General features: G+C 60.8%; 106 protein-coding genes, 1 tRNA gene and 5 pseudogenes (2 of these 112 cut by a window edge). 76 read left to right on the forward strand and 36 right to left on the reverse strand.

Going from position 1 to position 112328, the window contains the following annotated elements; genetic code table 11:
• The 4 genes in view from AC07VG_RS04170 to AC07VG_RS04185 are tightly spaced (at most 9 nt apart) and all read right to left on the reverse strand, a layout consistent with a single transcriptional unit that may run on beyond the window.
• Window positions 1–710: the 5' portion of a heavy metal sensor histidine kinase gene (locus AC07VG_RS04170; RefSeq protein ID WP_495000647.1), read on the reverse strand. Its footprint begins 655 nt before the window's first position; the window shows 710 of its 1365 coding nt (coding positions 1–710); its start codon is at window positions 708–710; the stop codon falls past the left edge of the window.
• Entirely contained in the window at window positions 700–1380 is a 681-nt protein-coding gene (locus tag AC07VG_RS04175; protein WP_495000648.1) for a heavy metal response regulator transcription factor, read from the reverse strand. Before AC07VG_RS04175 ends, AC07VG_RS04170 begins: the two co-directional genes overlap by 11 nt.
• A gap of 9 nt (window positions 1381–1389) precedes the next feature.
• Window positions 1390–4485: a multidrug efflux RND transporter permease subunit gene (locus tag AC07VG_RS04180; RefSeq protein WP_495000649.1), complete on the reverse strand. Its 3096-nt coding sequence runs from the start codon at window positions 4483–4485 to the stop codon at window positions 1390–1392.
• A complete protein-coding gene (locus AC07VG_RS04185) occupies window positions 4482–5645 on the reverse strand; it encodes an efflux RND transporter periplasmic adaptor subunit (protein ID WP_495020541.1) in 1164 nt (387 codons plus the stop codon). Before AC07VG_RS04185 ends, AC07VG_RS04180 begins: the two co-directional genes overlap by 4 nt.
• 300 nt (window positions 5646–5945) lie before the next feature.
• On the opposite strand from AC07VG_RS04185, the gene AC07VG_RS04190 reads away from it, so the two are divergent.
• The 9 genes and pseudogenes from AC07VG_RS04190 to AC07VG_RS04230 all read left to right on the forward strand — a co-directional run bounded on the left by AC07VG_RS04190 (window position 5946) and on the right by AC07VG_RS04230 (window position 14622).
• Window positions 5946–6260: a type 1 fimbrial protein gene (locus AC07VG_RS04190; protein WP_495000651.1), complete on the forward strand. Its 315-nt coding sequence runs from the start codon at window positions 5946–5948 to the stop codon at window positions 6258–6260.
• A gap of 415 nt (window positions 6261–6675) precedes the next feature.
• Window positions 6676–7233 carry a fimbrial protein gene (locus AC07VG_RS04195; protein WP_495000652.1) on the forward strand — a complete coding sequence of 186 codons (558 nt, stop codon included), beginning with the start codon at window positions 6676–6678 and terminating at the stop codon, window positions 7231–7233.
• A gap of 64 nt (window positions 7234–7297) precedes the next feature.
• Window positions 7298–8032, forward strand: a complete 735-nt coding sequence (locus tag AC07VG_RS04200; RefSeq protein ID WP_495000653.1) for a fimbrial biogenesis chaperone — start codon at window positions 7298–7300, stop codon at window positions 8030–8032.
• 244 nt (window positions 8033–8276) lie between these two features.
• Window positions 8277–10730, forward strand: a complete 2454-nt coding sequence (locus AC07VG_RS04205) for a fimbria/pilus outer membrane usher protein (protein ID WP_495020542.1) — start codon at window positions 8277–8279, stop codon at window positions 10728–10730.
• Complete coding sequence (locus AC07VG_RS04210; protein ID WP_495020543.1) at window positions 10721–11512, forward strand: fimbrial biogenesis chaperone; 792 nt, start codon at window positions 10721–10723, stop codon at window positions 11510–11512. Before AC07VG_RS04205 ends, AC07VG_RS04210 begins: the two co-directional genes overlap by 10 nt.
• Window positions 11505–12485 carry a fimbrial protein gene (locus AC07VG_RS04215; RefSeq protein WP_495000656.1) on the forward strand — a complete coding sequence of 327 codons (981 nt, stop codon included), beginning with the start codon at window positions 11505–11507 and terminating at the stop codon, window positions 12483–12485. The genes AC07VG_RS04210 and AC07VG_RS04215 overlap by 8 nt, the downstream gene beginning before the upstream one ends.
• An 87-nt stretch (window positions 12486–12572) precedes the next feature.
• Complete coding sequence (locus AC07VG_RS04220; protein ID WP_495020544.1) at window positions 12573–12815, forward strand: hypothetical protein; 243 nt, start codon at window positions 12573–12575, stop codon at window positions 12813–12815.
• Window positions 12816–13038: 223 nt separating this feature from the next.
• Window positions 13039–13320, forward strand: a pseudogene (locus AC07VG_RS04225) (PAS domain-containing protein); the annotation flags it as partial.
• A gap of 270 nt (window positions 13321–13590) precedes the next feature.
• Complete coding sequence (locus AC07VG_RS04230; protein WP_495000792.1) at window positions 13591–14622, forward strand: methyl-accepting chemotaxis protein; 1032 nt, start codon at window positions 13591–13593, stop codon at window positions 14620–14622.
• 142 nt (window positions 14623–14764) lie between these two features.
• On the opposite strand, the gene AC07VG_RS04235 is transcribed toward AC07VG_RS04230, so the two are convergent.
• The 5 genes from AC07VG_RS04235 to norR form a co-directional block, all read right to left on the reverse strand.
• On the reverse strand, window positions 14765–15517 hold the full coding sequence (locus tag AC07VG_RS04235; RefSeq protein WP_495000658.1) for a YkgJ family cysteine cluster protein: 753 nt from the start codon (window positions 15515–15517) through the stop codon (window positions 14765–14767).
• Between the two features lie 97 nt (window positions 15518–15614).
• Window positions 15615–15938 (reverse strand): hypothetical protein, encoded by a 324-nt coding sequence (locus AC07VG_RS04240; RefSeq protein ID WP_495020545.1) that lies wholly within the window; start codon window positions 15936–15938, stop codon window positions 15615–15617.
• 35 nt (window positions 15939–15973) lie between these two features.
• Entirely contained in the window at window positions 15974–16465 is a 492-nt protein-coding gene (locus AC07VG_RS04245; RefSeq protein WP_495000660.1) for a GNAT family N-acetyltransferase, read from the reverse strand.
• Window positions 16466–17368, reverse strand: a complete 903-nt coding sequence (locus AC07VG_RS04250) for a chemotaxis protein CheV (RefSeq protein WP_495000661.1) — start codon at window positions 17366–17368, stop codon at window positions 16466–16468.
• Window positions 17369–17488: 120 nt separating this feature from the next.
• Entirely contained in the window at window positions 17489–19039 is a 1551-nt protein-coding gene (gene norR, locus AC07VG_RS04255) for a nitric oxide reductase transcriptional regulator NorR (RefSeq protein ID WP_495000662.1), read from the reverse strand.
• A 154-nt stretch (window positions 19040–19193) separates the two neighbouring features.
• Here norR and hmpA point away from each other — a divergent pair, with 154 nt between their 5' ends.
• From hmpA to AC07VG_RS04300, 9 genes are all read left to right on the forward strand, one after another.
• Complete coding sequence (gene hmpA, locus AC07VG_RS04260; protein WP_495000663.1) at window positions 19194–20375, forward strand: NO-inducible flavohemoprotein; 1182 nt, start codon at window positions 19194–19196, stop codon at window positions 20373–20375.
• Between the two features lie 352 nt (window positions 20376–20727).
• On the forward strand, window positions 20728–21237 hold the full coding sequence (locus tag AC07VG_RS04265; RefSeq protein ID WP_495000664.1) for a disulfide bond formation protein B: 510 nt from the start codon (window positions 20728–20730) through the stop codon (window positions 21235–21237).
• A gap of 827 nt (window positions 21238–22064) precedes the next feature.
• Window positions 22065–23003: a ubiquinol oxidase subunit II gene (cyoA, locus tag AC07VG_RS04270; protein WP_495000665.1), complete on the forward strand. Its 939-nt coding sequence runs from the start codon at window positions 22065–22067 to the stop codon at window positions 23001–23003.
• A 3-nt stretch (window positions 23004–23006) separates the two neighbouring features.
• Window positions 23007–25025, forward strand: a complete 2019-nt coding sequence (gene cyoB, locus AC07VG_RS04275) for a cytochrome o ubiquinol oxidase subunit I (RefSeq protein ID WP_495020546.1) — start codon at window positions 23007–23009, stop codon at window positions 25023–25025.
• Window positions 25026–25028: 3 nt separating this feature from the next.
• Window positions 25029–25655, forward strand: a complete 627-nt coding sequence (gene cyoC, locus AC07VG_RS04280; protein ID WP_121134588.1) for a cytochrome o ubiquinol oxidase subunit III — start codon at window positions 25029–25031, stop codon at window positions 25653–25655.
• Window positions 25656–25985 carry a cytochrome o ubiquinol oxidase subunit IV gene (gene cyoD, locus AC07VG_RS04285; protein WP_121134586.1) on the forward strand — a complete coding sequence of 110 codons (330 nt, stop codon included), beginning with the start codon at window positions 25656–25658 and terminating at the stop codon, window positions 25983–25985.
• Between the two features lie 10 nt (window positions 25986–25995).
• On the forward strand, window positions 25996–26883 hold the full coding sequence (gene cyoE, locus AC07VG_RS04290; protein WP_495000667.1) for a heme o synthase: 888 nt from the start codon (window positions 25996–25998) through the stop codon (window positions 26881–26883).
• Between the two features lie 240 nt (window positions 26884–27123).
• Entirely contained in the window at window positions 27124–27429 is a 306-nt protein-coding gene (locus tag AC07VG_RS04295) for a DUF4124 domain-containing protein (protein ID WP_495020547.1), read from the forward strand.
• Window positions 27430–27562: 133 nt separating this feature from the next.
• On the forward strand, window positions 27563–29188 hold the full coding sequence (locus tag AC07VG_RS04300; RefSeq protein ID WP_495000669.1) for a methyl-accepting chemotaxis protein: 1626 nt from the start codon (window positions 27563–27565) through the stop codon (window positions 29186–29188).
• Window positions 29189–29195: 7 nt separating this feature from the next.
• Here AC07VG_RS04300 and AC07VG_RS04305 read toward each other — a convergent pair whose 3' ends face one another.
• Window positions 29196–29780, reverse strand: a complete 585-nt coding sequence (locus tag AC07VG_RS04305; protein WP_495000670.1) for a DedA family protein — start codon at window positions 29778–29780, stop codon at window positions 29196–29198.
• An 83-nt stretch (window positions 29781–29863) separates the two neighbouring features.
• Window positions 29864–30769, reverse strand: coding sequence for a LysR family transcriptional regulator (locus AC07VG_RS04310; RefSeq protein WP_495000671.1), 906 nt, complete (start codon window positions 30767–30769; stop codon window positions 29864–29866).
• A 101-nt stretch (window positions 30770–30870) separates the two neighbouring features.
• On the opposite strand from AC07VG_RS04310, the gene AC07VG_RS04315 reads away from it, so the two are divergent.
• On the forward strand, window positions 30871–32106 hold the full coding sequence (locus AC07VG_RS04315; RefSeq protein ID WP_495000793.1) for an acetylornithine transaminase: 1236 nt from the start codon (window positions 30871–30873) through the stop codon (window positions 32104–32106).
• A gap of 189 nt (window positions 32107–32295) precedes the next feature.
• On the opposite strand, the gene AC07VG_RS04320 is transcribed toward AC07VG_RS04315, so the two are convergent.
• Together AC07VG_RS04320 and AC07VG_RS04325 are read right to left on the reverse strand one after the other, a co-directional pair.
• Window positions 32296–33309: a sensor domain-containing diguanylate cyclase gene (locus tag AC07VG_RS04320; RefSeq protein ID WP_495020548.1), complete on the reverse strand. Its 1014-nt coding sequence runs from the start codon at window positions 33307–33309 to the stop codon at window positions 32296–32298.
• Window positions 33310–34306: 997 nt separating this feature from the next.
• Window positions 34307–35011, reverse strand: a complete 705-nt coding sequence (locus AC07VG_RS04325; RefSeq protein ID WP_495000673.1) for a hypothetical protein — start codon at window positions 35009–35011, stop codon at window positions 34307–34309.
• 356 nt (window positions 35012–35367) lie between these two features.
• Here AC07VG_RS04325 and bcsQ point away from each other — a divergent pair, with 356 nt between their 5' ends.
• The 9 genes from bcsQ to AC07VG_RS04370 are packed head-to-tail and all read left to right on the forward strand — an operon-like array spanning window position 35368 to window position 50039.
• Window positions 35368–36453: a cellulose biosynthesis protein BcsQ gene (bcsQ, locus tag AC07VG_RS04330; RefSeq protein WP_495020549.1), complete on the forward strand. Its 1086-nt coding sequence runs from the start codon at window positions 35368–35370 to the stop codon at window positions 36451–36453.
• On the forward strand, window positions 36450–38711 hold the full coding sequence (gene bcsA / locus AC07VG_RS04335) for a UDP-forming cellulose synthase catalytic subunit (protein ID WP_495000675.1): 2262 nt from the start codon (window positions 36450–36452) through the stop codon (window positions 38709–38711). The genes bcsQ and bcsA overlap by 4 nt, the downstream gene beginning before the upstream one ends.
• A complete protein-coding gene (gene bcsB, locus AC07VG_RS04340; protein WP_495000676.1) occupies window positions 38708–41014 on the forward strand; it encodes a cellulose biosynthesis cyclic di-GMP-binding regulatory protein BcsB in 2307 nt (768 codons plus the stop codon). Before bcsA ends, bcsB begins: the two co-directional genes overlap by 4 nt.
• A complete protein-coding gene (bcsZ, locus tag AC07VG_RS04345) occupies window positions 41011–42192 on the forward strand; it encodes a cellulose synthase complex periplasmic endoglucanase BcsZ (RefSeq protein WP_495000677.1) in 1182 nt (393 codons plus the stop codon). The genes bcsB and bcsZ overlap by 4 nt, the downstream gene beginning before the upstream one ends.
• Window positions 42174–46079, forward strand: coding sequence for a cellulose biosynthesis protein BcsC (locus AC07VG_RS04350; protein WP_495020550.1), 3906 nt, complete (start codon window positions 42174–42176; stop codon window positions 46077–46079). The genes bcsZ and AC07VG_RS04350 overlap by 19 nt, the downstream gene beginning before the upstream one ends.
• A gap of 19 nt (window positions 46080–46098) precedes the next feature.
• Entirely contained in the window at window positions 46099–46785 is a 687-nt protein-coding gene (locus tag AC07VG_RS04355; protein ID WP_495000679.1) for an SGNH/GDSL hydrolase family protein, read from the forward strand.
• Window positions 46782–47459, forward strand: a complete 678-nt coding sequence (locus AC07VG_RS04360; protein ID WP_495020551.1) for a cell division protein FtsQ — start codon at window positions 46782–46784, stop codon at window positions 47457–47459. Before AC07VG_RS04355 ends, AC07VG_RS04360 begins: the two co-directional genes overlap by 4 nt.
• A 19-nt stretch (window positions 47460–47478) precedes the next feature.
• Window positions 47479–48894: an MBOAT family O-acyltransferase gene (locus AC07VG_RS04365; protein WP_495000681.1), complete on the forward strand. Its 1416-nt coding sequence runs from the start codon at window positions 47479–47481 to the stop codon at window positions 48892–48894.
• Window positions 48894–50039, forward strand: a complete 1146-nt coding sequence (locus AC07VG_RS04370) for an alginate O-acetyltransferase AlgX-related protein (RefSeq protein ID WP_495020552.1) — start codon at window positions 48894–48896, stop codon at window positions 50037–50039. Before AC07VG_RS04365 ends, AC07VG_RS04370 begins: the two co-directional genes overlap by 1 nt.
• 229 nt (window positions 50040–50268) lie before the next feature.
• On the opposite strand, the gene AC07VG_RS04375 is transcribed toward AC07VG_RS04370, so the two are convergent.
• The 3 genes from AC07VG_RS04375 to AC07VG_RS04385 form a co-directional block, all read right to left on the reverse strand.
• On the reverse strand, window positions 50269–51669 hold the full coding sequence (locus tag AC07VG_RS04375) for an amino acid permease (RefSeq protein WP_495000683.1): 1401 nt from the start codon (window positions 51667–51669) through the stop codon (window positions 50269–50271).
• 228 nt (window positions 51670–51897) lie between these two features.
• Window positions 51898–52098 (reverse strand): hypothetical protein, encoded by a 201-nt coding sequence (locus AC07VG_RS04380; protein ID WP_495020553.1) that lies wholly within the window; start codon window positions 52096–52098, stop codon window positions 51898–51900.
• 28 nt (window positions 52099–52126) lie between these two features.
• Entirely contained in the window at window positions 52127–52915 is a 789-nt protein-coding gene (locus AC07VG_RS04385) for an MlaA family lipoprotein (protein WP_495020554.1), read from the reverse strand.
• A gap of 170 nt (window positions 52916–53085) precedes the next feature.
• Here AC07VG_RS04385 and AC07VG_RS04390 point away from each other — a divergent pair, with 170 nt between their 5' ends.
• From AC07VG_RS04390 to AC07VG_RS04460, 15 genes and pseudogenes are all read left to right on the forward strand, one after another.
• Window positions 53086–53796, forward strand: coding sequence for a response regulator (locus tag AC07VG_RS04390; protein ID WP_495000686.1), 711 nt, complete (start codon window positions 53086–53088; stop codon window positions 53794–53796).
• 68 nt (window positions 53797–53864) lie between these two features.
• The gene (locus AC07VG_RS04395) at window positions 53865–55142 is read left to right on the forward strand and encodes a sensor histidine kinase (protein WP_495000794.1); all 1278 of its coding nucleotides are present in this window, start codon (window positions 53865–53867) and stop codon (window positions 55140–55142) included.
• Window positions 55143–55386: 244 nt separating this feature from the next.
• Window positions 55387–56415, forward strand: a pseudogene (locus tag AC07VG_RS04400) (HAMP domain-containing protein); the annotation flags it as partial.
• A gap of 93 nt (window positions 56416–56508) precedes the next feature.
• Window positions 56509–57273 carry a methyl-accepting chemotaxis protein gene (locus AC07VG_RS04405; RefSeq protein ID WP_495000795.1) on the forward strand — a complete coding sequence of 255 codons (765 nt, stop codon included), beginning with the start codon at window positions 56509–56511 and terminating at the stop codon, window positions 57271–57273.
• A gap of 94 nt (window positions 57274–57367) precedes the next feature.
• A complete protein-coding gene (locus tag AC07VG_RS04410) occupies window positions 57368–58156 on the forward strand; it encodes a DeoR/GlpR family DNA-binding transcription regulator (protein ID WP_495020555.1) in 789 nt (262 codons plus the stop codon).
• Between the two features lie 111 nt (window positions 58157–58267).
• Entirely contained in the window at window positions 58268–58732 is a 465-nt protein-coding gene (locus AC07VG_RS04415; RefSeq protein ID WP_495000688.1) for a hypothetical protein, read from the forward strand.
• Window positions 58733–58912: 180 nt separating this feature from the next.
• Window positions 58913–59782 carry a Kdo hydroxylase KdoO gene (kdoO, locus tag AC07VG_RS04420; protein WP_495000689.1) on the forward strand — a complete coding sequence of 290 codons (870 nt, stop codon included), beginning with the start codon at window positions 58913–58915 and terminating at the stop codon, window positions 59780–59782.
• 234 nt (window positions 59783–60016) lie between these two features.
• The gene (locus tag AC07VG_RS04425; protein WP_495000690.1) at window positions 60017–60769 is read left to right on the forward strand and encodes a putative outer membrane beta-barrel protein; all 753 of its coding nucleotides are present in this window, start codon (window positions 60017–60019) and stop codon (window positions 60767–60769) included.
• A 457-nt stretch (window positions 60770–61226) separates the two neighbouring features.
• Window positions 61227–61670 (forward strand): TM2 domain-containing protein, encoded by a 444-nt coding sequence (locus tag AC07VG_RS04430; protein WP_495020556.1) that lies wholly within the window; start codon window positions 61227–61229, stop codon window positions 61668–61670.
• A 1031-nt stretch (window positions 61671–62701) separates the two neighbouring features.
• Entirely contained in the window at window positions 62702–63193 is a 492-nt protein-coding gene (locus AC07VG_RS04435) for a sterol desaturase family protein (protein WP_495000692.1), read from the forward strand.
• Window positions 63194–63424: 231 nt separating this feature from the next.
• Window positions 63425–64219: a hypothetical protein gene (locus AC07VG_RS04440; protein ID WP_495020557.1), complete on the forward strand. Its 795-nt coding sequence runs from the start codon at window positions 63425–63427 to the stop codon at window positions 64217–64219.
• The gene (locus AC07VG_RS04445; RefSeq protein WP_495000694.1) at window positions 64216–65169 is read left to right on the forward strand and encodes a fatty acid desaturase family protein; all 954 of its coding nucleotides are present in this window, start codon (window positions 64216–64218) and stop codon (window positions 65167–65169) included. The genes AC07VG_RS04440 and AC07VG_RS04445 overlap by 4 nt, the downstream gene beginning before the upstream one ends.
• 3 nt (window positions 65170–65172) lie before the next feature.
• Window positions 65173–66147 carry a fatty acid desaturase family protein gene (locus AC07VG_RS04450; protein ID WP_495020558.1) on the forward strand — a complete coding sequence of 325 codons (975 nt, stop codon included), beginning with the start codon at window positions 65173–65175 and terminating at the stop codon, window positions 66145–66147.
• An 11-nt stretch (window positions 66148–66158) separates the two neighbouring features.
• Window positions 66159–66914 carry a metal-dependent hydrolase gene (locus AC07VG_RS04455; protein ID WP_495000696.1) on the forward strand — a complete coding sequence of 252 codons (756 nt, stop codon included), beginning with the start codon at window positions 66159–66161 and terminating at the stop codon, window positions 66912–66914.
• A gap of 2 nt (window positions 66915–66916) precedes the next feature.
• Window positions 66917–67636: a VOC family protein gene (locus tag AC07VG_RS04460; RefSeq protein WP_495000697.1), complete on the forward strand. Its 720-nt coding sequence runs from the start codon at window positions 66917–66919 to the stop codon at window positions 67634–67636.
• A gap of 54 nt (window positions 67637–67690) precedes the next feature.
• Here AC07VG_RS04460 and AC07VG_RS04465 read toward each other — a convergent pair whose 3' ends face one another.
• Together AC07VG_RS04465 and AC07VG_RS04470 are read right to left on the reverse strand one after the other, a co-directional pair.
• On the reverse strand, window positions 67691–68566 hold the full coding sequence (locus AC07VG_RS04465; RefSeq protein ID WP_495020559.1) for a DUF4087 domain-containing protein: 876 nt from the start codon (window positions 68564–68566) through the stop codon (window positions 67691–67693).
• Between the two features lie 135 nt (window positions 68567–68701).
• Window positions 68702–69766, reverse strand: a complete 1065-nt coding sequence (locus tag AC07VG_RS04470; protein ID WP_495000699.1) for a hypothetical protein — start codon at window positions 69764–69766, stop codon at window positions 68702–68704.
• 274 nt (window positions 69767–70040) lie between these two features.
• On the opposite strand from AC07VG_RS04470, the pseudogene AC07VG_RS04475 reads away from it, so the two are divergent.
• Window positions 70041–70196: pseudogene (locus AC07VG_RS04475) on the forward strand (DUF3077 domain-containing protein); the annotation flags it as partial.
• 132 nt (window positions 70197–70328) lie between these two features.
• On the opposite strand, the gene AC07VG_RS04480 reads toward AC07VG_RS04475, so the two are convergent.
• Complete coding sequence (locus AC07VG_RS04480; protein ID WP_495000700.1) at window positions 70329–71318, reverse strand: LysR family transcriptional regulator; 990 nt, start codon at window positions 71316–71318, stop codon at window positions 70329–70331.
• 85 nt (window positions 71319–71403) lie between these two features.
• Here AC07VG_RS04480 and AC07VG_RS04485 point away from each other — a divergent pair, with 85 nt between their 5' ends.
• The 5 genes from AC07VG_RS04485 to AC07VG_RS04505 all read left to right on the forward strand — a co-directional run bounded on the left by AC07VG_RS04485 (window position 71404) and on the right by AC07VG_RS04505 (window position 75706).
• A complete protein-coding gene (locus AC07VG_RS04485) occupies window positions 71404–72573 on the forward strand; it encodes a M20 aminoacylase family protein (protein WP_495000701.1) in 1170 nt (389 codons plus the stop codon).
• A 75-nt stretch (window positions 72574–72648) separates the two neighbouring features.
• Window positions 72649–73428, forward strand: coding sequence for an ABC transporter substrate-binding protein (locus AC07VG_RS04490; RefSeq protein WP_495020652.1), 780 nt, complete (start codon window positions 72649–72651; stop codon window positions 73426–73428).
• 90 nt (window positions 73429–73518) lie between these two features.
• On the forward strand, window positions 73519–74208 hold the full coding sequence (locus AC07VG_RS04495; protein ID WP_495020560.1) for an ABC transporter permease: 690 nt from the start codon (window positions 73519–73521) through the stop codon (window positions 74206–74208).
• Window positions 74205–74918: an ABC transporter permease gene (locus AC07VG_RS04500; RefSeq protein ID WP_495000704.1), complete on the forward strand. Its 714-nt coding sequence runs from the start codon at window positions 74205–74207 to the stop codon at window positions 74916–74918. The genes AC07VG_RS04495 and AC07VG_RS04500 overlap by 4 nt, the downstream gene beginning before the upstream one ends.
• Window positions 74919–74938: 20 nt before the next feature.
• On the forward strand, window positions 74939–75706 hold the full coding sequence (locus AC07VG_RS04505; protein ID WP_495000705.1) for an ABC transporter ATP-binding protein: 768 nt from the start codon (window positions 74939–74941) through the stop codon (window positions 75704–75706).
• Window positions 75707–75725: 19 nt separating this feature from the next.
• On the opposite strand, the gene AC07VG_RS04510 is transcribed toward AC07VG_RS04505, so the two are convergent.
• The 5 genes from AC07VG_RS04510 to AC07VG_RS04530 form a co-directional block, all read right to left on the reverse strand.
• Complete coding sequence (locus AC07VG_RS04510; protein ID WP_495000706.1) at window positions 75726–75872, reverse strand: hypothetical protein; 147 nt, start codon at window positions 75870–75872, stop codon at window positions 75726–75728.
• 208 nt (window positions 75873–76080) lie between these two features.
• Window positions 76081–76302: a formate dehydrogenase subunit delta gene (locus AC07VG_RS04515; protein ID WP_103497581.1), complete on the reverse strand. Its 222-nt coding sequence runs from the start codon at window positions 76300–76302 to the stop codon at window positions 76081–76083.
• On the reverse strand, window positions 76299–79187 hold the full coding sequence (fdhF, locus tag AC07VG_RS04520) for a formate dehydrogenase subunit alpha (protein ID WP_495020561.1): 2889 nt from the start codon (window positions 79185–79187) through the stop codon (window positions 76299–76301). The genes AC07VG_RS04515 and fdhF overlap by 4 nt, the downstream gene beginning before the upstream one ends.
• Window positions 79184–80746: a formate dehydrogenase beta subunit gene (locus AC07VG_RS04525; protein WP_495000708.1), complete on the reverse strand. Its 1563-nt coding sequence runs from the start codon at window positions 80744–80746 to the stop codon at window positions 79184–79186. The genes fdhF and AC07VG_RS04525 overlap by 4 nt, the downstream gene beginning before the upstream one ends.
• Window positions 80743–81219 (reverse strand): formate dehydrogenase subunit gamma, encoded by a 477-nt coding sequence (locus AC07VG_RS04530; protein WP_495000709.1) that lies wholly within the window; start codon window positions 81217–81219, stop codon window positions 80743–80745. Before AC07VG_RS04530 ends, AC07VG_RS04525 begins: the two co-directional genes overlap by 4 nt.
• 661 nt (window positions 81220–81880) lie before the next feature.
• On the opposite strand from AC07VG_RS04530, the gene AC07VG_RS04535 reads away from it, so the two are divergent.
• On the forward strand, window positions 81881–82435 hold the full coding sequence (locus tag AC07VG_RS04535) for a hypothetical protein (RefSeq protein ID WP_495020562.1): 555 nt from the start codon (window positions 81881–81883) through the stop codon (window positions 82433–82435).
• A 113-nt stretch (window positions 82436–82548) separates the two neighbouring features.
• Here AC07VG_RS04535 and AC07VG_RS04540 read toward each other — a convergent pair whose 3' ends face one another.
• The 4 genes from AC07VG_RS04540 to AC07VG_RS04555 form a co-directional block, all read right to left on the reverse strand.
• Entirely contained in the window at window positions 82549–83706 is a 1158-nt protein-coding gene (locus AC07VG_RS04540; protein WP_495020563.1) for an ATP-binding protein, read from the reverse strand.
• 259 nt (window positions 83707–83965) lie between these two features.
• A complete protein-coding gene (locus AC07VG_RS04545) occupies window positions 83966–84238 on the reverse strand; it encodes a hypothetical protein (protein WP_495020564.1) in 273 nt (90 codons plus the stop codon).
• Window positions 84235–84600, reverse strand: coding sequence for a hypothetical protein (locus AC07VG_RS04550; protein ID WP_495020565.1), 366 nt, complete (start codon window positions 84598–84600; stop codon window positions 84235–84237). The genes AC07VG_RS04545 and AC07VG_RS04550 overlap by 4 nt, the downstream gene beginning before the upstream one ends.
• Entirely contained in the window at window positions 84597–85568 is a 972-nt protein-coding gene (locus AC07VG_RS04555; RefSeq protein WP_495020566.1) for a hypothetical protein, read from the reverse strand. Before AC07VG_RS04555 ends, AC07VG_RS04550 begins: the two co-directional genes overlap by 4 nt.
• A gap of 148 nt (window positions 85569–85716) precedes the next feature.
• On the opposite strand from AC07VG_RS04555, the gene AC07VG_RS04560 reads away from it, so the two are divergent.
• From AC07VG_RS04560 to AC07VG_RS04570, 3 genes and pseudogenes are all read left to right on the forward strand, one after another.
• Window positions 85717–86160 carry a hypothetical protein gene (locus AC07VG_RS04560; protein WP_495020567.1) on the forward strand — a complete coding sequence of 148 codons (444 nt, stop codon included), beginning with the start codon at window positions 85717–85719 and terminating at the stop codon, window positions 86158–86160.
• A 96-nt stretch (window positions 86161–86256) separates the two neighbouring features.
• Complete coding sequence (locus AC07VG_RS04565) at window positions 86257–86580, forward strand: helix-turn-helix domain-containing protein (protein ID WP_495020568.1); 324 nt, start codon at window positions 86257–86259, stop codon at window positions 86578–86580.
• 61 nt (window positions 86581–86641) lie between these two features.
• Window positions 86642–87340 (forward strand): annotated as a pseudogene (locus AC07VG_RS04570) (type II toxin-antitoxin system HipA family toxin); the annotation flags it as partial.
• A gap of 254 nt (window positions 87341–87594) precedes the next feature.
• Here the strand turns inward: AC07VG_RS04570 and AC07VG_RS04575 are convergent.
• Complete coding sequence (locus AC07VG_RS04575) at window positions 87595–88239, reverse strand: glutathione S-transferase family protein (protein WP_495020569.1); 645 nt, start codon at window positions 88237–88239, stop codon at window positions 87595–87597.
• Between the two features lie 272 nt (window positions 88240–88511).
• Between AC07VG_RS04575 and AC07VG_RS04580 the strand changes: the two genes are divergently transcribed.
• Window positions 88512–89168 carry a peroxiredoxin-like family protein gene (locus AC07VG_RS04580; RefSeq protein ID WP_495020570.1) on the forward strand — a complete coding sequence of 219 codons (657 nt, stop codon included), beginning with the start codon at window positions 88512–88514 and terminating at the stop codon, window positions 89166–89168.
• Between the two features lie 37 nt (window positions 89169–89205).
• Here the strand turns inward: AC07VG_RS04580 and AC07VG_RS04585 are convergent, their stop codons facing one another.
• The 3 genes from AC07VG_RS04585 to AC07VG_RS04595 form a co-directional block, all read right to left on the reverse strand.
• Entirely contained in the window at window positions 89206–90093 is an 888-nt protein-coding gene (locus AC07VG_RS04585) for a LysR family transcriptional regulator (protein WP_248801207.1), read from the reverse strand.
• 110 nt (window positions 90094–90203) lie between these two features.
• Complete coding sequence (locus tag AC07VG_RS04590; protein WP_495020571.1) at window positions 90204–90926, reverse strand: SDR family oxidoreductase; 723 nt, start codon at window positions 90924–90926, stop codon at window positions 90204–90206.
• A 58-nt stretch (window positions 90927–90984) separates the two neighbouring features.
• The gene (locus AC07VG_RS04595; RefSeq protein ID WP_495020572.1) at window positions 90985–91539 is read right to left on the reverse strand and encodes a carboxymuconolactone decarboxylase family protein; all 555 of its coding nucleotides are present in this window, start codon (window positions 91537–91539) and stop codon (window positions 90985–90987) included.
• A gap of 661 nt (window positions 91540–92200) precedes the next feature.
• Between AC07VG_RS04595 and AC07VG_RS04600 the strand changes: the two genes are divergently transcribed.
• Window positions 92201–92479, forward strand: coding sequence for a DUF3077 domain-containing protein (locus AC07VG_RS04600; protein ID WP_495020573.1), 279 nt, complete (start codon window positions 92201–92203; stop codon window positions 92477–92479).
• Window positions 92480–92564: 85 nt separating this feature from the next.
• Here the strand turns inward: AC07VG_RS04600 and AC07VG_RS04605 are convergent, their stop codons facing one another.
• From AC07VG_RS04605 to AC07VG_RS04615, 3 genes and pseudogenes are all read right to left on the reverse strand, one after another.
• Entirely contained in the window at window positions 92565–92783 is a 219-nt protein-coding gene (locus tag AC07VG_RS04605; RefSeq protein ID WP_495020574.1) for a type II toxin-antitoxin system MqsA family antitoxin, read from the reverse strand.
• A gap of 2 nt (window positions 92784–92785) precedes the next feature.
• A pseudogene (locus AC07VG_RS04610) lies at window positions 92786–92974 on the reverse strand (type II toxin-antitoxin system MqsR family toxin); the annotation flags it as partial.
• A 319-nt stretch (window positions 92975–93293) separates the two neighbouring features.
• Window positions 93294–93378, reverse strand: a tRNA-Leu gene (locus AC07VG_RS04615).
• A 108-nt stretch (window positions 93379–93486) separates the two neighbouring features.
• Between AC07VG_RS04615 and queA the strand changes: the two genes are divergently transcribed.
• The 6 genes from queA to AC07VG_RS04645 all read left to right on the forward strand — a co-directional run bounded on the left by queA (window position 93487) and on the right by AC07VG_RS04645 (window position 99602).
• On the forward strand, window positions 93487–94551 hold the full coding sequence (queA, locus tag AC07VG_RS04620) for a tRNA preQ1(34) S-adenosylmethionine ribosyltransferase-isomerase QueA (protein WP_495000714.1): 1065 nt from the start codon (window positions 93487–93489) through the stop codon (window positions 94549–94551).
• A 14-nt stretch (window positions 94552–94565) separates the two neighbouring features.
• Window positions 94566–95681, forward strand: coding sequence for a tRNA guanosine(34) transglycosylase Tgt (gene tgt, locus AC07VG_RS04625; RefSeq protein WP_248797315.1), 1116 nt, complete (start codon window positions 94566–94568; stop codon window positions 95679–95681).
• A gap of 36 nt (window positions 95682–95717) precedes the next feature.
• Window positions 95718–96059: a preprotein translocase subunit YajC gene (gene yajC, locus AC07VG_RS04630; RefSeq protein WP_495000715.1), complete on the forward strand. Its 342-nt coding sequence runs from the start codon at window positions 95718–95720 to the stop codon at window positions 96057–96059.
• 62 nt (window positions 96060–96121) lie between these two features.
• Entirely contained in the window at window positions 96122–97990 is a 1869-nt protein-coding gene (gene secD, locus AC07VG_RS04635) for a protein translocase subunit SecD (RefSeq protein WP_495000716.1), read from the forward strand.
• 9 nt (window positions 97991–97999) lie between these two features.
• Window positions 98000–98914: a protein translocase subunit SecF gene (gene secF / locus AC07VG_RS04640; RefSeq protein ID WP_248797089.1), complete on the forward strand. Its 915-nt coding sequence runs from the start codon at window positions 98000–98002 to the stop codon at window positions 98912–98914.
• 124 nt (window positions 98915–99038) lie between these two features.
• Window positions 99039–99602 (forward strand): glycine zipper 2TM domain-containing protein, encoded by a 564-nt coding sequence (locus tag AC07VG_RS04645; RefSeq protein WP_495000717.1) that lies wholly within the window; start codon window positions 99039–99041, stop codon window positions 99600–99602.
• Between the two features lie 160 nt (window positions 99603–99762).
• Here the strand turns inward: AC07VG_RS04645 and suhB are convergent, their stop codons facing one another.
• On the reverse strand, window positions 99763–100578 hold the full coding sequence (suhB, locus tag AC07VG_RS04650) for a type III secretion system regulator SuhB (RefSeq protein WP_191486016.1): 816 nt from the start codon (window positions 100576–100578) through the stop codon (window positions 99763–99765).
• Window positions 100579–100722: 144 nt separating this feature from the next.
• On the opposite strand from suhB, the gene trmJ reads away from it, so the two are divergent.
• The 15 genes from trmJ to ispG form a co-directional block, all read left to right on the forward strand.
• The gene (gene trmJ / locus AC07VG_RS04655; RefSeq protein WP_495020575.1) at window positions 100723–101496 is read left to right on the forward strand and encodes a tRNA (cytosine(32)/uridine(32)-2'-O)-methyltransferase TrmJ; all 774 of its coding nucleotides are present in this window, start codon (window positions 100723–100725) and stop codon (window positions 101494–101496) included.
• Window positions 101496–102272, forward strand: coding sequence for a serine O-acetyltransferase (gene cysE / locus AC07VG_RS04660; protein WP_495000719.1), 777 nt, complete (start codon window positions 101496–101498; stop codon window positions 102270–102272). The genes trmJ and cysE overlap by 1 nt, the downstream gene beginning before the upstream one ends.
• A gap of 304 nt (window positions 102273–102576) precedes the next feature.
• On the forward strand, window positions 102577–103068 hold the full coding sequence (gene iscR, locus AC07VG_RS04665) for a Fe-S cluster assembly transcriptional regulator IscR (RefSeq protein ID WP_495000720.1): 492 nt from the start codon (window positions 102577–102579) through the stop codon (window positions 103066–103068).
• A 50-nt stretch (window positions 103069–103118) separates the two neighbouring features.
• Window positions 103119–104333, forward strand: coding sequence for an IscS subfamily cysteine desulfurase (locus AC07VG_RS04670; RefSeq protein WP_495000721.1), 1215 nt, complete (start codon window positions 103119–103121; stop codon window positions 104331–104333).
• A 100-nt stretch (window positions 104334–104433) separates the two neighbouring features.
• Window positions 104434–104820 (forward strand): Fe-S cluster assembly scaffold IscU, encoded by a 387-nt coding sequence (gene iscU, locus AC07VG_RS04675; protein ID WP_007929523.1) that lies wholly within the window; start codon window positions 104434–104436, stop codon window positions 104818–104820.
• Window positions 104821–104865: 45 nt separating this feature from the next.
• Complete coding sequence (gene iscA / locus AC07VG_RS04680) at window positions 104866–105189, forward strand: iron-sulfur cluster assembly protein IscA (RefSeq protein WP_010565230.1); 324 nt, start codon at window positions 104866–104868, stop codon at window positions 105187–105189.
• Between the two features lie 8 nt (window positions 105190–105197).
• Window positions 105198–105719 (forward strand): co-chaperone HscB, encoded by a 522-nt coding sequence (hscB, locus tag AC07VG_RS04685; RefSeq protein WP_495000722.1) that lies wholly within the window; start codon window positions 105198–105200, stop codon window positions 105717–105719.
• A gap of 51 nt (window positions 105720–105770) precedes the next feature.
• A complete protein-coding gene (gene hscA, locus AC07VG_RS04690) occupies window positions 105771–107633 on the forward strand; it encodes a Fe-S protein assembly chaperone HscA (RefSeq protein ID WP_495020576.1) in 1863 nt (620 codons plus the stop codon).
• A gap of 2 nt (window positions 107634–107635) precedes the next feature.
• Window positions 107636–107977, forward strand: a complete 342-nt coding sequence (gene fdx / locus AC07VG_RS04695; RefSeq protein ID WP_495000724.1) for an ISC system 2Fe-2S type ferredoxin — start codon at window positions 107636–107638, stop codon at window positions 107975–107977.
• 14 nt (window positions 107978–107991) lie between these two features.
• Window positions 107992–108192, forward strand: a complete 201-nt coding sequence (iscX, locus tag AC07VG_RS04700) for a Fe-S cluster assembly protein IscX (protein ID WP_248797098.1) — start codon at window positions 107992–107994, stop codon at window positions 108190–108192.
• A gap of 88 nt (window positions 108193–108280) precedes the next feature.
• A complete protein-coding gene (ndk, locus tag AC07VG_RS04705; protein ID WP_103498543.1) occupies window positions 108281–108706 on the forward strand; it encodes a nucleoside-diphosphate kinase in 426 nt (141 codons plus the stop codon).
• Window positions 108707–108734: 28 nt separating this feature from the next.
• Complete coding sequence (gene rlmN, locus AC07VG_RS04710) at window positions 108735–109883, forward strand: dual-specificity RNA methyltransferase RlmN (protein ID WP_495000725.1); 1149 nt, start codon at window positions 108735–108737, stop codon at window positions 109881–109883.
• Window positions 109884–109895: 12 nt separating this feature from the next.
• Window positions 109896–110657, forward strand: coding sequence for a type IV pilus biogenesis/stability protein PilW (gene pilW, locus AC07VG_RS04715; protein WP_495000726.1), 762 nt, complete (start codon window positions 109896–109898; stop codon window positions 110655–110657).
• Window positions 110654–111631 (forward strand): RodZ domain-containing protein, encoded by a 978-nt coding sequence (locus AC07VG_RS04720; RefSeq protein ID WP_495020577.1) that lies wholly within the window; start codon window positions 110654–110656, stop codon window positions 111629–111631. The genes pilW and AC07VG_RS04720 overlap by 4 nt, the downstream gene beginning before the upstream one ends.
• A 3-nt stretch (window positions 111632–111634) precedes the next feature.
• Window positions 111635–112328, forward strand: the 5' portion of a protein-coding gene (gene ispG / locus AC07VG_RS04725) for a flavodoxin-dependent (E)-4-hydroxy-3-methylbut-2-enyl-diphosphate synthase (protein WP_495000728.1). 416 nt of this gene lie beyond the right edge of the window; only the first 694 of its 1110 coding nucleotides appear in the window; the start codon lies at window positions 111635–111637; its stop codon lies beyond the right edge, outside the window.

Here is a 112328-nt window from a genome sequence, read left to right on the forward strand (position 1 = left end):
AGCCGCGAATAGGCTTGCTCAACGCGCTCCAGGGTCGAGTTGAAGGAGTTGACGAACTGACTGAGCTCCGGTGGCAGTGGCGACAACTGCAGGCGTCCGGAGAGTCGTGGCGGGGCCAATTTCCGCGCCTCTTCCGAGAGTTTGATCAAGGGCTTCAGGCCGATCCGCGTCACCCAGTAACCCAGCGCGGATGCCAGGGCGATGCCCAGGATGGCCAGGCCAATCAGGGCGATCAGCAGGTGGTGCTGGGTCTGGCGGAAGGTTTCGGTGTCGATCGCGATCAGAAACTTCAGTGGCGGCCGTTGCTCCTTGGCCGGCATGGCGTTGACCAGCACCTTGAACGGGTAGGCATGCCCCGGCAGGCGCAGGTCGCGCATGCCCCCGGGGCCTTCGGCAAAGGTGCGAATCCGCGCATCGGGTGCGCCGTACTCATAGTTCGCATCGCCGCTGACTACCCAGAAACGAATGCGCTTGTCCTCTTCACCCAACTGCTTGAGTTTGGCGCTGACCTTGGCCCAGTGCTCCAGATTGCCGAAGCGATTGAGGGACGACTCCAGCACACTGTAGCGCGCCTCCAGCTCGGCTTCCGGGAGCAGGCCCAGGCCCTTGTCCACCTGCTGGTAGAGGGCCCAGCCGATCAACAGGAACACCAGCAACGCCACGCCGCTGAACAGGCCGCTCAGGCGCAGGGCGATACTGTTAGTTGACACCACGACTCTCCAGCACATAGCCCATGCCGCGAATGGTGTGCAGCAGTTTCTGCTCGAACGGCCCGTCGAGCTTGGCCCGCAGGCGCTTGATCGCGACTTCGACGACGTTCGCGTCGCTGTCGAAATTGATGTCCCAGACCATCTCGGCAATCGCCGTCTTGGAGAGGATTTCGCCCTGGCGCCGAGCCAGCACGCTGAGCAGCGAGAACTCCTTGGCGGTCAGGTCCAGGCGCATGCCGGCGCGGCTGGCCTTGCGGCTGATCAGGTCGACCCAGAGGTCGGCGACACTGATCTGCACCGGTTCGTGGCCGCCGCCGCTACGCCGGGTCAGGGCCTGCAGGCGGGCCACCAGTTCGAGGAAGGAAAAGGGTTTGCCCAGGTAGTCGTCGGCGCCCTCGCGCAGGCCACGAATCCGGTCTTCGACGCGCTCGCGGGCGGTGAGCATGATCACCGGCGTCTGCTTGCGCGCGCGCAGCGCCTTGAGCACGCCGAAACCATCCAGCTCCGGCAGCATCACGTCGAGGATGATCACGGCATAGTCGCTTTCCAGCGCCAGGTGCAGGCCGCCGACGCCATCCCCGGCGAGATCCACGGTGTAGCCCTGTTCGGTCAGGCCGCGATGCAGGTAATCGGCGGTTTTTTCTTCGTCTTCGATAATCAGAACGCGCATGGACCCGTCTCAGAGAGTGATCGCCGGCGCGGGCGCCGGTGTTGGCCGATGGAAGAGCCGCTCAAGCCACAAGTATATGACGGGGGTGGTGAACAGCGTCAGCGCCTGGCTCACCAGCAGGCCGCCGACCACGGCAATCCCCAGCGGCTGGCGCAACTCGGCACCGGTACCGTGGCCGAGCATCAGCGGCAGGGCACCGAGCAGGGCGGCCAGGGTGGTCATGATGATCGGTCGGAACCGGGTGATACAGGCCTTGTAGATCGCGTCCTCCGGTGACAGCCCGCCACGCTGGGCTTCCAGGGCGAAGTCGATCATCAGGATGCCGTTCTTTTTCACGATGCCGATCAGCAGCACCAGGCCGATCAGCGCCATGATCGAGAAGTCCTGGCCCAGCAGCCATAACATGATCAGCGCGCCGAGACCGGCGGAGGGCAGGGTCGAAATGATTGTCAGCGGGTGCACAAAACTTTCATAGAGCACCCCGAGGATGATGTAGACCGCCACCAGTGCCGCGAGGATCAGCCACGGCTGGCTCGCCAGGGAACTCTGGAAAGCCTGGGCCGCGCCCTGGAAGTAACCGTTCACCGAGGCCGGCATGCCGATCTCGTTCTTCGCCTGGTTGAGTTGCAGCACCGCGTCACCCAGGGCCACGCCGGGGGTCAGGTTGAACGACAGGTTGGCGGCCGGGAACATGCCGTCGTGAGCGATGGACAACGGGCCGCTGGTGGGCACGTCGAAGCGCGCCAGGGCCGAGAGCGGAACCATCTCGCCGGTCAGCGGCGAGCGCAGGTAGAAGTAGTTCAGGCTTTCGGCCTTGCCGCGCTGCGCGGCATCCAGTTCGAGGATCACGTTGTACTGGTTGGTCTCGGTCTGGTACTCGTTGATCTGGCGCTGGCCGAAGGCGTCGTAGAGGGCTTCGTCGACGTCGCTGGCGGTCAGGCCGAAACGCGCGGCGGCGCTGCGGTCGATGTTGATATGGGTGATGCTGCCACCCGTTTGCAGGTCGTTGGACAGGTCGCGAAACGCCGGGTAGGTGCGCAGCTTTTCCGTCAGGCGCTGGGTCCAGGTGTTGAGCGTATCGCCGTCATTGCTCTTGACCACGTACTGATACTGGGCCCGGCTCGGGCCGGAACTGAGGTTGATGTCCTGGCCCGCTCGCAGGTAGAGAACGATGCCGGGAATCTTCATCAGTTGTGGCCGGAGGCGGTCGATAAAGGCGCTCGCCGACACATCCCGTTGGTCCTGTGGCTTGAGGGCGATCCAGAAGCGGCCGTTGGCGATGGTCTGGTTGCTGCCCGAAACCCCCACGGAATGGGAGAAAGCCTGCACCGCCGGGTCGGCCGCGACGATCTCGGCCAGGGCCTTGTGCTTGCTCACCATATCGGCGAAGGACACGTCGGCGGCGGCTTCGGTGGTGCCGAGGACAAAACCGGTGTCCTGGATCGGGAAGAAGCCCTTGGGAATGAACACGTAGCCGGCGATGGCCAGGCACAGGGTCACGCAGAACAGCCCGAACATGCTTTTCTGGTGCGCCAGGGCGCGGCGCAGGCCCCGTTCGTAGACGGCCAGCAGGCGTTCGCCGAAGCCCGCTTTCGAATGCTCGTGCTGCACCGGCGAGCGCATGAACAGTGCGGCCAGGGTCGGTGCCAGGGTCAGCGAGACCACCACCGAAATCAGGATGGTCGAGGTCGCGGTCAGGGCGAATTCCTTGAACAACCGGCCGACCACACCGCCCATGAACAGCAGCGGAATGAACGCGGCGATCAGCGAGAAGCTGATGGAAACCACGGTAAAGCCGATCTCCCCGGCGCCCTTGATCGCCGCTTCGCGCATGCCGTCGCCGGCTTCGAGGTGGCGGTGGATGTTTTCCACCACGACGATCGCGTCGTCGACCACGAAGCCCACGGCGATGACGATCGCCACCAGGGTCAGGTTGTTCAGGCTGAAGCCCATCACGTACATCAGGGCAAAGCTGGCCACCAGGGATACGCCGAGCACGGCGGACACGATCAGCGTTGCCGACAACTGGCGCAGGAACAAGGCCATGACCGCCACCACCAGCAGGATGGCGATCAGCAGGGTCATTTCCACTTCATGCAACGAGGCGCGGATGGTCTGGGTCCGGTCGATCAGCACTTTGACCTGCATCGAGGCCGGCAGCATGGCTTCCAGCCCCGGCAGGGCGGCCTGGATACGGTCCACGGTCTCGACGATGTTGGCCCCCGGCTGGCGCGAAATCACCAGGTTGACCCCAGGCTCGTCACCGGACCAGGCTTGTACGTAAGCGTCCTCGGAACCGCGGATGACCCGGGCGACATCCTTGAGTTGGACCGGCGCGCCGTTCTTGTAGGAGACGATCAACTGCTGGTACTCCTCCGGCTGGAACAATTGGTCGTTGGTCGACAGGGTGGAGATGCTCGACTTGCCGTACAGCGCGCCCTTGGCCAGGTTGAGGCTGGTCTGCTGGATCGCCTGGCGGATGTCGGCCAGGGTCAGGCCGATGGCCGCCAGCTTGTCCGCCGAGGCCTGGACCCGGATGGCCGGGCGCTGCTGGCCGGTGATGTTGATCTGGCCAACGCCGTCGATCTGGCTGAGCTGACGGGCCAACAGGGTTTCGGCGTAGTCGCTGAGCTCGGTTCCGGGCATCTGGCTGGAGCTGACACTGAGGATCAACACCGGGCTGTCGGCCGGGTTGACCTTGCGCCAGGTCGGCAGGGTCGGCATGTCCTTGGGCAGCTTGCCCGAGGCGGTGTTGATCGCCGCCTGGACTTCCTGGGCGGCGGTGTCGATGCTTTTACTGAGAGTGAATTGCAATGTCAGGGTGGTGGTGCCCAGGGCGCTGCTGGAGGTCATCTGGGTCATGCCGGGGATGGCGCTGAATTGCACCTCCAGCGGCGTGGCGACCGAAGACGCCATGGTTTGCGGGCTGGCGCCGGGGAGTTGGGCGGAGACCTGGATGGTCGGGAACTCGGCCTCCGGCAACGGCGCCAGGGGCAGACGCGGGAAGGCGATCACCCCGAGCAGGACCAGGGCGAAGGTCAGCAGGATGGTCGCCACCGGGTGGTCGATGCACCAGGCCGAAACGCCGCGACTTTCCTTGATCATGGCTGGTTCCCCACGGCGGCCTGGCGGTCAGCCAGTTTCGCCTGACCCTGGATTTCGATCCGCGAGCTCGGCTTGAGCCGCGACTGGCCGTCGCTGACCAGCACATCGCCGGCCTGCACGCCCTGGATGATGTTCAGGTCGCTGTCCTGGTAGGCCATCTGCACCGGTACCACTTCCACACCGTTGCCTTTGACCCGGTAGACGAAGTAGTTGTCCAGGCCGCGCTGGACCACCGAGGGCGGCACCACCAGGGCGCTACGCTCCAGGGCGGTCTGGATCTTGATGTTCACCAGTTGGCCCGGCCAGAGTTTCTGGCTCTTGTTGCTGAATTCGGCCTTGGCCTTGATGGTCCCGGTGCCCGCCGCGACCTGGTTGTCGATCAGGCTCAGGTGGCCTTCGCCCAGCAGCAGGCCGCTATGCCCGTCGTCGCCAAGAAAGGCGCTGACCGGCGCCGCTGGGGTGGTGGAGAGCAGGCCTTGCAAGGTCGGCAGCATTTGCTGGGGCAGGGAGAACTCCACGGCGATCGGGTCGATCTGGGTCACCGAGAACAGCCCCTGGGCATCGCTCATACGCAGGAAGTTGCCTTCGTCCACGGCACGAATACCGACTCGACCGGTGACCGGCGAGTGGATCTGGGTATAGGACAGCTGGACCTGTGCCGCGTTAATCGCCGCCTGGTTGCCTTGCGCGGTGGCCTTCAATTGGTTGACCAGCGCTTGTTGCTGGTCGTAGGTCTGCTTGGAAATGCCGTTATCGACCGTCAGCAATTTGTAGCGCTTGAGGTCGACTTCCGCCACTTGCAACTGCGCCTGACTCTGCGCCAGCTGGGCCTTGGCCTGCGCCAGGCTGGCCTGGATCGAACGGTCATCGAGGGTCGCCAGCAGGTCGCCTTCCGTAACCAGTTGTCCTTCCTTGACCAGCAACTTGGTGAGGATGCCGTCGATCTGTGGGCGGATCACCACGCTGTGCAACGACAGCACCGAGCCGATACTGCTGACATAACGCGGCACATCCTGCTGGATCACGCTGACCACCTTGACCGGCACCGTGACACTGGCGCTGGGCTTGGCTTGGGAGGGCCGGCTCAGTGTCCAGGTCGCGGCAGCGGCCACGAGGACCACCAGGCCAAGGATCAACGCGGTTTTCTTCGGGATACGCATGCTGTCGGGACGCCGAGACAAAGGGATAGGAAGGTGAATGCTGGCAGAACAGCAGTTCCTTTATAACCCCCCAACCGGGTCAGCAAGGTGACGGCTACCTGACAGGGCTGTCAGAAAACCGACCGTTTTATACCGCACCGGGCTATTAAAGCCGCTATCACTTTGGCCGATAAGGTTAAAGAGCCTTATGGACAGAGAAACACTTGTGACATGTCCTACGGATAATTCTTTGGTTTCTGGTGTGGTGGCCTGTGGTGATCTTTACTGACTAATACCGGCCCTGTCTTGGGAGTATTGGAAATGAACGGAAAGAGAGTAAGTCTCGCTGTGCTGTTGTTGCTCGCGGGCAGTGTCAACCTGCAAGCGGCGAACAGCAGTGGTCAAATCAGGTTTTCCGGACAGATCGTCGAGTCTGCTTGTGACGTCGGCCGACAGACCCATGACAATATCGAGCCGGGTAGCCGACGGCTGCAAGTCGCTTCCGGATTGAGTTTGAATGTCAACACGCTGGCCAATGCCTGTCGCGATGGTCAAGTGCCGTTTAGCGTGAGTTATCAGGCGCTGGCGTCAAGTGTCGGGACGCCGCGGGGCCTGGTCATCATCACGTACAACTAAGTTGTACGTGCGCTCAGGCGTCAGCGGTTGGCGCTCATGTGTATAGACGGGGCGCCGGAAAGGTAAAAGTCCGGCGGCCTGCGTGAGTGCCCGGGCCAGGTCCCTGACGACCGCGAATAAACAGTGCCCTGTACAACTATTAGGCATGGCATCAGATCAATATCAATGCACTCGATAGTTGTGTTTTAACGATAAGTTATTTCGTTGAAATAGTTTGAATGTTAAACGGCTGTTGTTCTTTTTTCTTGAGGTTTGGAATGACGCCGAGCTCTGACAGTCTTGGCGTGCCTTTTTCTAAGCGAGATCTTAGTTGTCCAGGAGGGAAGGGCTTACAGCGTAATAAAATCTTCGGGTCTATAGTGCTCGCCACCCAAGTGATGGGTACAAACGAATTAACTCGAAGGATTGTGTTCGCATGAAAAAGATCTCGATGACCCTGGCTTTATTGGCGGCGACTCTGGGGGCAGTCACTACCACACAGGCAGCCAACAGTGGCACGCTGAATTTTACCGGTGCCTTGACCAACACCAGTTGCGAAGTGTCTTCCGGGGGCGGTTCGGCCGATAACATCCCGGTGGACCTGGGCCGTGTGTCCTTTGCCGATATCGGTAATCGCACCGACTCGCGACTGGGCACCGCGAAAGACATCGACCTGGTGGTGACCTGCCTGCAACCGGCGGCGGAGAACACCGTGCATATGTCGTTCCGGCCTTCGCAAACCGACGTCAACGATCCTTACCTGTTGACCACCGCCGGTGCGGCCAAGGGTGTCGGTATCGGCCTGGTACGTCGCGACAGCGACGCCTTCCTCAATATCCAGGATCCCACCGACACCATTGATGGCGTCCTTGAGGCCAACGGCACCGGTTCGCGTGGCGAACTGGCGCTACGGGCGGTGTTCGTCAAGAACGGTGTGGCCACGGTACCGGGTGCCGCGACGGGCACCGTGCCCTTTGTTCTGACTTATAACTAAGTGGCTTTCTTGAACGGAGCTTTGTACAGCTCCGTTCTTTTTTTCATTGGAATGGGTAGTTCGCATGCGGAACGTTTTTGCTCCGATGATCGGCATTGTCCTGGCCGTGTGGATAGGAGCCGATGCGTGGGCGGGTATCGTGTTGAATACGACACGGGTGGTGTATCCGGCGCAAGACAAGGAAGCGGTACTCAGTGTACTGAACAATAACTCCTCGAGCATATTGCTGCAGTCCTGGCTCGAAACCGATGACGAGAGCGCCCAGGAACCGCCTTTCGTGGTGGTCCCGCCTCTGGTGCAGTTGCCTTCGGGGGGGCGGCAGACGGTGCGTATCATTCATTCCGGGGCAGAAATGCCGGCGGATCGCGAGTCGCTGTTCTGGTTGAACGTGCAGGAAATTCCCCAGGCCAGCGAGCAGGAAAATGTCCTGCAGATCGGCATCCGCCAGCGCATCAAGCTGTTCTACCGCCCTGGCCGGCTCAACGAGGCGATCGAGCAGGCGCCGGCGCAACTGCGTTGGAGCCTGCCCCGTGGTGGCGTGCTGAATGTGCTCAACACCAGCCCTTATCACGTGACGTTGGTGGACATCCAGTTGTTGTCCGGGGGGCATCGGCTCCTGCACCGGAAGAGTTCGATGCTGGCCCCGGGGCAGTCCGCTGACTATGACTTGCAGGAACATGCCCAGGCGCAGAACGCCCAACTGAATTTCAGTGTCATCAACGACCATGGGGCGCTGGTGCCTTATCGGTTGTCTGCGGCTGACTGGGCCCGGGGTCAGGCGCAACCGCTGGACAGTTAGCGACTTCGAGCGTTATCCGATTTTTCGATGCCGGACCCCGCGCGCAGGTCAGGGCATTGTGCGGGCGGAAGGAACCCGTCTGGAACACACTTCAAGCTATTGTATTGTGAAGGTGCACATGGATTGGCTTTATCAGCGAACAAAGGAAGTTCTCGCGTTATCACGTCATGGGGACAGCAGCGGTTTCGTACGCTCCCTGCTTGAGACTGCACGAGGCCCATGGGGCTTCAAATGGTCATTGGGGGTGGCGCTGATTGCGCCGGGCGCTGCCTTTGCCGAGCCGGCGGGGGATGACGGCGGGCAGGGGCCGCGTTTCAATACCGCCTTTATTCACGGCGGTGAACAGTCGGCGGACCTGAAGGCCTTCCTCGAAGGCAACAGTGTCGTGCCGGGTACCTACCGGGTGGATATCTACCTCAATCGCAACCTCGGCGCGCGGCGGGACCTGGTGTTCAGCCGCAACGCCGCCACCGGCCAGGTCGAGCCTTGCCTGACCTTGCCGATGCTCGACGACCTCGGCCTGGACCTGGAGCGTCTGCGCAGCCTCGGGGTGTTGGGCGCGGATACGGCAGGCGAGCAGTGCTTCGATTGGCGTCGGCTGGACCAGGCCAGCGTCGACTACCAACCCAATGCCCTGCAACTGAATATCAGCGTGCCGCAGATCGCCTTGCGCCGCAGCGCCCGCGGCTACATCTCGCCGCAATTATGGGATCGCGGGGTCAACAGCGGTTTTATCGACTACAGCTTGATCGGCAACCGCCGCGAAGTGACGGGGGTTCGCACCGACAGCTACTACCTGGGCCTGAACAACGGTTTGAACCTGGGGGACTGGCGTCTGCGCAACCAGTCCTCGTTGTTGCAGGGTAGCGATCAAGCGAGCCGTTGGAGCAGCAACAGCACCTTCGCCCAGCGCGACCTGACGGCCTGGAAGAGCCAACTGACCCTGGGCGAGACCTATACCGATTCGCGGGTGTTCGACAGCGTGCGTTTTCGCGGTGCCCAGGTAGCCAGCGACGACGGCATGCTGCCGGACAGCGAACGGGTCTATGCGCCGACCATCCGCGGCGTGGCCGAGAGCAATGCGACGGTGGAAATCCGTCAGAACGGCTATCTGCTGTACAGCGCCAATGTGGCGCCCGGGCCATTCGAAATCCGCGACTTCTACCCCAGCGGCTCAAATGGCGATCTGCTGGTGACAGTGATCGAGGCCGACGGTCGGCGCCGCACCTTTACCCAGGCGTTCGCCTCCCTGCCGATCATGGTGCCCGAGGGCACCTTCAGCTACAGCGTCGAAGCCGGGCAATACGACAGCAACAGCAGCGGCTACCAGACTCCCGGCTTTGCCAGCGGCACCCTGATCTACGGCCTGAGCGAGCACCTGACCGGCTACGGTGGTCTGCAGCTGGCCGGGGACTACCAGGCCAGCAACCTGGGGGCGGGAATCAATACCGGGCTGGGGGCGATTTCGGCGGACCTGACCCATTCGGTCAGTCGCCAGCCGGCCACGGACCTGGGCGGACAGAGCGTGCGCCTGCGCTACGCGAATACCCTGAATGCCACCCGGACCACCTTTGCCATCGCCGGTTATCGCTATTCCAGCGAGCAGTACCGCACGTTCGACCAGCATGTGCAGGAGCGCAGCCAGCCCGGTTTGATCCAGCTGGGGCGAGCCAGGGATCGGGTCGATCTCAATCTCAGCCAGCCGCTGGGCACCGGGACCTTGAGCGTTTCGGCCCTGGAGCAGCGCTTCTGGGACCTGCCCGGTACCTCCCGGCAGTACAACGTGACCTATGGCGGCTACTGGCGCGATCTCAATTACAGCCTGTCGCTGGACCGCGCCGAAGTCATGGATATCAACGGCCAGGCCGGTACCGACCATCAATTGACCCTGACCCTCTCAATGCCGTTCGGCAATCACGAACGGGCGACCCGCGCCTCGTTCACCGGGGTGCGCGACAGCGAGGGCGGCTCCAGCGCCCTGGCCGGCTTGACCGGGCGCCTGCCGGAGAGTCGCGACACCTTCTATTCGGTGCTGGCCGGCAATGACGGCAGCGGCGCCGGTGCGGGTTCGGCGAGTCTGAACAGCACCACGTCCATCGGGCGTTTCGAAGCCGGCTACAGCCATGGGCGCGATTTCAATAGTTGGAACCTCGGGGCTCGTGGTTCGCTGGTGGCCCATGGTGGTGGACTCAATCTTGGCCAGTCGCTGGGCGATACCTTTGTGCTGGCGCAGGTACCGGGCGTCAGCGGCGCCCGGTTCAACAACTTCGGCGGCGTCGAAACCGGCGCCAACGGCTATGCCGTGGTGCCTTACGCGCAACCCTACCGGGCCAACTGGATCAGCCTGGATACCCGCGACCTGGGCGCCGATGTCGAGGTGGATAACGCCATCGCCCAGGTGGTTCCGCGGCGTGGCGCGGTGGTTCTGGCCACCTTCAAGGCCAGTGCCGGGCGTCGCGTGCAGTTTGAACTGAGCCAGGCCGATGGCCGCCCGATTCCCCTCGGCGCGACGGTCCAGGACGCCGCCGGGCGGAGTTTGGCGGTGGTCGACCCGAGCAGTCGCGCCCTGGTGCTTAGCGAGCAGGAGCAAGGCGTGCTGAGCGTCAGTTGGTCGGATCGGCGCTGCCAGTTTTCCTTCCAGCTACCGCCCAAGGGCCCGCAGCGGACCTACGAACGGCTGCGCGAGGTGTGCCAGTGAAGCGGCTGAAGGTGCTGGCGGTGCTGCTGGGCTTGCTCGCGGGTGGCCCGCTGTCGGCGGCGGTGTCCCTTAGTGGTACGCGGCTGGTGTTTGACGGGCGCTTTCGCGAGGTGAGCATCGAAGCCCGCAACCGTGGCCCGGAGGAGGTCCTGCTGCAAGCCTGGCTGAGCGACGCGAACGAGGGGCCGGAGTCGTCGGCGAACCTGCCGTTCGTACTGACCCCGCCACTGTCGCGACTGGCGCCCGAGAACCGCCAGGTCTTGCGCCTGATGTATGAGGGGCTGGGCATGCCAACGGGCCGTGAGTCGCTGCTGCACCTGTATGTGTTGGAAATCCCCCGCAGCCGCCCGGGCGACGGGCTGCTGAACATCGCGATCCGCCAACGGATCAATGTGCTGTTTCGTCCGCCGGGTCTGCCGGGGGATCCGGCGGCCACCCCGCAGCGCCTGAACTGGACGCTGGTGCGCGATGACAGTGGCGTGCATCGGCTACGGGTGGAGAACCCGACGGTGTTCCATGCCGCCCTGCTGAATATTCAGATCGAGGAGGCCCTGCGCCAGGGCACGCCCCAGCCTCCGGGGGAGGATTTGCTGGTCCCGCCGGGAGAGCGTCGTGAACTGATCCTTGCCCGCTCCCCGGCGCAGCACTTGCAGTTCAAGGCGCTGACCGACTACGGCGGCCAGCGCGCCTATCGTGCCCGGCTGGCCTTCGGTGCGCCGTTCAATGCATCGCTGAATGCCGAGCCCGTCCATTCCGAACAGAAGGTTTCATCCCATGACTAAGCTTGCTTGCCGTGCCTGGCTGCGTCCGTTGCTGTGGCTCGGACTCTTGAGTCCGACCAGCGCCTTTGCCCTGAGCTGCACCTTGCAGGGCAGTGGCGCGAGTCTGGTCAACGCTGACCTGGGCAGCACGGTCGCGATACCGGCCTCATTGCCCAATGGCAGCGTGATCTGGCGTTCGGAACCGCTCAACCTGGCGCTCGATTGCGCCCGGGACAATCCTCAGGGCGGCGACGAGGAGGTATTTATCTACCTCAATCCGGCCGGCCAGGTGATCGGCCAGGGTATCCGCGCCGGCTTGAGCCATGACGGCGTCGATCATCGCCAGAGCAGTGGACGCATCGCTACCGGGCGGCGGGTCCCGGGATGCCTTGAAGGAGCCTGTCCGCCGTTGAGCTTCAACCTGGCCTTCTCGGTGTTTATCGAGAAGTTCGGGCCGACGCCGCCTTCGGGAGTGGCGAGCAACCTGCAGGACTACCGCCTGTTCCAACTGGATGGCAGCGCTGGGCCGAGCACGGGCGGGCGCTCGCTCAATTACGTGATCAACAACCTTTCCGGTCTGCGCTTCGTTGCCTGTGATGCCGAGCTGCAGGTGATTCCCGAAACCGTCGACTTCGGCCGGGTCGCCATCGAGCGGGTGGTCATGGGCCAGGTGGCGGCGCGCCGCCCATTCGCCCTGCACACCAGTCGGACCTGTGACACGGCGTTCAGCCTGGACGCGCGCTTGAAGCCGGTGTCGGGCAGTGTCTCCGGGGATCTGCTGATTCCCCAGGGCAATGATGGCGTGGGCATCCGAATTGTCCGGGCGGACGGCGGCCTGGGGATTCCCTACAACCGCTCCTTTCACCTGGCTGACCTGCTGGGCGAAACCCGGGCAGCCATGGCCCGCTTCGATGCCGAGCTGGTGTGGAACAGTGACCGACCCAAGGCCGGGCCGTTCTCGGCCGGGGTGGTGGTCGATTTGTTCTATAAATGACCGTTGGCGGCGGCGCGGGCAGGGCGCTCGCAGGTATACTGCGGTCTTTCGGTTCGACCTGATCCGTCCCGCCTTTTCGGAGCTTCCATGACTGCCCCTGAACAACCGTCCGCTTCCGCCAACCCGGGTGAAGAGCCTGTGGTCGAGGCCGAGCTTGCGGTCAGCGAAAAGCCCGCCGTCCCGGCCTTCAGCTTTCCGTTCAACCCTGCTGAATTTGCCGCGGCGAAAAAGGCCGGCCAGACCTGGTACCAGAAAGGTGGCAAGGACGGCCATCACGAGAGACCGGGCCGCGCGCCCAATGGTACGCGTCGATCCATGGGCAAACGCTGAGCTTCGCGTGGGAGTTGGCTTGCCGGCGATGGCGAGCGTCAATGCCGCGCCAGGTTCAGGGGCCTCGTCGCCGACGGGTTGGCGCCAAAAAAAACAGTGAACGTCTTTGATTTGTCATGAACATGGCTAAATGCCAGGATCATGAGCTGGATCAGTGTCTGGCTTTTTCGCGCGCTTAGAGTCGACGTCCTGTCGACTCCTCCCACTTTCGAGCGCGTTTTCCATGAAGATCAATCTCCCGATTACCGGGCGAAATCTAGACGTCGCCTTTGACGCCAACATCCTTTCGACTACCGATCTGGACAGCACGATTACCTACGCCAATCCTGACTTCATCAGGATCAGCGGCTACAGCCGTGAGGAGCTGCTCGGTTCGCCACATAACCTGTTGCGGCATCCAGACATGCCCGCCGAGGCATTCGCGCATATGTGGCAGACCCTCAAGGATGGGCACTCGTGGATGGGGCTGGTGAAGAATCGCTGCAAGAATGGCGATCACTACTGGGTCAGCGCCTACGCCACGCCGGTGACTCGCGACGGCCAGACCGTGGAGTACCAGTCGGTGCGGACCCGGCCCGATGCCGCGCAGGTCGAGGCCGCCGAACGCTGGTACGGTTGGTTGCGCAACGGCCGTTTGCCCTGGCGTCAGCGCCTGCCCGGGCTGCGCTTGCAGACCCGGCTCTGGGCGCAGGTCAGCGCCGCGCTTGCGCTTGTCCTGGCGCTGGGGCATGGGGTTGGCGGGCAATCGCTGGAGGTTGAGTTGGGACTCTGGGTCCTGGGGAGCGTGCTGGTCGGTGTGCTGACCCATTGCTCCTTGCGCCCGTTTTCCGGGCTTACGGCGCGGGCCCGGGAGATCGCTGACAATCCCTTGAGTCAGGCGATCTACACCGGTCGGAGCGACGAGTTCGGCCAGATCGGTTTTGCCTTGAACATGCTCGAGGCCCAGGTCGGTGCGGTGGTGGGGCGCATCGGCGATGCCTCGCTGCGCCTGTCCGGGCATGCCCAGGCGTTGGCCCGGCATCTTCACAGCAGTCACGACAGCACCCTCGACCAGCAGGCCGAAACCGACCAGGTGGCGGCGGCCATCCAGCAGATGAGCGCCAGTGTGGCCCAGGTCGCCAGCAATGCTCAGCAGGCCTCGGAAGTGGCCGACCAGGTGGGCAACGAAACCTGTGCAGGTCATCAACTGGTGGGGGAAAGCCGCAGTGCGGTGCTGCGCCTGGCCAACGAACTGGCGCGGGCCACGGAGGTGATCCTGCACCTGGAAAGCCACAGCACCGAGATCTCCACGGTGTTGGAAGTGATCCGCGCGATTGCCGACCAGACCAACTTGCTGGCGCTCAATGCCGCCATCGAAGCCGCCCGCGCCGGGGAGCAGGGCCGAGGCTTCGCGGTGGTGGCCGACGAAGTGCGCGGGCTGGCCCAGCGTACGCAGCAGTCAACCAACGAAATCCAGCGCATGATCAGCAATCTGCAGGAGGGTGCGCGCAACGCGGTCGAGGTGATGCAGCACAGCAGCCAGCAGGCCGAAGACAGTGTGCAGCAGGTCCAGCAGGCGGCCGATGCCCTGGCCGGGATCAGCCAGCGGGTCAGCCGGATTACCGCGATGAGCCAGCAGATCGCTTCGGCGGTGGAGGAGCAGAGCAGCGTCAGCGAGGATATCAACCGCAATATCGTCAGCATCCGCAATGCCTGCGAGGCGCTGGTCAACGTCGGTCAGCAGAGTCATCTCAGTTCGGGGGATGTCGCGGGGCTGGCGGACGATCTGCGCTCACTGGCCCAGGAGTTCTGGCGCAAGCGCTGTTGACAGGCAGGGTCAACGCGATCCCTTGTAGGAGCCGGCTTGCTGGCGATGAGGCCCGTGAGCCTTGCATCGCCTGATCGGCCGCCATCGCCAGCAAGCCGGCTCCTACAGGTCCGTGTTTCTCCAGGCGGATCTTTATCCGGGGTCAGGCCGCCTGCAAGGGGATAAAGGCATAGGTGGTCGCCGCTTCGCTCACCACCCGAGCCCCCGCCGCCTGCAACGGCCCGGCGATGGCTGGTCCGGAGACGTGAAAGCTCCACTCGCTCGGCGCCGGCCACTGCGTCAGTTGCTGCACCTGGTCAATCGCCTCCGCGAACGCCGACATCTGCGGCAGGTAGGCGGTGAAGCCGTCGCCCTTGAGCGCCGTGGTATGAATCCCCAGCCGTGCGCAGATCAGTTCCTTGGCCTGGATATCGTCACGATCGGCCTGGCGCGAGGCCTCGATCAAGCGGACCAGTTCCAGGTCCTGCAACTGCCCGCCGACGATAAACAGCGGCTGCGTGTCCTCCCAGGCCTGCGGCGGGCAATCCTTGGCCTCGGGGCGCAGCGGGATATGCGGATTGATTTCCATCGGATAGATCCGGCACACCAGCGGCCGCCGTTGGTAGATCCGGCAGAGCAGGTCTTCGTCAAGATTCCGGCAGGGGCCGACGTTGTAGGCGGCAAAGGTGATGGCGACGCGGGCTTCGGTGTGACCGCTGGGCACGCCCCAGGAGCGGCGCAGCACGTGATCGCGCTGCTGTTCCGGCTGGCCCAGGCCATCCGCCAGAAAGGCCTCGACCAGGACGATCACCTGGCCGCCGTCCGCCGCCCATTGCCGGGCTTCGGCCAGTGTCAGGGGCACATGATGATCGGTGCAGCATTTGCCACAACCGACGCAGGAAAAATGGGTACTCATGAGTGGGCCGACCGAAAGACAAGGGCTGGGACGGTGACGTAATTCCGTTTTGTTTCGCCGTGCGAGCTTCGGTCAAAGCAAGTTATGCGCCAGCCGCTCAGTTGCTGCGGGCGGGCATGACCGAGTCCCATTCGGTGACGACAGCGGTTTTGCTCTTCTTGTTGTACAGGCACAATTCGGTACCCGGCTGGTTCTTCATATGTGCCTGCGGATAGCGACCGTGCAGCAGCAAGGCGGTGTAACCGACCTTGTCGTCGAATTGCGCGGGGTTGCCCACGGGCTTGACGCTTTTCAGTTTGCTGGCCTTGGTGCAACCGGCAACCACGGCCTTGTGGTAGTTCGCCCAGGCGTCGGGGCTGGCGGCCTGGGCCTGGCTGGCCAGGGTGACGAGGCTGATGAAGAGCAGGGTGAAGGCTTTCATGACAGGTCTCCTTCAAGGGCGGCGGGGAAGGGGGATTATGCCTGAGCCGGGCTGACTTCATAGCGTTCGATAAAACGCATGCCGGCGCGCTCGTACAGCTGCCTGGCGGTGAGGTTGTTTTCCATGACCTTGAGGTCGACAAAGGCTTCGCCGCGTGAGGCGAACACCTTGAAGGCCTGGCGCAACAAGGCCAGGCCCAGGCCTTGGGCGCGTCGGCGCGGATGCACTACCAGGTCCTTGATATAGGCGCTGGTCCAGCACAGGGCGACACCCGCCACGCCGTGCTCGTCGAGGGCAATCAGGCACAGCGAGGGGTCGAACTCAGCATCGGCCGTGAAACGTTGGCGCCATTGGGTGAAGTCCTCGACACTGCCACCGCCATTCAGGTAACCCAGTTTGAGCAAGGCATGCACCGGCTCCATCAGCTCGGCTCGCAACACGCCCACGCGGATGCCGGCCGGCCACTGGGGGATATCCAGCAAGTCATCGAGGTCCTTGCGCAACAACTGGCAGTGACGGTCGGGCATTTAGATCCCTTGCTCCGTGACGGTCCGGGCGGCCTGGATCAGGCACCGGGTCAGTTCCGGCGAGGAAAACTTGGTCAGCACCGCATTGGCCCCGGCCAGTCGCGCCTTCTCGCTGTTCATGGCGCTGTCCAGGGAGGTGTGCAGGAGGATATAGAGGTCCTGGAAATCCGGGGTTTCACGGATCGTGCGGGTGAAGGCGTAGCCGTCCATCTCGGACATCTCGATGTCCGAGACCACCACGTTGATCTGCTCGGCGGTGCCTTGCAGGTCGAGCAGGCAACCGATGGCCTCCTTGGCGCTGCGGGCGGTGTGGCAGGTCAGGCCAAGGGTGCGCAAGGTGAGCACCGATTGCTGCAGGGCCACCTGGCTGTCATCGACCACCAGAATGCGCGCATGGCCGAGGATTTCCGCTTCTTCCATGGTCAATTCGCTGGGCGTGACTTCGATTTGCGTCGGTGAGATGCCGTGGATGACCTTTTCGATATCCAGCACCTGGACCAGCGTGCCATCGACCTGGGTCACCCCGGTGATAAAGGCCTTGGGTCCGCCGGAACCGTAGGGCGGCGGGCGGATATCGGTGGTCAGGCAATGGACGATCTTGCTCACGGCCTGGACATGCAGGCCCTGTTTCGAGCGGCTGATATCGGTGACGATCAGGCAGCCGCCATCCGGGTCCACCAACGGGCGTTCGCCGAGGGCGCGGCTCAGGTCGATCACCGACAGCGAGGCGCCGCGCAGGGTGGCGATACCTTTGACGTGGGGATGGGACTCCGGCAGCTTGGTCAGCGGCGGGCAGGGAATGATTTCACTGACTTTCAGCAGGTTGATTGCCATCAGCTTGCCGCTGCGCAAGGTAAAAAGCAGAAGTGACAGCGAGTCTGCGCGGGCTTTGTTGGAAGACATAGAAACCTTCTGTGGAAAAAGGTGGTTCAGGACAGATTAACCCTGAACGGCTATCGATAATGGGTTATCGACCCGAGCGGGGCTGTCTTTAGGTGTAATACACAACTCCCTGCTAAGGGCTTACTTCAAGCCGAGTCGTTTGGCCATCCGTCCCAGGTTGGCTCGGTCCAGGCCCAGTTCTCGTGCGGCGCTCGCCCAATTGTGCTGGTGGCGCTCCAGGCAGGCGCTGATCAGTTGCCGCTGGTAATTTTCCGTGGCCTGGCGCAGATCAACGTCGCTTTCGAATTCCGGCGGGGCCGGGGGTTGTGCTGCCGGGGCTGGCGCGACAGCCGTCGGCAAGCCCAGATCGGCCGCGCTCAGGCTGAGGATCTTCGGTCGTTCCCGGCAATTGCCCAAGGCCTTCAAGGCGCTACGCCCGATCAGGTGCTCCAGCTCGCGGACGTTGCCCGGCCAGTTGTACGCCAGCAGCGCCGCCTGGGCATCGGCGCTCAGGCGTAAGCTGCCCAGGCCCATGCGCGAGCGGTTCTGTTCCAGAAAAAAACCGCTTAATAGCAATACATCGCGTCCGCGCTCGCGCAGGGCCGGCACGTGCAGCGGATAGACACTCAGGCGGTGGTAGAAGTCGGCCCGATAGCGCCCGCTGCGCACTTCTTCGGCCAGGTCGCGGTTGGTGGCGGCGATCAGTCGTACATCCACCTGATGCTCGCGGTCCGAGCCCAGTCTTTGTAGCTGGCCGCTTTGCAGCACCCGTAACAACTTGGCCTGGACGCTCAGCGACAGCTCGCCGACCTCATCGAGAAACAGCGTGCCGCCATTGGCCAGTTCGAACTTGCCGCGGCGATCGTTCACGGCTCCGGTAAAGGCACCGCGCACATGACCGAACAGCTCGCTTTCCACCAGGGTGTCCGGCAGGGCCGCGCAATTGAGGCTGATGATGGGTTTTTCCGCACGCGGGGAAGCCGCATGGATCGCCTGGGCCACCAGTTCCTTGCCGACCCCGGTTTCACCGGTGATCAGCACTGTCAGATCGCTGCCGCCGACGAGTTTGATCTCTTCCACCAGGCGTTTGTGGGTTTTGCTCTGGCCGATCATTTCGCGATTCTGCCCGCCGTTGGCCTGGCGATAGAGCTCGGCGCGCTGGTGCTCGTCCTCGGCGCGCAAGGCCAGACGCTCGATGCGTTCGGCGGCGTTGACCGTGGCCGCCGCCAGACTGGCGAAAGCCTGCAGGGCGTCGAGTTCGATCCGTTCGAAGCGCTCCGGGGCGAGGGCGTCGAGGGTCAGCAGACCCCAGGGTTGTTCGTCGATAAACAGTGGGCAGCCCAGGCAGTCATGGACCTCCAGGTGCTCGGTCAAGCCATCCACCAGCCCGTCGTAAGGATCCGGCAGATCGCTGTCGCTGTCGAAGCGGGTTGGTCCATGGCTGCCGAGCAGGATCTGGAAGCGCGGATGCTCGCTGATCTTGAAGCGCCGACCGAGGGTGTCGGGGCTCAGGCCATCGACGGCCAGTGGCACCAGCCACTCACCATCAAGGCGTAGCAGCGCGGCGGCGTCGCAGGGTAGCAGGGCGCGCATGGCTTCGAGCAGGCGCCGGTAGCGTTCGCTTTCGGGCAGTTCCCGTGAGAGATCCGATACCAGTGGGAGTAGGGTGGTCAGCAGGAGTTTTGCAGTCATATTGACTCCTATGGTGTCGGATTGACTATAAAGCTCTTGTAGTCTATATGACTAATATTATTTTAACTTATTGATTTATATGCATTTTAATCTTGGCATGAAGTGTGATGAGTAAAGGTTAATTCCGATAAACCTCATACCCAGGAGTTGACCCATGCTGAGCGTTCAAGACCGTGCCATCGTCAAATCGACTGTGCCGCTGCTGGAAAGTGGCGGCGAGGCGCTGATCACTCACTTCTACCGGATGATGCTGTCCGAGTACCCGCAGGTGCGTCCACTGTTCAACCAGGCCCACCAGTCCAGTGGCGATCAGCCCCGGGCCCTGGCCAATGGCGTATTGATGTACGCCCGGCATATCGACCAGCTTGACCAGTTGGGCGACCTGGTGGCCAAGATCATCAACAAGCATGTTGCGCTGCAGATCCTTCCGGAACATTACCCGATTGTCGGCACTTGCCTGTTGCGGGCCATTCACGAAGTGCTCGGCGAGGAAATCGCCACGCCCGAGGTGATGAGTGCCTGGGGCGCGGCCTACAACCAGTTGGCCGATATCCTGATCGGTGCCGAAACCGCTATTTATGACGAGAAGGCCCTGGCGCCCGGCGGCTGGCGCGGTGCACGGCTGTTCAAGGTGACGGCCAAGGTCGAGGAAAGCCTGGAAATCACCTCCTTCTATTTCGAACCGGTGGACGGTCAGCCGATCCTGGCGTTCACCCCCGGGCAGTACATCGGCATGAGGCTGCTGATCGACGGCGAAGAGGTCCGACGCAACTACTCGCTCTCGGCGCTGGCGAAGGCCGGGCAGTATCGGATCAGCGTCAAGCGCGAAGCGGGTGGGCGGGTGTCGAACTATCTGCATGACCAACTGGCCATCGGCGCGACCCTGGAGCTGTTCCCGCCAGCCGGCGAGTTCACCCTGGCGGCCAGCGACAAGCCGTTGGTATTGATCAGTGGTGGAGTGGGGATCACGCCGACCCTGCCCATGCTCGAAGCCGCGTTGGCGGGCGAGCGACCAGTGCATTTTATCCACTGCGCGCGCAACGGCCAGGTGCATGCTTTCCGTGACTGGGTCGATGCTCTGGCCGAGCGTCATCCGCAACTCAAGCGCTTCTATTGTTATGCCGAGGATGACGGCGTCAGCCCGGCGGCGGACAAGGTCGGCCTGCTGAGTCAGGAACAGTTGGGCGAGTGGTTGCCGCAGGAACGTGACCTGGATGCCTATTTCCTCGGGCCCAAGGGCTTCATGGGCGCGATCAAGCGTCACTTGAAAGCCCTGGGAGTGCCGGAGCAACAGAGCCGCTATGAGTTCTTCGGCCCGGCCGCGGCCTTGGAGTAACCCGCGAGAGCGCCGTGGCCAGCCCGTTGGCCACGGTTGTCGGGAGGATGGATCCGGCGGCTGGGCAAAATCCTTTGGCGCGTTAATCCCGGTTTAATCGGCTTGTCGTTAATTCGCCGAGCGTTGTCGGCGATCTTGTGGTGGTTTACCCATACTCCCGCAGACGCTGGCGGGGGCTGTTCAATACGCTCAAAGGTCATGGTCAACGTGTAGACTTGCGGACAACGCATGTTCAGCGGGTTGAAGCGATTGGATTGCGACCTGTGGGCCCATGGGATACAACCTCGGTTTGATGCCGCGGCACGCTGCGCGGCCCTCCGGCCGATCCAACAACGAGTCAAAGGGAAACGGGATGACTGACGAAATGATGCGGCTGGGACGGGAAAAGCGTTTTCTGGTCCTGCTGGGGCTGGTCTGCCTCGCCTTGATCGGCGGTGCCTTGTACATGCAGGTGGTGCTGGGCGAGTTACCTTGCCCGTTGTGTATCCTGCAGCGCTACGCCTTGCTGTTCATTGCGCTCTTTGCCTTTATTGGCGCCGGCATGCGCACCCGACGCAGTCTCACGGTGCTGGAAGTGCTGGTGTGGCTGAGTGCCGTCGGCGGCATCATTGCGGCGGGCCGCCATGTCTATATCCAGGCCAACCCGGCGGTGAGCTGCGGCATCGACGTGTTGCAACCGATCGTCGATGGCCTGCCCCTGGCGTCGATCTTCCCGTTGGGTTTCCAGGTCGAGGGGTTCTGCGAAACGCCGTACCCGCCGGTGCTGGGCCTGTCCCTGGCGCAGTGGGCGCTGGTGGCTTTCGTACTGACAGTGTTGCTGGTGCCGGTGGGTATCTACCGTAATCGCCAGAAAAACCGCTGATTCCGGCGCTTGGCCCTTGCGGCCGATCCTCGCCACTCATCCTTGAAAAACGCCCCGGTCTTTCATGTAAGATCGGGGCGTTTTTATGTTCGCTAACCGCGATAAAAGTGCCTTGATGGCAGACAAGAAAAGGGCTGAAAAAACTGCGACATATTGTCACGTCGCAGCGGTCGCAGCGGTCGTTTCTGACCGCGATGTCATCTTCTGATTGACAGTCTTCCTCGAAAAAGTTCCCTGGCACCCCCTGTGTTTCATTCTTGTGCAGGGCTTGTCCCAGCCCCCCTCGAAGACCCGCGCAATGCCCCGTCATGCTTGGGCCAGAGCCTCTTTTCAGGCTCTCGGCGGGGCGATTGCGGGGCGGATCAGTTGTCAAACAAAAGAGCGGTTCATGGCTTTTTGCTGAGAATGAAAAGCGATACGATTCAGGATCGTTGCAAAAACGGTTAATGATTGTTGCGTGAATTGATAAAAAATATTTCAGGATGAGACGTGGTTTATAAAACGCGACCTAACTACAATCGCCGCACTGAATGTCCGGCGCCGCTCTGCCTGAGCGCAATAGGGCGGTCGAAGGGCTCAAGGGCGCTATGCGACCCCTGGTGCTGGCAACCTTTCCAAGTATCCGCACCAAATGGAATTGGTCTGTAACAAGGCCTATGACCCACGAAATCGAATAAGAACTCACGCTCGTTCCAGAGGCGCCGATCAGCGATTGGTGCGACGGACAGGCCCTTATTCAATCGGAAAAAATTGCCAACCCTTGGCAGGGTGAAGTGTTGGCTATCGAAACCCAACTGCATTGCGCAAGCTGCTTTAGAGGTCGTGAGATGAGTAAAACAAGGTATCCCAGATTCTTAGGCTTGTTGCCACTGCTCGGCACGTTGTTGCTGGGAGGGTGCAACATGACCTTGCTCGACCCGAAGGGTCAGGTGGGCCTGGACGAACGTAACCTGATCATCACCGCTACGCTGCTGATGCTGTTGGTCGTGGTGCCGGTCATCCTGATGACCTTTGCCTTCGCCTGGAAATACCGCGCGTCGAACAAGGACGCCACCTACGCACCGAAATGGAATCACTCGACCAAGATCGAAATCGTGATCTGGGCCGTTCCTGCGATCATCATCCTGTTCCTGGGTGTCGTCACCTACAAGTCGACCCACGCCCTGGACCCTTATCGTCCGCTGGAATCCGACGTCAAGCCGATCACCGTCGAAGTGGTCGCGCTGGACTGGAAATGGCTGTTCATCTACCCGGAACAAGGCATTGCCACCGTCAACAAGCTGGTCTTCCCGGCCAAGACACCGGTGAACTTCAAGATCACTTCCGACAGCGTGATGAACTCGTTCTTCATCCCGGGCCTGGGCGGTCAGATCTACGCCATGGCCGGTATGCAGACCAAGCTGCACCTGATCTCCAACGAGAATCATGAGTACGAAGGGATTTCCGCCAACTACAGCGGCGCCGGCTTCACCGGTATGAAATTCAAAGCGACCGCAACCAGCCAGGCGGATTTCGATGCCTGGGTAGCTGAGGTCAAGAAGGCACCTAAACAGCTTGAACAAGCTGAATACGCAGACCTTTCCAAGCCAAGCCAGGACAACCCGGTCGCGCTTTATTCCGCCGTTACGCCGAACCTGTTCCAGACCATCGTCGACAAGTACGAAGGTATGAAAGCAGGCAAGCCGGTCGAGCACGAGAAGAAAGAAGTGGCCGCAACGGAAGGAATGGACATGAGTTCGCATTCAGCTGCCGGGGCAGAGGAGTAAACGATGTTTGGTAAATTAAGTTGGGAAGCGGTCCCGTTCCACGAACCGATTGTCATGATCACGCTGGCGATGATCGCCGTCGGTGGCCTGGCGTTGTTCGCGGCGATCACTTACTTCAAGAAGTGGACCTACCTGTGGACCGAGTGGCTGACTTCGGTTGACCACAAGAAAATCGGTGTCATGTACATAGTCGTCGCCATGGTCATGCTGCTGCGCGGTTTCTCCGACGCCATCATGATGCGGACCCAGCTGGCCATGGCCACCGAGGGTTCCCCGGGCTACCTGCCGCCTCACCACTATGACCAGATCTTCACCGCCCACGGTGTGATCATGATCATCTTCATGGCGATGCCTTTCTTCACCGGCCTGATGAACATTGTCGTGCCGTTGCAGATCGGTGCGCGTGACGTGGCCTACCCGTTCCTGAACTCCCTGAGCTTCTGGCTGCTGGTTTCCGGCGTGGTGCTGATCAACGTTTCCCTGGGTGTCGGCGAATTCGCCAAGACCGGTTGGGTTGCCTATCCGCCGCTGTCGGGCCTGCAATACAGTCCGGGCGTGGGGGTGGATTACTATATCTGGGCGCTACAGCTATCAGGGCTGGGTACGACGCTGACCGGGGTGAACTTCCTGGCCACCGTGCTGAAAATGCGTACCCCTGGCATGAAGCTGATGGACATGCCGATCTTCACCTGGACCTGCACCTGGGCCAACGTGCTGATCGTCGCTTCGTTCCCGATCCTCACCGCTACACTGGCTTTGCTGACGCTTGACCGTTACATGGATTTCCACATTTTCACCAATGAACTGGGTGGAAATCCGATGATGTACGTCAACCTGTTCTGGGCCTGGGGTCACCCCGAGGTGTACATCCTGATCCTGCCGGCGTTCGGGGTTTTCTCCGAAGTCATCTCGACCTTCTCCGGCAAGAAACTGTTTGGCCACCACTCGATGATCTACGCCAGCGGCGCGATCTCGGTGCTGGGTTTCATGGTTTGGCTGCACCACTTCTTCACCATGGGGTCGGGTGCCAACGTCAACGCCTTCTTCGGCCTGGCGACCATGCTGATCTCGATCCCGACGGGGGTGAAGCTATTCAACTGGCTGTTCACCATCTACCGTGGCCGTCTGCGCATGACCAGCCAGGTTCTCTGGACCCTGGGCTTCATGGTGACCTTCGCCATCGGCGGCATGACCGGCGTACTGCTGGCCATCCCGGGTGCTGACTTCGTCCTGCACAACAGCCTGTTCGTGATCGCGCACTTCCACAACGTGATCATCGGTGGTGCGGTATTCGGTTACATCGCCGGCTTCAGCTTCTGGTTCCCGAAAGCGTTCGGCTTCAAGCTGCACGAAGGTTGGGGCAAGGCCGCGTTCTGGTTCTGGATCTCCGGCTTCTTCGTCGCGTTCATGCCGCTCTATGCCCTGGGCTTCATGGGTATGACCCGTCGTCTGAACTCCAGCACCAACCCTGAGTGGGTGCCTTACCTGTACGTAGCGTTGTTCGGTGCCATTCTGATCGCCTTCGGTATCGCTTCGCAATTGATCCAGATCTATGTAAGCGTGCGTGACCGCAAGCAGAACATGGATGTGACCGGCGACCCATGGAACGGCCACACCCTGGAATGGTCGACCTCGTCGCCACCACCGTTCTACAACTTCGCCGAACTGCCGAAAGCCGATGTGGTTGACCCCTTCACCGAAGCCAAGGAAGACGGTACCGCGTACTCGGTGCCCAAGCGCTACCAGCCGATCCACATGCCGAACAACACCGCGACTGGCCTGATCATGGGTGCTTTGCTGACCGTGTTCGGTTTCGCGATGATCTGGCACATCTGGTGGATGGCCATCGCTGGCCTGGCCGGTACCGTGATCTATTTCATCATCCACATCTCGCGTGATGATCAGGGTTACATGGTGCCAGTGGACGTCATCGAACGTATCGAAGCCGAGCAGCACAAGGTGCTGGCGGCAGCGAAAGTGACTCCTGCCACCCGTGTTGAATCTTCGCTGGAACAGGCTTAAACCATGTCGAACTTAGTGACCAATGCTGGACACGCCCATGGTCATGACCATGGGCACGATGACCACCACCACGATACGAGCGAGATGACCGTCTTCGGTTTCTGGCTCTACCTGATGACCGACTGCATTCTGTTTGCGTCGATCTTCGCAGCGTACGCGGTGCTGGTTAACAACGTAGCGGGTGGCCCGTCGGGCCACGACATCTTCGAACTGCCTTACGTGCTGGGTGAAACCGCCTGTCTGTTGCTCAGTTCGATCACCTACGGCTTCGCCATGCTGGCGTTGTTCAAGGGCAAGAAAAGTCAGGTCCTGGTCTGGTTGGCGATCACCTTCCTGTTCGGCCTGGGCTTCATCGGCATGGAAATCAACGAATTCCACAAGCTGATCGAAGAAGGCTTCGGCCCTAACCGCAGTGGCTTCCTGTCCGGGTTCTTCACCCTGGTCGGGACTCACGGTGTCCACGTCACCAGCGGCCTGATCTGGATGGCCGTTATGATGTACCAGGTCTGGAAAAACGGCCTGACGCCAAGCAACATCACCCGCCTGAGCTGCCTGAGCTTGTTCTGGCACTTCCTGGACGTCGTGTGGATCTGCGTATTCACCGTTGTTTACCTGATGGGGACTCTGTAAATGGCTAATGCACAGCATTCCAGTGATGCCAACCACGGCAGCGTGAAGTCCTACATGGTCGGCTTTGTCCTGTCGATCATCCTGACTATCATCCCGTTCGGCCTGGTGATGTACCCGTCGCTGCCCAAGGCGGCCACCCTGTGGATCGTTCTGGTCTTCGCCGTGATCCAGGTGCTGGTGCACCTGGTGTACTTCCTGCACCTGGACCGTTCCGCGGCGCAGCGTAACAACGTAGTGGCGTTTATCTTCGCGGCACTGGTGATCGTTCTGCTGGTGGGTCTGTCGCTGTGGATCATGTTCAGCATCCACGCCGTCATGATGGCGAAGTGAGGTAAACCCGATGTCGCTCAAGCACTTTATCCAAATCACCAAACCGGGGATCATTTTCGGTAACGTGCTTTCTGTGGCGGGTGGTTTCTTCCTGGCCTCGAAGGGGCATGTCGATCTGGCCATCTTCCTGGCGGCCATGATCGGTACTTCGCTGGTGGTGGCGTCCGGTTGCGTGTTCAACAACTGCATCGACCGTGACATCGACCTGAAGATGGAGCGCACCAAGAACCGAGTGCTGGTCCAGGGGCTGATTTCCCTGAAACTGGCGCTGATCTACGCCAGCGTCCTCGGGATCGCCGGCGTGGCCTTGCTGTACCGCGTCGCCAATCCGTTGGCGGCGCTGTTCGCGGTGATCGGCTTTGTCATCTACGTCGGCTTCTACAGCCTGTACTTCAAGCGCAAGTCGGTTCACGGCACGCTGATCGGCAGTCTGTCGGGGGCGATGCCACCGGTGATCGGCTACGTGGCGGTGAGCAACAGCTTCGACATGGCGGCCCTGACGCTGCTGGTGATGTTCAGTTTGTGGCAGATGCCGCATTCCTACGCGATCGCGATCTTCCGCTTCAACGATTACCTGGCCGCATCGATTCCGGTGTTGCCGGTGAAGCGCGGGATCCTGGTGGCCAAGAAGCACATCCTGCTCTACATCCTGGCCTTCCTCGGCGCGACGTTGATGCTGACGTTCAGCGGTTATGCCGGTATGAGCTACCTGGCCGTGGCCGCGGCCATGGGCATGTACTGGTTGTACATGGCCTGGACCGGCTACAAGGCCGTGGATGACACGGTCTGGGCCCGCAAGCTGTTCGTGTTCTCGATCTTCACCATCACCGCCCTGAGCGTGATGATGTCGCTGGACTTCAAGGTGCCGAGTGAGTTGCTGCTGACTTACGCACACTGAGGATTGGATCCATGTATGGCGAAAGGCTTACATGCGGCGACACTGATCTCCTCTGTTGAGCCTTCATGACTGGGCTTAATCTGTACCTATCGCTGCTACGCAAGGATGCGTGCAGGATCAAGGACGATCGAACCAGGCCATGGAGGCCGCCGACAGGATGTCGGAATGTTTTGAAGAAAACCCGCTTCGGCGGGTTTTCTTTTATCTGTGGATGACCATCACGTACAGGGATGCACACGCATGGGCAGAGGCCTGGTCTTCGTTCTCCTTCTTGGCGCTTCCAGTTCGGCTTTCAGTGCCGACGCCTACAAGTGCGTGAGCCATGACGGCAAGATCAGTTTCGCCGCGCAGCCCTGCGCGCCGGACCAGGGCGTGTCTACCTGGCAAGGCCGTACCCAGCGCACGCAACTGCGTAGCGTCTCGGCCGATGAGGCCAAGCCCGACAATATCAATCAGCGCGCCACGAAGATCCTGCAGGCGGGTTACCACACGCGCATCATCTACAAGCTCAATATCGTTCCCGGGCCTGGACAGAAAACCCCTTGAGTCCTTCTTTCGCACGCACGAAATTGTCGGGTAATTATTTCAAGTTGTCATACAACGTGCCGATAGCCTGCCAACTCTGGAGCTAAGGCCTGAGGTTAACCGACCCCAGGCCATGACAAAAAAGGCGCTCGTCATGTTTCTTCGTCAACTGAATATCGCACCTCGCGCGGCGTTGGGTTTTGCCTTGATCGCCCTGTTGGTGGCCTTGCTCGGAGTGTTCGCCCTGGGCCAGATGTCGAACATCCGCGAAGGCGAGGTAGCCGTTGAAAGCCAATGGCTGCCGAGTATTCGTGGGGGCGACGAAATTCGCGAGATCATGTTGCGGATCCGCACCATCTCCCTGCGCATGGCCCTCGACCAGGACCCGAAGAACATCGCGGTGTACCGCGGCCAGATGGACGTGCGTGACAAGGAATTGAGCGAGCGGATCGTCGCCTACGACAAATTGGTCACCACACCCGAGGCCCGGGCGTTGTACGACCAGTTCAAGACCACCTTCGCCGCCTACCGTACCGGTATCGCCCAGTCCTTCACCTTGGCCGAGCAGGGCCGGCGTGACGAACTGAGCAAGCTGTTGCTGGTGGACATGAAGACCGTGGTGGACGGTTCCGGCAAGCAACTGACCGATCTGGCCGACCTCTTTACCAAGCAGGTGGCGGCCGAGAGCCAGAAGTCCGAGTCGCATTACAGCGACTCACGGATGATCGTTATTCTGTTTATTGTCCTGGCGGCCCTGGCTACCGTGGGCCTGGCGATGTTGTTGACGCGCAGCATCGTCAAGCCCCTGGGACAGGCCTTGAGCGCGGCGCAGAACGTCGCACGCGGCGATCTGACTCAGCGTATCGAAAGCCATGGCAACGATGAAGTCAGTCAGCTGCTCGAAGCCCTGGCCACCATGCAGCAGACTTTGCGCGACACCTTGCAGGGCATCAGCGGTTCGGCGACCACGCTGGCCACGGCGGCGGACGAACTAAGTGCGGTGACCCAGGGCAGCACGGAAGGCCTGCAACAGCAGAATCACGAAATCGAACAGGCGGCCACGGCGGTCAACGAAATGACCACGGCGGTGGAAGAGGTGGCGCGCAATGCCGTGTCCACCTCTGACGCCACCCGTAAATCCAGCGAATCGGCGCGACTCGGCCAGGAGCGGGTGAGCGAAACCGTCGGTGCCATCAGCGCCCTGTCCGGGGACGTCGAGCGCACCGGAGAGTTGGTGCGTTCACTGGCTGATCAGTCCCAGGGCATCGGCAAGGTACTGGAAGTGATTCGGGCGATTGCCGAGCAGACCAACCTGCTGGCACTCAATGCCGCCATCGAAGCGGCCCGTGCCGGCGAGAGCGGACGCGGCTTTGCGGTCGTGGCCGATGAAGTGCGGGCCCTGGCCCATCGCACCCAGCAGTCGACCCAGGAGATCGAACAGATGGTGTCCGGCATGCGCAGCGGCTCGACCCTGGCCCTGGAATCGATGCACACCAGCACCGCCCGTGCCGCCAGCACCCTGGCGTTGGCCGAACGGGCCGGCGAAGCGCTGGTGACCATCACCGCCTCGGTGCATGAAATCCACGAGCGCAACCTGGTGATCGCCAGCGCGGCGGAAGAGCAGGCCCAGGTCGCCCGGGAAGTCGACCGTAATCTGGTGAACATTCGCGACCTGTCGATCCGCTCGGCGACAGGGGCCGATCAGACCAGCGCCGCCAGCCACGAACTGTCGCGGCTGGCGAATTCGTTGCAGGGATTGGTCGGACGGTTCCGGGTCTGAGCCCGGCTCAGACCTTCTGGCGTTGCCGCGCCCTGGCCCGCAGATGGCGCACCAGGGCGATCCCCGCGACGATGACCACGACCCCGATCACGATGGGCAGGCGATAGGGCTTGAGATTGCCCAGCAGGCTTTCGAGGAACCCACCGGCCCAATAGCCGGCCGTGGCAAAGAGCGTGGCCCAGACCGCGGCCCCGAGCAGGTTCATCAGGCTGAAGCGCAGCGGCGACAGCCGGCTGGCGCCGATGACCATGGGGCCCACCAGGCGCATGCCGTACAGGAAGCGCACGGCGAAGATCGAGGTCAGCGGATGGCGTTGAATCAGTCCGGTCACCCGTTCTATGGCGGCTTGCTGGCGATGCAGGCGCGGTAGCAGGCGCGCGCCGAAGTAACGGCCGGTCCAGTACAGCGCCTGGTCGCCGAGCATCCCGCCGAGGCTGGCCCAGAAGATCACCAGCGGCAGGTGCAGGACTTGCTGGTGCGCCGCCACCCCGCCGAGGATCAGGATGGTTTCCCCTTCCAGCAGGCAACCGATGAAGATCGCCCAATAGCCGTAGGTGGTGAGCAGGTAATTGAAGTCGATGTGTTCGAACATAGCGCTGTACTGATCCTTGTATCGGTCATGGGTTGCGTTGCCGGTGCAGGCATTCTGGGCAGGCTCGCCCGTCCCGGCAAGCCTTACGACTGGCCCCACTTCTCCAGCGCGAACGCCACGAAACTGCGCAGCTTGGGCAGCCGGTAGCGGTCTTGCGCATAGAGCAGGTTCATCGGTCGGCTGGGCAGTTTGTACGTACCCAGCAGCGGCACCAGTCGTCCCTCGCGCAGATCGTCGCGCAGCAAGGCATCCGGCAGCATCACGATACCCATGCCGCAAAGCGCCGCCTGATACAACGCTGAAGAACTGTTGATGGTCATCGGGCCGCTGACCGGCACCAGGATTTCCCCCTCCGGCCCGCTCAGGCTCCATTGTTTTTCCACCGTCCGCCAGTCGTCTCCGGCCGGGTAGGCGAAGGCCAGGCAGTCGTGATGTTGCAGATCCTGGGGGATGATCGGTGTCCCGCGCCGTTTCAGATACGACGGCGATGCACAGACGGTCAGCGCATAGTTTTCCAGAGGGCGGGCAATCAGCGCCGAGGGTTCGGGCACCCCCAGGCGGATCGCCACATCGAAGCCGCTGTCGATCAGGTCTTCGCGCTGGTTGCTGAGCATCACGTCAAGCTTGATCCGCGGATAACGCAGCACGAATTCGCTCAGGGCCGGGGCCAGGCGTTCGGAGCCGAAGGTTAGGGGCGCGGTGATCCGCAGGATACCGCTCGGCTCGCCCTGGGCCTGTTCCGCCAGGCGCTCGGAATCCGCCACCAGCCCCAGCACCTCAAGACAACGCTGATAGTAGGTCGAGCCGAATTCAGTCAGACGCTGGCGCCGTGTCGTACGGCTCAGCAGGCTGACCCCGAGCCGTTGTTCCAGTGAGCGCAGGTGATTGCCGACCATGGTGGTGGAGATGCCGCACTCCAGGGCGGCGGCGGTCATGCTGCCGCTCTCCACCACGGTCACGTACACCCGCATTGCCTGGAAAAGATCCATTATCAATCTCAGCTTTAAAATGATTGAAGTGCAACGGAGTTTATCCAGCTCAAGTGGCTAACGATACTGCCAGTACCACCCAATGCCTGGAGCTCGACGCCATGACCGCCGCTAGCCTGATGACCACCTATCAACCGCTGGACCTGGGTTTCGTCAAGGGGTTGGGCACCCGCCTGTGGGACCGCGAAGGGCGCGAGTACCTGGATGCGGTGGCCGGCGTGGCGGTGACCAATGTCGGTCATTCCCACCCGCGCTTGGTGAGTGCCATCCGCGAGCAGGCCGGCCTGCTGCTGCACACCTCCAACCTCTACAGCATCGACTGGCAGCAACAGCTGGCCCAACGCCTGGCCCAGCTATCGGGCATGGATCGGGTGTTCTTCAACAACTCCGGCGCCGAGGCCAATGAAACGGCGCTGAAACTGGCGCGACTGCATGCCTGGCACAAAGGTATTGAGAAGCCATTGGTGGTGGTCATGGAAAACGCCTTTCACGGCCGCACCCTGGGCACCTTGTCCGCCAGCGATGGTCCGGCGGTGCGTTTGGGTTTCCATGAGCTGCCGGGGGACTTCATCAAGGTGCCGTATGGCGACCTGGCGCTGCTGCACAGCATCGCCCGCAGCCACGGTCAGCGGATCTGCGCGGTGTTGATGGAGCCGATCCAGGGCGAAAGCGGTGTGCAACTGCCGCCGCCGGGCTACCTGAAAGCCGTCCGCGACCTGTGCAAACGGCGCTCCTGGTTGCTGATGCTCGACGAAATCCAGACCGGTATCGGCCGCACCGGCCAGTGGTTCGCCTTCCAGCACGAAGGCATCGTTCCGGACGTGATGACCCTGGCCAAGGGCTTGGGCAATGGCATTCCCATCGGCGCCTGCCTGGCGCGGGGCAAGGCCGCCGAACTGTTCACCCCGGGTAGCCATGGCAGCACTTTCGGCGGCAACCCGCTGGCCTGTCGGGCCGCCTGCACCGTGCTCGATATCATCGAGGAACAGGGCCTGGTGGAGAATGCCCGGGAGCAGGGCGAGCGTTTGCTGGCACGGCTGCGGGCCGAACTGGGCGATTGCCCGCAGGTCCTGGCAATACGTGGGCAAGGCCTGATGATCGGTGTCGAACTGCGCCAGCCGGTACGTGACCTGGCGCTGATCGCGGCGCGGGACCAGGGCTTGTTGATCAACGTGACACGGGGCAAGACCATTCGCCTGCTGCCGCCACTGATTATCGATGAGCAGGAGGTCGAGATGATTGTGAAAGGGTTGTGTAGCGTATTGCAGTGGGAAAAAACCACGGCAATAGCGAAAGGCTTACACGCCGCACCCGCAATCGCCTCTATGAGCGTTTGAGCGGCTGCCCTATTCTGGATCCATCACTGCTGCGCAAGGATGTGCACAGGATCAGGGATGATCGACCATCGCCAGGACGGCAGCCGACAGGACGTTGGAATGGTCAAAAGAAAACCCCGCTTCGGCGGGGTTTTTTGTGTCGGCAGGAAAAGCCGCTGCTGCCTGAAGGCGCTTCCGCTGAATGCCGCCTCAATTGGAAATCACGTTCTTGCCGGCACCCTTGGCGCGATACAGGGCCTGGTCGGCCCGGCTCATCAGTTCGGCCATGGGCTCGTCGGCGCAACGTTCCACCACCCCGAAACTCATCGTCAGCGAACTCAGGCCCAGGGGCTTGCGTTGCCGCAGGTGCTCGCGCATCTGTTGCGCCAGGTTCATGGCGGCGGTGAGTGGGCTGTCCGGCAGGACAATCATGAACTCGTCGCCGCCCCAGCGTGCCAGCAGGTCGCTGTCGCGCAGACAGTCCTGGAGCGTCTGCGCCACCTCGACCAGTACTGTGTCGCCGCCTTGATGCCCGTGTTGGTCATTGATGAGCTTGAAATCATCGATATCCATGGCAATCAGCGACAGCGCCTGGCGAAAGCGTCCGGCGCGCTGGCATTCCCGGGACAGGATCTTTTCCAGGCGATAGCGATTGGCAACCCCGGTCAGTGAATCGCTCTCGGCCAGGCGGCGGTTTTCCTCGAGTTGGGCCTGCAACCGCCGATTGACCCGTGACAGTTCGGCGGTTCGTTCGGCGACGATGGCCTCGAAAGACTGGGTCCGTACTTCCAGCTGTTCGAGCAGGCGCCGCTGGTCTTCGAGACTGCGGTGGGCGCCAATCATCCGTGCGACCGAACCGTCGGGGTTGCGGGCGATCACATAACCGCGATCTTCGATCAGGATATAGTCGCCGCTGCGGGTTCGGCAGCGGTACTCGGCGTGATAACCCAGGGTGCGTTCATTCAGGTGATCGTCGAAATGGGCCATCACCTGTGGGTAGTCGTCGGGATGAATCACGTTCTCCCAGGTGAAGACGTTGTTCGGCAGGCTATTGGGGGAGTAGCCGAGCATCTCGTACCAGCCGGGGCTGCGGTAGACCAGGCCGGTATTGGCATTCCAGTCCCAGACGCCATCGCTGACCAGTTCGAGGATTGCGTGTATGACGTCTTGGTTGATATCGCCGAGTTGGCTGTTCCAGGGTCCGCTTTTGGATGGCTCGACCATCGCTGCTCACTCCTTTGGCATTGATTTCGGTGTCTCGGGCCAAAAGCGGGGACGCAACGGTCTATGGCACGCTAATACTGTACCGTTTGTTGTAGGAAATATAGAAGTATGTGGCGCGATAAAGTTCTAGCTTTCAGGTTTTGCAAAGTACAGAACATGGCTCGAACTGCAAAAAAAATTGTGTGGAGCTCAATGCTTTTCAAGAGTTAACACATTTCTAAAACCCGCTTCGACCGAAGTCGAAGCGGGCCACTGCTCAGACCTTAACGGTCATCAAAGTGATCTCGCAGAAAATTCCAAACGTGATAAGCACGAAGGGTATTGACTGCAAGGCTCCACGTACGTCGAAATAACTTGGACATACTCTGGCCCTCCCAGGTGGGCCAAACCTCCAGCGTACTTACCGGAACATGTACACCTTAGGGTTCACACACCAGTGCAAACTATGAGGTGGCCGAGCTGATGGCCCCCTGAGCGAGTCCGGCACGGGTCCTACTCCGTGTCAGGGGGCCCTAAGTCAGCGCCTGTGCCTGGCCAAGCCTCATGTTGACTGACGTGATAGCCCGTGCATGATACCCACTCTACTGAGGACGGAAATGTGCTCAAAAGGCCATGTTTCCGATAAAAGTAGTTTCAGGATGTTTATTCAAACAGGGTTTTTCCGATTGTCGCTGTGGCCTGTGCTCTGATTGTTACAGAAGTGGCAAGGAGTGTGGCTTGCACGTGTTACTCGCCGCGGTATAATCGTTCCACACACCAGTGCATCCTATGAGGCTGCGCGAGTTCTGGCCTAACCGGAGCCCGCAAAAAAGAAACCGCTACCTAAGCGGTTTTTTTTGTCTGCCAGATCTTCAATTCCGGGCCGTATCGGTCTGTCCAGGTTTCCCGCATCGAATCAAAAAAGGCAGGCCCATCCCAGGCCAGCCCTCACCGCGACTGACCTCGAAACGCACCTGCCTCTTTTCAGTTGCCGCCGCGCCCGTTCAGCGGCGGAGCGTCATTGCTGTACGACGCTATACCCGGCAAACGCCGTCTGCTGCTGAATCGCCGTGACGATGTTCTGGCGGGTCGCCGGCTGTTCGTTGCCTTCGTTGTCGACAAAGGTTTCGCTCAGCAGTTCGGCCAGGTCGCCGTGGCCGGCAAAGGCAAAGCCGAGGAATTCGAACGCTTCGCGGTCGGCATTGGCCTTGCTGCGTGGTGTGCGCAGCGGGAAGGTGATGCTGGTGTCGTCCTTGCTGATGACAAATACCGGCGCTTCTTTCTTGACGCGCGCGGCCTTGCCCTTGCCAGCACCGGGGTTGCTCAGGGCCTGGTGAGTCTGGTTCAGCACCTTGAACGCCAAGCCATAGACCAGTTCCTGGAACGCCGGATCGTCCTTGTAGCTGGAGAGAATCCGGCTGATCGGGAATTTCGTGCTCAGGTCTTCCAGGGCCGCGATATCGGCCGCCTCGGCGTCCTTGAGTTGCTTGAGCTGGCCCATGAGTTCGTAGGCTTTGTCGTCGTCGAAACGGTCGTGCGCCTGGCGGATCGCCAGACGCAGTTCACGAATCTGGTCGCTTTCTTTCGAGGTGTGGAAGGCGTCGAGAACCATCTCGCTGATGTTCTTGGCCTGGGGCACATGCTGGGAAAGATGGATGGCGTTTTCGTATTCGCGCTTGGCGGACAAGGAGGTTACGGCTTCATCGGTATGGGAATCAGGCATCGAAATTTCGCTATTTCAGTGTCATTTAACTGGGGTGAGGCTCGAAAGGCCGGGGCATTTCAGGGCGCCTAATCTATTGGACCCACGCGCCATTGTCACGACTCAACCGGTCAGTGGTCTCGGAAGGAGAGAATTTACCAGTGAAATGAATGCGTTGAGCTTATTCGCCAATTTATTGGCGATACTCGTTTTTTTTCTGATGAAAATCTATTGGACAACAAAATAATGACGCTATCAAATTGATAGCGCTTGGGGAGAGAGCAATCCGGGAATTAACGGGCAATGGAATGTACAGCTAGACGTGTGCTTGTCCCCTTACATTTGAGTTGAACCTACTTGTACGAAGGGATGCCTGCATGCACCGTTCAGATGACATTGCGAATCTGTTCAATCGATTTGGGGGGAGTGTCGAGAGCTACCGGGAAATCGAACCCAGCTATGACTACTGCGAAGACACGCCGCCACCAGTCCCCGAAGTTCCGGCACCACAGCCGGTGACTGTCAGCCTCGCCCCTCAACCAACTGAACCCTTGAGTGTCATCCCCTCGTCCTCCATGGCGCACGTAGGCTCCACGCCGTTGAGCCGGCTGCTGGTAGAGATCGAACAACAGCGCGGTGGTGTGTCTACCGTGCAGCCTGTTGGGCAGGCGACGCCCAAGCTCAAGGCCAAGGTCATTGTGGTGGTTTCGGCCAAGGGGGGAGTGGGCAAGAGCACCCTGGCCGCTGCCTTGGCCTGTGCGATCAAACGTTCCAGCGGGCGCACGCTCGCGCTCGACCTGGATCCGCAAAACGCCTTGTGCCTGCACCTGGGAGGCAGTGAGGACTGGCCGGGTATCGCCCGCTCCGACAGCGCCGACGAAGATTGGCAGCCGCTGATCCGCAAAGGCTTTGCCTGTAGCCGTTGCCTGGCCTATGGCGTGGTCGGCGAACCGCTGCGTCGGAGCCTGGAACAGCGCCTGGAAAACGATTGTCTCTGGCTGGCCCGCCAGCTGGCGCGCCTGGCCCTGGATGAGCAGGACACGCTGGTCATCGACACCCCGCCAGGAGCATCGGTCTACCTGGCCCAGGCGCTGGAAATCGCCGATGTGGTGCTGGGCGTGACCCTCGCCGATGCGGCGGCCTACACCAGTCTCAATCAGTTGGACCGGCTGCTCGCTCCCTACCTGCAACGGGAAAACCCCGCGCAATACAAAGTCGTGATCAACCAGTTGGACACGTCCCGCCAGTTCAGCCTCGATTTGTGCGAAGTGCTGAAAAAAAGAACAGGAAATCAGCTGTTGGGGGTGATCCGCCAGGATCACTTCATCAGCGAAGCCTTGGCGTACGACCGTAATCCGCTGGCGCATACCCCAAGCACCCGAGGCTGCCAGGACGTCCTCGACCTCACAAGTTCGCTGTGCGAACTGCTCACGTACGGTACGCAAGAGTCTTCTTTGTCATGACCCGCGATCCAAACCTCACGCCTCATCTCCCGGGGCGCTCGGAACTGCGCCTCAACGCCTGGCTGGAACGCTTCAACCAATGGCCGGGGGCGCTGCGCAAGGCACTGATCCTGGGCATTTCGCTGATCGGCGGGCTGTTGCTGCTCAGCATCGTCAGCGCACCGCTGGACCTTTACAGCCAGTGCCTGTTCGCCGCGCTGTGCTTCGGCCTGGCCTTGCTGGTCAAGCGCATGCCAGGGCGTTTGCCAATTCTGTTGCTGATCGTGCTCTCGCTGGTCGCCTCGTTGCGCTACATGTACTGGCGCCTGACCGAGACCCTCGGTTTCGAAGGCTGGCTGGATATCGCCTTCGGCTATGGCCTGGTGCTGGCGGAGATCTACGCCCTGGTGGTGCTGGTTTTCGGTTATGTGCAGACCGCCTGGCCCCTGCGCCGGCGGCCGGTGCTGCTCACTGGCGACCCCAGCGAGTGGCCGACGGTGGATGTGTTCATCCCCACCTACAACGAAGCCTTGAGTATCGTGAAGCTGAGCATCTTCGCCGCCCAGGCGATGGACTGGCCCAAGGACAAGCTGCGGGTGCATGTGCTGGACGATGGTCGCCGCGACGAGTTCCGGCGCTTTTGCCAGAGCATTGGCGTCAACTACATCACCCGTGACGACAACGCCCACGCCAAGGCCGGGAACCTCAATGCCGCCCTCAAGGTGACCGATGGCGAGTACATCGCCATGTTCGACGCCGACCATGTGCCGACCCGCTCCTTCCTGCAGATCGGCATGGGCTGGTTCCTCAAGGACCCTCGGCTGGCGATGTTGCAAACACCGCACTTCTTCTTTTCCCCGGACCCGTTCGAGAAGAACCTCAAGACCTTCCGTGCCGTGCCCAACGAAGGCGAGTTGTTCTACGGGCTGGTACAAGATGGCAACGACCTGTGGAACGCCACCTTCTTCTGCGGCTCCTGCGCCATCCTGCGGCGCCAGCCATTGGAAGAAATCGGCGGCGTGGCGATTGAAACCGTCACCGAGGACGCCCACACCGCCCTCAAGCTCAACCGCGCCGGCTACAACACCGCGTACCTGGCGATTCCCCAGGCCGCCGGCCTGGCCACCGAAAGCCTGTCACGGCATATCAGCCAGCGCATCCGCTGGGCCCGGGGCATGGCGCAGATCTTCCGCCTGGACAACCCGCTGATGGGCAAGGGGCTCAAACTCGGCCAGCGGATTTGCTATGCCAATGCCATGCTGCACTTCTTCTACGGTTTGCCGCGTCTGGTATTCCTCACTGCGCCCCTGGCGTACCTGATCTTCGGTGCGGAGATCTTCCACGCCTCGGCGCTGATGATCACCGCCTATGTGCTGCCGCACCTGTTCCACTCGAACCTGACCAACTCCTGCATCCAGGGGCGGTTCCGGCATTCGTTCTGGAACGAGGTCTACGAGACGGTGCTGGCCTGGTACATCATGCCACCGGTGTTGATGGCACTGATCAAGCCCAGCTTTGGCGGTTTCAACGTCACCGACAAGGGCGGGATCATCGACCAGCAGTTCTTCGACTGGAAGTTGGCCCGGCCCTATATCGTCCTGCTGGTGCTGAACCTCACCGGGTTGGGCTTTGCTGTCCACCAATGGATCTGGGGCGATCCGGCCACCGCGATCACCGTGCTGATCAACGCCCTCTGGACGCTCTACAACCTGATCATCACCAGCGCCGCCGTGGCGGTGGCCAGTGAGTCGCGGCAGATCCGCGCCGAACCACGGGTGAGCGCCGAGTTGCCGGTCAAGGTCGAATTGCCCGACGGTACCCCGGTGTATGGCGTGACCCAGGATTTCTCTCAGCGCGGACTGGGCATCAAGTTGCCGGCGGGCACCACGGTCACAGCCGGTGAGCGGGTACGGGTGACGCTGTTCCGCAACGCCGCGACCTGCGAGTTCGACACCACGGTGGTGTTCAGCAAGGGTCAGTACCTGGGCGCGCTGTTCGATCCGTTGACCCTGCGCCAGCAAAGCGAGCTGGTGCGCATGACCTTCTCCCGCGCCGACACCTGGGCCACCAGTTGGGGCAGCGGCAAGCTCGATACGCCGCTGTCGGCCCTGCGCGAGGTCAGTGCCATTGGCCTGATCGGCCTGGGCACGCTGCTCAAGGCGTTGTTGTTGCCCGCACGTCGGCGTCCTACCGATCAACAGGCGGCTGTCCGCCCGGCCCCACCGGCTAGAAAAAACGCATCTTTGAAACCGCTCGCATCTCTTATGGATAAGTCATGACCCACACACCGTTGACCCGCCGCGCCCTGCGCAGTACTCGTCGTCCTCTCATGCTCCTGGCTTCGTCGGCACTGTGCCTGGGAGGCCTGGTCCATAACACCTGGGCCGAGAGCGCCGCAGCGGTGCCCGTGGTGCCGGCCAGTGTCGCGCCACAGCTGCCGGCCGACAGCTACAGCCACAGCCTGACCCTCAAGCAACTGGGGCGCGTGGACACGATGAACCTGCAGGGTGTGGAAGCGACCGACAGCGTCAGCTTCAACATCCGCGCCGACGAGGTGGTCAACAGCGCGCAATTGTTGCTGCGCTACAGCTACTCGCCGGCGTTGCTCGCCGACCTGTCGCAGATCAACGTGCTGGTCAACGATGAAGTGGCCGCCAGCCTGGCGCTGCCCAAGGACGGTGCCGGCAAGCCGCAAGAGCAGGTGGTGACTATCCCGGCGCACCTGATCACCGAGTTCAACCGTCTGCGCCTGCAATTTATCGGGCACTACACCATGCAGTGCGAGGACCCACAGCACAGCAGCCTGTGGGCCAAGATCAACAACAGCTCGGAGCTTGAGCTCAATGTGTCGCCGATCCCGCTCAAGGACGACCTGTCGATCCTGCCGCTGCCATTTTTCGATCGTCGCGACTCGCTTCCCCTGAATCTGCCGTTCGTGTTTGCCAAGACGCCGGACCACGCCGCCCTGGAAGGGGCCGGTGCGTTGTCATCGTGGTTGGGGGCTCTGGCGGCTTATCGCGGCGCCAGCTTCACCAGCAAGGTCGGGCAACTGCCGGACAAGGGCAACGCCATTGTCCTGGTCGAGAGCAAGGACGCCGTGCAGCTGGGTGGGCTGGCCATCCCAGCGCCGAAGGGCCCGACGGTCACCCTGGTGAGCCACCCCGGCGATCCCCACGGCAAGCTCCTGATCGTCGCCGGTCGCGATGCCGCCGAACTCAAACTCGCGGCCTCGGCCGTGGCCCTCGGCAGCAAGGCGCTGGTGGGTAACAGCGTGGTCATCGATCATCTTGATTCGTTGAGCCCGCGCAAGCCTTACGACGCGCCCAACTGGCTGCCATCCGACCGGCCGGTCAAGCTTGGCGAACTGCTCGATCCCAAGCTGCTCAGCGTCTCCGGCTACAACCCGGGCTCCATCACCGTACCGTTGCGCTTGCCACCGGACATGTTCAACTGGCGCGAGGAAGGCGTGCGGCTGGACCTGAAGTACCGCTACACCCCACAGCAGGAATCGAGCAATTCCTCCTTGCTGGTGAGCCTGAACAACACCTTCATGAAGTCGATGCCCCTGCCTTCGATGAAGAGCCTGGGTGGTGGCGAAAGCCTGCTGAGCCTGCTGCAGAAGGATGAAAGCCTGCCTCGCGAAGCCGTCGTGCGCATCCCCCTGGGTTCCGCGGGCGCGCAGTCGCAATTGCAGTTGCGGTTTATGTTCGACTACATCAAGCAGGGCGAATGCCGCGACATCATCATCGACAACATGCGCGGCCTGGTCGACCCGGATTCGACCCTCGACCTGACCGGCTACAACCACTACATCGCCTTGCCGAACCTGGGCGTGTTCAACGACAGCGGCTTCCCGTTCACCCGCCTGGCCGACCTCTCGCAGAGCGCCGTGGTACTGCCCGACGACAGCGGGCCGGCGGAGTGGGGCGCCTACCTGACCGTGCTCGGTCGTTTCGGTGACTCCACCGGCTACCCGGCTACGGCGGTGCAGGTGGTGAGTGCCGCGGATGTGCAGTCGGTCAGTGACAAGGACCTGCTGGTGCTGGCCTCGGGCGACAACCAGCCGTTGCTCAAACAGTGGATCGACCGTTTGCCGGCCGCTGTCTCGGGCGACAACCATCGTTTCTCGTTGTCCGACCTGACCCTGCGCGTGCGCCAGTGGATCAGCCCGGATCCGGCGGCCAACCAGCGCAAGCCGACCTTGACCGTGAGCTATACCGGCCCCCGCAGCAGCACCTACCTGGCCGGTTTCGAATCGCCGCTCAAGCCCGGTCGCAGCGTGGTGGTGATTGCCAGCGGCAGGCCCGAAGGGCTGGCCGAGGCCACGGCCGCGATGATCGGCGGCGACGGCTACAAGGGCAGCCTGCAGGGCAGCCTGGCGGTGGTGCAGGGCACCGAGCTGACTTCACTGGTGGCCGACGAGCAGTATTACGTCGGTGAGCTGAACCTGTTCAAGCGCGTGCAATGGTTGCTGTCGCAGAACATGCACTGGATGCTGTTGGTGACCGTGCTGGGACTGTTGCTGGTGGCCAGCCTGTTGTTCCTGTTCCTGCGTGCCCGCGCGAAGAAGCGTCTGTCATGATCCGGCGTCGACTGTTGTTGTCCCTCGCGCTGCTGCTGCCGCTGGCCGCGCAGGCTGAGTCCTGCTCGTTGCAGAACTGGCCACTGTGGAAAAACTACGCCGAGCGTTTCGTGCAGAAGGACGGACGCATGCTCGGCTCGAGCATGGACCCCAACCAGAGCAGTTCCGAAGGCCAGGCCTACGGCATGTTCTTCGCCCTGGTCGGCAATGATCCGCAGACCTTCGACGCGCTGTGGCGCTGGACCCGCGACAATATGGCCGGGGCCAATATCACGCAGAATCTGCCCGGCTGGCTGTGGGGCCCGACCAGCGGCGGCAGCTGGGGTGTGATCGACAGCAACTCGGCCAGCGATGCCGACCTCTGGATCGCCTATGCGCTGCTGGAGGCCGATCGCCTGTGGCACAAACCCGAGTACCGCAGCGATGCCCAGCGGATGCTGAACAACCTGGACAAGACCCTGGTGCGCAACATCCCGGGCCTGGGCAAGATGCTCTTGCCGGGCCCGGTCGGCTATGAGCACCCGGATCAGCTCTGGCGTTTCAACGCCAGCTATACGCCGATCCCGCTGCTGCGGCGCTTCAGCCAGGAGAGCCCGTCCGGGGCCTGGAAGGAGGTCGCCGAAAGCACCGCGAAGATGATCGCCGACAAGAACCTGAACCGCTTCGGCTTCGTCCCCGACTGGGTTGGTTACCGCGGCACGGACGTCAACAAAGGCATGTTCGTGGTCGACAAATTCACCTCGGCCCAAGGCAGCTACGACGCCATCCGTACGTACCTGTGGGCCGGCCTGACTTCGCCCGCCGACCCGCTGGCCAAGCCGATCCTCGACAACCTCGACGGCATGGCCCAGTCCGTCGCCTCCACCGGCGTGCCGCCGGAAAAGGTCCAGGTGGTCACGGGTGTCACCGAGGGCATTGGCCCTTACGGTTTCTCCGCGTCCCTGGTGCCCTACCTGCGGGCCAAGGGCCTGCCGTTGCTGGCCGACCAGCAGCAGCGGATCGTCGACGAGGCGATCGCGCACTACAGCAACCCCGCCGATCCAGCCTACAGCCAGCACCAGTATTACCACGTGGTGTTGAGCCTGTTCTCACTGGGCTGGACTGAAAAACGTTATCAGTTCAACAAGGACGGTACCTTGAAAGTGTCCTGGGAGGCTCCATGCGCCAGCAAACCCTAGCCCTGGCGGTGTGTGCCGCGCTGGCCGCGATGCCCGGCCTGGCCGCCGAGATCGGCAACCCGCAGTCGCTGCTGATCCAGCAGGGCTACTACTGGCAGGCCAAGGAGCATCCGGACCGGGCTGCCGAAGCCTGGAGCAAGCTGTTGGGCCTGTCTCCCGAGCAACCCGACGCGCTCTATGGCCTGGGCCTGATCGACCTGCAACAAAAACGCCTGGACGGTGCCCGCCGCTACCTGGCGCGCTTGCAGGCGATCAAGCCGCTGCCACGCCTGGCCTTGCAGTTGGAGCAGGACATCGCCCTGAGCCCGGACGACAAGCAGCAACTGCTGGAAAAGGCCCGCGAACTGAGCGACGCCGACGAGCGCGACAAGGCGGTGGTGGTGTATCGGCAACTGCTCGACGGACATCAGCCGCAAGGCTTGATTGCCCGTGAGTACTACAACACCCTGGGTTTTGCCACCGGCGGCTGGCCCGAGGCCCGCACGGGGCTGGAACGGTTGCGCCGGGAGCGTCCCGACGACGCGATCCTCGACCTGTTCCTGGCCCTGCACCTGGCACGTAACCCCGACAGTCGCCCGGAAGGCATCCGCGCCCTGGCACGCCTGTCGCACAACCCGGACATCGGCGGCAACGCCGACGAAACCTGGCGTTTCGCCTTGCAGTGGCTGGGTCCACCCTCCCGCGATCAGGTGTCGTTGTTCCAGCAGTATTTGCAGGCCCACCCGGACGATAGCGAGATCCGTGCGCTGATGAACAAGGGGCTCGCCCAGGGCCGCGGCGGTGCCGGCTGGCAGCGCGACCCGCAGGTGGCCCGTGGTCTCAAGGCCCTCGATGGCGGTGACATCGCCGGCGCCGAACAGGCCTTGCAGGCGCGTCTCAAGGAGCGCCCCAACGATTACGATGCCCTTGGCGGCATGGGCATCGTGCGTCAGCAACAGAAGCGTCTGGGCGAGGCCGAAGCCTACCTGGTGCAAGCCACCCGCCTGCCGGGCGGCGCACAGTGGAATGCCGCTCTCGACGACGTGCGTTACTGGATCCTGCTGGACCAGGCCGGCGATGCCCAGCGCAGTGGTCGGCAGACCCAGGCCCGAGCCCTGATCGAACAGGCGATTGCCAAGAATCCGGCTGAACCGGCCGGCCCCACGGCCCTGGCCAACTGGCAGGCCCAGGCCGGGCAACTGGACGCCGCCGAAGCCGGCTACCGCCAGGTGCTGGCGCGCACGACGAACTACCCGGAGGCTCTCTCCGGATTGATCAATGTGCTGTCGCGGGCGGGTAAATCCGATGAGGCGTTGCGCCTGATCGATGGCCTGTCGGCGGCGGACCAGGCGCGTCTGGCGCCCACGGTGAAAATCCGCGCCTTGCGCGCCATCCAGGTGGCCAAGCTGGCCGAACGTCGCGGCGATCTGATGGCGGCGCAAAAGGCCTACAAGGAAGCCCTGGCCGATGACCCGAAAAACCCCTGGAGCCGCTTCGCCCTGGCCCGCGTCTACCTGCGCGACGGCCAGACCCAGGTGGCTCGCGATCTGATCGACGAACTGCTCAAGCAGCAACCCGACCAGCCCGACGCGCTCTACACCAGCACCTTGCTCTCGGCTGAGCTGGGTGAGTGGAGCAAGGCCCAGCGCACCCTGTCGCGGATTCCAGCGGCCAAGCGCAGCAGCGACATGAATGAGATGGAGCTGGATATCCGCCTGCATATCCAGACCGAGTTGGCGGTGGACGTGGCTCGCCGTGGCCAGCGCCAGGAAGCCTGGGCCCTGTTGTCACGCTGCGAACCGCTGGCCGGGCAGAAGCCCGAGCGTGTCGCCGTGTTGGCGACCGCCTATGCCGAAGCCGGTAACCCGCAGCAGGGCGTGAGCCTGATGCGCCAGGTGCTCGACCGCTTGCCATCGACCCCCGACCTGCAATTGCTCTATGCCGGGGTGCTGCTCAAGGCCGACCAGGATGCCCAGGCCAGCGAGATCCTGCGGGACCTGCAGGGCAAGCCGATGAACGAGACCGCCAGCAAGCGCTATGAAGACCTGTTGTTCCTCTACCGGGTCAAGCAGGCCGATGAGTTGCGGGAAAAGAACGACCTGGTGGCGGCTTTCGACATGCTCTCGCCGGCCCTCAAGCAACGGCCCAACGACAGCCAGGCGGTGTCGTCGCTGGCGCGCATGTATGCCGCCAGCGGCAATACGCAAAAGGCCCGGGAGCTCTATGAGCCGCTGATCAAGGCCGACCCGGGCAATGCCAAATTGCAGCTGGGCCTGGCCGATATTGCCCTGCAAGGACGGGACTTCGGCCTGGCCGAGCAATCGGTGAAAAAGGCCCTTGAACTGGAGCCCGGGGTACCGCAAACCCTGACCGCTTCCGCACGGATCTATCGTGGCATGGGCAAGACCGGCGAGGCCGGCAAGCTGCTGCGCAAGGCTATCGAGATCGAAGACAGCCAGCGCCAGGAAATCTATATGGCGTCGGCCTCGCAGGCCTCGACGCCGTCGGCCAATCCCTTTGTCGGTTTGCCCGGTCAACGCCAGCAGGTGACGGCCCTGGCATCGTCGAACCTGGTCCCGCCGCCGATCAATGCCCCTGTCGTGGGCCTGGGCTCAGGCCTGGGGACCGGCGATGGCGAGGTGGTGCCGACAGCCGTCGAACGCAGGACCGGCGTCGCGGCCGGGGCGAATGCCGCGGCCAATCCGTTCGGCAATGTCTACGCCCGCGAAGGCACCTCGCGCCCGGCGTTGAGCCCGGCGCAGCTTGCTTTGAATGAGATCGTCGAAGACCGCACCGGCTATGTCGTCCAGGGGTTGACCGTGCGCAGCAACAATGGCGAAAAAGGCCTGAGCAAGCTGACGGACGTCGAAACCCCTTTCGAAGTCAGCGTGCCGGTGGGTGACAACAGCGCCAGCATGGCACTACAGATCACCCCGGTGTCGTTGTCCGCTGGCAGCCCGAGCGATCCTGCCCAGGCGCGTTTCGGTGCCAGCGGCCTGGACCCGGTCGGTTCACAGACCGCCAACGGTGTCGGCGTGGCCGTGGCCTACCGGGACAAGGAGCAAGGCCTCAAGGCGGACCTCGGCGTCAGCCCGCTGGGCTTCCTCTACAGCACGCCGATTGGCGGTGTCAGCCTCAATCAGCCATTCGCTGGCAATTCCGACTACCGCTACGGTGTGAGTGTGTCGCGCCGGGCGGTCACCGACAGCGTGACCTCCTTTGCCGGCTCCCGCGATCCGCGCACCGGTGACAAGTGGGGCGGCGTCACGGCCAACGGCGTACGTGGTGAACTGAGCTACGACGACCAGCAGGTTGGCGCCTATGGCTATGGTTCGGCGCACGTGCTGTTGGGCAACAACGTCGAGTCGAACAACCGCTTCGAACTGGGCAGCGGTATCTACTGGTACCTGCGCAACGCCCCCGACAGCATCCTCACCCTGGGCCTGAGCGGTTCGGCGCTGACCTATGCGAACAACCAGGACTTCTACACCGTGGGCCACGGCGGATATTTCAGCCCGCAAAGCTTCTTCTCCCTGGGTGTGCCGATCAGTTGGTCACAACGCACCGAACGTTTCACCTACCGGATCAAAGGCTCGGTGGGCGTCCAGCATATCGGCCAGGACAGTGCCGAAGTCTTCCCTGGCAACAGTGATCTGCAACCACGGGCCACGGCCGCTGGGCTCACGGGCTACGACAGCACGAGTAAAACCGGTGTCGGCTACAGCTTAAATGCGGCCGGCGAATACAAGTTCGGCTCGAGCGTCTTCCTCGGTGGCACGCTGGGCGTGGACAACGCCAGCGATTACCGACAGCTCAGCGGCGGTGTGTACCTGCGCTACACCTTCGAGGATATGACCGGGCCGATGGCCCTGCCGGTCAGTCCTTTCGGCTCCCCTTATTCGAATTGATGCAACGAGGAATTGATCCATGGCTTCTTCCGTACTGGCTGGTTTGACCTTGCTCGTGATTGGCGAAAGCCACATGAGTTTCCCCGATTCGCTGATGAACCCGCTCTACGACAACCTGACTCAGCAAGGTGCCCAGGTTCACGCCATCGGTGCCTGCGGCGCCAACCCGGCGGATTGGGTTACGCCCAAGCTGAAACTCGATTGTGGCGCGACTCGCGAACCGGGTGAAAAGATCAAGGTAATGAGTCGCGGGACCCTGGACACGCAGCCGATCAAGGAGGTGATCGCCAAGGACAAACCGGACCTGGTGGTGCTGATCATGGGCGACACCATGGCCTCCTATAAGACCACACCGTTTCCCAAGGTCTGGGCCTACCAGAGCGTCACCGCGCTGACCAGGCAGATCGCCGACAGCGGTGCCAAGTGCGTGTGGGTCGGCCCGGCATGGGGCAAGGCCAACGGCAGCAACACCAACGAAAACCAGTACGGCAAGAACCAGGTCCGGACCCAGCTGGTGGCGGGCACCCTGGCCAATATGGTCGCGCCGTGCACCTATATCGACTCGACGAAGTTCTCCAAGCCCGGCGAGTGGACCACCTCCGACGGCCAGCACTTCACCATCGCCGGCTACAAATCCTGGGCGGCGGCCATCGGTAAATCATTGAACGAACTGCCCGCCGCGGCCGTGAAAGGAGCTGCACAGTGAAACGGATTTTCAATGCGCTGGGTACCCTGGCCGGCCTGGCCCTGAGTGCCAGCGCGTTCAGCGGACCGATTGCCCTGTATCCCACCGGCCCGTCCCAGGACTCGGCCTACCTGCGTTTCGTCAACGCGGTCGAGACGCCCCTGGAGCTGAGGCCCGAAGGGGCGAGCAGCAGCCTGAAGCTGGAACAGGGCCAGGCGGTCAGCGGCTTTATCCCGGTGTCTGGCGGCCAACCGATCAAGGGCACCCTGAGCCGCGACGGCAAAAGCGTACCGTTGGACGTGAAGGTCAACGCCGGCGATTTCGCCACGGTGTTCGCCCTGGCGGATGCGCAGCGAGGCATCCGCCCAGTGGTGCTCAGCGAGGCCTTCGATATCCCCAACCAGCTCAAGGCATCGCTGGCGTTCTTCGATGCCGACCCGAGCTGCGGCGATGCGCGGGTCAACCTGGCCGGACGTGATGTCGACCTGTTCCAGAAGGCGCCCACCGGCAACCCCCGACGCCAGGAACTGAACCCACGGGCTTCGTTGGCGGTGCAGTTGGTCTGCGCCGGCCACCCGGTGGGTGCGGCGGTCGAGCTCGGCGCATTGGAGGCGAACAAGCGCTACAGTTTGTTATTACTGCCTTCGTCGACGGGGCCGCGCCTGATTACCGCCACGGATAGCTTGTCCAACTGAATCGGAAGCGCCCGTTGCCATGGTCTTCGCCTCGCTTGAATTCCTGACACTGTTCCTGCCAGCGTTTCTGCTGGTCTATGCGCTGGCCCGACCGGGCTGGCGCAACGTCATCCTGCTGATCGGCAGTTGGCTGTTCTATGGCTGGCTGAGCCCGCTGTTCCTGTTCCTGCACATGGTGCTGACCCTGCTGGCCTGGGTCGGCGGCCTGCTGGTGGACCGCTCGCGGGAGGATTCGCGAGGGCGGATACGGCTGTTGATCGCCCTGATCGTGATCAACACCGCGGTGCTCTGCTGGTACAAGTACGCGAACATCCTCGCCGCGACCTGGAACCAGTTGATCACCTATTACGGCGCCATGCCCATGGCCTGGCAGCGGGTGGCCTTGCCGGCGGGGTTGTCGTTTATCGTCCTCCAGGCGATTTCCTACCTGGTGGATGTGCACCGGCATGTGGTGCCGGTGGAGCGCAGCTTTATCAACTATGCCACCTACATCTCCATGTTCGGCCACAGCATTGCCGGCCCCATCATTCGCTATGACTGGGTCCGTCGGGAACTGAACCAGCGCTATTTCAACTGGCTGAATTTCTCCCTGGGGGCGCGCCGGTTCATGATCGGTCTGTGCATGAAAGTGCTGGTGGCCGACACCTTGTCGCCGCTGGTGGATGTGGCTTTCCACCTGGACAACCCGTCCTTTGTCGATGCCTGGATCGGTTGCCTGGCGTATTCGCTGCAACTGTTCTTCGACTTCGCCGGCTACAGCTCCATGGCCATCGGCCTGGGACTGATGCTGGGCTTTCACTTCCCGGAAAACTTCAACCGCCCGTACCTGGCCTACAGCATCCAGGACTTCTGGCGGCGCTGGCACCTGTCGTTGTCCAGTTGGTTGCGCGACTACCTGTACATCGCCCTGGGCGGCAATCGCAAAGGCGTGTGGAAGACCTATCGCAACCTGTTCCTGACCATGGCCATTGCCGGACTCTGGCATGGCGGCGACAGCTGGAACTACCTGCTCTGGGGCTCGGCCCATGGCGTGGCGTTGTGCGTCGACCGCGCCTGGTCGCGCTCCAGCCTGCCGGGGTTGCCGCTCTGGGCCTGCCATGTCGCTACGCTGTTGTTCGTGTGCCTGGCCTGGACCTTGTTCCGTTCGCCGGATTTCGCCACGGCCCTGAGCATGTATGGCGGCCAGTTCGGTCAGCACGGCTTTGCCCTCGGCGATGCCCTGGCCGTGACCCTGCGCCCGGTACACGGATTGGCGGCGTTGTTGGGGCTGGCGTGCATTCTCGCGCCACTGTTGCAGCCCCGTGTGGAAAGACGTTTCGCAGGCCACGAGTTGTTCATGTTGTCTGCGGCCCTTTGGCCCGTGTTCGGGTTCATGCTGTCGTTCGCTCTGATCGCCAGTCGTGAAGCCGTGCCCTTTCTGTACTTTCAATTCTGATGAACCAGCCAACGCAATCCCCGTCCGTTGCCCCGACGCCGCCCAGCGCGCTGGCCATGCGCGCCAGTCCCCTGGCGGGCGTGATATTCACCCTGTTCCTGGCGCTGGGGGCCTTGTCCTGCGTCTGGTTGATGATCAAGGGTTCGATCGAGTTCGTGCCCAAGGTGGTGACGCCGGATATCCTCCTGCATGGCGAGATCACTCACCGTTTCGCCAAGACGCTGTCGGATGCGCCGCTGCCGAAACAGGCGGCTGATCTTGAGCGCGGCGGCAGCTGGTTGATCGACGGCGACCTCGGGCCACGGGTGCGCGAGGGCTGCTCGGGCTGGTTGTTCCTGAGTGACGAGCTGCGCCTGAACCGCAACGCGGCGGCCAATGCCCAGGCCAAGGCACAGGCGGTGCTCGACTTGCGCCAGGCGTTGAACAAGCGCGGTATTGAATTACTGGTGGCGGTGGTGCCGGACAAGAGCCGAATCGCGGCCACGCAACTCTGTTCGCTCAGGCGCCCGGCTGCATTCCAGCCACGGATTGCCGCGTGGTTGAGCGGGCTGCAAGGCGCGGGCGTGGCGGCGGTGGATCTGACGCCGAACTTGCAGGCACTGGGCGAGGGCGCTTTCCTGCGCACCGATACCCACTGGAGCGAGGCCGGGGCCAGGGCGGCGGCGGGGCGGATTGCCGAGGCGGTCGCTGTCTTGAAATTCACGGTGACGCCGCACAAGACCTACGAGTTGAGTACCCAGCCTGATGCGATACGCCCGGGTGACCTGGTGCGGCTGGCGGGGATCGACTGGTTGCCGCTGGCGTTGCAGCCCAAGGCCGAGAGCGTGGCGCCGACGCAGGTCAAGGAGCGAGCTGATGCTGCGACGGGCGAGAACCTTGATGATCTGTTTGGTGACGACAATCTGCCGAACACGGCGTTGATCGGCACGTCGTTCTCGCGCAACTCGAATTTTGTCGGTTTTCTGGAGGCCGCGGTGGGCGCGCCAGTGGGCAATTTCGCCAAGGATGGCGGCGAGTTTTCCGGGGCGGCGAAAGCCTACTTCGACAGCCCGGCGTTCAAGCAGACGCCGCCGAAGTTGCTGATCTGGGAAATTCCGGAACGGGACCTGCAGACGCCGTATGACGGGAATGTGCGATTGCCTTGAGCTGGATAGGGCGGCGGTCTGCTGGACCGTGTCGCCTGCATCGCGAGCAATCGAGCGTCGACCGGCTGCTCCTACAGTTTTGTGTCGTGGCGTGGTTTTGTGAACGACAGGGTCCTTGTAGGAGCCGGCTTGCCGGCGATGGCGTCCGTATGAACGGTGCAAGGCTTGCTGGCCTCATCGCCGGCAAGCCGGCTCCTACAGAGCTGGGGTGTTCTCAGCGTCTCATTCTTTAGCTGACCGTCCGCACCCGGCCCTTGGCCAGCCGCAGCCGGTACAAGCCATAGATGAACAACACCCACACCGGCATCACATACACCGACACACTGATCCCCGGAATCATCAGCATCACCGCCAGGATCAGCGCGACGAAGGCCAGGCACAGGTAGTTGCTGAACGGGGTCCAGAAGGCCTTGAAACCCGGCACCACGCCTTGCCGTTCCATGGCCTTGCGGAATTTCAGGTGGGTCAGGCTGATCACGATCCAGTTGATGATCAACGAAGCCACCACCAGCGCCATCAACAGCTCCAGCGCTTCATGGGGGGCCACGTAGTTGACCACCACGCAGAGCAGGGTCACCAGCGCCGAGACCCCGATGGCTCGTACTGGCACGCCTTGTTTATTCAGTTTCATCAGCGATTTGGGCGCGTCGCCTTGCTCGGCCAGGCCGAACAACATGCGGCTGTTGCAGTACACGCCGCTGTTGTAGACCGACAGGGCGGCGGTCAGTACCACCACGTTGAGGATCTGCGCCGCCGTGTCGCTGCCGATCAGGGCGAAGATCTGCACGAATGGGCTGCCGCTGTAGGCGTCGCCGGAAGCGCCGAGGGTGGTCAGCAACTGGTCCCACGGATACAGCGATAACAGCACGGTGAGGGCACCGACGTAAAAAATCAGGATCCGCAACACCACCTGGTTGATTGCCTTGGGGATCACCTTGCGTGGCTCGCTGGCCTCGGCGGCGGTGATGCCCACCAGCTCCAGGCCACCGAAGGAAAACATGATGAAACACAGTGCCATCAGCAGGCCGCTGAAACCATTGGGGAAGAACCCGCCGTGGCTCCACAGGTTGCTGACCGAGGCTTGCGGGCCGCCGGTGCCGCTGATCAGCAGGTAGCAACCGAGGGCGATCATGCCGATGATCGCCACCACCTTGATGATCGCGAACCAGAATTCGGTTTCGCCAAAGACCTTGACGTTGGTCAGGTTGAGCAGGTTGACCAGCACGAAGAACGCCGCCGCGCTGACCCAGGACGGCACATCGGGCCACCAGAACTGCACGTACTTGCCGACGGCCGTGAGCTCGGCCATGCCCACCAGCACGTAGAGCACCCAGTAGTTCCAGCCGCAGAGAAAACCCGCGTAGCCGCCCCAGTATTTATGGGCGAAGTGGCTGAACGAGCCGGCCACCGGCTCCTCGACGATCATCTCGCCAAGCTGGCGCATGATCAGGAACGCGATGAAACCACAGATCGCATAACCGAGGATCATCGCCGGGCCCGCGGACTTGAGCACGCCGGCAGAACCCAGGAACAGGCCGGTACCGATAGCCCCACCCAGGGAAATCAGCTGGATATGGCGGTTTTTCAGGCCGCGCTTGAGCAAACCCGGTGTCAGGTTTTCACCCGTCATTGCTTCACCTTCTCTAGTTTTTCTTCTCGGTGTCGACCTGAGCGGGCCAGGCGTGCAACCGGTACTGATGCTCGACATAAGCGGCGTGGATATTAAATCCCGAAGGTGCGGGGCTCAAGTATTACGCGGGTTCGCGGGGGAAATAGAGAAGAAGCTGTAGGAGCGCGACCGGTTTCGAGAGTTCGGGTTCACTCTCGCGACCGGCGAGAAGGGCTCAAGGATGGTGGGTCAGACGCTATGTTCCGCGCGATGGACCAGCCAGCGCACTAGATCGTCCATTGGCACCTGGTGATGGCGTTCGACCCATTGCGCCCCTTGTTGCGGGCTGTAGTGCTCGGAGTAGTGGCTGAGGATCAGCTGACGCCGGTCGTCCGAGAGCCGCAGGCTGACTTCATGGCAGTGCAGGTCGGTGCCAGCGTGTTTGCTCACTCGTTGTTCAAGAATCAATGCCCGCTGTTCAGAAACCATCCTGGGCGGCCCCCTGGCAGCGGTCCTTTTCCGGCTGGGTGCTGCCCTGCTTGCCTTCCTGGACGAAAGCCGCGCGATGTTCGGCGACGACATTACGCAGTGCGCTGTAGTAGTCCGGCAGTTTTTGCAGGCTGTCGGTGAGCGGCAGCAGTTCGGCGCGCTGGTCGATCACGCCGCCGACCAGGTTGACCGTCGCCAGGGTCTTGACGGTGTCGCTGTTTGTGCCGAAGGGGTTGAAGGCCAGGCCCAGCACCCGTCCGGCGGCATCGCGGGCGTTGCCGGTGCCCAGCAGCGGCAACTCGACGATGGGGCCGTTGCCGATGCCCCAGACGCCAAAGGTCTGGCCGAAGTCGGCGGTGTGGCGGGGGATGCCGATCGGGTCCGAGACATCGATCAGCCCTGCCACGCCGAGGGTGGTGTTGACCGTAAAGCGTCCCAGGGTCGTGGCCGAACGTTTCAGGTTGCCTTGCAGCAGGTCGTTGACGAAGACCTTGGGTTCGCCAAAGTTGCTGGTGAAGTTATGCACACCCTGCTGGAAAAAATCCGGCAGGTGGCGATAGCCCCGGGCCACGGGCGCCAGGGCATAGTCATCGACCACCTTGTTGAAGGCGAAAATCCCCCGGTTGACCCGCTGGGCCGGGTCGAACACCGGATAATCGACTTGCGCGCAACTGGCGCTCGCCACCGGGGCCTGACTGCTGCAGCCGGCCAGGTACGAAACAGTCAGCAACAGCGCGGCGTGACGGAGCAGGGCGGGCGAACACTTGAGCGGGGGCATGGGCAAACAATCTCTGCGAAATAAGGATGGCCGATGCTGGCAGTCGCGCCTTGCGCAAAGATGTCTGCTTTATTGCGTCGCTGACGGTTTGTTACCGCATTGAAATATGTGACGAAGCGCGGCGAATGGTTTTAGATGGGGCTCTTTCCAACTTCGAGTGATGGCCGCCGGTGAGCAGTCTGTTGATCGTGGACGACGACCTCGAGGTCCTTGCCCTGCTGAAGAAATTCTTTGTGTTGCATGGCTACACGGTGGAGGTCGCCGCCGATGGCGCCGCATTGTGGTCCGCGCTGGAGCGCCAGGCCCCGGACCTGATCATTCTCGATCTGATGCTGCCGGGGGAGAACGGCCTGATGCTGTGCCAGCGCCTGCGTCGGCAGTACGCGACCCCGGTGATCATGCTGACCGCCATGGGCGAGTTGAGCGACCGGGTGGTGGGCCTGGAAATGGGCGCCGACGACTACCTGGGCAAACCCTTCGATGCCCGCGAGTTGCTGGCGCGGGTCCGGGCGGTGTTGCGCCGGGCCGGGGAAAGCCGACCCTTGGCCGGTGAACTGCCACGTCCGCTGATCCGCTTCGCCGACTGGCAACTGGACCTGACCCGGCGCGAACTGCGCTCGCCGGATCAGGTGATGATCCCGCTGTCGGCCGGAGAATTCGATCTGTTGCTGGTATTTGTCGAGCATCCCCAGCGCATCCTTACCCGCGAGCAGTTGCTGGACCTGGCGCGGGGCCACAGTCATGACGCATTCGACCGCAGCATCGACGTCCAGGTCAGCCGTCTGCGACGCAAGCTGGAGTTCGACACCAAGCGCCCGGCGATGATTCGCACGGTGCGCAATGGCGGCTACCTGTTCACCCCTGATGTGACGCGCCAGTGAGTCGCCCTGGAGCCGGGCGTTATCGTCCCAAGGACACGGTGGCCCGCTGGATAGCCCTGACTATCCTGATGGCCATGCTCACGGCGCTGGGGTTCAACGCACTGTTCGTCAAGCTGGCGGGTGTCTGGGCCTATCCCTCCCTGATCGAGACCGGCTTGCTGGAAAAGATCGCCTCCATCAGTCGTCTGATCGATGCGTCCGAACCCGCGCAGCGGGCCCGTCTGGCGGTGGTGGTCAGCGACCCGAACATGCAGGTCAACTGGTACCGTGACCGTGAGGATATCGCCCAGCCGAAAATCGTCGAAGAAGTGCGGGGCCGGGGATCGGAAGCCATACGCCGGGCACTCAATGCGCCGAATCGCCGGATCGAGGCCTATCGGCCCTCCGATTGGCCGGGGCCGGGCGGGCGTTATGCCTTGCTGATCCAGTTGGACGACGGCTCCTGGCTGATGTTTTCTGCCGCCTCACGCAGTTGGGGACTGGAGGAGGGGCCGCGCGGGCTGATAGTGATTGTGCTGGTGCTGATTTCCACCGCTGTCGTCACGCTGGTCGCCACCCGCCGCCTGGCCAGGCCGCTGCAACAATTTGCCCAGGGCGCGCGGCGTTTTGGCGTCGACTTCCGGGCGCCACCGGTGGAGCCGGTCGGGCCCCATGAAATCCGCCAGGCGATTCTCGCCTTCAACGCCATGCAGGCCCAGTTGCAGCACTTCATCAAGGACCGCACGCAGATGCTCGCGGCCATCTCCCATGACCTGCGCACGCCCTTGACTCGCATGCGCCTGCGCGGTGAATTCATCGAGGATGCGGAGCAACAGCAGCGACTGTTTCGTGATGTCGATGAAATGCAGGCGATGATCAACTCCGCGCTGGAGTTCTTCCGCGACGATGCGCGCCTGGAAGAGGCGACCTCTTTCGACCTGGCGGAGTTGTTGCAAACCCTGGTGGACGATTATCGCGACCAGGGCGTTGAGGTCGGCTTCGAAGGACCGTCCAGGTGGGTGTACTTCGGGCGACCGCTGGGGCTCAAACGGGTGGTCGGCAACTTGTTGGATAACGCCATCAAGTACGCTAACGCGCCCTCGATCAAGTTGACGCCGGCAGGGGCGCGACTGTTGATCCACGTGCAGGACCGTGGGCCGGGTATTGCGTCGGATTACCTTGAACGGGTATTCGAACCGTTCTTTCGGTTGGAGAGCTCGCGCAACAAGAGTACCGGTGGCGTCGGGTTGGGGTTATCGGCAGCGCGGGCGATTGTGCTGGAGCAGGGGGGCGCGCTGACCCTGAGTAATCAGGCGGGGGGCGGGTTGCTTGCCTTGGTGGCGTTGCCGGTGCAGGGAAGCTTGTAGGCATCGCTCGGCGAGGACTTTTGTCACAGTAAGTAGTGCAACTTCAAACGCTAATAAAAAGCACGCTATCCCTATGGGGGTGATCACTTTTTTTGATGCCAGTCCCCCGGTATTTGTTGTTTGACAACTTTTTAATCAACACTGAAACTTTCCCTATTAAGGGCGGCTTTCGCCCTGCCCGTTGTTTTGTCCTGCCTTGATATAAAGTCAAACAAAAACCCTCCATTGTGCAGTCGCCAAAACCATGAATATTCGTTTGAAGTTCAGTCAGAAGATCTTGCTTGCCGTTTCTGCTGTCGTCGTTGTGGTCTTTGCGGTTTTCGCACTGTATGGCGATTATCAACAGCGCAACGAAATCAGCGGGAATATCGAAAACAACTTGCACACCACCGGTCAGGTCCTGGCGCAGAATATTCAGACCTGGTTGAGTGATCGCTTGTTGCTGGTGGACGCGATGGCCCAGGTCGTCGCGCTCGACCCGGCTCGGGAGAAAGTCCGCACGCTGCTCCAGCAGCCGGCGCTTACCTCGACCTTCGTTGCCAGCTACAGCGCAACGCGCGAAGGCGCCTTCGATATCTTTCCCGAACGGGTCATGCCCGATGGCTACGATCCCCGCCTGCGGCCCTGGTACGCGGACGCGGTTAAAAACGGTCCGATCCTGACCGAACCCTATATCGGCGTGGGCAGCGACTACCTGGTGATGAGCGAAGCGGCTCCGGTGAAGTCCGGCGGCCAGGTACTGGGTGTGCTCGGGGTCAATATCAGCCTGGACAAGATGGCCCGGATGATCAACGCACAAGACTTCGGAGGCATCGGTTATGCCTTCCTGGTCAGTGCCGACGGCAATATTTTGGTACACCCCGACAAAACCCTGGTAACCAAAAACCTGCGCGATATCTACGGTCTGGAGCCGGCGCGGATCGGCGCCGAACTGACCGAGGTGCGGCAAGCGGGAAGCACGCAGTTGCTGATGTTCATGCCCGTGCAAGGCTTGCCTTCGGTGAAATGGTCTGTGGGCCTGGCTGTCGACAAGGACAAAGCCTACGCGGCGCTGGCCAAGTTTCGTCTCTCGGTGGTGATCGCGACTGTCGTGTTGCTGGCCATCACCTTTGTCCTGCTCAGTCTGTTGATCCGACTGCTGATGAAGCCCTTGCACCATATGACCCGCGCCCTGGAAGACATTGCCCAGGGCGATGGCGATCTGACGCAACGCCTGCCGATCCAGTCGCGCGACGAATTCGGCCACCTGGCGGGGGCCTTCAACCGTTTCGTCGAACGGATCCATGGTTCGATCCGTGAAGTGGCCTCGACCACCGCCCGCTTGAGCCAGGTGGCCAGTCGGGTGGTCAACGCCTCCAACGCCTCGATGAGCAATTCGGACAACCAGTCCCACCGCACCAGCAGTGTCGCGGCGGCCATCAATCAATTGGGCGCCGCCGCCCAGGAGATCGCCGTGAATGCCGCGGATGCCTCACAGGGCGCCTCCGATGCGCGGGACACGGCCGATGAAGCGCGACGGGTGGTCGATCGCTCGATCCAGGCGATGAATGAACTGTCGGCCAAGATCCTCTCGTCCAGCGCCCGGATCGAGCAACTCAATAGTCACACCTCCAGCATCGGCCAGATTCTCAAGGTGATCCAGGCGATCTCCGAGCAGACCAATCTGTTGGCACTCAACGCCGCTATCGAGGCCGCCCGGGCCGGTGAGTCCGGACGCGGTTTTTCGGTGGTCGCCGATGAGGTGCGCAACCTCGCCGGACGGACCCAGGCTTCGGCCCAGCAAATCCACGGGATGATCGAGGAACTGCAAGTCGGTTCCCGGCAGGCGGTGCGCACCATGGCCGAGAGCCAGCAATACAGCGCAGAGAGCGTGGCCATCGCCAATCAGGCCGGCGAGCACCTGGGACAGGTCACCCGGCGTATCGGCGAGATCGACGGGATGAACCAGTCGGTGGCCGCCGCCACCGAAGAGCAGACCGCCGTGGTCGAGGCGATCAACATGGACATCACCCAGATCGATACCTTGAACAAGGACGCGGTGGAGAATCTCAATGCCACGCTCCTGGCCTGTTCCGACCTGGAAGAACAGACGGCCCGGCTGGAGCAGTTGGTCAGTGGTTTCCGTATTTGAGGTGTTTTTTACCTGAGCGGCCCTGCCCGCGGAGTTGCCTTTCGCCCGGGAGTTTCGTATAAATCCGCATAAACATGCAAACTCAGGCATAAACATGCAAAACGTTCATCAAGCATCGGAACTGCCGCACCTGCGGCGGCAAAAGATCCTGTTATTGCTCGAACGGGACGGTAAGGTCATGGCTTCGGAGTTGGGCGAGCATTTCGCGGTGTCGGAAGACACCATTCGCCGCGACCTCGCCGAGCTCGCCCAGGCCGGGCTGTTGCAGCGGGTGCATGGCGGCGCATTGCCGCGTCCCAAGGATACCGGCAAGGATTATTTCACCCGCATCGCCGAACCCAACGAAGTGAAAACCCGCCTGGCGCAGATGGCCGCACGTCGGGTCGAGGAAGGGCAGATCGTGCTGTTCGACTCCGGCACCACCACCCTGCAGATCGCCCAGTCGCTGCCGTCCGGGTTGTCGATCACCGCCGTTACCTGTTCGCCGATGATCGCCATGACCCTGGCCGAGCATCCGGGGATCACCGTGATCCTCGCGGGCGGCAAGCTCAACCCGACGACCATGGCCTCGGGCGGGCACGAGGCGGTCCGGCTGATCCAGGGCGTCAAGGCCGACCTGCTGTTTACCGGCGTCTGCGCGATTCACCCGGAGATGGGGATTACTTCGCTGCATTACGACGAAATCGCCGTGAAACAGGCCATGCTCGACAGCGCCTCGCAGGTGGTCGCGGTGACCACGGCGGACAAGCTGGGGGCGGTGGAACCGTTTGTGGTGGCGCCTTGTACGCGCTTGCAGACCCTGTTCACCGAGCACTTTGTGGTGCCGGAAGATATCCAGGCATATCGGCGCCTGGGCATTGAAGTCGTACAGCTGGAGGCATGAGGCGATTGGCCGGTACCAGAGCCACTTTCTTGAAACAGTCGTTAATACACTAACGGCGAAGGAATATTTCAGGAGGCTATAGTTTGGATTCATGCCAAAGGAGGGCGTGTTATGACATTCAATGACCTGATCGGTAAGTATTTATTTCTGCCCATGCTCGATACTTTTGAATGGCCGGATGAAATGTGGCCGTATTTTCAGGTACTGGCGGGGCATGATTTTATCGGCGAAATAACCTGTTTTTATAGTGAAGCAGGTCATGCCGGGAAAATCATCGGCGCCTTTCACCCAGAAGAAGACGGCAGTGCGGAGGAGGGGCGTCTACGTGTCGTATTTGATGGCCTGAGCGCGGATCCTCAATGCGATGTCGAAGGCAGTTTTTGTGAACTTTACAAGGCCCCGTCACAAGAAGTCATGAGCAGGATGTGGCAGGCGACGCACTATAAATTGGTCATGAACAGTGCCGGTGACTACAACCTGTGGCTGATGCATTCCCAGGAGGGCGCGGCCATTTTGCAGTTCAGCGTGGCGGATGAGTTCAGAAGCACTCGTCTGGCGAAGATGAAAACCTGTTAGCCGTCGGCGGTATCAGGACGCGCGGGGGCTTGCCGGTCCCCGCGTTGCCTGGGCGTCGGGGTGTCTAGCTGAGCCTTCTTGGGCGAGGCATCTTGTAATCGAAGGTAACAAAACGTTGCAATGGCCAGTCGGATCGCCGCATCATTGTAGGCCTACTCCCCAAAGAGGCCCCCTGAGGAAATGGATTCTCAGATCATAGGCATCGATTTCGCCGATTGGCGGATGCCTGAAGTAAACGCGCAATGGATAGCTGCGTTGGAGGCGGGCAAGGTGCTTTATTTCCCACGGTTGTCATTTGAACTGCGGGAAGAAGAGAAGTCCTTGCTCCGTCCGGACATTCGCTCGCCCAAGGCACGTAATATCAGCCTGGATGCGAATAATCAGCTCAAGGGCGCAGAAGGCGATGCCGCTGAGCAACAAACGCTGAGCGAGATGATCGGCCGTTTCCGTGAGCAGGCGCAGACGCTGGTGTACTCGCTGCTGCCCCGCTACCAAGGTGCCTTGCGCCTGGCCCCTACCAGCTACCGTCCGATGCAGGTCGAGACCCGTGCCCAGTCCTGGCGCGCCGATGACCGCCGCCTGCATGTCGATGCCTTTCCTTCGCGTCCCAACTATGGCGAGCGCATTCTGCGGGTGTTCAGCAACATCAACCCCGAGGGGGTTCCGCGCGTGTGGCGTGTCGGCGAGCCTTTCGAAACGGTCGCCGCGAAGTTCCTGCCGCGGGCCAAACCGTATGTGGCTTGGCAAGCTGGCCTGCTGAAGGCGTTGCGTATCACCAAGTCATATCGCAGCGAATATGATCACTTGATGTTGCAGTTGCATGACGGCATGAAAGGCGACCCGGTCTATCAGGAAGCCGCCGAGCAAGTGACCATGCCATTCGCCGCGGGCTCGGTTTGGGTGTGCTTCTCGGACCAGGTACCGCATGCGGTCATGTCGGGCCAGTACATGCTCGAGCAGACTCTGCATATACCCGCTGACAAACAGTACGACCCCCAGTCCAATCCTTTGGCGATCCTGACGCGGATGATGGGTCGGTCTTTGGTTTGAGCGCCCCCGCTGACGGGGGGTGAAACGTCGACTGCGCGTCCCTCGTGATTCAACCTCGAATATTGGCCTCTGTCTGGCGTGCCGCCGGGTAGACGCTCGCGCGGTGTTTTTTGCCTGAATCGACAAGGTGAAGAAAATATGAACGTTAAGTGCGTATTTTTTGAACTAAATCATCAGTTTCCTGTTCATAGATTCCCGGATTCTTCACGTTTATACCCTAATGGAGTAGTGTTCATGTTCAATCGTCTGACTCACCTGTTCATCAAATCCTCGGCCCTGGCGGTGATTGCCAGCCCGATGGTCGCGATGGCGGCGCCCTCCACCGATCCGATTTCCCAATTCGGTGTCCTGGGCAGCTACAGCCACTTCAAGCTGGAGGGTGGCAGCCAGTCAGAGAAAAGCCATATGCCCACTGCTGGCCTGTTCTACAACTTCGGCAACAAGATGACCGCTGAATCCGGCCTTATCTACCAGGCGGGTGTCGAAGTGAAGTACGGCAAGAATGATGACAACAAACTCAAGGACGGCCAGGGCGACCTCGACCTGGGCTGGCGTGCGGCGCTGGACTCGCACAACTTCTTCGACGTGATCGTGGGTGGTGGTTACCGCTGGACGCGCTACGAGCCTGACTCCGCGGACTACGACGTCAAGCTCACCAGCCGTTCGCCGTTTGCCAAGGCCGCGCTGGGCTATAACCATCAGTTCGATGCCGCGACGATGCGCATCGAGGCGGGTGTACGACGCAGCATTGGCAGCGAGGCGCAGATCAGGGTCGCCGGCGAGGGCTCCGATACAGTGGACCTGAAGGACCATACCAACCCCTATGCCGAAGTGAACTTCCTGTTCAACCCGCAAAGTTCGTTGCCGATTGTCGCGGGCGTTTATTACACCCACACCGAGTTCAAACTGGACGGTGATTCCGATCTGGCGGACAACACCAAACTCAAGATTGACGAGTTCGGTGCCAAGGTCGGTATCGCATTCTGATGCATGAAGCGCGGGACCTCCGGGGCCCGCGCTTTATCCTCGCAGTTGCTGTGCTTTTTCCTATGATGATTTATTCCTTCCCGTTCCCCCTAGACGCCGCGCCAGCGAAATAGTAGCTTTCCAGCCCAAAGCCCTCTGCTTCTGGCCCTCTCCACGCGCCAGCGACTCAGGCCTTCATAGCGGTTAAGGAAGATGCAGTGAAACTGCCGATGACAGGCTGATCCCTCAGTCTGGTCCAGCAGTCACTTTTCAAGGACGAGCGATGGCCTGTCGGTCTTACTACTCAAACCTGAAAAAGCCCCCCGACCGTATTGATTGATGTCGACGGCCTCCGTCCGTCGATTGTCGATGGAACGTTCGCGCCGGTGCAGGTTGTCCGGTAAAAGTGTTCTCCCTGCCATTAATCCCCTAGCCACTATCTCGCGTTCCCTGTCCCGTACTTTCCAAGGAGCTGTAAATGAAAGGCAAGATCCTGAGTTACGACGCCAACACTCGTAACGGCATTATTTCCGGTGATGACGGCAACCGTTACACCTTCGACGTGGTCGAGTGGAAGGCTGCGGTGCTGCCCAAGGCGGGCGCCCGCGTCGACTTCGCTGGCAATGGTGCGTTTGCCGAAGCCATCTTCGCCGACGGCGCTGCGGCGAGCGGCAACTCGAAGAAGATCCCGGCGGCCCTGCTGGCGTTCTTCCTCGGTGCTTTTGGCGTGCACAAGTTCTACCTGGGCTACAACGTCCAGGGCGTGATCATGTTGCTGGTGTTCCTGTTCGGTTGGCTGCTGCTGGGTATCCCGTCGATCGTGATCAGCATCGTCGCCTTTGTCGAATTCATTATTTACCTGATCAAGTCCGAAGAAGACTTCGAGCAGACTTATGTGGTCGGTAAACGCGGCTGGTTCTGAGTCGCTGACCCTGGACTTGAGTCAGTCCGGGGCGGTTGTCGGCGTTAGCGTCGATGGGCTGGGGCACGTTGGGTGCTCCTGTTCGACTGACGAAAGCCCTGTCTGTATAGCTGTTGTGCCTTACCCTCTCGATATTTACTACGAATACGTTTGCTTGCGATGGTCGTTGGGCTGATGCGGCGCCTTCGGGCATGCCCTGGTTTTGAGGGGAGCGAGCTGCGATGTGGCTGCTGCCAGATAAATCGAGGCGAAAAAAAACCACCTTAGTAGGGTGGTTTTTTCCGCAAGCCTGATGTGGAGCCAGCTTGCTCATCTCACAGAGACTGATAACGAGCCTTCACTTTACTGAAATCATGTTTATTACGCAAATCTGGTAACAGCTCATTATGTTTCTAAGTGTTTAGCGGTGGCGAAGTCCTGAAATTTTTTGATTAAAGTTTTTCGGGTAAGTAACACTTTTTACTTTTAATTCCATATTCGAGCTGGGGTATGGTTCTCTGGCTCTTTCGTTAAAAAGACTTTTTGAAGTGGTCAAGCCAGCGCGCGCATTTTGGACCTCCTGACACGGCTTAGTAAACCGTGCCGGATTGGCTCAGGGGGCCATTAGCCTGGCCGCCTCACAGAGACTGATAACGTAGTTCTCGAAGGCATGCGTGTTCCGGTAAGCATGCTGGAGGTTTGGCCCACTTTGGGGGCCAATGTATGTCCAAGATCCTTCGACGTACCTGGAGCCTCGTAGTCAACTTGTTACGGGTTTATCACCGGTATGAGTTTCTACGGGATCACTACGATAATCAGCGGTAAGGGTTATTGAAGTGGCCCGCCTCGGCTTCGGTCGGGGCGGGTTTTGATTCAGATCCCAGGGCGGCTATTGGGTCGTCTCCTTCCTCGCCAAAGCCAGCACCCCTTGAGAAAGTCGGACGCCGAATCACTCGGCGCATTCGATTTGCCTGCCTACCGAGGTATGCTTGAGCACGGCTCAATTATTTTCCGGCCGCCTTTTCGACGTACCTGCGAGCTCACGGCGTTCCATGATCACCCACGTTGCCCTGTTTCTCTGCACCCTGATGGCCATGGAAGGGGTCGGCTATCTTGCGCACAAGTACGTCATGCACGGCTGGGGCTGGTTTCTGCACCGTTCCCATCACGAGGAGCGCCTGGGCGCCTTCGAGACCAACGACATCTACCTGCTGGTATTGGCGGCGGTGGCCATCACGCTGATCGTAATGGGCAATAGCGGGTACGACCCCCTGCAGTGGATCGGCGCTGGGGTGGCGGCGTTCGGGATCATCTATGTCGTGGTGCATGATGGCATCGTCCACCGCTATTGGCCCTTTCGGCCAAGACCCCGTCATGGTTACTTGAAGCGTTTGCATCAGGCGCACCTACTGCACCATGCGGTGAAAGGGCGTAAGAACAGCGTGTCATTTGGCTTTCTGTATGCGCCGCCGTTGCGCACCTTGAAGAGGCAATTGCGTGAGTCGCGTGAGGCGACTGGGCGCGCAGAGCCGGTGGATACTTAGTCTGTTAATGCCAATAGACCGTGCAAGGCTTTGTTGTCATGGAAAATTTAATTAGCTCGGGCTGAAAGTTACGAAATGTTGGGTGGGTTTTGATTCTATTTTTTTGGTACGATTGTTCGGTTATTATTTTCGTACTCGATATTTTTAACCTCGTCATCAGATATTCATATAGGCGAAGTAGATTGACATGGATGGATTCATTTCCCATTCAATCTGTGAGTCGAATACGCGATGTTATCTATTGCCAAGACCAGAGCTGTCTTAAGACGTGCGATTGTAAAAGACTCTGATCGTTGGCGGGAAAAAAATGCAGTGGGGGCTTACAGAACCTCCAATGAAACTGTAATAAATGTTCGATTTCTATCTCCCGCCGATATTCCCTCGTTACTTGAACTTGAACAGCAGAAATGGGAAGGCGAGCAGCGCGCCGAGGCCACCATGCTGGCGTCGCGGATCGCCGCTTTCCCGGCCTTGAGTCTCGGTGCTTTTTGCACGCTCACGGGGACTGTGCTGGCGTCGTTGTTCATGAAGCCGACCCAGCACGACATCATGCGCAAATGCTCAACGTGGGAAGATTGTGCAAGAAAACGGCACGGCGATGAGTCGGCAAACACCGGTGCGCTGTTTGGCATCAGCCTGAGTAGTGTCGATCCGAAGGCGGTGGAAGCTATTTTCGAGTTCTTTTGGCCTTATGCGCTGAAAGCCGGATGGTCGGACATCTATCTGGGTTCTCCGGTTCCGGGTCTTCGTCACTGGACTTCGAAAAATCCGGATCTTCCCGTTGCGCAATATGTGCGAGGTGAACACAAGGGTTTACCGTTGGATCCGCAACTGCGGTATTACTTCAACAAGGGCTTTCGCAAGATCGTCGCGGTCAGGGACAACTATTTTCCACATGAGTCTTCGCTCGATTTCGGTGTGCTGATCGTCGGTAAAGTGCCACTCTCCGGTCTTTCCTTTATTTGGAAAAGAGTTCCGCTGCCGTGGCTGCAGCGTATGAAAAAACTGCTCTTCGTATGCTTATGAACGTTTCCGCGGCGCTGGAAGACGCATCACGCCCGCTCGCTCGCAGCAGGCGTTTTTGGCATCTGCTGACGGGTACAGGGGCTTCCGGCGAGGAAAACACACCATCGCGCTCCAACTTGCCCAGCTACCTGTTCATGCTCCTGTGTGTCTTGAATACGGCCGCGATTGCCTGGCTCGCCGGCCCCGAGATTTCCAGCTGGTTGGCCGTTGCTCCGCTGATCGTGCTCCAGGCGATCCTGATACTGGGCGCCCAGGAGGCCAAGCATCAGTGTGCGCATCGCCAGTTCCTCGTTGGCACGCGTCTCAACGAGGCAGTGGGTGTGTTCGTGGCGGCCATTTTTGCCGTCAACTTCGTGGCCTTTCGTTACTTTCACTTCGAACACCATCGTAAAGCATGCCAGGACGATGATCCCGAAGGGTTGTTGTACGAACAGTCATGGCGAACGCGCCTGATCTGTCTGCTGGGGGCCGTGGAGCAACTGTGGGTTGCCGTCTCCATCAATCGACTTTGCCGACGCTACCTGTCCGCTCCAGTGGTCTGGCGCTGGCGCTGGAACAATGCCTTGCTCGTCGTTTTCGCTGCGGTGTTGGCTTTAGGCCTCCATGAGGTTCCTCGGCAAGTTATATGCGCCTATCTGCTCCCGTACTGCATTTCTGCCTGGATGGATTTCTGGCTGACGCAGGCCGAGCACTATGGCGTACCCATCTCGGCTAAAGGTTCGCGCCGCGCGCCCTCTGACATCGCGATGGATTTGTATCTGCCAGGACCGCTGTCCTGGCTTGTCCTGCATCGCTCGCTGCATCGCACTCACCATTGCGCTCCGGCCACCCGCTGGTTCCAGGCGCACGCTCAATCGATGGTGCTGGCCAAAAGCAAGCCAGGCAACTCGATGGACCTGGCCACCTTCTTTACGACCTGGATGAAACTCGGTCCCCGACTCTGGAAGTAAGCCATGACAAACGCAACTATCGAGCCGCTGTGCACAAAAACGGCTGGGACCAGGGATCGTATCGGCACCGTGGCGCGCGCCCAGTTGTTGGCGTGGGGTAAAACCGCGCCGTTGCGATTACTCGCCACCACGGTATTGGAGTGGCTACTTATCCTGTGTGCGGCGGGTCTGGCGATCTACGCAGAGACGATTTGGGCCACGCTGTTGGCCGTGGTGTTCATTGGTACAAGGCAACATGCCTTACTCATTCTGATGCATGAGTTTTCACACCGGCAGTTCAGCCGGACGCGCCCTGTTCTCAACGACACGCTGGGTGACTTCCTGACAGCAATCCCGTTCACCATCACGATCTTCGGGTTTCGTCGCGACCACACCGCGCACCATCTGCATACCGCGACCGAGCGCGATCCCAACTGGGTTTCGTGTCGGGGGCAGGACCGTTTCACGTTTCCCAAATCGGCGTCCAACATACTCGTTCTGTTGCTGAAACACTGCATGGGGCTGTACGGTATCCATGAGTTGAGAACGGCCCTGGTGACTTCGAAAATGGCGTCGCAATGTCCGCCTGGCACGCGGTATCGCCAATGGATCTTCGCCGTTCTGTGCGTGGTGATTTTCACCGGGTTCCACCTCTGGCTGGCGGCTTTGGTGTACTGGTTCCTGCCCCTGTTTACCGTGTTGATGGCGTTGCTGTATTGGCGCGATGTGGCCGAGCATTTCGCTATACCGCACTCCGTTCCCGGATCCTCCCGTACGGTGATTGCCACGTGGTGGGAGCGCCTGTTGGTTGCCCCCCACGGTGTTGGCTTTCATGCCGAACATCACTTGTATCCCGCGGTGCCGGGCTTTCGCCTCAGGCAGGTGCATGACGCGCTGAGGAAGGGTGAGATGCATCCCCGCCAGGCACATATCACGCATGGCTATTTCTCAGGGTTGCTCCGTGAGATCGCCGTCGCCGGTACCCTGGTACATTTGTGAGGCATTGACGCATGGATTATCTCGAACAATCGGCGTCCGACCCTAGCGGCGAGGCCAGCGCTTTCAAGCCCTACTGGAACGACACCTCGATCAGGACCTACCTGTTCGATGCTTGTTCGGTCCTGCTTCCTGCGGGTGAGCAATTCGTGATTGCGGTGGTGGAGTCATCGGCTTTACAACTGCAACAGACTTCGCTTCTTGCCGAACATTCGCGTCGCTTCGTGGCAGAGGAGCAGGCTCATCAGCGAGCGCACCGGCGGTACAACGAGCAACTGGAAGAGCAGGGGTTTGAAGTCAAGAAGTTCGAGCACATGATCGAAAAGGATCTTGAGACCCTTCGATCAAAATTGTCACTCAATGCGCAGCTGGCATTGGCGGCCGCGTTCGAGCACGTGACAGCGGTCATGTCCAAAGCCGCCTTGCGTAGAGACGGCCTGCTCTCGCTCAAGGAGTCGTCACAGACACGCCTATGGCGATGGCACTGCGCCGAAGAAGTGGCGCACCAGCACGTCACCACGGATCTTCTGCGATCACTGGGCATACCCTACTGGCAGCGGATTTTCTATTTTCTGGCTGCCTCGGGGCTTATGGCGTTCGATGTCATTCGCCACATCCACAGCTTTGCCCGCCTCGACATCGCCCGCGGCCGTATCAGCGCGAAGGAGGTACGACGGGCTGTCGGCAGCTTGTTGTTCCGCGATGGCATCAATCTGGTTCTCATGGCTATCGAGTGGGGCAGCTACTTCCTGCCGCTAAGGAAAAAATAGCGTTGAAAACCGGTGCTGATGCGTTGTTCGAATACCATTGCTCCTCTGCACAAAATCATCAAGGCGGTGCGTGTGTGAAAAGTACTATCGATCACCTGGCTGTGGTGGCGCCGGACCTCGATACCGGCTGTGCGTTCGTCACTGGCGTTCTGGGCGTCGACCTTCAACCGGGCGGTGCCCATCCACGTATGGGCACCCATAACCGGTTGCTCCGCCTTGGCCCTGAGCTTTATCTGGAAGTGATTGCGGCGGACCCATCGGCTGAACGCCCCAGCCGGCCTCGCTGGTTCGGCCTTGATCAACTTGCGCCCGACTCACCGGCGCGCCTGGCGACATGGGTTGCGCGAACCGATGATATCCAAGCCGCCAGCGCTTCCTGCCACGACATCGTCGGGGATGTCGAGCCCATGACCAGAGGAGCATTGTCTTGGCAGATAACCATACCTGCGGACGGCCGCCTGCCTTTGGGAGGCTCTGCCCCGACCCTGATCCAATGGGAACAGGCGACTCATCCCGCGAGCACAATGCAAGACAAAGGCTGTTCTCTCGTGGCTTTGGATGTCTTCCATACTGATCCGGAAAAAATCAAAGCGGTGCTGACGGCCATAAACTTTTCGGGGCCGGTTTATCTTCATGCGCTCAAAAATACGTCAACTCCGTTTTTGATCGCGCATATTCAAACCCCCAGTGGTTTAAAAACATTGCCGATTTCGGGGGCGTGAGCCGCTCGCGGATCTGTTGCAGTCACTGGGCATCACCTTAGGGGGGCGTATTTTCTACTGCTTCTGGTCAAATCGAACCGAGCGAATGATCGCGCCAATCGTGTCGAAGTCCTGGTAGTAACCCACGGTATCGAACAGCAACTGCGTCTTGTCGTTGTAGACGATCGCCATCAGGCAGGTACCGCCGGCGGCGTGAAAGCCGGTCTCTTCATCGCCGACGCCACAGGTCTGGGTCGTTTGCATGCCTTTCCAGCCCGGGCCTTCGATGATGTCGACGGGGCTGGGCGAGTCCATGCCGGCGCTACGCATCCAGACGCCGTCTTCCTGGGAAAAGATCATGCTGTCGGCGGCCTGTTGCAGCGTGCCGTGCTGGACACAGAGGTTGAGGGTGTATTCCTCGTTGGTCTGAGTCTTTGGCTGATTGAGGTTCAGGCATTCCTTGTTCTGGCTGACCTTCCAGCCCTTCGGATAGTTGAAGCTGAAGCCCGCGGCCTGGTAGGGCTTCATGCTTTTGGCTGAGGCCGGCACCTCGGGTGGCCGTGGCGCCAGCGGATTGGCCGGCTCGTGCAAGGTGGTATCGTTGCGGCAGGCAGCCAGTGGGCGGGCGACCGCATTGGTCAGGTGGTTCAGGCGGTGGGTCTGGGGATCGGCGCTGGCGGTCATGCAGCCACAGCCGTAGCCATAATGCCCGTTGGTGCGCACCCATTGCGCATCGCTGAACTGTGGCCAGCCACCTTCGGCCTGGTAGCCGCCTTGAGTCGCGATTTCCCAGGTGCCGTCACGGTCGGTGAGGGTGGCGTTCGCCGCGGTCGGGTTTTCGAACCAGCCGCAGCGGCGTTCGACCTTGTCGGCGGCATGGGCCGGCAGGATCACGCAGGTCAACGCGAGAGTGATCAGGGAGAACTGGATGTGCGGGGAGAGGCGCGGCATGGAGCGTCCTTGTCTGTGATCGGCAGATGGCGGCGGTGCGCTGGAGTGGTCGCCGAAAGCATAGGTGATGATAGCGAATGTTGGGCTTTTCTCGCGGCAGTAGCGTGCGTGAGCCTTGCCGCGAGGCCCCGGGCTTCAGCGTCTCCAGCAATCGTCGTAACGCTCGCAGACGCCGTAATGCGCATCCATCTGCGCCATCCGCTTCAGATGATGGTCGATGGTTTCGAGCATCACCCGCTTGCTGGCGCCGAAATAGTAGAGAGTCATCGACTTGTATTGTTCGAGCGCGGCCACATTGGTCGATTTGGCTGACTTGTCTTCGGGCTGCGCCCGTTGTTCCAGGTCCTCATCCTTCAACTGACGCAGGCGCAGAAGGTACTCGTCCTTGTAAAGCTGCAAGGTCCGCTCTTTGCGTTGGGCCGCTTCTGCATCGAAGGCCTGGAGATTCTGGCGATACAAGGTCCAATAGTCGTCCGGCAGGGTGAAGCCCAGCTTGGCCTTGCGCTCGGCGATCAAACCGTCGATTTTTTCCGCGGAGAACGCGCTCTTGGCGATTTCAGCCGGGTCGGGTTTCATGGCTGGAATCAGACTGTTGTCGATAATCCGGCCTATCAGTTCCAGGCGATGGGGGGTGTCCGGCAACGGTTCAGGTGGTTTTGGGAACATCAGATTGCGCCCGACACAGGCCGGGAGGCCTTTTTCAAAGATCAGGACAGGACTGCGCTGCTCCTTGCCATTGATCTTGCGGACCTGTTGTAACTTACTGCTGCACTGGCCTTTGCCGGAGTCGAAGGTCAGCTCGTATTCGGCATTGCGTTCAGGCTTGAGATTGATGCTGTTGCCACAAACCGAATAGCCGTTCTGGGTATGGATCCGCAGAAGGGTTTCGTGTTCGGGCTTGAGTTTGATTTCCAGATAGCCCCTGGCGTTTTCCGGCGGCGCGATGCTCATGTCGGCGCGTCGCTTGGTATCGCCAAGCAACAGGTTGTTGAGAATACCGGTGGTTTGCCCATCGCAATGCTCGGCATCGAAGTAATCGAGCGTGGCGTTTTGCGTGTTGGCGATGAAACGCAGCTTGGCGGCGTCTGGGTCCGTGGCGTCCGGGTAGGTACCGTTGACGCTGCAACCTCCCAGTAGCGCCGATAGCAGCAGTGTCGTTGTGGTTAACAGGCGTGATGGATAAAGTGAAAGAACCGGCATGGTCATCCCTGGCTGACGGATACGGAAGAAAGGCGGCGATGCTACTGAAATGCCACTATTGGGTCCAGTCCGGGAGAGAGCGTGCGGTTTGTCCTGGTTTTCACGAACCAAGCATTCGGAATAGCGCCACAAATCATTCGGTACACACAAACCCTGTAGGAGCCGGGCTTGCCCGCGAAAGCGCCGGTCCAGACAGTGTAGATCTCAAGTGAACGCCTTCTAGTGCTTGGGTGCCGCCATGAAGTCGCCCTGAATAAGTGATACTTTCATCTGAAATCTCCTGCTCTATTGCGCCAAAGCACTCTCCCTCGATGCCGCACTGGAAACCGACGGCGAACGCTATGCCTGGGCATCGCATTACCTGGGCGAGATGGGCAAGGCGGTGATCGATGATTTGACGCAGGGGATGTTGCGCGGGGCATCGGTGTAGGCGGGTGACGTTCGGTTGAGACCGGTTTGGGCGGTGGGTGTTGGCAGGCTCACCGCGTTATCGTTCATCGCGAGCAAGCTCGGCTCCTACAGGAAGCAGGATGGCGGGGTTTTTCGTGCTTCTGCTGTCGCCTCATAGCCGCAGCCGTAAGGTTTCAAAAAGCTGCCGGTCCTCCTTCTTCGCTGAACGGGCATGGCGCCGAATGACCTGTAACAAGCAATCCGCGAAGCACTGCGCCGGTTTGCTCAGCGCGCCATTACGGCGTGTCACGATGCTCAGTTGTCTCGGTTCGAACTGTTCCTTCAGCTCCAGGGAAACCACTCGACCGAGAAAGGGCGGGGCAATGCTCACTATGGATGGCCCCCAGGTGCACATATCGGCCCGCTCGACCATCATCTGCAAAATGGCCAGCGAATGGGCACGGACGATGCGTTTTTCATCGATCTGCGCGCCGTGTTGCCAGAACAACTCCTGCATCAGCCCATCGTGCCCGTCCGGTGCATAGTTCAGCGTCCAGTCCTGCTCCAGCAGCTCGTGAATCGATCGCGCACCCTGGCGTGCATGGCCCTGTCGGACCAGCACCGAGGTCTGGTAGTCCAGCAAGATTTCGCTGGCGAACTCCTGGCTCGATTGCGTCGGGTGCAGTTGGCCAATCGCAAAGTCCATGCTGCCATCGCGTAATAACGGTTGGGCCACCGCCATCAGGCTTTCAAACAACTCCAGACGGATTTCCGGCATTTGTTCGCGAAACGCCACCACCACTTCAGGCAGGAAGGTCAGCGCGATCCAGGGTGTGACCCCGACACACAGCCGTCCCTGAGCCTTGCCTCGCAGGTGATCGAGTTCGGTTTGCGCGTGTTCCAGCTGCTTGATCACCAGCCGGGCGTGAGTCAGCAGGACTTTGCCGTACTGGGTGAAGCTCAGGCCACTGGGCGTTCGGGTGAACAGTGGTAGCTGCTGGCTGGTTTCCAGCTCGCGCAGGGCTTTGGTCACCGCGGCCTGGGAAATTTCCAGCGAACGCGCGGCGGCGCGGATACTGCCGGTTTCAGCGCTGGCAATCAGCGCTTGTAATTGATGCAGCTTCATCTGCTCACCCTGGTGACAACTTATGGTTGTCATCATAACCAAACTGCGTCTCCCCAGCCCAGTGTCGCTTCCCTAAGATCCACCCCATCAACCGCTCAGATCTCGTCGAAGGGGTACAACAATGGATGCCGGCCATGTCCTGTCAGGTATTGCAGCGATACAGGATGAAATGATCGCGTTGCGTCGCGCTATTCACGCGCATCCCGAGCTGGGTTTTGAAGAGTTCGCCACCAGCGAGCGTGTTGCTCAATGTTTGACCCAGTGGGGTTTTCAGGTCAGCACCGGCGTCGGCAAGACCGGCGTCGTCGGCACCCTGAAAAATGGCCAAGGCCGCTCCATCGGTTTGCGTGCCGACATGGATGCGCTGCCGATTCAGGAGGCCAGCGGCTTGCCCTATGCCAGCCGAATCGACGGGGTTATGCATGCCTGTGGCCACGACGGACATACGGCTACCTTGCTGACGGCCGCCAGGCACCTGGCACAGACCCGGACGTTCAATGGCACCCTGCAAGTGATCTTTCAACCGGCCGAAGAAGGGCTCGGTGGTGCCCGGAAAATGCTCGAAGAGGGCTTGCTCGAACGCTTTCCGTGTGACGCGATCTTTGCCATGCACAACGTGCCGGGTTATCCCGTCGGGCACATGGGGTTCTACAGCGGGCCGTTCATGGCTTCGGCCGACACGGTGACGATCACCATCCTCGGTAACGGTGGCCATGGCGCGGTGCCGCACAAGGCGGTCGATCCAGTGCTGGTCTGCTCGTCGATTGTGATTGCGCTGCAAAGCATCGTGTCGCGCAACGTCAATCCACAGGAAATGGCGATTATCACGGTGGGCTCCCTGCACGCTGGCAGCGCGTCGAATGTGATCCCGTCCAGCGCCCAGATGAGCTTGAGCGTGCGGGCACTGACCCCTGAAATTCGCCACCTGCTTGAAGTCAGAATTACCGAGTTGGTCAATGGACAGGCTGCCAGTTTCGGTGCCCGCGCCGAGATCGACTATCAACATTGTCATCCCGTATTGATCAACCATCCCGAGCAGACCGCGTTTGCCCGGGAAGTCGCCCTGGACTGGTTGGGCGAAGAGCAATTGATCGACAACCTGCGGCCCTTCACCGCGAGTGAGGACTTCGCCTTCATCCTGGAACAATGCCCCGGCAGTTACCTGGTGATTGGCAACGGAGAGGGCGAGCGCGGTTGTCAGTTGCACAACCCCGGCTACGACTTCAATGATGCCTGTCTGCCGATCGGGGCGAGCTACTGGGTCAAGTTGGTCGAGCGTTTCCTGAGTTGAGACGCCGTCTTTTCGCGCGTCAGTCTGTACAAAAAAATCGTCTGCGGTCTGAAGAGGAAAATAACAATGAACAAGATGATTGCCGCTGTATCCCTGGTGTTCCTGACGGCTTACAGCCTGGCTGGCGCGGCTGACTGGTCCGGTAAAACCTTGAAGCTGGGTGTCGATCCCACATACCCGCCGCTGGAATACAAGAACAAGGACGGCTCCCTGACCGGCTTCGGGGTCGATATCGCCGAAGCGCTCTGCGCCGAGCTGAAAGCTCACTGTGTCTGGGTAGAAAGCAGCTGGGATGGGATGATCCCGGCGCTGCTGGCGCGCAAGTTCGACGCGGTGGCGTCGTCGATGACCGTGACCCCCAAGCGCCAGGAGCAGATCGCTTTTACCGACAAGGTTTCCAACGCGCCGGCACGTTTGGTGGTCAAGCGCGGATCGGGGCTGCTGCCGACCCTTGAATCGCTCAAGGGCAAGCGCATTGGCGTGGAGCAGGGCTCGACCCAGGAGGCATTTGCCAAAGCCGTCTGGGGTTCGAAGGGCGTGGACGTGCTGTCGTACCAGAATCAGGACCAGGTCTACGCCGACCTGGTGGTGGGCCGCCTTGATGCTTCGCTGCAGGGCGCCATTCAAGCCAGTTACGGTTTCCTCGGCACGGCGGCGGGCAAGGACTATGAGTTTGCCGGTGCGACCCTGGACGATCCGGCCTTTTTCGGGGTCGGTGACGGCATCGGCCTGCGCAAGAACGATGTCGCGTTACGCGAAGATTTGAACAAGGCCCTGGCAACCATTCTGGCCAACGGCACTTATGCGCGTATCAACCAGAAATACTTTGATTTCGACGTCTACGGCGCGAAATAACGCTCTCACTACCTTGACCGGAGCGGTCGCGCGGACCGCTCCGTTACCGCATCCCCTTCACCTCAGCCTAATAAAAACAAGGAGAGTGAAATGCTTCTGGAAGGCTTTGGCCCGCAGATCCTGCTGGGCACCCTGGCCACAATCAAACTGGCGCTCTGTTCACTGTTGATCGCCGTACTGGCCGGGCTGCTCGGCGCCAGTTCGAAGTTGTCCACCAGCCCTTTGTTGCGCGCGCTGGCCACCGCTTATACGACGCTGATTCGCAGCATGCCGGATCTGGTGATCATGCTGTTGCTGTTCTTCAGCCTGCAAATGCTGCTCAACCGCATAACTGATTGGTTGGGCGTCGGCCAGATCGATATTGACCCGTTCCTGGCCGGTGTCGTCACTCTCTCCTTCATTTACGGGGCCTACTTTACCGAGACGTTTCGTGGTGCCTTCCAGGCTGTTCCGGCAGGCCAGCTGGAAGCAGCGCGGGCGTATGGCATGAGCCGCTGGAACAGCTTTCACAAGGTGCTGTTCCCGCAAATGCTCCGTCATGCGCTGCCGGGCATCGGCAACAACTGGCAGGTGTTGATCAAGTCCACGGCGCTGGTCTCGATCATCGGCCTGACCGATGTGGTCAAGGCCACGCAGGATGCCGGCAAGGGCTCGCTGCAGTTCTTTTATTTCACCCTGGTTGGCGGCCTGATCTACCTCGCCATTACCACCCTGTCCAATGGGGTACTGATGTGGCTTGAGCAGCGCTACTCAGTGGGCGTCCGGAAGGCTGCGCTATGACGGGCATTCTCGGTGACTACTGGCAGGCGTACTTATGGCGTGACGGGCCGTATTTTTCCGGCCTGGCAGTGACCTTGTGGTTGCTCATCCTGGCGGTGGCGATTGGCTTTTTATTGGCGGTGCCATTGTCGATTGCCCGCGTCAGCCGCAATCCACTGCTGCGCCTGCCGGTCTGGTGCTACACCTACGTGTTTCGCGGTACACCGTTGTATATCCAGCTGCTGTTCTTCTACACCGGGGTGTACAGCTTGCAGGTGGTGCGCTCCGAGGATTTGCTCAACGCGTTTTTCCGCGACGGCTTCAACTGCACGGTGTTGGCGTTCGGGCTCAATACCTGTGCCTACATGACCGAGATTTTCGCCGGCGCGATCAGGGCTGTTCCCCATGGCGAAATCGAGGCCGCACGGGCTTATGGGATGAACCGTTTCACGCTGTATCGGCGGATCGTCCTGCCCTCGGCGTTGCGCCAGGCCCTGCCGTTGTTCAGCAATGAAGTGATTCTGATGCTGCACTCCACCTCGGTGGCGTTCACCGCCACGGTGCCCGATTTGTTGAAGATTGCCCGGGACGTCAATTCGGCGACCTATGCCTCTTTCACTGCCTTTGGCATTGCCGGGGTGTTGTATGCCGGCAGCGCGTTTTTCCTGATCTGGCTGTTTCGATGTGGCGAGCTGCATTGGCTGGCTTACCTCAAACCCCGGACGCACTGACCCCCAGCGGATTTGCTCGAATGTATAAGTTGATCGTTGAAGATATCCATAAAAACTATGGCAGCCATGAAGTCCTCAAGGGTGTCTCGCTCAAGGCTAAAGCGGGTGATGTGATCAGCATCATCGGCTCCTCGGGCTCTGGAAAAAGTACCTTTCTGCGTTGTATCAACCTGCTCGAACAACCGTCGTCGGGACGCATCACTGTCAATGCCGAGGAATTGCTCACACGCAAGAACTCAGGGGGCGACTTGTGTGCGGCCAATCCCCGGCAGTTGCAGCGGATGCGCAGCCAGTTGTCGATGGTGTTTCAGCACTTCAATCTGTGGAGCCATATGACGGTGCTGGAGAACCTTGTCGAGTGCCCGATGAGTGTGTTGGGTCTCGGACGCAAGGAAGCTCTGGAGCGGGCTCGGCATTACCTGGCGAAGGTGGGCCTGGCGGAAAAGGTCGAGAGCCAATATCCGGTCCAGCTCTCCGGCGGCCAACAGCAGCGTGTCGCCATTGCCCGTGCGCTGGCCATGGAACCCCAGGTGATGTTGTTCGACGAACCCACTTCGGCCCTGGACCCGGAACTGGTAGGCGAGGTGCTCAAAGTCATGCAGCAGTTGGCGGAGGAAGGCCGGACGATGGTGGTGGTCACCCATGAAATGGCGTTTGCCCGGCAGGTGTCGAACCAGGTGGTTTTTCTGCATCAGGGCAGGATAGAGGAGCAGGGAGACCCGAACAGTGTATTTGAACAGCCGCGCAGCGAGCGGTTGCAGCAGTTTCTGGCGGGGAGTCTTAAGTAGTTACGTTAAAAGGCAGGTTTCACCAATCGTCAAGTGGGAGAATGCGGCGATCACCTGCAACCTTCACCGCATCGAGCATCAGGTCAGCCAGTTGCTCGATCACCCGGAGATGGGGCGGTTCGGTCGAATTGAAGGGACCCACGAAGGGGAGCAGCACCCCGTTCATCGTTGTCTATCGCCTCAGATCCCGCGCCAAGCGCATTGAGATTATCCGCTTGCTGCACGGTGCGCAGCAGTGGCCGAAGACTGATTAGTCGAGGGTAATGGTGCGTTGCCGGGCCCTGCTTCTACAGAAGTGCGGGTGCTCGGTAAAAACTGTGCAATGCGCCTTGGCCCGTCTTCACAGGCCAAGGGTTGCAAGCGATCGTGTGAACCTAAGCCTCCCAGCCCGCCCCACTGACCGCCGCCTGCGCCAGCGGGTGCAAGTCCGCGCCCTGATGTTCCGTCTGCCAGGCGAGCAGCTCCTTGCGCATGCCGGGTGTCCAGAACATCTGCAGGTGATTGCGCACGCCGAGCACGGCCTGTTGCTGGTCCGGTTCGGTGGCGAAGTACTGGGCAATCTGGTTGGCCATCTTGATCAGGTTTTCAGTGCTCATCGGCGCACCTCGGCTTTGGCTCCGGTGCTGCGTTCATGGCGGCGTTCGTCGAGCAAGCGTTGTTGTTCGTCGCTGAATTCCTGGTAGCGTTTTTGCCACTCGGAAGGGTGGTAGACGCGGCTGACTTCGACGGCGGTGACCTTGTACTCCGGACAGTTGGTGGCCCAGTCGGAGTTGTCGGTGGTGATGACGTTGGCCCCCGACTCAGGGAAGTGGAAGGTGGTGTACACCACGCCCGGGGCGACCCGTTCGGTGACCCGCGCCCGCAGTACGGTCTGTCCGGCGCGGCTGCCGATGCCGACCCAGTCACCTTCGTTGATGCCACGGCTCTCGGCATCGCTCGGGTGGATTTCCAGGCGGTCTTCGTCGTGCCAGGCGACGTTCTCGGTACGCCGGGTCTGGGCGCCGACGTTGTACTGGCTGAGGATGCGCCCGGTGGTCAGCAGCAGCGGATAGCGATTGTTGACCTTCTCCTCGGTGGGGATGTAGCCGGTAAGCATGAAGCGCCCCTTGCCGCGCACGAATTCCTCGATGTGCATGGTTGGCGTGCCGTCCGGTGCCGCGGCGTTGCACGGCCATTGCAGGCTGCCGTGGCGATCCAGTTCGGTGTAGCTGACGTTGCTGAAGGTCGGCGTCAGGCTGGCGATTTCATCCATGATTTCCGACGGGTGCTTGTAGTTCATGGGGTAACCCAGGGCGTTGGCCAGGGCCACCGTGCCTTCCCAGTCGGCCTTGCCGCCCAGCGGTTCCATGACCTTGCGTACCCGCGAGATGCGCCGCTCGGCGTTGGTGAAGGTGCCGTCTTTTTCCAGGAACGAGCTGCCCGGCAGGAACACATGGGCGAACTTGGCGGTTTCGTTGAGGAAAATATCCTGCACCACGATGCATTCCATGGCCGACAGGGCCGCGGTGACGTGCTGGGTATTGGGGTCGCTCTGGGCGATGTCTTCGCCCTGGCAATACAGGCCCTTGAAGCTGCCGCTGAGGGCGGCCTCGAACATATTGGGGATGCGCAGGCCCGGGTCGGGTTGCAGGGTGACGTGCCAGGCCTGTTCGAACTGCGCCCGTACCACTTCGTTGGAGATGTGCCGGTAACCGGGCAACTCGTGGGGGAAGGAGCCCATGTCACAGGAGCCCTGCACGTTGTTCTGCCCACGCAGTGGGTTCACGCCGACACCTTCGCGGCCGATGTTGCCGGTGGCCATGGCCAGGTTGGCGATGCCCATGACCGCGGTGCTGCCCTGGCTGTGTTCGGTGACGCCCAGGCCGTAGTAGATCGCCGCATTGTTGCCGCCGGCATACAGGCGGGCGGCGGCACGGATGTCGGCAGCGGCGACGCCGCAGATCGGGCCAAGGACTTCCGGCGAGTTTTCCGCGCGGCTGACGAACTCGCTCCAGTGGGCGAAATCGCTGCCCTCGCAGCGGGCGTCGATAAAGGCCTGGTCGAGCAGGCCTTCGGTGACGATGACGTGGGCCAGGGCGTTGAGCATGGCGACGTTGGTGCCCGGGCGCAGGGCCAGGTGCAGTTCGGCGCGGCCATGCACCGCGTCCACCAGGTCGATGCGCCGTGGGTCGATGACGATCAGTCGCGCGCCTTCACGCAGGCGGCGTTTGAGCTGGGAGGCGAACACCGGGTGGGCATCGCTGGGGTTGGCACCGATCACCAGGATCACGTCGGCCTGCATCACCGAGTCGAAACTCTGGGTACCGGCGGATTCGCCCAGGGTTTGTTTCAGGCCATAGCCGGTCGGCGAGTGGCAGACCCGCGCACAGGTGTCGACGTTGTTGTTGCCGAAGGCGGCCCGTACCAGTTTTTGCACCAGGTAGGTTTCTTCGTTGGTGCAACGGCTGGAGGTGATGCCGCCAATGGAGTCGCGTCCGTATTTCTGCTGCAGGCGGCGGAATTCGCTGGCGGCGTAGGTCACCGCTTCATCCCAGCTGACTTCCTGCCAAGGGTCGTTGATGTGTTTGCGGATCATCGGCTTGGTGATGCGATCCGGGTGGCTGGCATAGCCCCAGGCAAAGCGCCCCTTGACGCAGGAATGGCCGTGGTTGGCATGGCCGTTCTTGTCGGGAACCATGCGCACCAGCTTGTCGCCTTTCATTTCGGCGCGGAACGAGCAGCCCACGCCGCAATAGGCACAGGTGGTGATCACGGCGCGTTCGGGCTGACCCAGCTCGACCACGCTTTTTTCCATCAGGGTCGCGGTGGGGCAGGCCTGCACACAGGCGCCGCAGGACACGCATTCCGAGTCGAGGAAATTCTCGCCACCGGCGGCCGCGACCCGCGATTCGAAACCGCGCCCGGTAATGGTCAGGGCAAAGGTGCCCTGGGTTTCTTCGCAGGCGCGCACGCAGCGGTTGCAGACGATGCACTTGCTCGGATCGTAGTCGAAGTAGGGGTTGGAGGTATCCTTCTGCTCGGCCAGGTGGTTTTCACCTTCATAGCCGTAACGCACTTCCCGCAGGCCAACCTGGCCGGCGACGGTTTGCAGCTCGCAGTTGCCGTTGGCCGAGCAGGTCAGGCAGTCCAGCGGGTGATCGGAGATGTACAGCTCCATGACGTTACGGCGCAGGGTGGCGAGCTTTGGCGTCTGGGTGTGCACGCTCATGCCTTCGCTGACCGGCGTGGTGCAGGACGCCGGGTAGCCGCGCATGCCGTCGATCTCCACCAGGCACATGCGGCAGGAGCCGAAGGCTTCCAGGCTGTCGGTGGCGCAGAGTTTCGGAATGGTGGTGCCCAGCAGCGCGGCGGCGCGCATCACCGAGGTGCCTTCGGGCACGCTGATGCTGCGGCCGTCGATGTTCAGGGTGACCTGCACCTGGCTGTCGCGGGCCGGGGTTCCAAGGTCGATATCAGTGTTCGGGTCGAAGAGCGTGATCATTGGTCGGCCTCCGAGGGCTGCAGACCGAAGTCGGCGGGGAAGTACTTGAGGGCGCTGGCTACCGGGTAGGAAGTCATGCCGCCCAGTGCGCAGAGCGAACCGTATTGCAGGGTGTCGCACAGGTCCTTGAGGATGATCGCCTGGGCATCGCGACCGTTCTGGTCAGGTGCGGCCAACAGGCGGTCGATCACCTCCACGCCGCGGGTCGAGCCGATACGGCAAGGGGTGCATTTGCCACAGGATTCCTCGGCGCAGAACTGCAAGGCGAAGCGGGCCATGCGGGCCATGTCCAGGCTGTCGTCGGCTACCACCACACCACCGTGACCGAGCATGGCGCCGATGGCGGCGAAGGCTTCGTAATCCAGCGGTGTGTCGAATTGGCTGGGTGGTACCCAGGCGCCAAGGGGGCCACCGACCTGGGCAGCCTTCAGTGGTCGGCCGCTGGCGGTACCGCCGCCGTAGTCTTCCACCAGTTCCCGCAGGGTCAGGCCGAAGGCGCGTTCCACCAGGCCGCCGTGACGAATATTGCCCGCCAGCTGGAACGGCATGGTGCCCAGGGAGCGGCCCATGCCGTAGTCGCGATAGAACGGCGCGCCCTTGGCCAGAATCAGCGGCACCGAGGCCAGGGTCAGCACGTTGTGCACCAGGGTCGGCAGGCCGAACAGGCCCTTCAGGGCGGGGATCGGCGGCTTGGCGCGGACAATCCCGCGCTTGCCTTCGAGGGAGTCCAGTAGCGCGGTTTCCTCACCGCAGATGTAGGCACCGGCTCCGACGCGCACTTCCATGTCGAAGGGCAGGCCGCTGCCGCCGACATTGGTGCCGAGGTAACCGGCGGCGCGGGCGATGTCCAGCGCTTCGCGCAGGGTGGCCACGGCCTGTGGATATTCCGAGCGCACATAGATGTAGCCGTAGCTGGCGCCGACGGTGATGCCGGCAATGGCCATGCCTTCGATCAGCAGGAAGGGGTCGCCTTCCATCAGCATACGGTCGGCGAAAGTGCCGGAGTCGCCTTCGTCGGCGTTGCAGACAATGTATTTCTGCGCCGCCTGGGCGCTGCGCACCGTGCGCCATTTGATCCCGGCCGGGAAGGCCGCGCCGCCACGGCCACGCAGGCCGGAATCGAACACGGCGCTGGCGGTCTGTTCGCCGCCCAGGGCGATGGCCTGGGTCAAGCCTTCGAAGCCACCGTGGGTGCGGTAATCTTCCAGGGACAGCGGCCGGGTAATGCCGGCGCGGGCGAACAGCAGGCGTTGTTGCGTCTTCAGATACGGCAACTGCTCCACCGGGCCCAAGGCCAGGGGATGGGCGGACGGATCGCCTTGCAGCGCATCGAGCAGCGACGGCACATCGGCAACGGTCAGCGGGCCGAAGCCGATACGGCCTTGCGCGCTGTCGATTTCCAGCAGCGGTTCCAGCCAGTACAGGCCACGGGAGCTGGTGCGTTGCAGGTCCAGCGGCAGATTGCGTTCCTGGGCTTGCGCGGCAAGGGCCGCGGCTACCTCATCGGCACCCACGGCACGGGCAAGGGAGTCAGCGGGCAGATAAAGGCACGGCATCATGCGTCCTCCTGGCAAGCGTCGAGCAGGGCATCCAGGCGTTCGGCGCTGAGTCGTGCGTGCACCTGGCCATCCAGCTCGAGGGCCGGTGAACAGGCGCAGGCGCCGAGGCAGTACACCGGGCGCAGGCTGATGTTGCCGTCGGCGCTGCTGCCGTGGTCGTCCAGTTGCAGGCGTTCGCGCAACTGCGCGGCGAGTTGCTCGGCGCCGCGGCTCTGGCAGGATTCGGCGCGGCACAGGCGCAGGATATGCCGGGCCGGAGGTGCGCTACGGAAGTCGTGGTAGAAGCTGATCACCCCGCGCACTTCGGCCTGACTCAGGTTGAGGGCGTGGGCAATCTCGGGGACGGTGGCATCGGGGATGTAGCCGATGTCCGCCTGAATCTCATGAAGGATGGGCAACAGTGCGCCGGGGGAGCCCTTGTGGCGCTCCAGCACGTTGTTGACCATAGGCAGGTGCAACATCTCATCAGGCATACGGCATTCCTCACGGTCACGGACAAACCAGGCGGTTGTCGGTTGTCCGAAAGTGTCGGCTGCGGCACTCACGCCACGTCACGGTATCGTGGCATTTCAGGCCGTTGGCCAGGCACCCTGGGCGGGTATCTTGTTGGGCCCGGTGCGGTCTTTGCCGCACCTCTTCAAGGCATAAAAGGCAGCTTGCCACGCGGCCTTTGATTCGCCTGCACCAAAGCGACGTACGCGGTTCTTTTTGCGACCGCCTGTTGAGTCTAGATGAGTGCTGCCCGAGGTGTTGTCCACGAGGGGGCGGGGCACCTCTTTTTCCAGAAAGTGGAGGCGAAAAAAAACCGCCTTAGTAGGGCGGTTTTTCCGCAAGTCTGGCATAAAGCCAGCTTGCATATCTCACAGAGACCATCGACGTGGAAACTCATTTTACTGAGACCTTTTTCCGCCCGCAATATTTGGGTGTAACCGAAGGTTTCTAGAAACGCCAAGAGATTGCCTTGCACTGATATATCCCGTCTTTGCCTCATCACGAACGCTGGACGGCGTGATGGCAAAATAGTAGCTTGCCTGTCAAGGTACCCGCTTTATGCGTGTAACACAGGCGGAGTCAATGAGCATCTGACTCGCTGGCGCCTTGTTCCTGGGATATTTAATCAACAAGGATTCATGAATGCGTAATCTCTTTGCTGGTGTGCTGATAGGTACGGTAGTCCTTTTGTCCGGCTGCAATACCACACCGCGTGATAAGGCCACCATCTACTACGACCGTACGCAATTTGTGGCGCAAGTCACTAAAGACTATCCCGATATCAAGGAGCCGATTCTTCAGCATGGACGTTGTACGCTGCTGATCTCTACCCCAGGTTCAACCACGGGTACTTACTACTTCTGCACCTTTGCTCTGACGCAGGATGAACTCTATGTTCAAGGTTGGGATGCTACGGTGTTGAAGTACACGGAAATCGTTCGGGTCGACCTTTCGAAACTCAATAAAGTGGCGCTGGACACGTTTTTCCGAAGCTCTCAGGTGCAGCTGATTGAGCAACAACGGCAGGTTTCGTTAGGTGTGACAATTGATGATGGCGGCTATAACGATTCGGCTGCGACTGAGCGAGTGTTCGCAGCCATAAAACAGAGAGGCGTCAATGTGGTGAAAAGTGAGGGGACGGTGATGCCCCCAGCACCGCCGACGCCAATGATCATTCCGATTATTTTGCCGCGTTGAAGTGAGGCGAGTAGTTCACGATCGGTATGAGAGTTATGGCTTGCTCCTTAGTACTTGGAGCAAGCTCGGTTCAGGATGGTGGTGGGGGACCTTTTGGGAAGTAAATAAACCTTTCAGCCGAGCCCGTCCAACAGGTTGGCTTCGCGTAGAATCTCGACGATGACAGGCTCGTCAACTGCATAGACGCCGCGCGAGGCCTTCCAGACGAGTTTCTTGTCCTGCAGGGCGATTAGCGCCTGTTGCACAGCTGGCACTTCTATCCTGACATCATCAGCGGCAATCCCGGTCTGTTCCATTGCCTTGGCATACAGCGCCATGGTTGGGGCTTCGAAGGGGGCGTAGTCCTCGCCCTTGGCGCTCATGACGCGGATGACCGCGGATTGGATGGGGGTGAGGCTGTGGATAACCTTCTTGAGGTTGGCGTTGAGCTCGGCGGTCTGTACGCGTACGTGTTCCGTAAATCTGGCCGGTATGTCTTGCGGGTCCAGTGTCAGGTCAAAGCGAATCTCGTCTGCCGCCGCGCCCAGTAATTCAGGGCGATAGCCGCTTTCCTTGAAGAGGATAAAGACCTCGTCGGGATCGAGAGGGTGGGGCAGGTCGACATGCTGGCAGAACCAGTCGATGAAATGCTTGTCGAGGGTCGGGAACGGCACCATCGATGCGCCGAAGAAGGCTTGGTCCTTGCTGTTGCGCAGCATCGCCAGCTTGTCGCGGTTGGAACCGGTGCAGACGATGCGTAGGCCATGATGTTTGGAGCTGTTCAACTCGTCGCGGGCTGCCTTGAGCGCGAACAGGGAAGCGACGCCTTCCTCGGTGGTGATGGCGTGCTGGGCTTCGTCGATGATCAGAACAATGATCTTTTTCGTCTCGTCCGAAAGTTCGACCAGGGCCTTTGTCAGGTCGACATCCTTGCCGAGACCTATTCGGTCCAGGCTGAACCCCAACCCGCCGACACTGACTTTTTCCATCCCGGCCCCCCTGGCCAAACGGGTGATCACGCCTTCGTTCGCGGCAAGCGCCTCGCGGACGGCATCGACGATCACGTGGCCGGGGTCTTTGGTCAGGTCTTTCCAGAGGTCGGCATACAGCACAATGGCGCGCGCTTCTTCGAGTGCGGGGCGCAGATCTTCCCGGGCGAACGTGGATTTGCCGGTGCGGCGCGGTGCAGCGAGGAAAACGCCAGAGCTGGCGGCGCTGCCCACGGCGATTTGCAGGATGAGTTTGGCAAGTCGCCTGGCAAGCTCCGGGCGACGGTAGAGAACTTCGGACATTGGCAAGCTCCTGCTCGGGACGGGTTTATAGCGAATTATAGAGCGATTATAGATCTATTATAGTGCCCGGTTTAGAAGGGGGTGGACAGATTATGGTGAATTATAGAGTGATTATAGAGCGGTTCGGGGTGAGCGTCGGTGTGGTTGTGTGGCGAGGATCTGCACGCTGTGCATGGTTGCTGCGCCCTGTCGGAACGCCTCACGCTTTTCATCGCGTTCAATGCCGGGCCGTCCACCGCTTGTCGATAGCTGTTGGCTCTCAGCGCGTACCGACATCCCACTTGCTGAACGTGGCCTGTACTTCCTCGTTTGTGGCGAAAAGGCCCGCATCAGCCTCTTCCACGGCACGTTGGATCTCGACGATCCGCCACGTTTCGTGATCTTCATGAGTCGCCTCTGAATCATTGGGATGTTTGGCACGGTTTACCCACTTGGCCTTGAGGGCTTTCAGATCGGTCAGGTTACCTGCCTCTGCGTCGGCGATGCCCTTGGCAATTGCATTGATGTGCCATGGTCTGGACTTAACGCTCACTGGAGTTGTTCCCATATACAGAATGCGATAGCGGCAAGAAAAAAAGGGATCTCAAAATACAATGGGGCTTTGATCCATCGCTTGAGTTTTAGCGGAATGGCATCGACCTCTTGTTGGGTCAAAAGCCCGCGCCAAATAAACATCTTGGGGAACATGATCATCATACTGATCACCCCCTGTCTCATCGAACGATCTTTGAACGAGCTGCCGCCCCACCACCTGCGATCACCGATTAGCATTGCGTTGTTATTGAAGTAGGGTTCGACCAGATCCAGTTTTGTATTGACGACATAGGCTGACAAGCCGATACCAAAGAACATGAAAAATACACCCAAAACAGCTAATAGCGGATGCATAGTCATAAGTCTTCCAGCTTATACATTAGATCCCCCATAGACTCTCCGAATTTTCCTCCCCACGTTCCTCCCGCATACCCACCGACGGCACCACCGATAATTCCGCAACTCAACGCGCCCCAACCTCCAGACACAACACCCAATCCAACGGCACATACAATGCGCGCTCCATAGGCCCCGACCTTTCCTCCGAAGTGAGATCCCGTAATCCCGGCCGCCACTTTCCCGCCTTCCACATATCGGGCCTTCCTGCACTGCTCCTCTCGCCCGGTCGAACATGCTTCTTGAATAGCCAGTCCCGCCGCCCCCACGTCCAACGCCATACCCACAAAGCCGCCTTTGCTCAGGAAACGGGAAGTGCTGGCAATCTTGTTGATCCGCTGCGCATACCCGTCGATTTCCTGGCGATGTAGATAGCGTCGGGTGGAAATGCCGAGCATCTTCTTGATCGATTTGTTGTGCCGCAGGCTGGTGCCGTAATGGCCGACGCCCTGGAGTTGCGTGTCCAGCTTCTGGAACAGGACCTGTCGCTTAGCAATGAACCCGGCCCTGGCCGAAGCGCCGCCTTTCAGATGCTGCTGATGCAGCTTTTCGATTTCCTTCAAAGTGTCCTCAACCCCGGTCAAATGCCGTCCCCAGGCCGCCGTGGTGCTGCCGATGCCAATCGAGCTGTAACCCAGCAACCCCTGTAACAAATCATAGTTGTTCAGGATCTCGACACCCGCCCTGGGTTCGAGACTCAGGGCCAGGTCGATTTCCCGGGCCCGGGTCATCAACCAGGCCTCTTCGAAGGTGCAGGACGCCGTGCTGTCGTCGGGTACGATCACCAGTTGCCCGGGGGTTACCATCGAGCGACGCAGGTGACTATTGATCGTGTCGAACTTGGTCAGCGCATGTGAGCCACGCGGTATCAATAGTTGGCTTTTCAGGCTGGGGTAATGGGTGGTCTTTTCATTGATGAATCCTTGCGCCATGCTTCACATCCTTGATGTGTGAAAGATGGCGTCAGATATAAGAGCAGATAAACACTGAAAAGAAGAGCAGGTTTGCTGTTTGCTACAGGTCTTAATTGATTATAGGAAATATCCTACGTATCGATTGATGTTGAATAGGTTGGAGAGCATGCGTGGCTTACTTGGTGAAGGGCAGTTTGCCGGTGGCAACGAAGGCATGAAAGGCTTTTTGTCCGTCACGCGCGGCCTGACGCACATCAAGGTATGTCAGTTCGCTGCTGATGGGCTTCTTGCAGGGCTTGTCGATTTTTTTGGTGATAGCCATGGTGCTCTCCAGAGATCGAATGCTCATATGAAAAGCTTAAGTGATCGCTCATTGTTGAGCAAACCAGGGTGGCTGGCGGTATTGCAGCCGCTTTGGCCAATGGTTTGTGCTGGGATGTCCGCGGGCTCACCGCACTTTCGTTCTTCGTCGTTACGCCGTCCGGGGCAAGCTCCGCTCCCGCAGGGCGTAACGACGAACGAAAATGCTGACCCAGCGAGCCTGAGTGAAGTGATCTTCCTGTGTAGCCTAAAAATAGAATGTCATTTTATGACACCTTATGCGATTTAAGGTGTGTTTTCATGATGTTTTATTTTTTGGTTATTGATCATAGTGTTTCATTAGATGCTACATTAACGACCATAAGGGTTCATTTGGTATCATCTTATGAAAGGCTATTTCCCGGTTCAGAGCGTATCATTGCTCTATCGTATAGGTATGCTGGTGAAGGAGGCGCGTCTGCGTATGGGGATCAGGCAGGCTGATCTTGCCGAGCAGGTCGATATCTCCCTCCGTGCGGTGCGCCATATCGAAGCGGGCAAGGCCGAGGGGGTTTCTCTGCGCGACTTCATGCTGGCGCTGTTCACGGTCGGCATCTCTGACAGGGTGTTCCAGGCCCTGCTGGAGGACCCAGCGTTCGAGTCCGAGCAGCTTTCTTTAAACAGTACCAAGCGAGTGCGGATTCCGCGCAGTCGTGACGAGGCATTCTGATGTCGAGCGTCTACATCTACATGGAGTGTCCGGTCTCCGGTGAGACGGTGACTTTCGCACCGATCACAAGCTGATCCTGGCAAAGTCGCGTGACAAGTTCGACCACTACGATCTGCCGGTCTTCGAGTTCGCCTGCATGACATTCGCTGCGGATAGAGGTTTGAACGTGGCTCGCACGGCATTGCACCGGGGCGAGAATGCCAACACGCTGCTGGTCGAGCGTTTCGACCGGGAGTGGCTTGAGGGGCAGCAGCGGTTCCGCCGTATTCCCATGATGAGTGGGTTGACCTTGTTGGACGCTGAATGGCATTCGCGGACCAGTGAAGGCTGGATCTACGCTGCACTGGCTGACGAGCTGTATCGCCGTGGCGCATCTGATTCCGATCGGCGTGAACTGTTTCGGCGCATGGCCTACAACGCCCTGGTTGGGAATAGCGATGATCATCCGCGCAACCATGCGGTGATCTATCAGGACGGCGCCTGGCGGCTTGCGCCTATGTATGACGTCGTGCCGGTGCTGGATGAGGGGCCGGCTCAGGCGCTGGCGATGTCCGTGGGTATGCAGGGGCATCTTCTCAGTCGATCCAATCTGCTCAGTCATCATCGTCATTTCGGCCTCACTGAAGATGAGGCGGCAGTCATTCTCGATGACGTTGCTGACTGGGAGCAGGATCTGAAGGATCACTATGCCCAACACCTAGCGGGGGCTGAGTTGGATGCGGCGGTCGCGGCAACGAGTGGAGCTCGGTTGTTGGCGTGACAGTCGGAAACAGATCACCGCAAGAAATATGTGCCGAGGGGGACTCGAGGGTTCCATATATTACGTGGCTTGCAGCCAGATTATATCCTCAGGGATACAAGCTTTCTTCTGTTGGGTACCGGCTATAAGAAGAGATCTGGTTTTTCCTCAAGCCTCAGCCAATCGAAGTCCTACTCAGTCGAACTGTATCCGATCTGCTAGGTGCTCCAGTGTGAAAGGGCCCATCGTGGTGGGGGTGAACAGCGGCTGATTGCTCATGATTTGTGGTCCGGAAGAAGGGCATTGATGCGTTCGATGCCGCGTGCGACGGAGGATCGCCGGGTGACAGCGTTGAACCAACGCTCCACGTTCGGGCTTTCAGCGAAATCGACAGCCGCAAATTCTTTGCGCCAGAGCCAGCCGTAGTGCGCGATATCGGCGATTGAGAACTCATCTCCCGCTACATAGGCGTTGCACGCTAGCACGCCGTCCAGCACGGCCAGTGTGCGTTTGGCCTCACCGTGAAAGCGGGCAATGGCCGCCGGGTTCGGCTCGCCGGCCAATTTCTGGAAATAGCCGGATTGGCCGAAAGCAGGGCTCAGCGCGCTGGCGTGAAAGAACAGCTGTTCAAAGACTTTGGCGCGCTTCACCCCATCGGTAGGTAGCAGCCGGCCATATCGCTCGGCCAGGTAGACGAGAATGGCCGCCGACTCGGTGAGGACCATGGGCTGGCCGTTATTGCCATCGGGATCGACCAGCACCGGTACCTTTGCATTGGCATTCAGAGCAACGAATGTCGGCTGCTTTTGCTCGCCTTGGCGAAGGTTGACCGGCTGCAACTGGTAGTCGAGCCCCAACTCTTCCAGAGCGATGGAGACTTTGACGCTGTTGGGGGTGGCAAACGCATGGACGATTAACATGGGGTGTTCCTGGATTGAGAATGAGTCCAACTGAAGAGGGCTTCGTGCCAATTGGCCACGATGGAGATCATTCTGCTGAGCAGGGCTGGAATAGGGCAGGCAGCTGGTGGGGATATGAATCATTCCCCGCTGGAATAGGCATCGCTTGCGCGAGGTGAGTCGTGAAGGGCATTCCTGATGGGCATATTTCCTATGCAGGCCAGCTCTCTACTGGGCGAGCGGCGATGTCGCGATCATGAGTCTCGATACATCAACCTACCGAGGAAATACTCATGACCCTTCAAGCCAAACTGGATGCTTTCAAGGCCGACTTCGTTGCCGGCAAACCTCCCTACAATGCTCCGGCACCTGTGCACGCCGTGATGCACCGGGCCACTGCCGAGCTGATCGCCAGCGGCCAGGCCGAGCGTGCGCTCAAGGCCGGTGATGTGGCGCCGGTATTCAGCCTGCCTGATGCTCAGGGCAATCTGGTGTCGTCAGCGGAACTGCTGGCGCGCGGGCCGCTGGTGATCAGCTTTTATCGTGGCGTCTGGTGCCCGTACTGCAACATGGAGCTGCAAGCGCTGGAGCAGGCACTTCCGGCCTTTCAGGCGCGCGGTGCCAGTCTGGTGGCGATTTCGCCGCAGAGCCAAGCCAACAGCCGCAAATCGCAACGTCAAAACGGCCTGGGGTTTCCGATCCTCAGCGACAGCGGTAATGAAGTAGCGGCTGCTTTCGGCCTGCGGTTCAAACTGCCGGACTACCTGGTTGAACTCTATCTGAGCCTGGGCAACAACCTGCCGGTCATCAACGGTGATCAGAGCTGGACCTTGCCGATGCCGGGTCGTTTCGTCATCGGCCAGGACGGCATCATTCTGTACGCGGAGGTGAATCCCGATTACACGCTGCGTCCAGAGCCCACTGAGTTGCTGCCTGCATTACGCGGTTGATATCGAGTCCCTCAAGGCCGCCTTCGGGCGGCCTAGCTTATTGTTGGTTCATCAAGCCCGCGACGAAATCAACGAATGCCCGCGCCTTGGCACTGGCCAGGCGCCCGGTAGGAAACACCGCCCACAGATCCAGCGGCGGCAACTGCCAATCCTCCAGCAGGGGTACCACTTCGCCTTTGGCCAGTTCTTCTGCGAACATCCATTGGGACGTCAATGCTACGCCCAGACTCCCCAGCACCGCTGCCCGCACACCCTCCGCCGCACTGACCCGTACCCGCCCGCTGACCGTCACCGACTGCACCGTGCTGCCCTGTTTGAAGGCCCAGTGCTCACCGCCGCCTGCCTGGGCGAAAACGACCGCTTGGTGTTGCGCCAGATCAGTAGGGTTGCAAGGTTTGCCATGGGCTAGCACGTAAGCAGGGGTGGCCAGCACCAGCCGCTGACATTCACCGATCTTGCGGGCGATCAGGTTGGAGTCGGCTAACGCTCCCATACGCAAGGCAACATCGATGCCTTCCTCGACGAGATTGACGGTGCGGTCATCCAGAACGATATCGATGTTCAGCTCGGGGTGTGCATCGAGGAACGCTCCCAGGTACGGCAGCACATGCAGACGCGCGAAGGTCACCGCCGCACAGATCCGCAAGGTGCCGTGCAGGCCGCTGCCCGCACCGCGTGCGGCGAGGTCGGCTTCGTGGGCTTCCTCGATGGCACGCTTGGCACGTTCGTAGTAGGCGGTGCCGGCTTCAGTCGGTGTAAGCCCGCGAGTAGAGCGCAGCAATAGCCGCACGCCGAGGCGATCTTCGAGTTGTGCGATGGTTTTCGATACCGCGGGCTGGCCGAGGTTGAGGCGCCGCGCCGCCGCGGAAAACGACCCCGCTTCGAGCACGCTGACAAAGGTTTCCATTGCTGCCAATCGATCCATGTCGTTCCACCTGAAACAGTTAAACACTCATAGCAAAAAGCGAGCGAAGCAGGGGGCTTCGCTCGCAGCGGGTGGTTTATCTCAACAAGGCGTGCGCAACGCAACCCTGGCTAGAATGCGGCTTTGCCGATTGATGCGCCACCGTCGACGAACAGCGTCTGGCCGGTGATGAAACCGCTGCTTTCGTAAAGCAGGAAGGCGATGGCTGCTGCTATCTCTTCGGGTTGGCCGAAGCGCCGCAGAGGGATGCCTGAGAGGTAGCGGGCTTCACCTTCACTGCCGAGCGGATTGTTCGCGCGGAACAGTTCGGTCTCGGTCGGCCCAGGGGCAACGGCGTTGACGGTGATACCCGTCGTGGCCAGTTCCAGTGCCCACGACCGGGTAAAGCTGATGAGCGCGGCCTTGGCGGCGGCATAGGCGGTGCGATGGGCAATGCCCAGTACGGTCAGGCTGGAGATGTTGACGATCCGGCCCCATTGACGCTCGCGCATACCGGGCAGCAGCGCCTGAGTGGCCAGAAGCGCCGAGTGCAGATTCACCCGCATCACGGCATCGAAATCGTCCAGATCCACTTCACCCAGCAGCTGCGGGCGAACCAGACCGACGTTATTCACCAGCCCGTCGAAAGCATACTGCTGGGTTAACGTCGCCAAGGCCTGTTCGGTCGCCTTGCGATCTCCCAGGTCAACCGGGACCAAAATACCGGGGAAATCGACACCCTCAGTGTGCCGGGCGACGCCCACGACGCGGTGACCCGCGTTTGCCAGTGTCTGTGCCAACGCCAGGCCGATGCCCTTGCTGGCGCCGGTGATCAAAAAGCTTCGCTTGTTCATGAGTGCTCCTGGGACCAGCCCGTGCAGGGGCTGGCCGAGTGAAGGCCGAAGGCAGGTTTCAGGCTGGCTTGGTCCATTCGTTGCCTTTCATGAACGGATCGAGCTGGGTGTGCACCAGATGGTTGGTGTAGTTGCTCATGACCTTGGTGGCGACGCCCAGTACCACCTCCAGCACGTTGCGCCGCGTGAAACCGGCAGCCAGGAAGGCTTCGATACCGGCGTCGTTGACGAAGCCGCGATCACGCACGACCGCCGTGGTGAACACATGCAAGGCTTCCAGGCGAGCATCCGGAATGACGCTGCCGGCGCGCAGAGCGGCAATGACCTCGGGCGCCATCTCGATCATCTTGGCCAGGGTGGTATGCCCGGCCATGCAGTAGTGGCAGCTGTTTTCGAAGTTGGAGGTCAGGTACACGACCTGCTGTTCGTGCGGGGTGAGGGTGCTCTTGCCGAACAGGTCCCAGAGTTGGCTGTAACCGGCCAGCAGCTCTGGCGATTCAGCCATGTTGCCTTGCAGGTTCGGTACGAAGCTGAAGGCTTTCTGCACGGCTTCCAGAATGGGCTTGGAGGCAGCAGGGGCAGTGTCGAGTGTGTAACGAGTGAAAGTGGTCATCGCAGTTTTCCTTGAGTGGGTCAGCAAGAGTGCTGGGGCTATCTTGCTGCTCTTGGCGGGGCTGCGGAACGTCGCGGCGGGGCATATGATTCATGCGATTTGGGAATAAAGCAGGACATGGACATATTGTCCGGCTGGCGATTTTAGAATCTCGCGGTCAATGGAAATGATGACGGATTTATTTTGCCGCAGCCCAAGACGTCATCCCTGAATGATCGTAATGCACTTCGGGTAGATCGCCATCTAGCTTGGGGCTGTGAACGATCTTCTATGCCGACTGAAATTTTTCGACTTACATACCTCCGCCACTCACATTGCGGCTCCCTACTGTCCGCGCTACTTTTTCCCTGTCGCTGCCAACTCAGCGACCGGGCCTGGAAACCTGTGGAACAATGGGCGCATAGGCGCCACCATTCATCACGACTGCTGGTGCTTTTTTGTGCCAGTCTCTGCGTGTTATGGCGGCTGTGCGCGGGAGACCCTCGGGTCTGCCGGGTTTTCCTATTGTCCCGGTTTCCAGCCTGCGTACAGCTGCCACCCATTCGCCTGGAAACGAACGTGGTAGCTCCCTCACATTAGGAGTCCTGCGTATGAACGTTTTTGATGGATCGACTTTGCATGTTCCAACCCCCAGCACCCAGGTCCACGCCGGAGGTGTTCAATGACCAACCCACCCACAAGCAAGACTCTCGGTGTTATCACCTTTTCTCAGTGCGGCTCCCAAGGTCGTGAGTTGTTCCGCGTAAACCCCGGTGTTCCCATTCTGGAAGCCATGGAGCACGCGTCCCTCCTGCTCTATTGCGCCAAAGCACTCTCCCTCGATGCTGCCCTGGAAAGCGATGGTGAACGCTATGCCTGGGCATCGCATTACCTGGGCGAGATGGGCAAGGCGGTTATTGATGATTTGACGCAGGGGATGTTGCGCGAGGCGTCGGTGTAGGCGGGTAGTTTTCGGTTGATGCCGATTTTGGCGGTGGGTATTGGCAGGCTCACCGCGTTATCGTTCATCGCGAGCAAGCTTGCTCCTACAGGAGCGGTGCGTTAGCTGCATGGGCCTGTTTCGAGACTGATCGCATTTCGCGCATGACACGATCCGATTCGGCTGTATCCAGGACAGACTCGGCGCAGACCGGGCAGAAGTCTCCCGTCACTGAAGTGATGGCTGTGGTTTCGCCCTTGTAGGTGTAGGGCAGGTCGCGGGTATCGTGGATCAGCTCTGCCGCGCCGCAAACAGGACATTTCATGTTCATAGCTCCTTGAAGGATACGATCAGCACGTCATCGATAACCGTCAACTGCAAATATACGTCGCCCACCCGCGTGCTTGGGCGGTACACGTCTTGCCAGATCGTGTGATCGGCATGAGTCGTCATGCTCTTGTAGGAGTCCGTTTCTGTCAGCGCCGTCACGACAGTCAGCATATCTGACAGCGTGAGCAAGCTTACTCTGCGGAGGTGGATGCGGCGTCGGGGGGGTATTTCAAGATTTGAATCGCTTTAGGACGGTATTCGAGAGCCGGTCACGAATGTCCTGATAGCCGGGGTGATGGGCAAAGCTGACTCAGGGAATGTTGCGCGGGGAGAGGGGTTAAGGACCGGCCGATCTTCGATTGATGTCGAGATTGGCGGCGGCGCACGGCAGGCTCACCGCGTTATCGTTCTTCGCGAGCAAGCTCTGCTCCTACAGGATTGTGGCGTTTCCAGCTTTTCTGCAGGCGAAAAAAAAGACCTTGAAATTCAAGGTCTTTTTTTAAGATGGTGCCCCGAGGGAGACTCGAACTCCCACTCCTTTCGAAAACGGATTTTGAATCCGCCGCGTCTACCAATTCCGCCATCAGGGCTCAATGGCGGCGAAGTATAGAGACGTGATTACCGTTGGTCAATCGGCTTTCGTGGTCAATTTTAACGATTTCCGCTAAACTTCCCGGCCCTGCTGAACGAACCCCATCATGCGCGTCGCTGACTTTACTTTCGAGCTCCCCGATTCCCTGATCGCTCGCCATCCTTTGGCCGAGCGACGCCTCAGTCGCCTGCTGACCCTCGACGGCCCCAGCGGCGCGCTCGCACACCGTCAATTCACTGATTTGCTTGAGCATTTACGCCCGGGCGATCTGATGGTGTTCAATAATACCCGGGTCATTCCAGCCCGCCTGTTCGGCCAGAAAGCCTCTGGCGGCAAGCTGGAAATCCTCGTGGAACGGGTCCTCGATACCCATCGCGTGCTGGCCCATGTGCGCTCCAGCAAGTCGCCCAAACCCGGTTCGAAGATACTGATCGACGGCGGCGGCGAAGCCGAGATGCTCGCCCGCCACGACACGCTCTTCGAACTGGGCTTCGCCGAGGAAGTGCTGCCGCTGCTGGAGCGCGTCGGTCATATGCCGTTGCCTCCTTATATAGACCGTCCCGATGAAGGCGCCGACCGCGAGCGCTATCAGACCGTCTACGCCGAACGCCTCGGCGCCGTGGCCGCGCCCACCGCCGGGCTGCATTTCGATCAGCCGCTGCTGGACGCCATCGCCGCCAAGGGTGTTGAAAGCGCTTTCGTCACCCTGCACGTCGGCGCCGGGACTTTCCAGCCGGTCCGCGTGGAGCGTCTCGAAGACCACCACATGCACCACGAATGGCTGGAAGTCGGCCAGGAAGTGGTCGACGCCGTGGCCGCCTGCCGCGCGCGCGGTGGTCGGGTGATCGCCGTCGGTACCACCAGCGTCCGTTCGTTGGAAAGCGCCGCCCGCGATGGCGTGCTCAAGCCGTTCAGCGGCGACACCGATATCTTTATCTTCCCCGGCCGTCCCTTCCATGTGGTCGACGCCCTGGTAACCAATTTCCATCTGCCCGAATCCACGCTGCTGATGCTGGTTTCGGCCTTCGCCGGTTACCCCGAGACCATGGCCGCCTACAAGGCCGCCGTGGACAACGGCTACCGCTTCTTCAGTTACGGTGATGCGATGTTCATCACCCGCAACCCGGCGCCTGCCGCACCCAAGGATCGGGCCCCAGAGGATCAAGCATGAGTCGCACCTGTCGTATGTCGTTCGAGCTGCTCGCCACTGATGGCAAGGCGCGTCGCGGTCGCCTGACCTTCCCCCGCGGTACCGTCGAAACCCCGGCCTTCATGCCGGTGGGCACCTACGGTACGGTCAAGGGCATGCTGCCACGGGATATCGTCGCCACCGGCGCCGAGATCATCCTCGGCAACACCTTCCACCTGTGGCTGCGCCCCGGCACCGAGGTGATCAAGGAGCACGGCGACCTGCACGACTTCATGCAGTGGAAAGGCCCGATCCTCACCGACTCCGGTGGTTTCCAGGTGTTCAGCCTCGGCGCCATGCGCAAGATCAAGGAGGAGGGCGTGACCTTCGCCTCGCCGGTCGACGGCGCCAAGGTGTTCATGGGCCCGGAGGAGTCGATGCAGGTCCAGCGCGATCTGGGCTCGGACATCGTGATGATTTTTGACGAGTGCACCCCGTACCCGGCTGACGAAGACGTCGCCCGGGTGTCCATGGAGCTGTCGCTGCGCTGGGCCCAGCGCTCGAAAAACGCCCACGGCGACAACACCGCCGCATTGTTCGGCATCGTCCAGGGCGGCATGCACGAGAATCTGCGCAAGCGCTCCCTCGAAGGCCTCGACCAGATCGGCTTCGACGGCCTGGCCATCGGCGGCCTGTCGGTGGGCGAGCCCAAGCACGAGATGATCAAGGTGCTGGATTACCTGCCCGGCCTGATGCCTGCTGACAAACCTCGTTACCTTATGGGCGTTGGCAAGCCGGAAGATCTCGTAGAGGGTGTGCGCCGCGGGGTGGACATGTTCGATTGCGTGATGCCAACCCGTAATGCCCGCAATGGGCACCTGTTCATCGATACCGGCGTGCTGAAGATCCGCAACGCGTTCCATCGCCATGATGAATCGCCGTTGGATCCGACCTGCGATTGCTACACCTGCCAGAACTTCTCCCGTGCTTATCTGCATCATTTGGACAAGTGCGGCGAAATGCTGGGGAGCATGTTGAATACGATCCACAATTTGCGCCATTACCAGCGCCTGATGGCTGGTTTGCGCGAGGCTATTCAACAGGGTACATTGGCCGCCTTTGTCGATGCCTTCTACGCCAAACGCGGGCTTCCCGTACCGCCTTTGGACTGAATTTTCAGAACTGAATTCTTGCAACTGGAGTGCTAAATGAGCTTTTTCATCTCTAACGCGTTCGCGGACGGTGCCGCACCGGCTGCTGCCGCCGGTCCCCTGGGCGGTGGTTTCGAATGGATCTTCCTGGTCGGCTTCCTGGTCATCTTCTACCTGATGATCTGGCGTCCACAGGCCAAGCGTGCCAAGGAGCAGAAGAACCTGCTGGGCAACCTGGCCAAAGGCGATGAAGTGGTCACCACCGGCGGTATCGCTGGCAAGATCACCAAAGTCAGCGACGACTTCGTGGTGCTGGAAGTGTCCGACACCGTCGAAATGAAGTTTCAGAAGGGCGCCATCGCGGCCACCCTGCCTAAAGGCACGCTGAAAGCGATCTAAGTTTCAACTTTCAACAATCGACGGGGCGCGCAAGGCGCCCCGCGTCATAAGCGGGCGGCGTGATGCTGAACAAATACCCTCTGTGGAAATACCTACTGATCCTGGCGGTGCTGGCGGTCGGTTTTATTTATTCCGCTCCCAATCTCTATCCTGACGATCCGGCGATCCAGGTCAGCGGCGCCAGCACGGCGTTGCAGGTCACGCAGGCCGATCTGGACCGCGTGAGCAAGGCGCTCACCGATGCCAAGATCACCGTCAAGGGCGCCACTCTGGCCGCCGGCGGCAAGGGCGGTCTGATCCGCCTGACCAAGCAGGAAGACCAACTGCCGGCCAAGGACGTGGTACGCAAAGCCCTTGGCGACGACTATGTCGTGGCCCTGAACCTGGCACAGACCACCCCGCAATGGCTGCGCAGCCTCGGCGCGCACCCGATGAAGCTGGGTCTGGACTTGTCCGGTGGTGTGCACTTCCTGCTGGAAGTGGACATGGAAAAAGCCGTCGACGCCCGCCTGAAAGTCTATGACGGCGACGTCAAGAGCCTGTTGCGCAAGGAGCGTGTGCGTTATCGCACCCTGCCACCGTTCAATGGTGCCATCCAGTTGGGCTTTGCTGACACGGATACCCGCGAGCAGGCCCGTGCGCTGGTCCGCAAGAGCTTCAACGATTTCGACATTGTAACGGCCGACCTCAACGATCAGCCGGTACTGCGTCTGGCGATGACCCCGGCCAAGCTGGCGGAAATCCGCGAATACTCCATCAAGCAGAACTTGACCACGGTCCGTAACCGCGTCAACGAACTGGGTGTGGCCGAGCCACTGGTGCAGCGTCAGGGTGCCAACCGCATCGTGGTCGAGCTGCCGGGCGTACAAGACACCGCTGAAGCCAAGCGGATCCTCGGCAAGACCGCCAACCTGGAGTTCCGCCTGGCCGCTGAGCCGGGTGCTTCGAAGGCGACCTCCGAGGAGTTCGAGTTCCGTGAAGGCAATCGTCCTCCGGCGCAGATCGAGCGTGGCCTGATCATCACCGGTGACCAGGTGACCGATGCCAAGGCCGGCTTCGACGAGCACGGTCGTCCACAGGTGAACATCAAGCTCGATGGTCACGGTGGCGAGCTGATGAGCCGCGCGACCCGCAGCAACGTCGGGCGCAGCATGGCGGTGATCTTCATCGAACAGAAGCCGATCACCACCTACACCAAGCAGGTCGTCAACGGTGTCGAGAAAGACGTGCCGGTGCAGTCCTTCAAGGAAGAGAAGAAGATCATCAGCCTGGCGACCATCCAGTCGCCGCTGGGCAGTCAGTTCCGCATCACCGGCCTGAACGGTCAGGGCGAGTCCTCGGAACTGGCGCTGCTGCTGCGTGCTGGTGGTCTGGCCGCGCCGATGTACTTCGCTGAAGAACGTACCATCGGTCCAAGCCTGGGCGCCGACAACATTACCAAGGGTATCGATGCGTCGCTGTGGGGCATGCTGTTCGTCTCGCTGTTCATCATCGCCATCTACCGCTTCTTCGGCATCATTGCCACCGTGGCGCTGGCTTTCAACATGGTTGCCTTGCTGGCGCTGATGTCCCTGCTGGGGGCGACGCTGACCCTGCCGGGTATCGCTGGTATCGTCCTGACCATGGGGATGGCGGTGGACGCCAACGTGCTGATCTTCTCGCGGATACGTGAAGAGATTGCCTCGGGAATGACCGTGCAGCGAGCGATCAATGAAGGCTTCGGTCGTGCATTCACGGCGATCATCGACGCCAACCTGACCACCTTGCTGGTGGGCGGTATCCTCTTTGCCATGGGCACCGGCCCGGTCAAAGGCTTTGCGGTGACCATGTCCCTCGGGATCTTTACCTCGATGTTCACGGCCATTCTGGTGACCCGCGCGATGGTCAACCTGATCTTCGGCGGTCGTGACTTCAAGAAGTTGTGGATTTAAGGGGCTGCCATGTTACGTACTATCAACTTCATGGGTGTTCGCAACGTTGCGTTCGGCTTCACCCTGTTCCTCACCGCATTGGCCTTGTTCAGCTGCTTCCACAAGGGTATGAACTACGGTCTGGACTTTACCGGCGGTACGCTTATCGAGCTGACCTACGAGCATGCGGCGGATGTCTCCAAGGTGCGCGAGCAGCTGAGTGAGTCCGGTTATCACGAGGCGATCGTGCAGAGTTTTGGCGCGACCACCGATCTGCTGGTGCGGATGCCGGGTGCAGACCCGCAGCTGGGTCATCAGGTGGCCGAGGCGCTGCAGAAGGTCGGCGGCGATAACCCGGCGCAGATCAAGCGCGTCGAGTTCGTCGGCCCGCAGGTAGGTGAAGAGCTGCGCGACCAGGGCGGCCTCGGCATGCTTATGGCGCTGGGCGGCGTGTTGATCTACCTGGCCTTCCGCTTCCAGTGGAAGTTCGCGGTCGGTGCCATCGTCTCGCTGATCCACGACGTGGTGGTGACCGTGGGTATCCTGTCGTTCTTCCAGGTCACCTTCGACCTGACGGTGCTGGCGGCGGTACTGGCGATTATCGGCTACTCGCTCAACGACACCATCGTGGTCTTCGACCGGGTGCGTGAGAACTTCCGTGTGCTGCGCAAGGCCAGCCTGATCGAGAACATCAACGTCTCGACCACTCAGACCCTGCTGCGGACCATGGCGACGTCGATCTCCACCCTGCTGGCGATTACCGCGCTGCTGTTCTTTGGTGGCGACAATCTGTTCGGTTTCTCCATCGCCCTGTTCGTCGGGGTGCTGGCGGGTACCTATTCGTCGATCTACATCGCCAACGTGGTGCTGATCTGGCTGAACCTGAACAGCGAGGACCTGATTCCTCCGGCCAATACCCAGAAGGAAGTCGACGACCGTCCTTGACGGAAATCTTTCTTCAGGTTGTCAGCTGATAAAGGCGCGAGTGTTGAACTCGCGCCTTTTTTTATACTCCAAAGCCATAGAGAAAGGCGGGCATCGATCCGCTTGTGATGGTCAGGAGGTTCACGTGAACAAGTCGTTGCTGGTGGGTGCGGTATTGGGTGCTGTCGGTGTGACTGCCGGGGGTGCTGTTGCCACCTATAACCTGGTAAAAGGCGGCCCTGAGTATGCGCAAGTATTGGCGGTAGAGCCGGTCAAGACTCAAATCAAGACCCCGCGCCAAGTCTGTGAAGATGTCGCGGTGACCCGGCAGAAACCAGTCCAGGATGAGCACCGTCTGGCCGGTACCGCACTGGGTGCGGTCGGCGGTGGTTTGCTGGGTAGCCTGGTCGGTGGCGGTCGCGGCAAGACCCTGGCCACCGTGGTCGGTGCGGTCGGTGGTGGTTACGCCGGTAACAAGGTGCAGGAGGGCATGCAGGAGCGTGACACCTACACCACGACCCAGAAGCGCTGCAATACGGTCAACGATGTCAGCGACAGGGTCGTCGGCTACGATGTGCGCTATCAGTTGGGCGGCAAGGAAGGCAAGATCCGCATGGATCGCGATCCGGGTAACCAGATCCCGGTGGACAAGGACGGGCATCTGGTCCTGAGCCAGAACCCGCCGGTTCAAGGCCAGCCTGGTCAATAATCAAACGCAGGTTTTGCGCTCGATATGGATTTCCGGTTGGGCGCGGTCCCTGTGAAAGCCGGCTCCTACAGGTAGGCGGCAGCCCTTGCGGGGGTGGTTGGGTCTCAAATCGCAGGCATAAAAAAGCACCCCCGAGGGGTGCTTTTTTGTGGCTGGGTGCTTAGCGCTTCAGCGAAGCTGGCAGGTGCGGCTGGATCGCCGTCAGCACAGCCTTGAAGCACTTGGTGTTGCCAGCAACGATATGGCCTTTTTCCAGGAAGTCGTGACCGCCGGTGAAGTCGCTCACCAAGCCGCCGGCCTCTTGGATCAGCAGGGCGCCTGCGGCCATGTCCCACTCGGACAGGCCCGACTCCCAGAATGCATCGAAACGACCGGCGGCGACATAGGCCAGGTCCAGGCTCGCGGCACCGGCGCGGCGGATGCCAGCGGTCTGGCCGACCAGGGCGCGGAACATGCCCAGGTAGTTGTCCAGGTTGTCCATCTGGTCGTCACGGAACGGGAAGCCGGTACCCAGCAGGGCGCCGTCCAGGCTGGTGCGACCGCTGACGCGCAGGCGACGGCCATTGAGCTGGGCGCCACGGCCACGGGAGGCGGTGAACTCTTCCTGGCGAACCGGGTCGAGGACCACGGCGTGCTCAAGGCGGCCGCGGTATTTGCAGGCGATGCTGACCGCGAAGTGCGGGATGCCACGCAGGAAGTTGGTGGTGCCATCGAGTGGGTCGATGATCCACAGGTATTCTTCGCCTTCACCGCTGCCGGCGTGGAAGCCGGTTTCTTCGCCACGAATGCCGTGGGTTGGATAGGCCTTGCGCAGCGCGTCGATAATTTTCTGTTCAGCCGCGCGATCCACTTCGGACACGTAGTCCTTGGCGTCTTTTTCGTCGACCTTGATGGTATCCAGGCGCTCGATGGAGCGGAAAATCAATTCACTGGCGCTGCGGGCGGCGCGCAGCGCGATATTCAGCATGGGCTGCATGGACATTTCACCTAGAGTGTTAAAGAAAGCCGAACATTCTACCAGAAAAGTCCCGGGGGAGAAGGACGACGTTGGCGCTCGTGGCGCAATCCCCAGTGCTTCTGTAAGATTTGCTCCCCTTCGCCGAGTCTGAGAGTGTCTCTCGTGCTGCAAAATATTCGTGTTGTCCTGGTCAATACCAGTCATCCGGGCAATATCGGCGGGGCCGCGCGGGCCATGAAGAACATGGGGCTGTCGCGCCTGGTACTGGTGGCGCCGCGGATCTTTCCGTCCGCTGAAGCCGATGCGCGGGCTTCCGGCGCTACCGATATCCTTGAAAACGCGCAAGTCGTCGCCACCTTGGAAGAGGCGTTGAACGGCTGCAACCTGGTGTTTGGCACCAGTGCCCGCGACCGTCGTATTCCCTGGCCATTGCTCGATCCCCGTGAGTCCGGGTTGAAAGTGGTCGAGGAGGCCGGGCAGGGGGCCGAGATCGCGCTGGTGTTCGGGCGCGAAGATTCCGGCCTGACCAACGACGAACTGCAGCGATGTCATTATCACGTGCATATCCCGTCCGATCCGGACTTCAGCTCGCTCAACCTCGCCACGGCGGTGCAGGTGCTGAGCTATGAGGTGCGGATGTCCTGGCTGGCGGCCGTCGGGCGGCCGAGCAAGGTAGAAAAGCAAGAAGTGGCGTCGACGCGCAGCGAAGAGCTGGCGACCATGGATGAGATGGAGCGGTTCTACGGCCATCTGGAACAGACCCTGGTGGCCATCGACTTCCTCGACCCCGAAAAGCCGCGCCATCTGATGGCCCGGTTGCGTCGCCTGTACGGGCGCAGTTCGGTCAGTCGCGCCGAGATGAATATTTTGCGGGGCATCCTCACGGAAACCGAAAAAGCGGCCCGGGGCGAGCTCCTTAAGCGGAAGGATCAGTGATGTTCGAGCGTTTGCGAGAAGATATCCAGAGCGTATTCCATCGTGACCCAGCGGCGCGCAATGCCTTTGAAGTGCTGACCTGCTACCCGGGCCTGCATGCCATCTGGCTGCATCGCCTGGGCCATGCGTTGTGGGGCATGGGCTGGAAGTGGCTGGCGCGGGTGGTGTCGAACTTCGGTCGCTGGCTGACCGGTATCGAGATCCATCCCGGAGCCAAGGTCGGGCGGCGGTTCTTTATCGACCATGGCATGGGCATCGTGATCGGTGAAACCGCCGAGATCGGCGATGACGTGACGATTTACCAGGGGGTGACCCTGGGGGGTACCAGCTGGAACAAGGGCAAGCGGCATCCGACCCTGGAAGATGGCGTGGTGGTGGGTGCTGGCGCCAAGGTGCTGGGGCCGTTTACCGTCGGTGCCGGGGCCAAGGTCGGTTCCAATGCGGTGGTGACCAAGGCAGTGCCTCCGGGAGCGACGGTGGTCGGTATTCCGGGGCGGATCATCATGAAGGTCGACGATCAGGTCGAAGCCAAGCGCAAGGCCATGGCGGAGAAGATCGGTTTCGATGCCTATGGCGTCAGTGAAGACATGCCGGACCCGGTGGCCCGGGCCATTGGTCAGTTGCTCGATCACTTGCAGGCGGTGGATGGGCGTCTGGAAGGCATGTGCGGGGCGCTGAAGGACTTGGGCAGCACTTATTGCGCCAAGGAGCTGCCGGAGTTGCAGTGTGACGGGTTTGTCGAGGTGAAGGGCGAGACCGAGGCCAAGGTCGGTTGATCTTCGCTGGGCTTGCTGGCCTTTTCGCGGGCAAGCTCCGCTCCCACAGTAATAACCGTGTCGTACACAGAGATTGCGCACGGCACAAAACCTGTGGGAGCGGAGCTTGCCCGCGAAGAGGCCCTTGAAGGCAACAAAAAACCATCGATCCAGCGCAATGCCATTACGCCTCGGACTTTGCTACAATTTGCGCGCTGTTTTAGCGGTAAACCCGACTAAAGCACTAGGTCTTATAGTTGACTTAAATACTCGGGAATAGCATACTCTTCCCCATCCCGATCCCGTAACTCCGTGGTACCTGTCCATGCGACTGACTACAAAAGGCCGATACGCCGTGACCGCCATGCTCGACCTGGCGTTGCACGCGCAACGCGGGCCGGTGTCTCTGGCCGATATCTCCGAGCGCCAAGGCATCTCCCTGTCCTACCTCGAACAGCTTTTCGCCAAGTTGCGCCGCAGCAACCTGGTGTCCAGCGTGCGTGGTCCCGGCGGCGGCTACCAGCTGTCGCGCGAGATGCAGGGGATCCAGGTCGCCCAGGTGATCGATGCCGTGAACGAATCGGTCGATGCCACCAAATGCCAGGGGCTGGGCGATTGCCATGGCGGCGATACCTGCCTGACCCACCATCTGTGGTGTGACCTCAGCCTGCAGATCCACGAATTTCTCAGCGGTATCAGCTTGGCGGACCTTGTCACTCGCCGTGAAGTGCAAGAGGTCGCCCAGCGTCAGGATCAGCGCCGCGGTAATAGCAAGGCGCTACACCTGGATAAGATCGAAGCGTCCGCCGTCGAATGACAGCCAAAGAGCCTGCGGTGCGCCAGCCAGCCTGATTTAGGAGAGTGTCCATGAAATTGCCGATTTACCTTGATTACTCAGCGACGACCCCGGTTGATCCGCGTGTCGCCCAGAAGATGAGTGAATGCCTGCTGGTCGACGGAAACTTCGGTAACCCGGCGTCCCGTTCCCACGTGTTCGGTTGGAAAGCCGAAGAGTCGGTGGAAAACGCTCGCCGTCAGGTGGCCGACCTGGTCAATGCCGACCCGCGTGAAATCGTCTGGACCTCCGGTGCCACCGAGTCCGACAACCTGGCGATCAAGGGTGTCGCGCATTTCTACGGTTCCAAGGGCAAGCACCTGATCACCAGCAAGATCGAACACAAGGCGGTCCTCGACACCATGCGCCAACTGGAGCGCGAAGGTTTCGAAGTCACCTACATCGAGCCTCGCGAAGATGGCCTGATCACTCCGGCCATGGTTGAAGCCGCCCTGCGCGACGACACCATCCTGGTCTCGATCATGCACGTGAACAACGAGATCGGCACCGTCAACGACATCGCCGCCATCGGCGAGCTGACCCGCTCGCGCGGTGTGCTGTTCCACGTTGATGCCGCTCAGTCCACCGGCAAGGTCGACATCGACCTGCAGAAGCTGAAAGTCGACCTGATGTCCTTCTCGGCTCACAAGACCTACGGTCCAAAAGGCATCGGCGCGCTGTACGTCAGCCGCAAGCCGCGGGTTCGCCTCGAGGCGACCATGCATGGCGGCGGTCATGAGCGCGGCATGCGTTCCGGCACCCTGGCGACCCACCAGATCGTCGGTATGGGCGAAGCGTTCCGCGTGGCCAAGGAAGACATGGCTGCCGAGAACCTGCGCATCAAGGCCCTGAGCGAGCGATTCTACAAGCAGGTTGAGCATCTGGAAGAGCTGTACATCAACGGCAGCATGAGCGCCCGCGTACCGCACAACCTGAACCTGAGCTTCAACTACGTCGAAGGCGAGTCGCTGATCATGGCGCTCAAGGACCTGGCGGTTTCCTCCGGTTCCGCGTGCACCTCGGCTTCGCTGGAACCTTCGTACGTACTGCGCGCTCTGGGCCGCAACGACGAACTGGCGCACAGCTCGATCCGCTTCACCTTCGGCCGCTTCACCACCGAAGAAGAAATCGATTATGCCGCGCAGAAAGTCTGTGAGGCCGTCACCAAGCTGCGCGCTCTGTCGCCGCTGTGGGACATGTTCAAAGACGGCGTCGATATCTCGAAAATCGAGTGGGCGGCACACTAAATAAAGAAGCCGCCACATACAGGTCCTGTAGCGACGCGGCAATCAACGGCTGGCGTAACCACAGGACCGAGAGCGGCCCTGATGAGTGAGGATTAGTACCATGGCTTACAGCGAAAAGGTCATCGACCACTACGAAAACCCGCGTAACGTCGGCAAGATGAACGCGGAAGACCCGGATGTCGGCACTGGCATGGTCGGCGCCCCGGCGTGCGGCGACGTGATGCGCCTGCAGATCAAGGTCAACGAGCAAGGCATCATCGAAGATGCCAAGTTCAAGACCTACGGTTGCGGTTCGGCTATCGCCTCCAGCTCCCTGGCTACCGAGTGGATGAAAGGCAAGACTCTGGATGAAGCAGAGACCATCAAGAACACTCAGTTGGCTGAAGAGCTGGCCCTGCCGCCAGTGAAAATCCACTGCTCGGTACTCGCCGAAGACGCCATCAAGGCCGCCGTTCGCGACTACAAGCAGAAGAAAGGCCTGATCTAAACGATCTGGCGTTGAAGATTTGGGCGATATAGTAAGGAGTCACCGATGGCTATCAGCATGACAGAAGCGGCTGCTCGACACGTGCGACGCTCCCTTGACGGGCGCGGCAAAGGTGAAGGGATTCGTCTGGGTGTTCGCACCACAGGCTGTTCCGGCCTGGCCTACGTGCTGGAGTTCGTCGACGAGGTGGTGGCGGAAGACCAGGTGTTCGAGAGTCACGGCGAGAAAGTGATCATCGACCCGAAAAGCCTGACCTACCTGGACGGCACCGAGCTGGATTTCGTCAAGGAAGGGTTGAACGAAGGCTTCAAGTTCAACAACCCCAACGTGCGCGGTGAGTGTGGCTGCGGCGAAAGCTTCAACATCTGAGGCTTCTTGTGGGTACTCCTTGTCATTTCGCTTTATTCGAGTTGCAGCCGAGCTTTACGCTGGATCTCGAACAGTTGGCCGCGCGCTATCGAGAACTGGCGCGCGGTGTGCACCCGGACCGCTTTGCCGACGCTTCCGAGCGTGAGCAGCGCCTGGCCCTGGAGCAGTCCGCCAGCCTCAACGAGGCCTATCAGACCCTCAAGAGTCCTCCCAAGCGTGCGCGCTACCTGCTCGCCATGGGCGGTCGCGAGTTGCCACTGGAGGTCACGGTGCACGATCCCGATTTCCTTATGCAGCAGATGCAATGGCGCGAGGAGCTCGAGGAGCTGCAGGACGAGGCGGACCTGCCCGGTATCGCCGCGTTCAAGCGCCGCTTGAAAGTCGCCCAAGACCAGTTGAACGACAGCTTCGCAGCCTGTTGGAACGATGCCGCGCAACGCGAACAGGCCGAACGCCTGATGCGGCGCATGCAGTTTCTCGACAAGCTCACCTACGAAGTGCGCCAGTTAGAAGAGCGCCTCGACGATTAACCCAGTGCCGCCTCGGTCGCACGCCTGATATTCAGATAAGTCCAGATAACGATGGCCCTACTGCAGATCGCCGAACCCGGCCAGAGTCCTCAACCACACCAGCGTCGCCTGGCTGTGGGGATCGACTTGGGCACTACCAATTCGCTGGTCGCTGCGTTGCGCAGTGGTCTTTCCGAGCCGTTGCCCGATGCCGACGGGCAGGTCATCCTGCCGTCCGCGGTGCGCTATCACGCCGATTGCGTTGAAGTCGGCCAGTCGGCCAAGCTGGCCGCCGCCGGTGACCCGTTCAATACCGTGTTGTCGGTGAAGCGTCTGATGGGCCGTGGCCTGGCGGACGTCAAGCAACTGGGCGAACAACTGCCTTACCGCTTTGTCGGCGGCGAGTCGCACATGCCGTTCATCGACACCGTGCAGGGGCCGAAAAGCCCGGTGGAAGTGTCCGCGGAGATCCTCAAGGTGCTGCGTCTGCGCGCCGAGTCGAGCCTGGGCGGCGAGTTGGTGGGGGCGGTGATCACCGTGCCGGCCTATTTCGACGAGCCCCAGCGTCAGGCGACCAAGGATGCGGCGCGGCTGGCCGGACTCAATGTGCTGCGCCTGCTCAACGAGCCGACCGCTGCGGCGGTGGCCTACGGTCTGGATCAGAACGCCGAAGGCGTGGTCGCGATCTATGACCTGGGTGGGGGCACCTTCGATATTTCCATCCTGCGTCTGACCCGTGGCGTCTTCGAAGTGCTGGCTACCGGTGGCGACAGCGCCCTGGGTGGCGATGACTTCGATCATGCGATCGCCGGCTGGATCATTGAGCGGGCGGGCTTGTCCGTCGATCTCGATCCGGGTACGCAGCGTCATCTGTTGCAAATCGCCTGCGCCGCCAAGGAAGCTCTGACCGATGAGGCTTCGGTTGAGGTGGTGTATGGCGACTGGCGTGCGGCGTTGACCCGCGAAGCCTTCGATGCGCTGATCGAGCCCATGGTTGCGCGCAGCCTCAAGGCTTGCCGGCGTGCCGTGCGTGACTCGAACGTGGAGCTCGGCGAGGTCCAGGCCGTGGTCATGGTCGGTGGTTCGACCCGCGTGCCGCGTGTTCGCGAGGCGGTCGCCGAGATGTTCGGTCGCCAGCCGTTGACCGAGATTGACCCGGATCAGGTGGTGGCCATTGGTGCCGCGATCCAGGCCGATACCCTGGCGGGCAACAAGCGCGATGGTGGCGAATTGCTGCTGCTGGACGTCATTCCGTTGTCCCTGGGGCTGGAAACCATGGGTGGCCTGATGGAGAAGGTGATTCCGCGCAACACCACCATCCCTGTCGCCCGTGCCCAGGACTTCACCACTTATAAAGACGGCCAGTCGGCCATGATGATTCACGTCCTGCAAGGCGAGCGTGAACTGATCAGCGACTGTCGGTCCCTGGCGCGCTTCGAATTGCGCGGCATCCCGGCCATGGTCGCGGGTGCGGCGAAGATTCGCGTGACCTTCCAGGTCGATGCCGACGGTCTGCTCGATGTTTCGGCCCGTGAGCTGGGTTCGGGCGTTGAGGCGAGCATCCAGGTCAAGCCGTCCTACGGTCTGACCGACGGCGAAATCGCCAGGATGCTCAAGGATTCGTTCCAGCACGCCAGCGACGACAAGGTCGCCCGCGTGCTGCGTGAACAGCAGGTCGATGCCCAGCGCCTGGTCGAAGCCGTGCAGGCGGCCTTGGAGGCCGATGGCGAGCGCTTGCTGGATGCCGACGAGCGCATGGTCATCGACCTGCAGGTTCAGGAGTTGACCGAACTGATGAAAGGCACCGATGGTTATGCCATCGAGCAACAGACCAAGCGTCTGTCGCAAGTGACCGACGCCTTTGCTGCCCGCCGCCTGGACTCGACGGTGAAAGCCGCGCTGGCGGGGCGTAACCTGAATGAGATTGAGGAATAACGATGCCGCAGGTCATTTTTCTGCCACACGAAAGGTTTTGCCCGGACGGCATGGTCGTGGAGGCTGAGACGGGTGTGTCCATCCTCGAACTGGCTCATCAGTACCATATCGAGATGGAAAGTGCCTGTGGTGGTGTTTGTGCCTGCACCACCTGTCACTGTCTGATCCGCGAGGGTTTCGACTCGCTGGAAGAGGCCGATGAGCTGGAAGAAGACTTCCTTGATAAGGCTTGGGGTCTGGAAGCCCAGTCGCGTCTGGCCTGTCAGGCCAAAGTCGGGACTGAGGACCTGACCGTCGAGATTCCGAAATACTCGCTCAACCACGCCGCCGAAGCGCCGCATTGATTCTAGGAGCTGTCATGAGCCTGAAATGGGTTGATGTGCTGGAAATCGCGATTCAACTGGCTGAAACCAAGCCGGAAGTTGATCCAATGTCGGTCAACTTCGTCGATCTACAGAAGTGGGTAATGGCATTGCCCGAGTTCGATGACAAGCCTGAGCACTGCGGCGAGAAGATTCTGGAGGCCATTCAGGCCCACTGGATCGAAGAACGCGACTGAGCAACGCAGCAGGTTAGGCAATACCCAGGAACCCGCGTATAATTCGCGGGTTTAATTTTTGGCAAATCACTGTTTCTGGAGTTACACCATGGCTGTTCAACGTACTTTCTCCATCATCAAGCCTGACGCCGTTGCAAAAAACGTGATCGGCAAGATCGTTTCCCGTTTCGAAGACGCTGGCCTGCGCGTTGTCGCTTCGAAAATGAAGCAACTGTCCAAAGCTGAAGCCGAAGGCTTCTACGCTGAGCACAGCGCTCGTGGTTTCTTCGGCGACCTGGTTGCCTTCATGATCTCCGGTCCGGTTGTCGTTCAGGTTCTGGAAGGCGAAAACGCTATCGCTCTGAACCGTGAGCTGATGGGCGCTACCAACCCTAAAGAAGCGGCTGCCGGTACCATCCGTGCTGATTTCGCTGATTCCATCGACGCCAACGCTGTACACGGTTCGGACTCCGAAGCCGCTGCTGCTCGCGAAATCTCGTACTTCTTCGCAGCTACCGAAGTAACCGCTCGCTAAGCAAAGGCTTGGGAGTGAGGGTGAATCCATGACTGTATCAATCGGCAAAACAAACCTGTTGGGTCTGACTCAACCGGAGATGGAAAAATTCTTCGACTCAATCGGGGAGAAGCGTTTCCGTGCCGGTCAGGTCATGAAGTGGATTCACCACTTTGGCGTCGATGATTTCGACGCCATGACGAACGTCAGCAAGGCCTTGCGTGAAAAGCTCAAGACGGTTGCCGAGGTTCGTGGTCCTGAAGTTGTCAGCGAGGACATCTCCACCGACGGCACCCGTAAATGGGTGGTGCGCGTGGCGTCCGGCAGCTGCGTCGAGACCGTCTACATTCCCCAGGGCAAACGCGGCACCTTGTGCGTTTCGTCCCAGGCGGGCTGTGCCCTGGATTGCAGTTTCTGCTCCACCGGCAAGCAAGGCTTCAACAGCAACCTCACCGCCGCCGAAGTCATCGGCCAGGTGTGGATTGCCAACAAATCCTTTGGCAGCGTCCCGGCGACCGTCGACCGTGCCATCACCAACGTGGTGATGATGGGCATGGGGGAGCCGCTGCTGAACTTCGACAACGTCATCGCGGCCATGCACCTGATGATGGACGACCTGGGCTACGGCATCTCCAAGCGCCGCGTGACCCTGTCGACCTCCGGCGTGGTACCGATGATCGACGTGCTCGCCGAGCATATCGACGTCTCCCTGGCGCTGTCGCTGCATGCACCGAATGACGCATTGCGTAACCAATTGGTGCCAATCAACAAGAAGTATCCGCTTAAGATGCTGCTTGAGTCGTGCCGTCGCTACATGGCGACCCTCGGCGAGAAGCGCGTCCTGACCATCGAGTACACCCTGCTCAAGGATGTCAACGACCAGGTCGAGCATGCTGTCGAGATGATCGAACTGCTCAAGGACACGCCGTGCAAGATCAACCTGATTCCGTTCAACCCGTTCCCGCACTCCGGGTACGAGCGCCCGAGCAACAATGCGATCCGGCGTTTCCAGGATCTGTTGCATCAGGCTGGCTACAACGTCACGGTACGCACCACCCGCGGTGAAGACATCGACGCGGCCTGTGGTCAACTGGTGGGGCAGGTGCTGGATCGCACCCGTCGCAGCGAACGCTACATCGCCGTACGTGAGCTGAGCGCCGATGCCGAAAGTCCGCAAAGCGCCGCGAACCGAAACTGAGAGAGGACCTCCATGACCCTGCGCGCTGCGCTCCTTGTAGTATTCGTCGGCCTGCTGGCCGGCTGCGTTTCAACGGGTAATGTCGACCCGTTGAGTACCAGCAAGGGGCGCGATGAAGCGCGCGCGGCTTATGTGCAGTTGGGCATCGGTTATCTGCAGCAAGGCCAGACCGAGCAGGCCAAGGTGCCGTTGAAGAAAGCTCTGGAGATGAACAGCTCCGATCCGGATGCCAATGCCGCCCTGGCGCTGGTGTTCCAGGCCGAAGGCGAAACGCAATTGGCCGAGGAGCATTTCCACAAGGCCTTGTCGTCGCGTCCGGACGACGCGCGCACGCTCAATAATTACGGCAGCTTCCTGTTCGAACTCAAGCGTTACAAGGACGCCTACGCACGTTTTGAACAGGCCGCCGCCGACAGCCTCTACACCGAACGCTCGCGGGTTTTCGAAAACCTCGGCCTGACCGCCCTGGCCCTCGGCCAGCGCGACCTGGCCCTGCAACATTTCGATAAATCCCTGCGCCTGAATCGCCAACAGCCACGTGCTTTGCTGGAAATGGCTGAGTTGTCTTACGAAGACAGGCATTATGTGCCCGCACGCGATTATTACGCGCGCTTCAGCCTGCTGAGCGAGCAAAATGCACGTAGTCTATTGCTCGGTATCCGCCTGGCGAAAATCTACGAAGATCGTGACAAGGCCGCCAGTTACGGCTTGCAACTAAAACGACTCTATCCCGGTACGCCGGAATATCAGCAATACCTGTCGGAGCAAAGATGAAAGCGGCGCAACCCGAATTTGTAGCAGCGACTCGCGTCAACCCCGGTGAGACCCTGCGTCAGGCCCGCGAAAGCAATGGTTGGACGCTGGCCGAGGTGGCCGTGAAGCTCAACCTCACGGTGTCGTCCCTGAGTAACCTGGAAACCGGTGCCTTCGACAAGCTGCCGGGGCATACCTTTGCCCGGGGTTATATCCGTGCCTACGCCAAGTTGCTCGGCATGGACCAGGCCGTCCTGGTCCAGCAGTTCGACCAGAGCACCGGCACCGACTCCCAGGGCAGCAGCGTCCAGGCTCTGGGCCATATCGAAGAACCGGTGAGGTTTTCCCACACCCTCTTGCGCATTGTCAGCCTGCTGCTGCTGATTGCCGTGATCGGCGGCGGCTTCATCTGGTGGCAGGACCAGGCCAGCCTGCGTTCCAAGGATCAGGCGGCGGTCAACATGGAGCACGTCGAAGTCGAAAGTGCCGACGGCACCACGCAGATTCACCCGATCGACGAGCCGGAAGACCAGGCCGTGAACGAGAACCAGGCCGCCTCCGAGGCGCCGGCCCCTGAAGGCGCGGTCGAGGCCCAGCCTGCGGCTGCGGCCCCGGCCACTTCGGCGGTGGTGCCTGTACCACATTCGGCGCAGACCCTGGTGGTGGCCCCGACGCCCGCCCCGGCCCCGCTGTCGACGGTCGCGCCCACTGCCCCTGCCAACGGCGCCCCGGCTGCCGCCGAGCCTGTGGCCGGTGCTGGTCAGGTCCACCTGACCTTCGTCGCCGATTGCTGGACCCAGGTCACCGACGGCAATGGCAAGGTGCTGGTCAGCGGCCTCAAGCGCAAGGGCGAGAACCTTGAGCTCGGCGGCAAGCCGCCGTTTGCCGTGCGCCTGGGCTATGCCCGTGGTGCACAGATTTCGTACAACGGTCAGCCGGTCGATATCGCCCCGTTCACCAGTGGCGAGACCGCTCGCCTGAAGCTAGGTCAATAAGTCATGCACGGCGAATCCCCAATCAAGCGTCGCGAGTCTCGTAAAATCTGGGTCGGCTCGGTACCCGTAGGCGGCGATGCGCCGATCGCGGTGCAGAGCATGACCAACAGCGACACCAATGACGTCGCGGCCACCGTGGCGCAGATCAACCGCCTGGAAGCCGCCGGCGTCGATATCGTGCGCATTTCCGTGCCGGACATGGATGCCGCCGAGGCTTTCGGTCGGATCAAGCAGTTGGTCAAGGTGCCGTTGGTCGCTGATATTCACTTCGATTACAAGATCGCCCTGCGCGTGGCCGAGCTGGGTGTCGACTGCCTGCGTATCAACCCGGGCAATATCGGTCGTGAAGACCGCGTGCGCGCGGTGGTCGATGCCGCCCGTGATCGCGGTATTCCGATCCGCATCGGCGTCAACGCCGGTTCCCTGGAAAAAGACCTGCAGAAAAAGTACGGCGAGCCTACGCCGGCAGCGCTGGTGGAGTCCGCCCTGCGCCATGTCGAGCACCTGGAACGCCTGAATTTCCAGGACTTCAAGGTCAGCGTAAAGGCTTCCGATGTGTTCATGGCGGTAGCCGCCTACCGCCTGCTGGCCAAGGAAATCGTCCAGCCGCTGCACCTGGGGATCACCGAAGCCGGTGGTTTGCGTTCAGGCACAGTGAAATCCGCCGTCGGCCTCGGTATGCTGCTGGCCGAAGGGA

Source organism: Pseudomonas sp. GW821-FHT03C07 (assembly GCF_059420925.1).

Excerpts from the sequence above, each read along its gene's own strand:
- cyoE (WP_495000667.1), top strand. The coding sequence starts at position 25,996 with ATGTCGCTCAAGCACTTTATCCAAATCACCAAACCGGGGATCATTTTC.
- bcsA (WP_495000675.1), top strand. The coding sequence starts at position 36,450 with ATGACCCGCGATCCAAACCTCACGCCTCATCTCCCGGGGCGCTCGGAA.
- yajC (WP_495000715.1), top strand. The coding sequence starts at position 95,718 with ATGAGCTTTTTCATCTCTAACGCGTTCGCGGACGGTGCCGCACCGGCT.
- AC07VG_RS04220 (WP_495020544.1), top strand. The coding sequence starts at position 12,573 with ATGACTGCCCCTGAACAACCGTCCGCTTCCGCCAACCCGGGTGAAGAG.
- AC07VG_RS04365 (WP_495000681.1), top strand. The coding sequence starts at position 47,479 with ATGGTCTTCGCCTCGCTTGAATTCCTGACACTGTTCCTGCCAGCGTTT.
- AC07VG_RS04500 (WP_495000704.1), top strand. The coding sequence starts at position 74,205 with ATGACGGGCATTCTCGGTGACTACTGGCAGGCGTACTTATGGCGTGAC.
- AC07VG_RS04180 (WP_495000649.1), bottom strand. The coding sequence starts at position 4,485 with ATGATCAAGGAAAGTCGCGGCGTTTCGGCCTGGTGCATCGACCACCCG.
- AC07VG_RS04535 (WP_495020562.1), top strand. The coding sequence starts at position 81,881 with ATGCGTAATCTCTTTGCTGGTGTGCTGATAGGTACGGTAGTCCTTTTG.
- kdoO (WP_495000689.1), top strand. The coding sequence starts at position 58,913 with ATGGATTCTCAGATCATAGGCATCGATTTCGCCGATTGGCGGATGCCT.
- AC07VG_RS04425 (WP_495000690.1), top strand. The coding sequence starts at position 60,017 with ATGTTCAATCGTCTGACTCACCTGTTCATCAAATCCTCGGCCCTGGCG.
- AC07VG_RS04370 (WP_495020552.1), top strand. The coding sequence starts at position 48,894 with ATGAACCAGCCAACGCAATCCCCGTCCGTTGCCCCGACGCCGCCCAGC.
- rlmN (WP_495000725.1), top strand. The coding sequence starts at position 108,735 with ATGACTGTATCAATCGGCAAAACAAACCTGTTGGGTCTGACTCAACCG.
- AC07VG_RS04395 (WP_495000794.1), top strand. The coding sequence starts at position 53,865 with ATGGCCATGCTCACGGCGCTGGGGTTCAACGCACTGTTCGTCAAGCTG.
- cysE (WP_495000719.1), top strand. The coding sequence starts at position 101,496 with ATGTTCGAGCGTTTGCGAGAAGATATCCAGAGCGTATTCCATCGTGAC.
- AC07VG_RS04560 (WP_495020567.1), top strand. The coding sequence starts at position 85,717 with ATGCGTGGCTTACTTGGTGAAGGGCAGTTTGCCGGTGGCAACGAAGGC.
- AC07VG_RS04515 (WP_103497581.1), bottom strand. The coding sequence starts at position 76,302 with ATGAGCACTGAAAACCTGATCAAGATGGCCAACCAGATTGCCCAGTAC.
- AC07VG_RS04265 (WP_495000664.1), top strand. The coding sequence starts at position 20,728 with ATGACTGACGAAATGATGCGGCTGGGACGGGAAAAGCGTTTTCTGGTC.
- bcsQ (WP_495020549.1), top strand. The coding sequence starts at position 35,368 with ATGCACCGTTCAGATGACATTGCGAATCTGTTCAATCGATTTGGGGGG.
- bcsZ (WP_495000677.1), top strand. The coding sequence starts at position 41,011 with ATGATCCGGCGTCGACTGTTGTTGTCCCTCGCGCTGCTGCTGCCGCTG.
- bcsB (WP_495000676.1), top strand. The coding sequence starts at position 38,708 with ATGACCCACACACCGTTGACCCGCCGCGCCCTGCGCAGTACTCGTCGT.
- AC07VG_RS04315 (WP_495000793.1), top strand. The coding sequence starts at position 30,871 with ATGACCGCCGCTAGCCTGATGACCACCTATCAACCGCTGGACCTGGGT.
- AC07VG_RS04490 (WP_495020652.1), top strand. The coding sequence starts at position 72,649 with ATGATTGCCGCTGTATCCCTGGTGTTCCTGACGGCTTACAGCCTGGCT.
- AC07VG_RS04550 (WP_495020565.1), bottom strand. The coding sequence starts at position 84,600 with ATGACTATGCATCCGCTATTAGCTGTTTTGGGTGTATTTTTCATGTTC.
- AC07VG_RS04455 (WP_495000696.1), top strand. The coding sequence starts at position 66,159 with ATGGATTATCTCGAACAATCGGCGTCCGACCCTAGCGGCGAGGCCAGC.
- AC07VG_RS04605 (WP_495020574.1), bottom strand. The coding sequence starts at position 92,783 with ATGAAATGTCCTGTTTGCGGCGCGGCAGAGCTGATCCACGATACCCGC.
- AC07VG_RS04430 (WP_495020556.1), top strand. The coding sequence starts at position 61,227 with ATGAAAGGCAAGATCCTGAGTTACGACGCCAACACTCGTAACGGCATT.
- suhB (WP_191486016.1), bottom strand. The coding sequence starts at position 100,578 with ATGCAGCCCATGCTGAATATCGCGCTGCGCGCCGCCCGCAGCGCCAGT.
- AC07VG_RS04190 (WP_495000651.1), top strand. The coding sequence starts at position 5,946 with ATGAACGGAAAGAGAGTAAGTCTCGCTGTGCTGTTGTTGCTCGCGGGC.
- AC07VG_RS04670 (WP_495000721.1), top strand. The coding sequence starts at position 103,119 with ATGAAATTGCCGATTTACCTTGATTACTCAGCGACGACCCCGGTTGAT.
- AC07VG_RS04590 (WP_495020571.1), bottom strand. The coding sequence starts at position 90,926 with ATGAACAAGCGAAGCTTTTTGATCACCGGCGCCAGCAAGGGCATCGGC.
- AC07VG_RS04445 (WP_495000694.1), top strand. The coding sequence starts at position 64,216 with ATGAACGTTTCCGCGGCGCTGGAAGACGCATCACGCCCGCTCGCTCGC.
- ndk (WP_103498543.1), top strand. The coding sequence starts at position 108,281 with ATGGCTGTTCAACGTACTTTCTCCATCATCAAGCCTGACGCCGTTGCA.
- AC07VG_RS04305 (WP_495000670.1), bottom strand. The coding sequence starts at position 29,780 with ATGTTCGAACACATCGACTTCAATTACCTGCTCACCACCTACGGCTAT.
- AC07VG_RS04470 (WP_495000699.1), bottom strand. The coding sequence starts at position 69,766 with ATGCCGGTTCTTTCACTTTATCCATCACGCCTGTTAACCACAACGACA.
- fdhF (WP_495020561.1), bottom strand. The coding sequence starts at position 79,187 with ATGATCACGCTCTTCGACCCGAACACTGATATCGACCTTGGAACCCCG.
- hmpA (WP_495000663.1), top strand. The coding sequence starts at position 19,194 with ATGCTGAGCGTTCAAGACCGTGCCATCGTCAAATCGACTGTGCCGCTG.
- AC07VG_RS04565 (WP_495020568.1), top strand. The coding sequence starts at position 86,257 with ATGAAAGGCTATTTCCCGGTTCAGAGCGTATCATTGCTCTATCGTATA.
- AC07VG_RS04320 (WP_495020548.1), bottom strand. The coding sequence starts at position 33,309 with ATGGTCGAGCCATCCAAAAGCGGACCCTGGAACAGCCAACTCGGCGAT.
- tgt (WP_248797315.1), top strand. The coding sequence starts at position 94,566 with ATGTCGTTCGAGCTGCTCGCCACTGATGGCAAGGCGCGTCGCGGTCGC.
- AC07VG_RS04240 (WP_495020545.1), bottom strand. The coding sequence starts at position 15,938 with ATGAAAGCCTTCACCCTGCTCTTCATCAGCCTCGTCACCCTGGCCAGC.
- AC07VG_RS04555 (WP_495020566.1), bottom strand. The coding sequence starts at position 85,568 with ATGGCGCAAGGATTCATCAATGAAAAGACCACCCATTACCCCAGCCTG.
- iscA (WP_010565230.1), top strand. The coding sequence starts at position 104,866 with ATGGCTATCAGCATGACAGAAGCGGCTGCTCGACACGTGCGACGCTCC.
- AC07VG_RS04410 (WP_495020555.1), top strand. The coding sequence starts at position 57,368 with ATGCAAAACGTTCATCAAGCATCGGAACTGCCGCACCTGCGGCGGCAA.
- pilW (WP_495000726.1), top strand. The coding sequence starts at position 109,896 with ATGACCCTGCGCGCTGCGCTCCTTGTAGTATTCGTCGGCCTGCTGGCC.
- cyoD (WP_121134586.1), top strand. The coding sequence starts at position 25,656 with ATGGCTAATGCACAGCATTCCAGTGATGCCAACCACGGCAGCGTGAAG.
- fdx (WP_495000724.1), top strand. The coding sequence starts at position 107,636 with ATGCCGCAGGTCATTTTTCTGCCACACGAAAGGTTTTGCCCGGACGGC.
- AC07VG_RS04465 (WP_495020559.1), bottom strand. The coding sequence starts at position 68,566 with ATGCCGCGCCTCTCCCCGCACATCCAGTTCTCCCTGATCACTCTCGCG.
- AC07VG_RS04405 (WP_495000795.1), top strand. The coding sequence starts at position 56,509 with ATGAGCAATTCGGACAACCAGTCCCACCGCACCAGCAGTGTCGCGGCG.
- AC07VG_RS04510 (WP_495000706.1), bottom strand. The coding sequence starts at position 75,872 with ATGAACGGGGTGCTGCTCCCCTTCGTGGGTCCCTTCAATTCGACCGAA.
- AC07VG_RS04495 (WP_495020560.1), top strand. The coding sequence starts at position 73,519 with ATGCTTCTGGAAGGCTTTGGCCCGCAGATCCTGCTGGGCACCCTGGCC.
- AC07VG_RS04175 (WP_495000648.1), bottom strand. The coding sequence starts at position 1,380 with ATGCGCGTTCTGATTATCGAAGACGAAGAAAAAACCGCCGATTACCTG.
- AC07VG_RS04200 (WP_495000653.1), top strand. The coding sequence starts at position 7,298 with ATGCGGAACGTTTTTGCTCCGATGATCGGCATTGTCCTGGCCGTGTGG.
- AC07VG_RS04375 (WP_495000683.1), bottom strand. The coding sequence starts at position 51,669 with ATGACGGGTGAAAACCTGACACCGGGTTTGCTCAAGCGCGGCCTGAAA.
- AC07VG_RS04575 (WP_495020569.1), bottom strand. The coding sequence starts at position 88,239 with ATGTTAATCGTCCATGCGTTTGCCACCCCCAACAGCGTCAAAGTCTCC.
- AC07VG_RS04600 (WP_495020573.1), top strand. The coding sequence starts at position 92,201 with ATGACCAACCCACCCACAAGCAAGACTCTCGGTGTTATCACCTTTTCT.
- AC07VG_RS04525 (WP_495000708.1), bottom strand. The coding sequence starts at position 80,746 with ATGATGCCGTGCCTTTATCTGCCCGCTGACTCCCTTGCCCGTGCCGTG.
- AC07VG_RS04585 (WP_248801207.1), bottom strand. The coding sequence starts at position 90,093 with ATGGATCGATTGGCAGCAATGGAAACCTTTGTCAGCGTGCTCGAAGCG.
- norR (WP_495000662.1), bottom strand. The coding sequence starts at position 19,039 with ATGACTGCAAAACTCCTGCTGACCACCCTACTCCCACTGGTATCGGAT.
- AC07VG_RS04385 (WP_495020554.1), bottom strand. The coding sequence starts at position 52,915 with ATGCCCCCGCTCAAGTGTTCGCCCGCCCTGCTCCGTCACGCCGCGCTG.
- iscU (WP_007929523.1), top strand. The coding sequence starts at position 104,434 with ATGGCTTACAGCGAAAAGGTCATCGACCACTACGAAAACCCGCGTAAC.
- AC07VG_RS04185 (WP_495020541.1), bottom strand. The coding sequence starts at position 5,645 with ATGCGTATCCCGAAGAAAACCGCGTTGATCCTTGGCCTGGTGGTCCTC.
- AC07VG_RS04325 (WP_495000673.1), bottom strand. The coding sequence starts at position 35,011 with ATGCCTGATTCCCATACCGATGAAGCCGTAACCTCCTTGTCCGCCAAG.
- hscA (WP_495020576.1), top strand. The coding sequence starts at position 105,771 with ATGGCCCTACTGCAGATCGCCGAACCCGGCCAGAGTCCTCAACCACAC.
- AC07VG_RS04435 (WP_495000692.1), top strand. The coding sequence starts at position 62,702 with ATGATCACCCACGTTGCCCTGTTTCTCTGCACCCTGATGGCCATGGAA.
- AC07VG_RS04350 (WP_495020550.1), top strand. The coding sequence starts at position 42,174 with ATGCGCCAGCAAACCCTAGCCCTGGCGGTGTGTGCCGCGCTGGCCGCG.
- AC07VG_RS04450 (WP_495020558.1), top strand. The coding sequence starts at position 65,173 with ATGACAAACGCAACTATCGAGCCGCTGTGCACAAAAACGGCTGGGACC.
- AC07VG_RS04310 (WP_495000671.1), bottom strand. The coding sequence starts at position 30,769 with ATGGATCTTTTCCAGGCAATGCGGGTGTACGTGACCGTGGTGGAGAGC.
- AC07VG_RS04215 (WP_495000656.1), top strand. The coding sequence starts at position 11,505 with ATGACTAAGCTTGCTTGCCGTGCCTGGCTGCGTCCGTTGCTGTGGCTC.
- cyoA (WP_495000665.1), top strand. The coding sequence starts at position 22,065 with ATGAGTAAAACAAGGTATCCCAGATTCTTAGGCTTGTTGCCACTGCTC.
- AC07VG_RS04530 (WP_495000709.1), bottom strand. The coding sequence starts at position 81,219 with ATGCCTGATGAGATGTTGCACCTGCCTATGGTCAACAACGTGCTGGAG.
- AC07VG_RS04440 (WP_495020557.1), top strand. The coding sequence starts at position 63,425 with ATGTTATCTATTGCCAAGACCAGAGCTGTCTTAAGACGTGCGATTGTA.
- AC07VG_RS04720 (WP_495020577.1), top strand. The coding sequence starts at position 110,654 with ATGAAAGCGGCGCAACCCGAATTTGTAGCAGCGACTCGCGTCAACCCC.
- queA (WP_495000714.1), top strand. The coding sequence starts at position 93,487 with ATGCGCGTCGCTGACTTTACTTTCGAGCTCCCCGATTCCCTGATCGCT.
- iscR (WP_495000720.1), top strand. The coding sequence starts at position 102,577 with ATGCGACTGACTACAAAAGGCCGATACGCCGTGACCGCCATGCTCGAC.
- iscX (WP_248797098.1), top strand. The coding sequence starts at position 107,992 with ATGAGCCTGAAATGGGTTGATGTGCTGGAAATCGCGATTCAACTGGCT.
- cyoB (WP_495020546.1), top strand. The coding sequence starts at position 23,007 with ATGTTTGGTAAATTAAGTTGGGAAGCGGTCCCGTTCCACGAACCGATT.
- AC07VG_RS04250 (WP_495000661.1), bottom strand. The coding sequence starts at position 17,368 with ATGTCTTCCAACAAAGCCCGCGCAGACTCGCTGTCACTTCTGCTTTTT.
- AC07VG_RS04295 (WP_495020547.1), top strand. The coding sequence starts at position 27,124 with ATGGGCAGAGGCCTGGTCTTCGTTCTCCTTCTTGGCGCTTCCAGTTCG.
- AC07VG_RS04235 (WP_495000658.1), bottom strand. The coding sequence starts at position 15,517 with ATGAGTACCCATTTTTCCTGCGTCGGTTGTGGCAAATGCTGCACCGAT.
- AC07VG_RS04540 (WP_495020563.1), bottom strand. The coding sequence starts at position 83,706 with ATGTCCGAAGTTCTCTACCGTCGCCCGGAGCTTGCCAGGCGACTTGCC.
- AC07VG_RS04195 (WP_495000652.1), top strand. The coding sequence starts at position 6,676 with ATGAAAAAGATCTCGATGACCCTGGCTTTATTGGCGGCGACTCTGGGG.
- AC07VG_RS04245 (WP_495000660.1), bottom strand. The coding sequence starts at position 16,465 with ATGCCCGACCGTCACTGCCAGTTGTTGCGCAAGGACCTCGATGACTTG.
- AC07VG_RS04355 (WP_495000679.1), top strand. The coding sequence starts at position 46,099 with ATGGCTTCTTCCGTACTGGCTGGTTTGACCTTGCTCGTGATTGGCGAA.
- AC07VG_RS04415 (WP_495000688.1), top strand. The coding sequence starts at position 58,268 with ATGACATTCAATGACCTGATCGGTAAGTATTTATTTCTGCCCATGCTC.
- AC07VG_RS04595 (WP_495020572.1), bottom strand. The coding sequence starts at position 91,539 with ATGACCACTTTCACTCGTTACACACTCGACACTGCCCCTGCTGCCTCC.
- secF (WP_248797089.1), top strand. The coding sequence starts at position 98,000 with ATGTTACGTACTATCAACTTCATGGGTGTTCGCAACGTTGCGTTCGGC.
- AC07VG_RS04300 (WP_495000669.1), top strand. The coding sequence starts at position 27,563 with ATGTTTCTTCGTCAACTGAATATCGCACCTCGCGCGGCGTTGGGTTTT.
- AC07VG_RS04580 (WP_495020570.1), top strand. The coding sequence starts at position 88,512 with ATGACCCTTCAAGCCAAACTGGATGCTTTCAAGGCCGACTTCGTTGCC.
- secD (WP_495000716.1), top strand. The coding sequence starts at position 96,122 with ATGCTGAACAAATACCCTCTGTGGAAATACCTACTGATCCTGGCGGTG.
- AC07VG_RS04480 (WP_495000700.1), bottom strand. The coding sequence starts at position 71,318 with ATGATGACAACCATAAGTTGTCACCAGGGTGAGCAGATGAAGCTGCAT.
- cyoC (WP_121134588.1), top strand. The coding sequence starts at position 25,029 with ATGTCGAACTTAGTGACCAATGCTGGACACGCCCATGGTCATGACCAT.
- AC07VG_RS04485 (WP_495000701.1), top strand. The coding sequence starts at position 71,404 with ATGGATGCCGGCCATGTCCTGTCAGGTATTGCAGCGATACAGGATGAA.
- AC07VG_RS04505 (WP_495000705.1), top strand. The coding sequence starts at position 74,939 with ATGTATAAGTTGATCGTTGAAGATATCCATAAAAACTATGGCAGCCAT.